Origin of the sequence: Streptomyces sp. NPDC002734, assembly GCF_040295685.1 — a bacterium.
Taxonomy (GTDB): domain Bacteria; phylum Actinomycetota; class Actinomycetes; order Streptomycetales; family Streptomycetaceae; genus Streptomyces.
This window is the reverse complement of the sequence record NZ_JBEOVU010000019.1, coordinates 56,524-143,650: the sequence shown is the minus strand read 5'-3', so window position 1 is coordinate 143,650 and position 87,127 is coordinate 56,524. Positions and strand designations below refer to the sequence as shown.

Genomic DNA, 87,127 nt, shown 5'->3' with positions numbered 1-87,127 from the left:
CCGCGGGGCGCCCGCGGCCGCGCCCCGCGCCCCCGCCGCGCCCCCCCCGCCCGGGGGGGGGGGGGGCGGCCCGCGGCGGCACGGTGACGGCTCGCGTCGGCGCGACGACGCCCCGGCCCGGCGGCGGTCCACTCCCGCAGCCGGTGTGCGGACGGGCGTCAGCGCCCGTACGCCCGGTGGCACAGGGACACGACGTCCGAGGAGGCGACCCCGCGGGCCTGTCGGCACCACTCGCCCATCCGGAACCCCCCGTGGCCGTCGTGCCGCCGGGGCCGGGGTGCGGGACGCATCCGGGCCCTCGGCTGCTCCGCCCTCGGCCGGGGCCGACCGAAGCCGTGCCGTCGCGTTCCCGGCGCCCCGGACCGGATCCCGCTCCCGGACCGGATCTCGGCCCGGGGCCGGGGCCGCCCGGTGGCGGGTTCGCCCCGCCCCTGCGTCCGCACCCGCGTTCCCTCACCGGCGCGACTGCGGCCGCCCGCCTTCTCCCGCTCCTTCTTCGCACGGCGCTTGCGCTCGCCGCTCTCGACCAGCTCGCCCCTGTCCTGCCGTGGCGCGGTCTGCTCGACCGCAGGTCGGCTGACCGCGGCCGTGGCGGCGTCCCGCGGCGGGCGGGGCGCGTTCGGCGTCACGGCGACGCAGCCGGTGACCAGGAAGGGGGCGAGGAGTGCGAGGGCCAGCTGCCGGGTTCGGATCACGCTGTCACCTTGCTCCGTTCGGCCCAGTGCGCGCGCCGCACCACGCGGCCGGGTCACCGACACGGGTGACACGGAGCCAGGTTCCGAGTGACGCGGGGCCAGGTCCTGGTGACCCGGGGTCAGGTGTCGGGCCCTTTCCCGGTGCGTTAGCCTCCCGCCGTGTCCCGACTTCCCGCGCGTCTGTCCGTGCTGACCCTCGGCGCCCGCGACCTGCCGGCGCTCCGGCGTTTCTACCGCGCCCTCGGCTGGGAGGAGGCGCCCGGGAGCGACGACTCCTGGTCGGGCTTCCTGCTGGGTGGCGTGCTGCTCGCCCTGTACCCGCTCGACGACCTGGCCGCCGAGGCGGCCCCCGGCGTGCCGGGGCCGGCGCCGGGCTGGTCGGGCGTGACGCTCGCCTGCAACCTGGACCGCCGTGAGGACGTGGACACCGCGTTCCGCGCCGCCGTGGACGCCGGAGCGCTGCCGGTCGCGGAGCCGACGGACCGCGAGTGGGGCGGCCGTTCCGCCTACGTCGCCGATCCGGAGGGCAACCGCTGGGAACTCGCCTGGGCGCGCACCGCCCGGTTCGACGCCCGGGGCGCCCTGATCGGGTTCGGGGAGGCGGACGCGGGTCCGTGACCGTGCGCTCGGTGACTCCACCGGGCGCGTGAAAGCCGTCGGCCGGGCGGGCTCGGCCGCCGGCCCTCGGGTAGGAGGTGCCGTATGGCTGAAGTGGTGCAGGCGGGGCTCTGGGGGTTCGTGGCCGGATCGGCGCTGCTGCTGGGGGCGGTGGTCGGTTTCGGGGTGCGGGTGCCGGCGAAGGTGATCGCCACGGTGATGGCCTTCGGCGCCGGCGTGCTGCTCTCCGCGGTCTCCTTCGAGCTGGTGGGTGAGGCGTACGACCAGGCGGGGCTGGCTCCCGCGGCCCTCGGGACACTGGTCGGCGCGTCGGCGTACACCCTGGGCAACCTCTGGCTGGCCCGCCGGGGAGCGCGGCACCGGAAGCGGTCGGGGCGTCACGCGGCGCACCGTCAGCCGTCGGAGGACGAGCAGGGGGGCTCCGGCACCGCGCTGGCGCTGGGCGCGCTGCTGGACGGGGTGCCCGAGTCCGCGGTGATCGGCGTCAGCCTGCTGGACGGCGGCGCGGTCAGCCTGGTCACGGTGGTCGCGGTGTTCATCAGCAACGTGCCGGAGGGGCTGTCGAGTTCGGCGGGCATGCGCAAGGCCGGCCGGAGCAAGGGGTTCGTGTTCGGCGTGTGGGGGGCGATCGCGGCGGCCAGCACGGTGTCGGCGGTGCTCGGCTACACGGTGGTGGGCGAGTTCTCCCCTTCGGTGATCGCGGCGGTGACGGCGCTGGCCGCCGGGGCGATCCTGGCGATGGTCGCGGACACGATGATCCCGGAGGCCTTCGAGGACGCGCACCTCGCCATCGGCCTGGTGACGGTGTGCGGGTTCCTGGTGTCCTTCGGCCTGTCGCACGCCTGAGGGCCGCCGCGACAGCCGCCACGGTCCTCGGGGCCGCCGGGCCTCCGTAGCCCTCGGGACCCCCGTGGTCCTCAGGACCCCCGTGGTCCGCCAGGATCGCCGGGGTCGCCGGCGGTGGTTCAGGCGGCTTCCCGCCGCGCCCGCTCCGCCCGGCGGCCGCGGATCCGGCCGCTGGTGAGCAGCAGAGTGACCCCGAGCAGCGCCCAGCAGGCGAGGACGAGCGCCGGGCCCAGGGCGCCGATGCCGTGGAAGAAGGCGTTGGCACGCAACAGGCTTCCGGAGGCGCCGGGCGGCAGGAGTTGTCCGAGGTCGGCCCAGCCGCCCGGGAGCCAGTGCGGGCCGGTGACGAGGCCGGAGAGCGGGTTGGCGAGCAGCATCATCAGTGCCGCGCCGACGATGAACCCGGGCAGTCCGAAGACCGCCTCCAGTCCCAGGAGCGTGAGGGCCAGGGCCGCGATGCCCAGGGAGAGGCCGAGCGCGGTCGTCCCGTAGTGGCCCGTCAGTGAGCCGATGCCGTACTGGAGCACCGCGGTCACCGCGAAGCCCGCCGTGAGGGAGAACAGCACCGCGCCTGCCAGGCGATGGCGCGGCCGGCCGGGGAAGAGCCGGGCGAGGGCGGCGGCCGGGATGATGCCGCCGAACACCATCGGCAGCGCGGCGGCGGAGAATCCCGCGCCGCGCGGGTCGTTCTCCGGGAAGGGCGCCAGGTCCTTCACGGTGAGCTCGGCGTGCTGCCGTCCGGCCGCTGCCGTGGCCAGCCCGGTCAGTGCCGCCGCGGCCTGCGGACCGGCGGCGCTGGCCTGGTAGAGCGTCACGCCCGCGGGAGTGACCGCGAGGCCGCCGACGATCTCCCGGTGCTCGACCGCGGCGGTCAGTTCCCCGACGTCGTCGAAACGGGTGACCTGCCATTGCGTGCCGGCGCTCGCCCGCTCCAGCCGCTCCACGGCCGACGCCGGTCCCGCGACGCCGATCGGGATCTCGCGCGGCCCGCCGTTGGCAGCGGGCAGGGCGAAGGCCACGAGGATGGCGACGACCAGGACCGTCAGCCCCAGCACGAGAACGGCGAGTCTGCGGCGCAGGGCTCCCGGCGACGGCGGGGAGGCCGGGGGCGTCGCCCCGGTGGCCTCGTCGGAGGGTGCGGACATCAGGTTCCTCACTCGGGTCGCACGTCGGCGTCGTAGATCGGGCGTCGGGCGTCGGGCGTCGGGCGTCGGGCGTCGGGCGTCGGGCATCCCGGGGCCGTCCGGGCTTCCGCGGCGGGCGGGCCGGGCCTCGATTGTTCGGCCGGTGACGGATCGGTACGAGTCGGGGCGGGAGTCCGGCGTAACGACACGCCGCCCCCGGGCGGCGGCTCGGCCGGCCGGGGGCGGTGGGCGGCGGCAGGTCAGCGCGTCGACGGCTCCAGGCCCCGGCTCCCCCGCTCCCCCGCGCCGAGGGCCCGCGGCAGAGCGAAGCCGAAGAACAGCGCGGCGGCCCCGCACAGCAGGGCGTTCAGCGCGATCGCCGCCGTCACCCCGCGCTCCACGCCCGCGGCCGACCCGGCGGCGGCCAGGGTGACCACCGTGGACATCACCGGCGTGCCGAGGGTGATGCCCACCTGCTGGCTCATCGTCGCCAGCCCGGTCGCCACGCCCTGCTCGCCGTCGGGCAGGCCGGAGGTGGCCGTCACCATGAATCCGACGATGGCCACCAGGTTGGCCGCCCCGCCCACGAAGGTCGCCGCCAGCAACACGCCGAACCAGCCGGGAAGGTGTCCGAGCAGGAGCAACGGGGCCGTCGCCGCGGCCTGCAGCGCGAACCCGGCGACCACCGTGCGCCGGCCGCCGATCCGGGCGATGACCCGCGGGCCCGCCAGACCGCCGGCCACCGTGCCCGCCCCCAGGACGGCGAAGGTCAGTCCCGCCTCGAGCGGCGTGAAACCGCGCACCTCCTGGAGGTAGAGGGTCAGCAGGAAGACCAGGGACGTCTCGGTGGCGAAGGCCAGCAGCCCGGCGAGGTTCCCCCAGCCCACGGACCGGCGGGTCAGCAGACGTGGCGGCAGCAGCGGGCGGGCGACCCGGCTCTCGATCCGGACGAAGAGCGCGAGCAGCACGGCCGCGGCCGCGAGGGCGGCCCAGCAGCCGGGATCGGTCCAGGAGCGCTCCCCCGCCCGGGTGAGGCCGAGGACGAGCGCGATCAGTGCGAGGGTGACCGTGACGGCGCCCGGCAGGTCGAGCCGGGAGCGCTCCTCCGCCCGGGCCTCCCGCAGCACGGCGGGGCCGACCGCCAGGACCACCACGGCCACGACCACGTTGACGTAGAAGGCCCAGCGCCAGCTGATCAGGTCGGTCAGCAGTCCGCCGAGGACCGCGCCGGTGGTGAAGCCCGCCGCCATCAGCGCCCCGTTAAGGCCGAGCGCCCGCTCCCGCAGCGGTCCTTCGGGGAACGAGGTGGTCAGCAGCGACAGGGCGGCCGGGGTGACGGCGGCGGTCGCCACACCCTGTGCGACGCGGGCGGTGAGCAGCAGCCAGGGGGTGTCCGCGAGGCCGCCGGCGAGCGAGGCCAGACCCAGCAGGGCGATCCCGGCGAGGAACTGCCGCCGACGGCCGAACAGGTCGGCGCAGCGGCCGAAGAACAGCGTGAACCCGGCAGCGCACAGGGCGAAGGAGGTGGCGATCCACTGCAGGTCGGCGAGGGCGAACCCCAGGTCGGAGCCGATGCGCGGGAGAGCGACGTTGAGGATGGAGAAGTCGACGGCGAGCGTGAAGCTCGCGGTCAGCAGGACGAGGAGGGCGAGCCTGTCCCGCAGGCCGGAGCCGGCTCGCTCCGGGCCCCGCGGGCCGGCGGTCCGGGCGTCCCTGCCGCGGGCGGCTCGAGCGCTCCCGGCGGTCCTCACGGTTTCGGTGCTGTCGGTGGTGGTCATGGCTCCGAGCCTGCGGCCGCCTCCAAGGCACAGCCAGATCCCGCTCGTTGGTACCACTGACAGGGGCAGGCACGCCGCTCGGGCCGGGCCGATACTGGAGCCATGACCCTCCCCACGGAGCACGACACGGGTGCCGACGGGCTCGGCCATTTCCTGCGGACCCGACGCGCCGCCGTGACGCCGGAAGCGGTGGGGCTGGCCACCTGGGGCGCACGACGGGTCCCGGGGCTGCGCCGGGAGGAGCTGGCCCAGCTGGCCGGGATCTCGGTGAACTACTACACGCGCCTGGAGCAGGGGCAGTCGGTGAACGCCGGGGACTCCGTGATCGAGGCGCTCGCCCGGGCGCTGCGCCTGGACGACGCCGAGCGCGCCCACCTGTTCGCGCTGGCCCGGCCGGTCCCGGCGGCCCGCCGTCCCGACCCGGTGGAGAGCCCGGGTCACGGGGCGGTCCGCCTGCTGGCGTCCATGCCCACGGTGCCCGCCCTGCTGCTGGGCCGGCGCAACGACGTGCTGGCGTGGAACGCGCTGGGCCACGCCCTGCTCGCCGGACACCTCGACCCCGCCGCGCCGGAGGACCACGACGCCCGTCCCAACCTGCTGCGCATGCTGTTCCTGGACGCCCACACCCGTGAGCTGTACCGCGACTGGCACGAGGAGGCCGCGCTGGCCGTCTCCTCGCTGCGGTACTCGGCCGCCCACCGCCCGGACGACCGCGCGCTCGCCGAACTGGTCGGGGAGCTGTCGATCCGCAGCCGGGAGTTCGCCGCACTGTGGGCGCGGCACGACGTCCGACTGTGCTCCAGCGGCACCAAGCGGTTCCATCATCCGCAGGTGGGTCACCTGGAACTGCACTACGAGGTGCTGCATCTACCGGACGGCGACGGCCGGCGCCTGCTGACCCACACCGCCGAGCCGGGCTCGGCGTCGGCCGACGCGCTCAGTCTGCTGTGCCGGGCGGCGGGCTGACGCAATTCGGGCGCAAAGCAGGGGAACCGATCTTCCGTCATCACTTCGGTAAATTGCCGGAGCATCTCCCGGGCAATGTGGTAACCCCCGGTAATCGACTGGTTTCCCTGGACGGGCGGGTGTGGCGGAAATCCGCCTGCGCGTGATCCGTTTCACCTGCCACCCATGCCGTAACCACGCCGTGGAGCGACTACCGTACACAGCCCTGAGCAGGCCAGTTTCCCAGGGCTTCCCGGCGTCGGAACTGGTGCGCATGCAACCGGCGGGAGCGGGTATTCGGTTTGGCCCGTGCGGAATGTGTGGGGATTCTGCGCGCGCCTGCATACGGTGCCGAAAAGCGGGTCTCTGGATTAGGATCCCGCAGTCGTGCGTGCAGTCCCGAGCGAATAAACAGGTGAAGTGTGAGTCTGTTCAAGCGAACCGCGGCCCCCGGTCGACCGGAGCCTCTCGCCGTGACGGATCCCGCCGTCGAGGCGAGATCGGCCTTCGCGCAGGTGGCTCCCGTCGACCCCGATCTCGCCTCGCTGACCGGTGAGTGGTTCGTCGACCCGGCCCACAGCCGGGTCGGCTTCTCCGTGCGGCATGCCATGGTGACGACGGTCCGGGGGTGCTTCCGGGAGTACAGCAGCCGTCTCTTCTTCCACGGCACCAAGCCGACCCGCTCGCAGGCCGAGATCGTGATCAACACGGGCAGTGTGGACACCGGCGTGGAGCAGCGCGACGCGCATCTGATCGGGCGCGACTTCCTCGACTCCGCCCACTACCCGACGATGCGGTTCGTCAGCACCTCCGTGGAGACGGCCGGCGGTGACGTGTTCCTGATGTCCGGGGACCTCACCATCAAGGAGATCACCCGTCCGGTGACGCTGGAGCTGACCTACATCGGCAACGTCACCGACCCGTTCGGCTACCAGCGGGCCGGCTTCGACGGGACCACCACCATCAACCGCTCGGACTGGGGCCTGACCTACGACAGCAGGCTGGCCGAGGGCGGCGCGATGGTGAGCGAGAAGGTGCGGCTCCAGTTCGACATCGCGGCGATCCGCTCGGCGCCCGCCATGTGACCGTGCCCGCGGACGCGTGACCGCGGGGTTCACACCGGCCCCCGCGGCCGTCCGCATGTCATGCCCTGGTCAGATGGTCGATTCCGGTCCTGCCCGGACGACCGCTTCGGGCCTCCCCCGCTCGTCGAGGCGGCAGCGGCGCTGGAACATCAGGGCCAGCGCCATCAGAGCGGCGGGAAGCGCCGTGAAGCCGATGAGCAGCAGGTCCAGCGCCCGCTGCGGCTGCGGCACGGTGCCCTCGGTGGTGGCCACGAAGCCGCCGATCGCCAGTGCGAGGGCGTAGAGGTAGGGACCCAGCGCCGTTCCGGTCGCGTCGGTGGCCGTCCAGATGCCCGAGTAGGCGCCCGCGCGGGTGTCGCCCCTCGCCTCGGCCGCGGCGACGGCGTCGGACAGCATGCTGAAGGAGAGCAACTGGAGTCCGGCGAAGGCGACGCCCAACGCCACGGCCACGACGACCGTGGCCGCGGCGCCCAGCTCGCCGGCCGGCCACAGGGCCAGGCAGCCGGCCAGGAACAGCGTCTGCGCGGTCATCAGGGCGCGCTGCTTGCCGTGGCGGCGGGAGAGCGCCTGCCAGAGCGGGCCGACCAGCACGGCCGGGCCGAGGAAGGCGCCCATCAGCACGGAGGTCAGCTTCTCGTCCCCCAGGATGTAGGCCGTGTAGTACGGCACGGCCGCCAGGAACAGGTGGGTGGTGGTGCCGGTGACGAGGTAGGCGAGCAGCAGCGGGCGGAAGTCCCGGTCCCGCAGCGCCGCCCGGACGTCGGCGACGACGGAACGGCCCTCGCCGGAGGGCGGCAGGGTGCCGCATTCCTCGGTGAGGCGGCGCACCCCGCGCACGGCGACCAGGCCGGTGACGATCATGAAGGCGGCCAGCATCATCGCCGCGCGGGAGTACGCGTCGCGTTCCCCGGAGGCCACCAGAGCGGGTGCGGCGACGCCGGTGGCCAGCAGGCCGACGGTGAGCGCCGCCATCCGGAACATGAAGACGCGGGTGCGCTCGTGGTAGCCGATGCGCAGTTCGGTGGGCGTCGTGACGTAGGGGACCTGGAAGCAGGCGAACAGCAGGTTGCCCGCCGTGTACGTCACGCCGACCCAGAGCGCCGCGCCGACGCCGGACAGTGCGGAGGGCACGGTGAACAGGGCGGTGAACGCGAACGCCAGGGCCAGCCCCACGGTGAGCATCCGCCGGCGGTGCCCGTGACGCCTCGCCTCACGGTCCGACCAGGTGCCGAGCGCGGGGTGGGCCACCGCGTCGACGATCTTGGGGACCAGCAGCGTGACGCCGGCGAGGGCGGGGCTGACGCCCAGGGTGTCGGTCATGAAATAGAGCAGCAGCATGCCGGGCACGGTGATCCAGACGCCCATCCCGAGCGACCCGGCCGAATAACGCAGCAGGGCTCCGGTGGAGGCCTTCACCGCGCCCTCGCCCGCCGCACCCCCGGACGCGGCGGTCCTCCGCCGCACGCCCGAGGGACCCGCCGGCACCTCCCGGCCGACGGGCGGCTCCTCCTCACGCAGCGGTTCGTGTGTCATGCGCAGAGGCTAAGCACCGGCCCGCCGCAGGAACAGGGGGGTGCGGCCCTCGATCACGCCGGGTCCGCCGGACCGGATCCGGCCATGTTGGGCGTGCGGACGGTTCCGTGCCGCGCACACCATTGGCCGCACCTCACTTGGTCCATACCATCTGGGGCAAGCGGAGCGGCTCCGTCCCACCCACGGGCGGCCGTTCCCGATCGGCACGGTGCGCACAGGCCCCCTCCCCCACGCTCAAGGGACGTACACGCCATGACAGTTGCACAATCGACGAGACGACTGCCCGTCACCACGCTCACCCTGCTGCTCGTCGCCGTCCTCGCGGCCGCGCTGCTGGTCGCGCAGGGCGCGGGCGCGCCGCGCGCGGCCGCGGCGACCGCTCCCGACCGGGCCACCGCGGCGGCCGCCGCGCAGACCTGGGCGGACGAGTTCAACGGCACCGCCGGCAGCGCTCCCGACCCAGGCAGGTGGACGGTGGAGACCGGCGGTTCGGGCAACGGCAACAACGAGTTGCAGTACTACACCAACAGCCGGAACAACGCGGCCCTCGACGGCAACGGCAACCTCGTCATCACGGCCCGCAAGAACACCGACACCGGGCTGCAGTGCTGGTACGGCAGCTGCCAGTACACGTCGGCGCGTCTCAACACGGCCCGCACCTTCACCCAGGCCTACGGCCGGTTCGAGGCCCGGATCAAGATCCCGCGCGGGCAGGGCATCTGGCCGGCGTTCTGGATGCTCGGCAACGACCTCGGCAGTGCGGGCTGGCCCAACAGCGGCGAGCTGGACGTCATGGAGAACATCGGCCGCGAACCGGGCACCGTGCACGGCACCATCCACGGTCCCGGCTACTCCGGCGGCGAGGGCATCGGCGCGGGCTACACCCTGCCGGGCGGCCAGGCGTTCGCCGACGGCTTCCACACCTTCGCCGTCGACTGGAGCCCCGACAAGATCGTCTGGTACGTCGACGGCAACGCCTACCAGACGCGGACCCCGGCGGACCTGGGCGGCGACCGGTGGGTCTTCGACCACCCGTTCTTCCTGATCCTGAACCTGGCGGTGGGCGGCAACTGGCCGGGCAGCCCCGACGGTTCGACCAGTTTCCCGCAGACCATGACGATCGACTACGTCCGCGTCTCCACCTCGGACGGCGGGTCCACGCCCACGCCCACCTCGGGTCCCATCCGCGGCATCGGCGGCATGTGCGTGGACGTGGCGGGCGCCGCGACCGCCGACGGGACGCCGATCCAGCTGCACAACTGCACGGGGAACGCGGCCCAGCAGTGGAGCTTCCCGGGTGACGGCACGGTACGCGCCCTCGGCAAGTGCCTGGACGTCTCGGGCGGCTCGACGGCCGACGGCGCCGTGGTCCAGTTGTGGACCTGCAACGGCACCAACGCCCAGAAGTGGACGTACACCGCGGCCCGCGACCTGACCAACACGGGTTCCGGCAAGTGCCTGGACGCCAAGGACAACTCCTCGGCCGACGGCACCCGCCTGCAGACCTGGACCTGCGGCGGCGGCGCCAACCAGAAGTGGACCATCGGCTGACGCCGGTTACGCGAGGCGGGGGCGGTGAGGCCGGGCGCCCGGTCCCACCGCCCCCGCGTCGTCCCGCGTCAGAGCCGCATGGCCTGCGGCTGGTCCCGCCGCGCGGGGTCGGGTCCGTCGAACTCGCGGACCACCGTGTAGGCGCCGTCGTGCTGGACGGGCCGGAAACCGGCGTCCTGCACGAGCTCCACGACCTCGTCGCCCGCCGGGCCGTCGATCTCGTCGGCGCCGTGCTGCAGCGCCAGCTGGGCGGTGCGGTCGCCGTACGTCTCGCGGAACACCTTCAGGTGCGGCACGTTGTCCAGCAGCAGCCGGGCCACCGCGTAGGTCTTGAGGACCTCCAGGCCCGACAGCGACCGGTCCCCGGTCGGGACGGCGGCCTGCTCGCCGCCGTCCCACTCCTCGCGCAGCCGCAGCATCGCGTCGACGGCGGCGGCACGCTCGCTCCGGCCGCCGAAGCCGAAGGCCAGGCCGCCGCCGGCCCCCGCGCCGTCGAACCAGGCGACGTCGCCGTGCCGCGCGGTGCGCGCCTCGTGGGCCAGCGCGCCCAGCCAGGCCAGGTCGTCCGACTCGTACAGCGCGATGCCGTCCTCCCGGGTCAGGCGCTCGCCGGCCCGCACCTTCCGCTCGAGCTCACGCTTGAGTCCGACGTCCATGTGTTTCCCTTCCTGACACGACAGCGCTCGAAAAAGACAAGCGTCCGGAAAACCGTACCTGTCGCCTGTGCCTCCTCCACGGCACCCCTCCCCCGTCGGCCGCGGACCGGGTGAGTACCGGTTCTGAGTATCCGCACTCATGTGCACCGGGCTGCTTCACCGTCATGGTGCCGGTATGACGACACCACCACCGCCGCCGGCCGAGGAGCTGCGGCTCATCGACGCCGAGTTGCGGTCCCTGGACGCGCGGCGCGCGCAGTTGCTGGCCCGCCGCGCCTGGCTGGTCGGCGTGCTGTGGGCGGCGAACGCTCCGGCGAACGCGCCGTCGCCCTCCCCCGGCCCCTGGGCACAGGCCCCGACCCAGGGGCGGACGCCCCGGAGCGAGGCGTCCGGCCCGGACGTGCAGAACCTGCTCCTGCTCCTGGGCGGACTGCTGCTGGGCATCGCCTCCCTGGTGTTCACCGTGGTGGCGTGGGGCTCGCTGGGCATCGGCGGCCGGGCCCTGGTGCTGGGCGCCCTCACCACCGTGGTGCTGGCCGCGCCGGTGCCGCTGCTGCGACGCGGGCTGCGGGCGACGGCGGAGTCGCTGGCCGGGCTCGGCATGACGCTGACCGTGCTCGACGCGTACGCCCTGTACCGGGTGGCCCTGCCGGACGCGCCGGTGGCCACGTACGCGGCGGCGGCCTGCGCGCTGCTGGCGGCGCTGTGGGCCGGGTACGGCCGGCTCTTCCGTGAGCTGCGCGGCCCGTGGCCGGCCGCGACCGCCGTCGCGCAGCTCGCGCTGCCGTTGTGGGCGTCGGACGCCGACGGCGGCACCCTCGAGCTGTTCGTCGCGGCGCTGCTGGCCTGCTCCGCCCTGGCCGCCGCGGCCGCGCTCTCCCCGCTGCGCCCGTCGGTGCGGTGGACGGCGGGCGTCGGTGCCTGCCTGGAGGGCGCCCTGGCCGTGCCCTGCGCGCTGTGGCTGTCGCTGTCGGCCCACGGCGCCGGCGCGGCGGTCACGGCCGGTCTCCTGCTGGCCTTCGCCGCGCTGATCGCCGCCGCGGTGGCCGGCCGGCTGCGGGAGAGGGCGGCCACCACGGCGCCGGCGATGGCCGCGGGCCTGCTCGCGGTCGCCGCCGCGGGAGGCGTGGTCCGGTGGGCGGTCCCGTGGGAGTGGGCGGTGCCCGGCTACCTGGCCTGCGCGCTGCTGCTGCTCGCCGTGACACGGACACCGCTGCCCGCGGTGCTGCGCGGCGGGGCGGCCCGGGCGTCCGCCGTGGTGGCGGGGGCGGCGCTGCTGTGGGCGCTGCCGCTGCCGGTGGTGGCGCTGATGAGGCCGCTGGTGCCACTGGAGATCCCCTACAAGCTGCCGGCCGCGGTCGTGCTCGCGGCGCTCACGGCGGTGCTCGCGGTGGCGGGTCCCCACGAGGTGTGGCGGGCGCGGGGCCGGCGGGCGGCGCCGGTGCTGGGCGCGGCCGTGCTGTACGCGCTGCCCCTGGTCTTCGAGCTGCCCCGCGGGGCAGGCCTGACCGTGCAGGTACTGGTGGTCGCGGGGGCCTTGGAGGCCGCCCGGCGGACCGTCGACGGCGCGTGGGCCGCGCTGGTGGTGGCCCTGGTCGCCTCGGGCGGGGTGGCGCTGTCGTCGGGGCAGACGAAGGTCGCCCCCCTGGTGGTGCTGCCGGTGCTGATCGCTCTGTTCGCGGCGGCCTCCTGGGCGCGCCGCGCGCTCGCCCCGGCCGGACTGCCCGCCGCCCTGGTCCACGCCGCGCTGCTGGTCGTCTCGGTCGTCGTCCTGCGCGACGGGGAGGGTTCCACAGCCGGTCTGCTGCTGCTCACGGTGGCCGCGGCCGCGGCGCTGATCGCCTCCCGGCCCTGGGCGGGTCCCGCGGCTCTCCCGGTGGAGGTCACCGGGGCGGTGGTCGGAGGGTTCGCGCTGCTCCTCACGGTCTTCGACCCACCGGTGCTGGCGCTGGCGCTGGCGCTGGCCGGGGTGATCGCCGGGGCGACGGCGCTGCGCCCGGGCCGGCGCCCGGTGGCGCACGTCGCGACCGTCCTGTTCGTGCTCGCCGCATGGGTGCGGCTGGCGGCCTGGGAGGTGTCCGCCCCGGAGGCGTACGCGCTGCCGGCGGCGCTGCCCGTGCTGGTGCTGGGCGTGCTGCGGCGTCGCCGGGACGCGTCGGTGTCGTCCTGGTCGGCCTACGCTCCCGGTCTGGCCGTGGCCCTGCTGCCGAGCCTGGTCGCCGCCTGGGCGGACCCGCACGGGACGCGGCCGCTGCTGCTCGGCGCGGCGGCCCTGGCCGTCACCGTGGCCGGGGCCGTGCGCCGCCTGCAGGCGCCCCTGGTGCTGGGCGGAGCGGTGCTGGTGCTCGACGCGCTGCACGAGCTCGCGCCCTACCTCGTCCAGGCCCTCGGCGCCCTCCCCCGCTGGGCTCCGCCCGCCGCGGCCGGTCTGGTGCTGCTCCTGCTGGGCACCACCTACGAACGGCGGCTGCGTGACGCCCGCCGGGCCCGGGAGGCCCTGCGGCGGATGGGCTGAGCCGGGGCAGGAGACGGCGGTGGGCCGTGGCGCCGGGGGAATCTCCGGTGCCACGGCCCACCGCCGTCACGCGTGCCCGCGATGCGCGCGGGGCGTGCCCGGCGCGCGGGGCGTGGGCGTCAGTCCTTCTTCAGCGCGCCGTCGACGCGGGCCAGGTCCCGCAGCCAGGTCGCCGCCGAGCTGTCGGAGGGGGCGCGCCAGTCGCCGCGCGGGGAGAGCGAGCCTCCGGCCGAGACCTTGGGGCCGTTGGGCATCGCGGACCGCTTGAACTGCGCGAAGGCGAAGAAGCGGCGGCAGAACACCTCCAGCCAGTCCCGGATCTCCTGGAGGTCGTAGGCGACGCGCTTGGCCTCCGGGAAGTTCGCCGGCCAGGCGCCGGCCTCGGCGTCGTGCCAGGCGTGCCAGGCGAGGAAGGCGATCTTCGACGGCCGGAACCCGTAGCGCAGCACGTGGAAGAGCGTGAAGTCGTGCAGCGCGTAGGGGCCGATCTTCGACTCGGTGGACTGCATCTCCTCGCCGGGCACCAGCTCGGGGCTGATCTCGGTGTCGAGGATGGCGGTCAGCGTGCGGCCGGTCTCCTCGTCGAACTGCCCGCTGCCGATCACCCAGCGGATCAGGTGCTGCATGAGGGTCTTGGGGACGCCGGAGTTCACGTTGTAGTGGCTCATCTGGTCGCCGACGCCGTACGTGCTCCAGCCGAGCGCCAGCTCGGAGAGGTCGCCGGTGCCCAGCACGATGCCGCCGCGCTGGTTGGCCAGCCGGAACAGGTAGTCGGTGCGCAGACCGGCCTGGACGTTCTCGAAGGTGACGTCGTAGACCGGCTCGCCCGCCGAGAACGGGTGCTCCATCTCCTTGAGCATCAGCCGTGCGGTCGGCGTGATGTCGAGTTCGGCGGCGGTCACGCCGAGGGCGCGCATCAGCTTGTGCGCGTTGCCCTTGGTGTGGTCGCTGGTCGCGAAGCCGGGCAGGGTGAACGCCAGGATGTCGCTGCGGGGGCGACCGGCCCGGTCCATGGTCTGCGCGGCGACGATCAGCGCGTGGGTGGAGTCCAGGCCGCCGGAGACGCCGATGACGATCTTCGGGTTCCCGATCGCGCCCAGTCGCTGCTGCAGCGCGCTGACCTGGATGTTGTACGCCTCGTAGCAGTCCTGGGCCAGGCGCTCGGAGTCGGACGGCACGAAGGGGTACCGCTCGAGGCGGCGGCGCAGGCCGAGGTCCCCGGTGGGCGCCTCGAGCCGGAAGCCGACCTCGCGGAAGCCGGCGGTGCGGGCGGCGTGGGCGCGGCGGTTGTCGTCGAAGGTGCCCATCCGCAGGCGCTCCTGGCGGAGCAGGTCGAGGTCGACGTCGGCCACCGAGTACTGGTCGTCCTGCGGGAACCGCTCGGTCTCGGCGAGCAGGACGCCGTTCTCGTAGATCATCGTCTGCCCGTCCCAGGACAGGTCGGTGCTGGACTCGCCCAGACCGGCCGCCGCGTAGACGTAGGCGGCCAGGCAGCGCGAGGACGCCGAGCGGCAGAGCAGCTTGCGGTCCTCGGCCCGGCCGACGGTGATGGGGCTGCCGGAGAGGTTGAGCAGCACCGTCGCGCCGGCCAGCGCGGCCTCGGCGCTCGGCGGCACCGGCACCCACATGTCCTCGCACACCTCGGCGTGGAGCACGAGCCCCGGCACGTCCTCGGCAGCGAAGAGCAGGTCGGGGCCGAAGGGCACGGGCTGCCCGCCGACGCGGATCGTGCCGCCGCGCTCGTCGTCGCCGGCGGCGATCTGACGCTTCTCGTAGAACTCGCGGTAGTTGGGCACGTAGGACTTGGGCGCGACGCCGAGGATCCGGCCCCGGTGCACCACCACGGCGCAGTTGTAGATCCGGTTGCGGTGGCGCAGCGGGGCGCCGACCACCAGGACGGGCAGCAGGCCGGAGGAGCCGGCCACCACGGCGGCGAGCGCCGACTCCACCTCGTCGAGCAGGGCGTCCTGGAGCAGCAGGTCCTCGATGGAGTACCCGCAGAGGTTCATCTCCGGGAAGAGGGCGACGGCGACGCCGTCCTCGTCACAGCGGCGCGCCTGCCGCAGGACCGCTTCGGCGTTGGCGGCGGGGTCGGCGACGGCGGAGTGACCGGTGCAGGCGGCGATCCGCGCGAAGCCGTGCCGGTAGAGCGACCAGAAGTTCAACGGGACGTACTCCCCCAGAAGATGGACAGGCGGGCCAGGACGACGGCGGGTCGGCCCGTTCAGGGCACTTCTCAGCCTACGACCTGCCCCTGGACGGCCCGGGCGCGGCCTCCACTGCTTCGACAGACGTCGACATAGACGTACGTCGAACCGAGTGGGACACTGGGGGCATGGCGAACCCCGACCTGCTTCCCCTCCTCGACCCCGCGGCCGACGCCGTCGCGCCCTGCTGCCCGCCGCTGACCGAGCGGCCCCTGGACGCGGAGGAGGCGGAGACCGCCGCCCGCATGTTCAAGGCGCTCGGCGATCCGGTGCGGCTGCGGCTGTTCTCCGCGGTGGCCTCGCACGCCGGCGGGGAGGCGTGCGTCTGCGACATCTCCGACGTCGGGGTCTCTCAGCCGACGGTCTCGCACCACCTGAAGAAGCTCAAGGAGGCCGGGCTGCTGACCTCCGAGCGGCGCGGCACGTGGGTCTACTACCGCGTCGAGCCGTCCGTCCTGGCCGCCATGGGCCAGATCCTCACCGGCCCGCCCACGGACCGGACCGACACCCGCTGACCTGCGCTTCCCGGCCCTCCTCGGCCCTTCGCGTCGCTCTTCGCGTCGCCCTGTCCGGGTGATGACGCCCCACGTCCGTCACGGCCGGCTCTCCTCCCGGAGGGGGCGGAGGAACGCGTCGACCGCTTCGGCGAAGCCGGTGGGGTCGGTCTCGTGGACGGTGTGGCCGGTGTCGAGGGTGACCAGGCGGGTGTGGGGGCGGCGGGCGACCATCTCCGCGGCCTGCCGGGCGTCGAGCGCGTCGCTGCGACGCCCGTGGACCAGGAGGGCCGGGCAGTCGGTGGCGAGCCAGTCGGACCAGTGGTCGCCCCGCACCGCGGCGTGGGAGACGACCATGTCCTGCGGCCGGAACGCCAGGCCCCAGCCGTTTGGGTACTCGCGGACGGCGTCGGTCAGGTAGCGGGCCGAGTCCGCCAACTGCTCGACCAGGGCGCCGCGGGTGGGCGCGCGGTGGGGCCACCCGAGGCAGAACGACAGGTCGTCGCCGATGTCCGCCCCGATGTCCTCGACCACCAGGGCACGCACCCGGTCCGGGTGCCGGGCGGCGAACTGGTAGGCGTTGAGGCCGCCGAGCGAGTGGCCGAGCAGGACCACGGGCCCGGGGGCGAAGTGGTCGAGCAGCGCGGCCAGGTCGGCGAGGTACCCCTCCCTGGAGAAGTCCGCCGGGCGGTCCGAGTGGCCGTGTCCGCGCTGGTCCGGGGCGAGAACCCGCCAGTGCGGGGCCAGGCGCTCGGCCAGGGCGGTGAAGGTGCGCCCCTCGCCGAAGTGGCCGTGCAGCGCGACCAGGACCGGCCCGGGCCCTCCGAAGTCGAGGTAGGACAACCGCCGCCCGTCGACGGTGAGGCAGGCGCGGGCGGGTTCGGGGCGAGGTGCCGTCATGGCCGCCATGCTGCCAGCCGACCGGCCGAAGATCGAACACTTTGCCGACCCCTGGTCCACGACGCCGCGGCGGGCGGGCCCTGCCGTCGGCGGCTCGGACGGCGACCGGCCTCGCACGGGCCGGCCGCCGTCGCCGGTCAGTGGAGCGGGGCGTACGCCCGGGGCAGGCGGTAACCCTCGTCGGCGAGGACACCGCGGACCATGTCGGGGGCATCGGTGATCAGGCCGTCCACCCCGACACCGAGCAGGTGACGGACGGTCGCCGGGTCGTCGACGGTCCACGGCACCACCTTCAGCCCCCGCCGGTGCGCCTCGGCGACCAGTTCCCGGTTCGTGAACGCCGTGTACCCCGGGTCCTCGACGCCGCCGTTCTGCGGGTCGCCGTGCACCGGGGAGACGGCGTCGGCGCCGAGGGAGGCGGCGGCGGTCACGTAACGCCGTTGGAGCGAGCCCTCGAAGTCATCGATGTCCAGGCCGCCCAGCCAGGGCGAGGCCCCGGGCTGCCCCTGCTGGAGGAACTGCTGCCCGTTGGTGAGCGCCACCAGCGGCAGCCGCGGCTCCAGTTCACGGACCCGCGCCAGCGCGCCCCAGTCGAAGCTCTGCACCGTCACCTGCCGGAGCATCCGCGCCCGCCGCGTCTCGGCGATCAGCGTCCGCACGAACCGCTCGCGCGGCGCCGTCTCCTGAGGGGCCCCCGCCTCGACCTTGGCCTCCACGTTCATCCCGACCCGGTGCGCGCGGTGGCTCCGGACCAGCGCGTACACCTCGGACAGCAGCGGCATCCGTGCCCCGGGCGCCAACTGCTGGTCGGGGAACCGGGGCTGCCGGAGCGATCCGCAGTCCAGGGTGCGGATCTGCGCGAGGGTCAGGTCCTTCACGTACTTCTTGCCGGGCACGTAGGGGTATTCGGGGTCACCCGGGAAGGCGGGTCCGGTGTCCTGGCAGTTGCGTTCCTGGACGTCGCGGTCGTGCGTGACCACCGCGTGACCGTCCTCGGTGATCTGGACGTCCAGTTCCAGCGTCGTCACACCCAGTTCCAGGGCACGCGCGAAGGCGGGCAGCGTGTTCTCCACGGTCATCGCCACCCCGCCCCGGTGCGCCTGGAGGTCGAAGGCGCGCCCGCCGGCGGGGTGGTCGGCGGCCACCGCGGCGCCGGTGGTCAGCCCCGCGGCGAGCGCCGTGGCGACGGCCTGCCGCAGGACGTGACGCCATCGGTGCGGGCGCGGTGCGCCCGCGGGACCGTTCGCTCTCGAGAAGAATCGCATCCCGCAAGCCTGCCGCCCCCCGGCGACGTCCGCATGGCCCCTGTCCCGCCTTTCGGTGAAGCGGAAAGGAAGCCGCTCCGGAGCCGCCGTGAACACCGCACGGCCCCCTCCCAGGGCGGCACATGGTCGTCGCCGCCCCGGGCGGGCCCTGTCCGGTGGCCGCGGTGCGCGGCCTCGGGGAGGCTGGACGCGGACCACGGGCGACGGAGGCGGCGGGCCTGGACGGGAGCGGGGAAGTGGACGAGCCAGTGATCGTCGGGGTGGACGGTTCGCCGTCCGGCTTCGCCGCGGTCGACGCCGCGGCCGAAGAGGCGCGCCTGCGCGGCGTCCCGCTGCGCATCGTGCACGCCTTCGGCGGGCGGCAGGCGCGCATGCCGGGCGTCACCCCGCCGCCCGAGATGTCCGGGCGGCGCCTGACCGGGCTCGTGCAGGGGGTGCCCACCGAGGCGGAGCAGCGCGCCCGGGAGCGGGTGCCGGGCCTGGAGGTCACCCGTTCGGTGGTGTCCGGCGAGCCGCTGGAGGTGCTGACCATCGAGTCCCGGTCGGCCTCCCTGGCCGTGGTGGGCAGCCGGGGCCTGAACTCCTTCTCCTCGCTGCTGCTGGGGTCGACCGCCGTCCACCTGGCCGCCCACGGCCACTGCCCGCTGATGGTGGTGCGGGGCCGGCCCTCCCCCACCGGCCCGGTGCTGCTGGCCGTCGACGGTTCCGAGGCCGGCGAGGCGGCGGTCGCCTTCGCCTTCGCCGAGGCCTCGCTGCGCGGGGTGCCGCTGGTCGCGACGCACGTGTGGAACACCCGCAGCGAGCACGCCCTGGACGACCCCCTCGACCCGATGCGCATCGTGGTGGACGTCGGCCGCCTCGAGCAGGCGCAGCAGGGGCTGCTGGACGAGACGCTGGCCCCGCACCGGGCCGCCCACCCGGAGGTGGAGGTCGAGGCACGGCTGGTCCGCTCCCGGATCCGCTCCGCGCTGCTGGACGCGAGCGGCGGGGCCCGGCTGGTGGTGACCGGCGCCCGCGGGCGGGGCGGCTTCCAGGGCATGCTCCTCGGCTCGGTCAGCCAGGCGCTGCTCCACCACGCCGACTGCCCGGTGGTGGTGGTCCGCGGCCGGCACTGACGCCCGCGGGCCGCCGGAGCGGCGCCGTCCGCGCCGCGCTGCCTGTACGATCCGCCCCAGTCGCATGGGGGGAACATCATCTGCCCTGTCTCCAGGGGCTGTTGGCCCGGCGACGCCCGCCGACAGAGCCGACCCGTGGAGCGCCCGCATGGCAGAGACCGAAGCCCGCGACTGTCCCTTCTCAGGAGCCGGAGCCGGAAGCGGCACGGGGGCCGGCGCGGCCGTCGACGTCTCGGCCCTCGGAGACACCGTGCACGAGCAGAACGCCCGGCTCCGTGAGGCAGGTCCGGCGACCCGGGTGACGCTCCCGCAGGGCGTCGAGGCGTGGGTGATCCCCCACTACGCGACCCTGCGGGACCTGCTCGCCGATCCGCGGGTGGGCAAGCACCCCTCCCACTGGAGCGCCCTCGCCGAGGGCCGGGTGCCCGCCGACTGGCCGATGATCAACTTCGTGGTCGTCCCGGGTCTGCTGACCTCCGACGGGGCGGACCACCGGCGTCTGCGCAACCTGCTCGGCCAGGCCTTCACGCCCCGCCGGGTCGAGGAGCTGCGTCCGCGGGTGGAGTCCCTGGTGTCCGGGCTGCTGGACCGGCTCGCCGAGCACCCGGCGGGCGAAGTCGTCGACCTGCGGCCCGAGTTCTGCATGCCGTTGCCGATCCAGGTGATCTGCGAGCTCACCGGTCTCCCCCGGGACCGGTGGGACCGGATGCACGAGCTCAGCAACGGGATCGTCGGCGCCGGGGCGGGTCCCGACAGGCCGGACATGGCCACGGTCCAGCGTGACGCCTTCGCCCTCCTCGCCGAACTGGTCGAGCTGCGGACCAGGGAGCCGGGAGACGACCTCACCAGCGCGCTGATCGCCGCCCGCGAGGCGGACGGCAGCCGGCTCAGCCCTCAGGAACTCGTGGGCACGCTGCTGCAGTTGCTGGTGGCGGGGCACGAGACCACGATCAACCTGATGGGCAACGCGATCCGCGCCCTGCTCGCCCACCCCGGCCAACTGGCGCTGCTGCGCTCAGGGGAGGCGTCCTGGCCGGCGGTCACCGAGGAGACGCAGCGCTGGGACTCCCCGGTCAACCACTTCCCGCTCCGGTACGCCCTGGAGGACATCGAGATCGGGGGCACGCTGATCCGCAAGGGCGAGGCGGTCCTCGCGTCCTACGCCTCGGCGGGCCGTGACGAGCGCGAGTACGGGGAGAGCGGCGCCGTCTTCGACCTCGCCCGGCCCGCGTTCCGGCACCTGTCCTTCGGCCACGGTCCGCACTTCTGCATCGGCGCGCCGCTGGCCCGTCTGGAGACGGAGGTCGCCCTCGAGGGTCTCTTCACCCGTTTCCCCGGCCTGCGTCCGGCGGGCGGCGACGATCTGCCCCGCCGCCCCGGTCTCGTCTCCAACGCGGTCACCGAGCTGCCGGTGTTCCTCACGGCGTGAAACCGTCGCGGGCTCCCGGCGGGCCGCGTTTCACCGGCCGCCGGTGTTCCGCCCCTCCGACAGGGCGCGCACCGCTCGCTCGAGCCGCGTCCGCCGGGTCTTCGGCGTGGCGGCCGTGAGCAGCGGGAGCATCACCAGGTAACGGGCGGTCCGGTCGAGCGCGTCGAAGGCCGCACGCGCCGCCGGGTCCGCCGCGAGCGCCTCGGCGAGGTCGTCCGGGACGACGGCTGTCGCCTGTGAGGCGTAGGCACGCTCCCACCGGCCGTCCTCCTGGGCCCGACGGACCTCGGCCAGGCCGGGCTCGCGCATGCGGCCGGCCGCCGTCAGCGCCGCGACCTTCTCGACGTTCACCCGCGACCACAGGCTCCTGGGCCTGCGTGGCCCGTACTTCTGCAGGTAGTGGCGGTCGTCCAGGCCCCGGCGCTGTCCGGAGATCCAGCCCCAGCACAGACCCACGTCGACCAGTTCGTCGTCCGTGACCGACAAGATCCCCGACGCCTTCTTCGCGACCTTCACCCACACGCCCTCGCGGCGGCCGTGGTGCTCGGCCAGCCAGCTGTCGAAGGCCGAGGCGTCCGGGAACGCGACAACCTCCACCCCGCTGAACTCCTCCATGCGGGCCAGGCTAGCCCGGCCGCGCCCGCGCCGGGCCGGGACCGGGAAGGGCGACCGGCGCCCGGGGGGATCACCCCGGGCCCGCGTCCCTGCCCGCATGCGCATCCATGACCGGGCGTTGACCCGAACACGTGGGTGGGTTCACCCGTTGGGCGGACACCCGTCGTGCCGGTGCCGCGTGGGCGGTGGCGTGCGGCGCGATACTCCGTGCGCGCGAGAACCCGTGCCGCCGGCGCCGCGCGAGAGGCGCCGCGGCTGCCCTGCCGTCCCCGCCCCCGTCCCCGCCGTCCCGCACCTTGGAGCCGATCGATGACCCTGCTGCACGACGCCGAACTGACCGCCGCCTTCGACCGTGGCGCCGACTCCTACGACCGTCTGGTCGCCCTCAACCCGGGGTACCACGCCCACCTGCGCCGCTCCGCCCGCCGCCTGGCCCTGCCGGACGGTGGCGCGGGCCGCCGGGTGCTGGACCTGGGGTGCGGCACGGGCGCGTCGACCGCGGCGCTGGCGTCCGCCTTCCCGCGGGCGGAGATCGTGGGCGCGGACGCGTCGTCGGCCATGCTGGCCCGGGCGCGGGGCCGCGGAGAGCTGGAGCGGGTGCGGTTCGTCCACGCCACGGCGGAGGAACTCGTCACGGACGACGCGCACGGTCCGTTCGACGCCGTCTTCGCCGCCTACCTGTTCCGCAACGTCGCCGACCCCGACGCGCTGCTGCGCGGCGTCCACGACCTGCTGGTCCCCGACGGCCGTCTGGTGGCGCACGAGTACACGCTGGGCGGCCGCCGCGCCGACCGTCTGGTGTGGTCCGCCGTCTGCCGGGGCGTCGTGATGCCGCTGGGCGGCCTGACCGGCGACAGGGCGCTCTACCGTCATCTCTGGCACAGCGTGCTGGAGTTCGACACGGCCCCCGAGTTCGCCGCCCGGATGCGGCGGGCGGGCTTCGACGGCGTACGCGTCCTGCCGCTGCCGGGCTGGCAGACGGGGGTGGCCCACACCTTCACCGGCCGCCGCCACCCGATCACGGCGGAGGGCGGACGGTAGCCCTCCGGGGGCCGACCCGTCGCGGGACGCCGCCGCCCCGGCGCAGGGCGGGCCGCCGGCTCACGGGCCGCCGGCTCACGGGGCGGTGGCCGGGGCTCCCAGGGCGAGGAGGGCGGTGTCGTCCTCGAGGGCCTCGCCGAAGCGGTCCAGGAGGGCCTCGATCTCGGCGACCAGCCGGGGCGCCCCGCTCGGGCCGAGGCCGCGGACGAAGTCGCACAGGCCGTCCGCGTCGAAGAGCTCTCCGGGCCGCGCCCCGGTCCGGGCCTCGATGAGGCCGTCCGTGTAGAGCAGCAGGGTGTCGCCGGGCCCGAGGGTGACGGTCGTCGTCACGAAGTCGGCGTCGGCCGCGATGCCGACCAGCATCCCGCCGGGCGTGTGCAAGTACTCCACCTGGCCGGTCGCCCGCAGCAGCAGTGCCGGGGGGTGACCGCCGGAGGCCAGCCGGACGCGCGCCTCGCCGTGGGCGCTGTCGGGCTCGACGAGGCCCACGACGACCGTGCAGTAGCGCAGGCTGCCGTCGCCGCTCGCGTTCCTCTCGCGCAGCGCCACGTTCAGCGACGTCAGGGCGTCCAGCAGGTCGCCGTCGTGGAGGAGCGCCGCCCGCAGGGTGTACCGGGTCAGCGAGGTGACCGCGGCGGCCTCGGGGCCGCTGCCGCTGACGTCGCCGAGGAAGAAGCCCCACCGGCCGTCGCCGAGTTCGAGCACGTCGTAGAAGTCGCCGCCGATCCGCTCCGGCGACTCGGCCCGGTAGTGGCAGGCCAGCTCGAGGCCGGGGACCTCCGGCAGCTCGGGCGGCAGCAGCGCCTCCTGGAGCACGCGGAACGCCTCGTCGAGACGCGTCCGGTCCGTGTCCGCCTGCCGGCGGGCGGCCTCGGCCTCCCGCTGCGCCTGCTCGGCCTCCCACTGCGCGTGCTCCGCGATCCGCCGGGCCTGCTCGGCGGCCTCCTGGGCCACCTGGGCCCGGCCGCGTGCCTCCTCCGCCGCCTTGCGCTGGCGGAGCAGTTCCTCCTCGTAGGCCCGCCGGTCGGACGCCTCGAAGACGGTGGTGCGCACCAGCATCGGCATGCCGTCGGCGTCGTACTTGATGACGGAGGAGACCAGGACGGGCACCCGTGAGCCGTCGGTGGCCTTGAGCTCCAGGGCGATGCCGCCGATCTTTCCGTGCAGGCGCAGCAGCGGGGCGAAGTGCGTCTCGTGGTAGATCCGCCCGCCGATGGTGAGGAACTCGGTGAACCGCCTGCCGAGCGCGGCCTCCCGCTCGACGCCCACCCACCGCAGCAGCGTGGCGTTGACCCGGACGATGGTGCCGTCCATCAGGGTGGAGAGGTATCCGCAGGGCGCGGAGTCGTAGAGCTCCTCGGCGTCGTCCGCGGGCGGTTCCCCGGCGTCCGACGGACCGGCGCCCGACGGACCGGCGTCCGGCCTGGCGGACGCGGCGTCCTCCTCGCTCCCGGGGCTCACCGCTCGTGGTCCAGGAAGTCGAGGATGGCGTCGGCGGTCGCGTCGGGGACGCTGAGCTGCGGGCAGTGGCCGCTGGCGTCGAGGGTGATCTGCCGGGCGCCCGGGATGCTGGCGTGCACGAAGGCGCCGACCTGCGGCGGGGCGATCGCGTCGTTGGCGCAGTCCACCACCAGGGTGGGCAGGCGCACCCCGGGGAGGTCGTGGCGGTTGTCCGAGAGGAAGGTGACCTGCGCGAAGACGCGCGCCATGGCCGGGTCGGTGGCGCAGAAGCTGGCGGTGAGCTCGTTGCCCAGTTCGGGCCGGTCCGGGTTGCCCATGATCACGGGCCCCATGGCGGACGACCAGCCGAGGTAGTTGGCGTCCAGGGACTGGAGCAGCTCGTCGATGTCCTGCGCGCTGAAACCGCCCCGGTAGTCGTCCTTGTCGATGTAGCAGGGCGAGGGGGTGATCATCACCAGCGAGGTGATCCGCCGCGGGGCCGCCCGGGCGGCCAGGACGCCGATCATCGAGCTGACGGAGTGGCCCACGAAGGCCACGTCCCGCAGGTCGAGCTCCTCGCAGATCTCCACCACGTCACGGGCGTACCCCTCGAGCGAGGAGTACCGCTCCTCGCTCCACGCGGACAGGTCGGAGCCGCCCGCGCCGACGTAGTCGAAGAGCACCAGCCGGTACCGGGGGGCGAGACGGGGGACCACCAGCCGCCACATGTTCTGGTCGCAGCCGAAGCCGTGGGCCAGCATGACGACCCTGCCGTCGGGGGCGCCGACGACATTCACCTTGTTTCTCCGCATGACGCCCATATCACCCATCCTGCGCCAGGGCGTCCGCTTCACCAAGCGCGCGCTCCGCAGGCGCCCGCGCCGACCGCCCGGGCGGCGCGCCCCGCTACAGCGCGCGGGCGAGCAGCGTGCCGCCGATCACGAGCATGGTGACGGCGACCAGGGCGTCGAGGAGCCGCCAGGCCCTGGGGCGGGAGAGGACGCCGCCGAGCAGCCGTCCGCCGTAGCCGATCCCGGCGAACCACACCAGGCTGGCCAGCATCGCGCCGGCGCCGAAGACCCAGCGCAGGGACCCCTGGTCGGAGGCGACCGAGCCGAGCAGCAGCACCGTGTCGAGGTAGACGTGCGGGTTGAGCCAGGTAAGGGCCAGACAGGTGAGGACGGCGGTGCGCACCGAGCCGGTCGAGTCCCCCCGGGTGTCCAGCGCCTCCCCCGCCGGCCACAGCGCACGGCGGGCGGCCAGCGCCCCGTAGCCGAGCAGGAAGACCCCGCCGGCGAGGCTGACGGCGGTCAGCGCGGCGGGCCACGCGGTGACCACGGCGCCCAGGCCGGCCACGCCGAGTGCGATGAGCACCGCGTCGGAGAGGAAGCAGATGCCGACGACGGCGAGGACGGCCTGCCTCCGCGCCCCCTGTCGGAGGACGAAGGCGTTCTGGGCGCCGATGGCGACGATGAGGGAGAGACCTGTACCGAACCCGGCGAGCGCCGCCGGAAGAAAACCGCTGTTCACGTGGCCCGACGCTATGCCGTGCGCCGCCATCAGTACAGCTGAAGTTTCTTAACTATCATTAGCCCGCGTGATGACCGATCTCCCGCACGACCAGGTGCGCACCCTGCTCGCCGTCGTCGACGAGGGCACCTTCGACGCCGCCGCGGCCGCCCTGCACGTCACCCCGTCCGCGGTGAGCCAGCGGATCAAGACGCTCGAGCAGCGCACCGGGCGGGTGCTGCTGACCCGCACCAAGCCGGTGCGGGCGACCGAGTCGGGTCAGGTGGTGGTGCGCTTCGCCCGCCAGCTGGCCGCACTGGAGCAGGACGCGGGCGTGGAGCTGGGGCTGGAGGGGAGCGGGACGCCGGCCCGCGTCCCGATCGCGGTGAACGCGGACTCGCTGGCCACCTGGTTCCTGCCCGCGCTGACCCGGGTGCCGCAGGACCCGCCGATCTGTTTCGAGCTTCGTCGTGAGGACGAGGGGCACACCTCGGCCCTGCTGCGGGACGGGCGGGTGATGGCGGCGGTGACGTCCTCGGCGGAGCCGGTGGCGGGCTGCACGGTCCGTCCGCTGGGCCTGGCCAGGTACCTGCCGGTGGCGAGCCCGGACTTCGCCGGGCGCCACCTGTCGGGCGGTGCTCTGGCGGACCTGCTGCCGAAGGCCCCGGCGATCGTGTTCGACCGGCGGGACGAACTGCAGGACCGGTTCGTGCGCTCCCTCACCGGCGGCGCCTCGGGCGCGGGGGTGCTGCGGCACCACGTGCCGACCTCGGAGGGGTTCCACGACGCGGTGTCCGCCGGCCTCGGCTGGGGACTGGTGCCCGAGCCGCAGGCGCGTCCCCTGCTGCGCGCGGGCCGCCTGGTGGACCTGGCGCCGGACCGCCGGATGGACGTCCCGCTGCACTGGCAGCAGTGGAAGCTGGACGTCCCGGCGCTCGCCCGGGTGACGGAGGCCGTCATGGCGGCCGCCGCCGAGGCGTTGCACCACCCCGGCGGCGGCGCCGCGTCGTCCGGCCGGGCGGGTCAGCAGCCGCCGCAGTTGTAGTACGTCACGTCCCAGTGGTTGCCCTCGAGGGCGTAGATGTTGCCGGACCCGGACTTGTACTGGGCGGCGCCGTCGCTGCGGTTGGCGATGCGCGAGAAGCTGCCGGTGATGTAGTTGCCGAGGCAGGTGGTCAGGCTGTAGTCGAGCTTGTAGCCGTTCCAGTGGCTGTACGTCCCGCTCGCGTGCCCCGTCTCGGTGCCGCCGGTGATGGTCATCGCGCACCCGGACGCGTTGCGGAGCGTCACGGCGCCCTGCGCGGTGGCCAGGTTGAGCTGCTCGAACGAGGTACAGGTGGAGACGTTGCGGTCGGAGCAGCCGCCGCTGGAGGTCCAGCCGATGCCCGCGTTGCGGAACATCGTCGTCGCGGTGGAGTGGCTGATCTTGCTGACCGCCGTGGCCGAGGTCCCCGCCGCGACCGCCGTGCCCGGCGCCGAGGCCAGCCCCGCGGTCAGGACGAGCGTGCCGAGGATCGTGTACGCCTTCGTTCTCATGGTGTGCCCCTGATGTCCGGTGGTGCGCGAATGTCATGGACAGGCTAAACGGGGGATGATCCTCCGGAACAGATCACGGAGGCAGACTTCTGCGGCCGGAGTGCGGTGGACGGCGCGCCGGGACCCGAGCGGGCCGGAGCGACGACGTTTTCCGATCAACTCCTGTGGCGCGTACGGTTTTTCGTCCCACCGCTCGGGGAAGGCACACGTCGCCCGGCAAGGACCGGCCGCCTCGCCGCGTCTCCGATCCGAGAGGACACCGCATGGACCCGATCGAGGCCCGCACCCGCTTCCACGCCCTGCGGGAGACGAAGGGCCCGGTGAAGGCCGCCGAACTCGACGAGATCTGGGCGGCGTTGGCGACCGTGCGGCCCGAGGAGATCCTCGGCGAGTGGCGGGGCGGCGAGTTCGTCACCGGCCACCCTCTCAACGGCACGCTGGAGAAGGCCGGTTGGTACGGCAAGACGTTCACCTCGGTGCACGACGCCAAGCCGCTGATCTGCCGGGGAGCGGACGGCGAGCTGTACTCCGACCGGGAGCTGGGCAAGGGTGAGGCGAGCCTGTGGACCGTCGAGTTCCGCGGCGAGTCGACGGCCACCATGGTGTACGACGGCCAGCCGGTGTTCGACCACTTCAAGCGGGTCGACGACGCCACCCTGATGGGCGTCATGAACGTCAAGGGCGTCCCCGCCGACGGGCCGTTCTTCTACTTCTTCCTGGAGCGCGCCGCCGGGCCCGGCCCCGGTTCCGCCGCCGGGCCGGGGCGGGACGCGTGAGGCCCGTCCGCGCCGCGGTCGTCGCGGCTCCGGGCGAGCCGTTCGCGGTCCGCGACGCGCGGATCGAGGAGCCGCGGCCCCACGAGGTGCTGGTGCGGATGACCGCGGCGGGGCTGTGCCACACGGACCTGGCGATGCGGGCCACCTGGCCCGAGCCGCTCACCCCCATGGTCTTCGGCCACGAGGGCGCGGGCCTGGTCGAGGCGGTGGGCGCGGAGGTCACCGGCGTCGCCCCCGGGGACCAGGTCTGTCTGACGTTCGCCAGCTGCGGCACGTGCGAGCAGTGCGCGGCGGGCCACCCGGCCTACTGCCTCGACGCGGGGGCCCTGAACTTCTCCGGCGGGCGCGGCGACGGCAGCACCGTGCTCTCCCTCGACGGCGCTCCTCTGCACGGCGGCTTCTTCGGCCAGTCCAGCTTCGCCACCCACGCCGTCGTCCACGAACGCGGTGTGGTCGGGGCGCCCGCCGACCTGCCGGCCACCGTCCTCGCGCCGCTGGGCTGCGGCGGGCAGACGGGCGCCGGCACCGTGCTCAACCGGCTGCGCCCCGAGCCGGGCAGTTCGCTGGTGGTGCTGGGGGCCGGCGGGGTCGGGCTGAGCGCGCTGATGGCGGCGGTGGCGTCGGGCTGCGACCCGGTCGTCGCCGTCGACCCGGTGCCCTCGCGACGGGTCCTGGCCACCGGGCTCGGGGCCAAGGCGGCCCTGGCCCCGGACGACGACCTGGTCACCGCGCTGCGTGACCTCACCGGCGGCGGTGCGCGCCACGTCGTCGACACCACCGGGCGTCCGGAGATGATCCGGCAGGCCGTCGGGGCGTTGCGTCCCCGGGGCGAGCTGGCCCTGCTCGGGCTCGGCCCGGAGGTCGCCTTCGACGTGCGGAGCCTGCTTTACAAGGGGATCCGCGTCCACGGGGTGGTGGAGGGCGACTCCGATCCCGCCCGCTTCCTTCCCGAGCTGATCGGCCTGTACCGGCGGGGCCTGTTCCCGGTGGACCGGCTGGTCACCACGTTCCCCTTCGAGGAGATCGAGACGGCGGTGGCCGCGATGCGCGACGGCAGCGCGGTCAAGCCGGTGCTCACCTTCGGCTGACCGGCTCCCCGGGCGCCGTGCCGCCGGCCTCCGGCTCCGTGCGCCCCGTGCTCTCCGAGCGGTCCGTGCTGTCCGTGCCGTCCGAGCGGTTCCCGCGGTCCGCGTGCGGCGTTCCGGGCAGCGCGAAGGACCGCACCAGGCGGGACGAGGCGGTGGACCGCAGCGCCAGGCGCAGGAGCAGGAAGCCCAGGACGCCTCCGAGCGTGTTGGCGAGCAGGTCGTCGGCGTCCGCCGAGCGGCCGTTGGCGAACAGCGCGTACATCAGCAGCTGGGTGAGCTCGATCACGGCGCTGAGCGCCAGGCTGCGAAGCGCCACGCCCTTCGCCGACAGCTCCGTGCGCGTCATCAGCGGGAGGAGGACGCCCAGCGGCACGAAGAGCAGCGCGTTCAGCGCGAAACTGGGGTCCGCGGACAGGAGACCGAGGCCGGGGACGGGCTGGATCTGGCTGTACCAGGGCGCCAGGTTCTGGGCGCGGTCCATCACCACGGGGAACCAGGTGAGGTCGGCGAGGGCCGCCGCCCAGAGGGCCGCGAGCAGCCGGACCGGCACGGTCCTTCCCGACCAGCCGGGATTGCCGCGTGCGGCCCGCAGGGCGAGCAGCAGCAGGAAGGCGAGCAGGAGGGGCGCCACGACCTCCCAGGACTCGATACGGATGGTGAAGCCGCCCATGACATGCTCCTCGTTGTGTTCAGTTCGATTACTCCGCCGGCGAGCACCACTCTTCCGGGCGGTCCGGCCGGGCGGATCCGGCCAAAGGCAGATCCTCGGCGCCTCGCTACGACTTTCGGCCGAGTGCTCGGCCCTCTCCTGGTGGCGGCCCTGAGCGGGCTGCTCCTGCTGGACCACCGGGCCGGTCTGGTGGGCACGCAGGGCGTGGCGGGCGGCAAGCTGCTCGTCGCCGCCGCGGCCGTGGCGCTCGTCGCCGTGTCGCCCTGGCTCGGGGCGAGGGCCCTGCCGTGGGCGGCCGGCCTCGCGGGGGCGGCCTCACTGGGCCTCTCGCTGTTCCTGCGGCTGGGCGCCGGGGACGGCTCCGGGCCGCTGACGTCCGGCGACGCCTTCGGCCTCACCGAGCCCGCGGCTCTGCTGGCGCTGCTGCTCCTGGTCACCCTGCGCGGCCGGCGTCACGCGGTCCTGGCGTGCGTCCTGGTCCTGCAGCCGGCGATCGTGCTGCGGCCCCTGGCGACCGGGGTGAGCGACACCGGCCTGTTCATGGCGCTGTTCCTCGCGCTGGCGACCACCGCGGCGCTCGGGGCCGGGGTGGCCCGGCGGCTGGTCCTGGCGGACCGGCGGCACCGGGCGGCGGCGGTCCGGCTGGAGCAGCGCGCCGAGTTCGCCCGGGACCTGCACGACTTCGTCGCCCACCACGTCACCGGCATCGTGGTCCAGGCCCAGGGCGCGCTGGCCGTCGCCGGGCGCCGACCCGAGCTGGTGCCGCCGGCGCTGGAGCGGATCGAGCGGGCGGGGTCGGAGGCGCTGGTCTCCATGCGGAAGATGGTCGGCATGCTGCGCGGCGAGGACGAACTGCCCCTGGCCCCGTCGGCGGGCGTCGCCGAACTGCGGTCGCTGGTCGAGCGGTTCTCCGCGGACGGAGGCGCACGGGCGAGTCTGGTCCTGGAGGGGACCTTCGACGACCTCCCCGTGGAGGTGGGCACCACCGTGCACCGCGTGGTGATGGAGGCGCTGACCAACGTCCGCAGGCACGCCCGCGACTGCGCCGAGGTCGAGGTCCACGCGGTCCGCTCCGGGGACCGCGTCACCGTGCGGGTCGTCGACGACGGACGGGCGCCCCAGCCGTCGGGCGGTGGATTCGGTCTGCGCGGCCTCGCCGAGCGGGCCGCACTGGTCGGCGGCCGTTTCCGGGCGGGACCGGTGCCGGGCGGCGGCTGGAGCGTCGAGGTCGTCCTGCCCGCGGCCGCCGCCTCCTCCGCCGCGCCCTCCCCCGAGGTGACCGCGTGACGATCCGGGTGCTGATCGCGGACGACCAGGTCATGGTCCGTACCGGGTTCGCGATGATCCTCGCCGCCGAGGACGACATCGAGGTCGTCGCCGAGGCGGGGGACGGCGTGCAGGCGGTGGAACTGGCCGGGCTGCACCGGCCCGACGTCGTGCTGATGGACATCCGCATGCCCCGGCTCGACGGGCTCGAGGCGATGCGCCGCCTGACCCGCCCGGGGGTCGCCGACCCGCCGAAGGTCGTGGTGGTCACCACCTTCGACGACGACGAGTACGTTCACCGCGCCCTGTCGCAGGGGGCCTGCGGGTTCCTGCTGAAGGACTCCGGTCCCGCCCTGCTGGTCGAGGCGATCCGGGCGGCCGCCTCGGGCGAGGCGCTGGTCGGCCCCTCGATCACCATGCGCCTGCTGCGCCGCCTGAGCCCTTCGGCGGGTGCGCGCCGGGAACCCGACGTGGCGCTGTCCGCCCGTGAACTGGATCTGGTCCGCCTGGTCGCCCGGGGCCTCACCAACGCGGAGATCGCGGCCGAACTGTCCATCTCCGTCGGCACGGTGAAGACCCACCTCGGCAACGTCCAGGCCAAGCTGCCCGCCCGCAACCGGGTGGAGATCGCCGCCTGGGCCTGGGAGACGGGCCTCGTCACCGCGCGGTGACTGGCGGACCGTCCCGACACCCGCATCGGGCGCCGCACCGCATGCCATCCTTGGCCGACAGGCTTGAGGGCGGGAAGTTGTGGCGCGGCGAGAACCTGCCCTCGCGTGTCGCGGAGGTGTTCGGCGCCGCGGAGTTCCTCGCCGTCCCGGTGGACGGCCGCGGGCTGTGCGCGGCCGCTGTCGAGGTCGACGGCCACCGGGTGGTCGTGCACGGGTTCCCGGGGCCGCGGAAGCCGCAGACCTCCGCGTTTCCGTGTGATTGACTGCTCCGCATGGCCCTCTCCCCGCACCCGCCCGTTCGGCCGTGACCGCCGAGCCGACCGCGGCCACCCGGCCACGCAACCGCCGGCAGCTCATCGTGGAGGCGGCCGGCCGGGCCTTCAGCGAACGTGGCTACCACCGGGCCTCCATGGAGGAGATCGCGGCCGGCGTGGGGATCACCGCGGCGGCCCTGTACCGGCACTTCCCGAACAAGTACGCGCTGTTCGCCGAGTGCGCCGACGTCATGATCGACCGGCTGGTCACCGCGCTGGACGAGGTCCCGGCCGGGGCTCCCCTGCCGGAGGTGCTCACGGCCGTGGCCCGGGTGACGGTCGCGCACCGCGCGGCGGGCGGTGTGTACCGCTGGGAGGCCCGCTATCTGGACCGGGAGGACCGTCTGCGTCTGGGCGCCAAGTTCGGGCGCCTGATCCGGCGGGTCGACGAGGCGGTGCAGGGCGCGTACGCGCTCCCCGACAACCGGCTGCGGGCGGTGGCGGCGCTCGGAGCGATCGGGTCGGTCACGATGCACCACACCTCCCTCGCCCAGCGCCGCGCCGAGGACCTGCTGACGGCGTCCGCGCTGGGCGTGGCGGCGACCGATCCGACGACCGCGGTGCCGGGCGCCCGCTCCGTGGCGCTGCCGGCCCGCCAGGCGCCGCGGACGCGGCGTGCGGAGATCCTGGCGGCCGCCATCCCGCTGTTCGCGCGGGACGGGTTCGCCGCCGTCACCAACGGCCAGATCGCGGAGGCCGTCGGGCTGACCCCGTCGGCGCTGTACCGGCACTACCCCGGGAAGGTCGACATCCTGGCGGCGGCCTGCCTTCAGGCGGCGGGTCTGCTCTCGCAGGCGGTGGAGGTCGGTCTCGACGGGGTGGCCGACCCGCGCCAGGCGCTGGTGGCCCTGGCCGCGACGTACGTGGCGTACAGCTTCGAGTACACCGAGCTCACCAGTGTCGCCGAGGCCGAGCTGGCCGGGCTGCCGGCGGAGCTGCGGCGTCCCCTGGTCCTGGCGCAGCGCGAGCACATAGCGGTGTGGGAGCAGCAGTTGCGGCTGGTGCGTCCGGAGCTCGATCCGCGCCAGGCCCGCGTGCTGGTGCACGCGGGCTTCGGCGTGGCCGTCGAGGCCGGACGCAGGGTGCGGTGGCGGGACACCCACGACCACCGTGCCGCGGTGACGGCGCTGGTCGTGGGCGCCCTCGGCCTGTGAAGGGCGTGGGCCCGGGGCCGGCGGGTCAGCCGGCCGCCCGGTTCCCGGTGGGGATGGTGATGGGCGTGGTGGTCGAGGATCCGCCGTTGTTGAGGAACAGCATGGCCAGGCCGCGGATGAACTGGTCGACCATGTAGAACGTGCCGGGCATGATGGGCGACAGTCCTTCGCGGAACAGGATGTACGCGGGCCACGCGGTGCGGACCAGGGCCGCCGCCGCGTAGTCGCGCTTGAGGCCCAGCCAGTCCCCGACCTCGTCGCTGAGGACGTAGCGCACGAACTCGTTGAGGAACCCGCGGGTGACGCCGAGGTCGATCTGCGCGGTGAGCCCGAGCAGCACCTCGGCGAGGTCCTTGCCCTCGGTGGTGGGGGCCATGATCGGGGTGAGCACCTGCGCCGACTGCGCGTGCGCGGCCGCCCAGGTCTGCGGGATGTACTCGTCCGGCACCCCGAGCAGGTGCAGGGCGACCTGCCAGGAGTGCAGGAACGCCTCCTGGTCCGCCGCCGGGAAGGGGATCCGCCAGTCCGTCAGCTTGCTGTGCACGTAGGTGCCGAGGCTGTGGAAGGTGACCAGGATGTCGGCGGCGCTGATCGGGATGGTCTGGTCGGCGCCCGCCTTCCAGTGCGGCGACTGGGGCAGCAGGTGACGCACCGCGGCGTGCACCAGCCGGGTCTTGTTGGCGGTGACGACGAACTGTCCCGACGGCTCGAAGGCGCGCAGCTGGGACAGGTCGTAGCCGAAGGTGAACGTCTTGGCCGCGCGGTCCTGCATGTCGGCGCCGCCCGCGGACCAGTACACGCTCCTGGCCTCGCGCGGGATCACGGTGCTCATGATGCCGCTGCCGAGGCCGTACAGCATGAACAGGTAGGTGTCCCTGCGCCGGTTGAAATCGGCGGCGCGCCGCAGCTTGGTGAGGTCGGCCCAGGCCGGCAGTTTGTTCACCTGCCGCAGGTGCGCGGTGAGTTCGGCCGGCAGGCCGCTGGGCAGCGGGTCGCCGTTGTTCACCCACTTCGCCATCGCCGTGTTGACCGCGGGCACCTGGCCGTTGTCGAGCAGCGAGGCCATCAGGGGATCGGTCGCGTCGTCCCAGATCCACTCGGGGTCGGCGCCCGCTCCGCTTCCGGCGACCGAGTCGGCCGACGACCAGGCCCACGCCTTGGGGCCCTCCAACGCGCCCACGAGGCCGAGCGCGGCGCCGAGGGACAGGACTCTGCGCCTGTTGAGATTCTCCATTGACTTACCCGCTTCCCTGCTGGGCCGGACGGCGCTTCACGCCGTTCTCACTTGCCAGTTGCGAGACGATCGCACTTCGGGTCGTGCCGGGATATGTGATTCCTCATTAACATAGCGAGGCTTGTGGTCGTCGGCAATGGTCGTGACGAGGGGTCCCGGAGACCCGGCGCGCGGCGCGGCGGAGCGTCCTCCTCGCCTCCGGTCGCCCCGCCGGCGAAGCCCCGCCCCGCCCCGGCACTCCCACCCGACCGCCGGGCAACTCCGTTCGCTGCAAGGCTCGTTGACCCCGGCCAAGTCATTGACGCTGCGGGCGGGCAGTGATTCACTCCGGGGCTGAGAGCGCTCTCAAAGCGCGGTTGAGGACCAGCCGCGATCCGTCTTGCCCCACCACATGCAGGGAGAGCCGTGTCCGTGATTCCCTCTCGTCGTGCCATGCTCCGCGGGGTGGCGGCCGCCGCCGCCACGGTGCCGTTGGGCGGCGCAGCCGCAGGATCGGCCTTCGCGTCGCCGGCCTCCGCCGACCGGGGCGGCCGGGGCGCCGCCGGTCACGGGGCGGCCGGTCTGGGGCCGAACGTCCTCGTCTTCGACCCCTCGATGGGCGACGCCGCCATCCAGGAGCGGATCGACGCCGTCTTCAAGGTCCAGGAGGCCAACCAGTTCGGCACCGAGCGGTTCGCCCTGGCGTTCAGGCCCGGCACCTACGAGCTGGAGATCAACGTCGGCTTCTACACCCACGTCCTCGGCCTCGGCGACAGCCCCGAGGACGTCGTGATCAAGGGGCACGTGACCGCCGACGCCCAGTGGTTCGAGGGCAACGCCACGCAGAACTTCTGGCGGGCCTGCGAGAACCTGACCATCGTGCCGCCGGACGGCCTCGACCGATGGGCCGTCTCCCAGGCGGCGCCGATGCGCCGGTGCCACGTCAAGGGCGACATGATCCTGATGCCGAGCCCGCCCGGCAACGGGTGGTCCAGCGGCGGCTTCCTGGCCGACAGCCTGGTGACCGGCACCATCAACGCCGGCTCGCAGCAGCAGTGGCTGTCCCGCAACGACACCGTCGGCCGCTGGAAGGACGCCCAGTGGAACATGGTCTTCCTCGGCGTCCGCGGCGCACCGGAGACCAGCTATCCGACCCCGCCCATCACCACCCTGGACCGCACCCCGGTGATCCGGGAGAAGCCGTTCCTGACCGTCGACCGCAGGGGCGCCTACCAGGTCTTCGTGCCCGCGCTGCGGCACGACACCGCCGGCACCAGCTGGGAGAACGGGCCGGCCGCCGGCCGCCACATCTCCCTGAGCAGGTTCCATGTGGCGCGGCCGGGCGACTCCGTCACGCGGATCAACGCGGCACTCGCCTCCGGCAAGCACCTGCTGCTCACCCCCGGCGTCTACCGGCTGTCCAAGCCGCTGCGGGTCACCCGTCCGGGCACCGTGGTCCTCGGTCTCGGGCTGGCCACGCTCCAGGCCGTCGACGGCAACTCGCTCATCGAGGTCTCCGACGTCGGCGACGTCTCCGTGGCCGGCCTGATGCTGGAGGCGGCCTCCGCCCACTCCCCGGTGCTGCTGCGGGTCGGCGACGGCCGCAGCCGCAAGAACCACGCGCACCACCCCACCGTGCTGTCCGACGTCTTCGTGCGCATCGGCGGATCCGTCCCCGGCGGGGCCGGGGTGTCGATCCAGATCGACAGCAACGACGTGATCACCGACCACATCTGGGCCTGGCGCGGCGACCACGGCCTCGACGGCACGGTCGGCTGGTCGGTCAACCCGGCCGGCGTCGGTTTCCTCGTCAACGGCGACCGGGTCACCGCCTACGGCCTCTTCGTCGAGCACTACCAGGACCACGAGGTCGTCTGGAAGGGCGAGAAGGGCCGCACCTATTTCTTCCAGAACGAGCACCCGTACGACGTCCCGACCCAGTCGGCGTGGCGACGCGGCTCCACCAACGGCTACGCCGCCTACAAGGTCGCCGACGACGTCAGGGACCACAAGGCCTGGGGCCTCGGCAGCTACGCCTTCTTCAACCTCAACGCCGACATCTACACCGACCGCGCCTTCGAGGTCCCCGACACCCCGGGCGTCGTCCTGACCTCGATGGTGACCGCCTGCCTCAACGGACCGGGCGGCGGCGGCATCCTGCACACCGTGAACAAGGCGGGCGACCCCGTCACCAACGGGTTCGCGCTGCACTGGATGAAGTCCTACTCCAACGGCGTCGCCACGTACTGACCGGCAGCCGCACCGGTCCGGCGAGCCCTCCGCTCCCCCACCACGGGGCGGAGGGCTCGTCGGCCGTCGGGTCGGGCGCGCGGCTCAGACCGCCTCGCGCGGCGGCGCCGTCGCGTCGCCCTCTCCCCTGTCCCCGGCCCTCGCCCGCGGGCCGCCAGAACTGCCCGGACCGCCCGGACCGCCCGCACCGGCGGTGGCGGGCCTCAGGAACCAGCGCCGCGCCGAGACGAGCCACCAGGCGCCGCAGAACGCGACGACCACGCCGACCGCGACGGGCGCGTAGTTGAAGGTGCCGGCGGTGACCGGCGAGCTCTGCGGCAGCATGAACAGCACCGTGATCACCAGCACCCACGCCACGGCGACGGTGCCCACCACGCCGGACCAGGGGCCCAGGTGCCAGGGCCCCCGCTCGAACCGGTCGCCCTGCCGCAGCCGCAGGTAGGTGGGGATGACGTAGGCGATGTAGAGACCGATGGTGGCGATGGAGGTGACCGCCGCGTAGGCGGTGGTGTTCCACAGGTACGGCAGGCCGAGGACGAACGCTCCTCCGGCGGCCAGCCACACCGCGTTGGTGGGAGTGCGGGTCGCCGGGTCGAGCCGGTGCCACACCCGGGAGAACGGCAACGCCCCGTCCCGTGAGAAGGCGTAGATCATCCGGGAGTTGGCGGTGACGGACGCCATGCCGCAGAAGAACTGGGCGACGATCACGACCAGCAGCAGCCAGGTGCCCGCCGCCTCCCCCAGCGCGTCCATGAGGATCTGCGCCGGGGGCACCCCGGTGCTCGAGGCGAGGGCCCCGTCGTAGGACTGGATGGCGAAGGTGAAGCCGAGCAGCAGCACGAAACCGGCGGCCAGGGAGACCAGGATGGAGCGGACGATGCCTTGGGGACCGGCGACGGAGGCGCCCACCGTCTCCTCGGTCATGTGGGCGGAGGCGTCGTAACCGGTGAACGTGTACTGCGCCATCAGCAGGCCGATCAGCACCACGTAGACGCTGCTCGAGAAGCCGGTGTTGTTGACGAACTCGCCGAAGACGAAACCCGCCGACCGGTGCTGGTCGGGGACGAGCACCAGCGCCCCGCAGACGACGGCCACGCCGAGGATGTGCCACCAGATCGACACCTCGTTGAGGATGGCGACGATGCGGACGCCGAAGGTGTTCAGCAGCCCGTGCAGCACGAGGATGATCCCGAACAGGGTGATGGTGTGACCGGGCGTGGCCTCGAAGCCGAGACGCAGGTCGAGCCAGGCGTTGAGGAAGGTGGCGGCGCCGAAGTCGACGCCCGCGGTGACCGCGATCTGGCCCAGTGTGTTGAACCAGCCGGTGAACCAGGCCCAGGCCGCCGCGGAGCGGGCGGGAGCCATGCGGTGCGCCCAGAAGTACAGGCCCGCGCTGGTCGGGTAGGCGGAGCAGACCTCGGCCATCGACAGACCCACGAACAGCGTCATGAGGCCGACGAACAGCCAGCCCCACATGATCACCGCCGGTCCGCCGGTGTTCATGCCGTAGCCGTACAGGGTCATGCAGCCGGACAGGATCGAGATGATCGTGAAGCTGACGCCGAAGTTGGCGCGGCTCGACATCGAGCGCGAGAGCGTCTGCCGGTAGCCGAGCTGTTCGAGGCGCTCCTCGTCGGAGAGGGGGGATTCGTCGTGAGTCATGGGCTCGCACCCTTCGCACATCGGGGGGTGGTTTCCGCGGGAACAGCACCTGTGCCCGGCCACAGTAGGCCCGCGGAACCGGCGGGCGAAGGGTGCGTTCACCCCGACGCGTGCGCGTGGGCCGCGAGTGAGCACGGAACGGCCAACAGTGAGCACCGAACGGACTGGTGACTGAGCAACAGGTAGCGGCACCGTGCCTCCCACGGACAGACGTGCGAGGAGGCTTCGGATGACGGAACAGGACGTGATCGTGATCGGCGCGGGACCGGTCGGTCTGGCGACGGCGATGTCGCTGGCCGGGCAGGGACTGCGGGTCACGGTGCTGGAGCGGGACGGCGCCGAACCGGGCGACGGGCCCGGCGGCACGGGGCAGGACGGCGCCGGCCGTGCGGGAGGGGACGCCGCGGAGCGGGCCTGGGAGCACTGGCGCCGGCCCGGCGTCTCCCAGTTCCGCCAGCCGCACATCCTGCTGCCTGCCGGTTCCGCGCTGCTGCGCGCCCGGCTGCCGCAGGTCGCCGACGCGCTGGTGGAGACGGGCCCGCTCCGGCTCAACATAGCCGGGGCGGCACGGGAGCTGCCGGGAATGGGCGGTCCCCTGCCCGGCGACGAACGCTACGACACCCTCACCGCGCGCCGCCCCGTGCTGGACGCGGCCTTCGCCGCGGCCGCCGAGGCCACCCCGGGGGTGACCGTGCGCCGGGGCGCCGCCGTGACCGGGCTGCTCACCGGCACGGCGCGGGCCGAGGGGCGCCCGCACGTGACCGGCGTGGTGACCGGGCGGGGCGAGGAACTACGCGCGGCCCTCGTGGTGGACGCCGGCGGCCGCAACTCCCCCGTGCACGCGCTGGTGGCCGGGCTCGGCGGACCGCCGCCCGCCGAGGAGCGCGCCGAGTCGGGCTTCGTCTACTACGCACGCACCTACCGCGCCCCGGGCGGCGCGCCGCCCCACCCCCTCTGGCCGCTCGTCCACCACGAGGGCGTGTCCACCATCGTGATCCCGGCCGACCACGAGACCTGGTCCGTGGTCCTGGTGGTCTCCAGCCGGGACCACGCCCTGAAGGTCCTGCGCGAACCGGCCGCCTGGGAGCGGGCGGCGCGGCTGCTCCCCGAGCTGGAGGGCCGCACGGACGGCGAGCCGATCACCGCGCCCCAGGCCATGGCGGGCCTGCACAGCCGGATCCGCCGGACCGTGGTGGACGGCCTGCCGGTGGTGACCGGGCTGGTCCACGCCGGTGACGCCTGGGCCGCCACCGACCCGCAGTTCGGGCTCGGCCTGTCGATGGGTCTGACCCACGCCGTCGCCCTCGCCGACACGGTCGCCAAGACCGGCCTCGCGGACGCGACGGAGCTGGCGCTGCGCTTCGACGAGGTCACCGAGGCGACGCTCACGCCCGTCTACGCCCGGCTGCGGGAGTGGGACCGGCACCGGATCGCCGAGATCGACGCCGTGATCGACGGCCGCGCCTACGAGACCGACGACCCCGGCTGGCACCTCACCAACGCCCTCGACGGCATCAAGCTCGCCGACCCGGACGTGCTGCGGGCGATGACCGAGGTCGCCTGCATGCTCGACTCCCCGGAGAACGCGTTCGCCGCCCCGGGCCTGGTGGAACGCGCGCTCACCCTGAACGGCGGCCCCGCGTGGACCTGGCCGGGCCCGTCCCGCGCCGAGGTGCTGGCCGCGGCCCGGGCCGCGTGACCTCGGCCCACCCGCCGTTCGACATCCCCGTCACCCTCCCAGGCGTGCGCGGGAGAGCCCTGCCCGCCGACCGAAAGGACACCGTGCACCACCGTCTTCCCACCGCGCTCACCCTCTCCGTCGTCCTGGCCGCCGGCCTGCTGACGACCGCCTGTGGCGGCTCCGCCGCGGACCCGGACGCCGCCGACCCTGCCGCCGCGGCCTCCCAGGGCCAGGACTCGTCCGGCGGCGCCGAGGCCTCCGACGGGGCGGCCTCCGGCGAGTCCCCGGCCGACGGCCGTGACGACGCCGGTGACGGCGACGCGTCGGGCACGACCGCGGACACGTCCGGCGACGCCGCGGCCGACGGGTCCGGCGCCGGGCGTGACTGCGGCACCGGCGATCTGACCTGGTCGGCCAGGCCCAGGACCCAGGCGGGCGGTTACCTGCAGATCGCCGCCACGGCGAAGCCCGGTGTCACCTGCGTCCTGCCGGCGGGCCTCCCGGTCGTGGCGTTCGGCTCCGGCGGTATCCAGGCCGGCCCCGCCGAGCAGTCCGCCGGCGACGCGATCACCCTCGGCGGCGGCAGGACGCTCTACGCGGGCGTCAGCCCGAAGACGAGCAGCGGCGACACGGGCACGGAGTTCGGCACCGTCATCGTCGCGGTGAGCGAGGGAGACCCCGACCCCGTCTCGCTGAAGATCGACCCTGTCGTCGTCGACGCGCCGGTGGTGACGAGCTGGCATACCGACCCGGCGGACGCCGTGCCGCTCGCCCAGTGACCACTCCGGCCGCCGCCCGGGCCCCGAGGGGGCGTGGGCGGCGGCCGGTCGTGCGGTGTTCGGGTCGGTGCGTTCGGGTCTGTGCGGGGCGGTTCAGGCGGGGTCCACGCCGTGGCTGATCAGCCAGGCCAGCGGGTCGATGGCTCCGCCGCCACCCGGGTGGACCTCGAGGTGGAGGTGCGGACCGCTGGAGTTGCCGGTGTCACCGGAGTAGGCGATGGTGTCGCCCGCCTTGACCACCGCGCCGGGGGTCAGTTTCCAGCTGGCGAGGTGGCAGTACCAGGTCTCCGTGCCGTCCTTGGCGGTCACGATCACCATGTTGCCGAGCGCACTGTTCACCTTGTGGCTCACCACGCCGTCGGTGACCGCGAACACCGGGGTGCCGTAGGAGACGGGGAAGTCGATGCCCGTGTGCCCGCGGGCCCATCTGGACCCCGCCGCCCCGTAGTAGGCGCTCAGCCCTCGCCGGTTGACCGGGCTGACGAACTTCGGCCGCAGCCGCTCCTTCTTGGCGGCCTCCTCGGCCGCCTTCTTCATCTCCGCCTCGCGCCGCTCCGCGAGGTCCTCGCGCTCCTGCTCGCGGCTGGCCCGGCCCCCGAAGTCGTTGGCCGCGGCCGTGATGCCGCCGAGCTGGGCGGCGAACTCGTCCTCGTAGGAGGGCTTCACCGGTCTGGGGTCCGACCCGGAGGCCGCCGAGGCGTCGGTGGACCCGTCCGTGGACACGACGGCCACCGCGGCCGCAGCCACCCCCATCACGCACGCCGAGGGCACCGCCACCCGCAGCAGCGCGGTCCGGCGGACCGGTGCGCGGCGACGGCGCCGGGACCCGGCGTGGGGCGGGGCGAACGTCGAGGCGGCGAGGGCGTCCGGCGCGTCGTGGTCCCCGGTGCGCTGCTCGGGAACGGAGGCCGTGGAGGCACCGTCCGCGCCCGGGCCGCCGTCGTCGGACGCCGCGGTGTTCCAGGAACCGGTGTCCCAAGAACCCGTGTCCCACGAGCCGGTGTCCTGCGGACCGGTCTCCGCCGAACCGGTGTCGAGCGCCCGCGCGTCCCATGAGCCGGTGTCCCATGAGCCGGTGTCGAGCGAGCCCGTGTCCCAGGAGCCCGTGTCGTACGCCCCCGTGCCGGCCGCACCGGCGTCGTGCACACCGGTGTCGTACGCACCGGTGTCGTACGCGCCCGCCGCGAACGCTCCGGTCGGGTGCGCCCCGGTGCCGTACGTCCCCGTGCCGTACGCGCCCGTGTCGTACGCCCCACCGGTGAACGTGCCGGTGTCGTGGCCGGTGAACCGGCCCTCGGTCTCGGCGAAGTACTGCGCCGCGTACGCGTCGTACGGGTCGGCGGTGTCCCACCCGCCGTCGCCGTGCCGGGCGGCGGTCACCGCGCACACGTCGTAGGGCGCCCCTCGGGCACCGTCCGTCCAGGGCTCCCCCGACGCGCCGTTCGCCTGCGGGGTCGTCTCTCCCGACGAATGATGCTCGTCCACCGGTCCTCTTCCGCTCGACGCCAGGGCCTGCCGGAGCAGTGCGGTGAGTGTACCGACATCTCCGACAGGCCCTACGGTGACGCGAGCAACTCACGTCCCGTGCACCGCAGTTGACCGAGCGTCACTCCACCAGGGCGGTCGCGCGCAGCATCTCGGGCGGGACGCCCCACGCGTCGACGAGGTCGACCGCCAGCGGCCGGACCTTGCGGCACAGGGCGTTCACCTCCCGGCTGACGGCCTTGGACCGCTGGACCGTGAGCCGGCCGTGCTCCATGAACCAGGCCCGGTCCTCCTCTATCGTCGACAGGGCGAACAGGTCGCACATCAGGTTCAGCGCCGCCTTGTTCCCGCCCTCCGGCAGCGCCTGCACCTTCTCCACGAACGCCTCCAGCACCAGCCGCTCGACGTGCGCGCGGGCGACGGCGATGACGTGGTCCTGCACCTGCGAGAAGACGACGCCGGCGTTGCGCTTCTGGGCGATCCCCCGCTTCAGCCGGCGGGCCAGGCCCGCGAGCATGTGCTCCTCCCGGAAGCGCAGCATGGCGAGCTGGTACTCCGGGTCCAGCAGGCCGGCCTCCCGGTCCCAGTCGTCGCCTCCGGGCAGCAGGTCGCGGACCCGTTCGAGCATCTTGTGGGCCGACGTCTTCTCGATCACCGTCTCCACCGCGAGACCGGCCACGTAACGGACCATGCCGAGCTGGTCCAGGTCCTCGAACTCGCTGGCGTAGTGGGTGAGCAGACCCTTGGCCACCAGTTGGAGCAGGACGTGGTTGTCGCCCTCGAAGGTGGTGAAGATGTCGCTGTCGGCCTTCAGGGCGGCGAATCGGTTCACCGCCAGGTACCCGGCGCCGCCGCACGCCTCGCGGCACTCCTGGACGACCCGGGTGGCGTGCCAGGTGCCGAGCGCCTTGGTCCCGGCGGCCCGCGCCTCCAGCAGTCGCCGCGCCTGCGGGTCGTCCTCGATGCCGGAGAACACGTCGTGCAGCTGGGCCCGCAGCACGTCCTGCGCGAAATGCAGCGCGTAGGTGCGCGCGACCAGCGGCAGCAGACGGCGCTGGTGCAGCCCGTAGTCGAGGAGCAGCTGCTCCTGCGTGTCCGACTCCGCCTCGAACTGCCGTCGCTGCACGGAGTACTTGACCGCGATCGCGAGGGCGACCTTGGCGACGTTGATCCCCGCGCCGGCGACGCTGACCCGGCCCTGCACGAGGGTGCCGAGCATGGTGAAGAAGCGCCGGTGGGGGTTCTCGATGGAGCTCTCGTACACGCCTTCGGGCGTGACGTCGGCGAACCGGTTGAGCAGCGCCTCGCGCGGCACCCGGACGCCGTCGAACCGGATGCGGCCGTTGTCCACCCCGTTGAGGCCCATCTTGCGGCCGTCGTCCTCGATGGAGACGCCGGGTGCGGGCTCGCCGCCGGCCCTGATCGGCACGACGAACGCGTGCACGCCCTCGGACCGGCCGCCCACCTCGAGCTGGGCGAAGACGACCGCCAGCTCGCCGTGGCGGGCCGCGTTGCCGATGTAGTCCTTGCGCGCCTCGTCGCCCCGGGTGGTGATGACGAACTCCTGGGCGTCGGGGTCGTACGTCGCGACGGTCCCCAGGGCCTGGACGTTGGATCCGTGCCCCGTCTCGGTCATCGCGAAGCAGCCCATCAGCCGCCCGGTGATCAGGTCGGGCAGGTACGCCTGGTGGTGCCGCTCGGTGCCCAGGTGCAGGATCGCGCCGCCGAAGAGCCCGAACTGCACGCCGACCTTGACGAGGACGGACAGGTCGCCGAAGGCGAGGGTCTCGAACGCCGCGATGGACGCTCCGACGTCGCCGCCCCCTCCGTACTCGCGGGGGAAGCCCATGCCGGTCTGGCCGGTGGCGGCCATCTCGACCACCAGCTCGCGCACCCGCTCACGGAAGGCGTCGAGGTCGAGGGCGTCGGCCTCCTCCAGGACGGAGGCGTACCTCACCAGGTTGGTGCGGACGAGGTCGCGGATCTCGGAGTACCCGCCGTCGAGCACCTCGGTCAGTGCCGGGACGTCGATCTCGGGTTGCGTCCAACCGCTCTCGGAAGTCTGGGTAGCGTCGGTGGCCATGCCCCTTCGCTACCCCGGTCCGGGCAGGTCAAGCGGTCGGCCGCGGCAGTTGGGGCCGTTCGGGCGACGCGCGGGCGGGCCCGGCTCCGCGGCCGAGAACGACCCGCTGCCGTGAACCGCCGCTCCCGGACGTGCGTCCTGATCCACGGTGCCGGAACGTGGGGCATCGGCACCCGCTCGACACCATGGAAGGGTTCCGGGATGGAGAAGACCTTGTCCGCCACCGTGGACACGACCCGCTCCCTCGAGGAGCTGGAAGGCGACCGCTGGCCGGACCCGCCGTCAGGATCCACCGCCCTCGTCCGTGCCGTGCACGCACTGCGGAAGCGGCCCGTGCGGGAGCTGGCGCCGGAGGACATGAGCCGCCTGATCACCCAGGACGTCGGGCTGCGGCAGCTCCTGCCGCGGGCCCTGGACCACCTGCGGGCGACGGCGCCCCGTGAGGCCGGACGGTTCTGGCTCGACGACGACCTCCTGTTCGCGGTCGTCACGCGTCGGGGCGAGGTGTGGCGGGACCATCCGGAATGGGTCCGCCACCTCGACGACATCCTTCGCCTCCTCCCGGAACTGTCCCCGTCCCTGCGACCGGACGTAAACGCGTTCCGCACCGCGGTCGCGGACCTGCTCGCACGGTGACGGCCGTCCCTGGACCTGATCACCACTCCGCTGCTCGACACGGTGAGGGACCGGGTACCGTCGGCCCTGCACCGGCTCGGTGCACTCGAGACCGCACTGCGGAGCCTGGACGAGGACCGTCACCGCGCCGACGCCCTCCTGGCGTTCGTCGGCGAACTGAGGGAGGAACACGCACGGTGAACCGGCACGTCCTGGTGGACTCGGCGCACGGCCGACAGGCTCCTGGTGAGGCCGGGCGTCCATGCGACTGAACCTCGGTGCCGACTGGCACGCGACGGTGACCGGCGAGCCGTTGCGCGCCACGCCCCGCTTCGCCGAGGGCGTCCTGGACCTCGGCCCGTGGAACGACCGGGTTGAGCGCGTCCGGTTCCTCACCGACACCTTCGGCAGTGAGCCCCACCTGTGGGACGACCCGGACGTCCTCCGTTTCGATCCGGACAGCAGGAGGTTGGTGGGGGCCGAGTTCCAGATGCCTCAGGAGGCCGTCCCGGCCGAGGAGGCCGCCCGTGTCCCGCTCGCCCCGGCAGTCGTCCCGGGAGGGCTGCGGGCGGAGGAGATCCGGGACTTCCGCCACCCGATGTGCACGGTGCTCTGCCGGGCCCCCGGCGACACCGTGCTGACCTGCCTGCGCGACATCGCCGTCCTCGACGAAGCGTTGGACGCCCGCATCGGCATCGCCCCGGACGTGGCCCTCCTCGTCCAGCGCGGCGCCGTCGTCGGCTGGAGCCTGACCGACCCGGTCCGCCACGTGACCGCCGGCTTCGCGGCCCCGGCTCCCGAAGCGCCCTCGCCCGCCACCCGTCGCCTGTTCAGCGAGTGCCTCGACCTGATCACCGTCCCCGACCTGGTCGACGGCCTGGTGGACGGCGAGCCGGCTGCCCTGGCGCGTCTCCACGCCGCCGACGACGCCCTGCGCGCCCAGCGCGAGGACCGCATGCGTGCCGAGGGCGTTGCGGGAGTTGATCTCCACCTACGTGGCGGACCACGGAGGCCGGTGACGGCCGGGGCAACCCGTCGGGGCGGAGGGAACGAGCACGGTGGCTCCCGGTTCCGCCGGGTCGCCCGCGCTCAGTCGGACAGTGCCGCCTGCCACATCCACGAGGTCCTGCGGGGCAGACCGTCCAGGTCCCCGCGTCCGGTGCACCACAGCAGCACCTGGTCCGGTTCACCGGTCGGGGCGTCGGGGAACAGCCGCTCGAGCACGGCCGCGCACAGCCGTGCCGGCGGCGTCCAGTCCACGCCCAGCCCGCGGGTGATGTCGTGGGTGTGCAGCAGGGTCTCGGCGACGCCCATCGCCGCGAACCCCGTCGGGTCGCACGGACCCCAGTGCCAGGCCCGCAGGGACGGGTCGGCGGTCGCCAGCGCGCTGCCGAGCAGCTCCCCGCAGGCGGCGGCCACCTGCAGAACCTCGGCAGGCGAGGCGGTGGGGTGCACGCACAGGTCGAAGGGGAGGTAGGCGTCGGCCGGGCGCGCGGCGAGCTGGCCCGCGTAGGCCAGCAGGTCGTGGCCGATGTGCACGGCCGTCTCCCGGCAGCTCCACTCCAGCGGGCCGGCCGGCACCGTCCAGTCCTCGCCCGTACGCGGTCCCAGCACCTCCAGCATCTGCGCCACGGCGGCCCGCACGTCCCGGTGGTCCACTCGGTGCTCCTCGCAGGGCTCGTCGCCCCGCCGACCGGCACGACGGAGCATTCGGCACCAACCCTAGGAGAAGCAGGCCGAGTTGGCTCAATGACGCACCTTGACTGGTACAGACCAATGCGATTGAGTGTGGGCTCCACACCCCCCACCACGGCCGTCCCCCACACCACGGCCGGCCCGGTCGCGTGCGTCGGTACGCGGTCCGCCCCGGTCGTCACGGCGGGTTCGGCCTCCGTTCGCAGGGAGTTGACCTCGTGTCGAAACGCCGCCTGTCCGCCGCCGTCGCCGTTCTCGCCCTGTCCGCCGCCACGCCCGTGCTCCTGCCGGCGACCGAGGCATCCGCGGCCGCCTGCTCCAGCTACCCCAACTGGGTCGCCGGGAAGTCCTACGCCACCGGCGCCATCGTGCGCTACACGGACGGCAAGGCCTACATCGCCGAGCACGACAACCCCGGTTACGACCCGACCATCAGCACCTGGTACTGGGACCCCTACGCCTGCGACAGCGGCTCCGGCACGCCGGTCGGCTCGTTCGTCGTCAGCCAGACGCAGTTCAACCAGATGTTCCCGAACCGGAGTTCCTTCTACTCCTACAGCGGCCTGACCGCCGCGCTCAGCGCCTTCCCCGGCTTCGCCACCACCGGGGACGACACCACCAAGAAGCGCGAGGCCGCCGCGTTCCTGGCCAACGTGAGCCACGAGACCGGCGGGCTGGTGCACGTCGTCGAGCAGAACACCGCCAACTACCCGCACTACTGCGACACCAGCCAGTGGTACGGCTGTCCCGCGGGCCAGGCCGCCTACTACGGCCGCGGCCCCATCCAGCTCAGCTGGAACTTCAACTACAAGGCGGCCGGCGACGCGCTGGGCATCAACCTGCTGAACGACCCGTGGCTCGTGGAGCGGGACGCGGCCGTCGCGTGGAAGACCGGCCTCTGGTACTGGAACACCCAGAGCGGCCCCGGCAGCATGACCCCGCACAACGCCATGGTGAACGGCGCCGGCTTCGGCCAGACCATCCGCTCCATCAACGGCTCGCTGGAGTGCGACGGCAGGAACCCGGCCCAGGTGCAGAGCCGGGTCAGCACCTACCAGCGCTTCGCGCAGATCCTCGGCGTCGACCCGGGCGGCAACCTGTACTGCTGAGCCCCGCTCCGGCCGTCGCCCCCACCCCGCCCGGGTGGGGGCGATGCCGTACGCGGCCTGCTCAGTCACCGGGCCCGGCTAGTGGATCAGGGCGTTCGCCGCGATGATCAACAGGCCGAGCAGCATGTCCATGCCCCCTGCCCGCAAGGAGGGCGGCCAGCGGCGGCCGGCGACGCGGGCGGCCCGGACCCCCACGCCGAACAGGGCGACGGTGTTCAGCAGCAGGGCCACGTCCACGGCCGTTTCCTCGGCCCACCATCCGGCGAGTGCGGCCAGGAGCAGGGCCACCGTGGGCAGCACCGCCACGACCAGCGGCCACTCGGCGGCAACCGCCTGCCGCCTGGTCGGGCCCCCTCCCCCGCGGACGTAGGCGCGGTGGGCGATGACGTGGGCGTAGCCGTGGGCGGCGGCCGACGCCACCGCGGTGAGCACCACCCAGAACGCGTCCGAACCGGGATCGGCCGTCTCGCCCGTCGAGTCCAGCGCGGAGATCATGGCGCTGGCCAGCACCAGTCCGTACGTCCCGCTGAACAGCCACTGCTCCGGCATGCGGCGCCGCGGCACGGCTCCGGGCGCGCCGCCCTCACGGCTGACGTCGTCGGCGTGGTCGGGCATCGCATCGCCTCGGTGGGGGTCAAGGGCTGGGCCCGCACATGCTCGCCCAAGGGGTGGCCGGCGGCCCCGACGCCACGCAGGCGAGCCCGGACGGTCCGCCCGAAGGGGCGCACCGGCGCGGCGGCATGCCGTCGCACCGCGCGAACCGTCCCTCCCGAACCTCCGGCCTCCCCGTCTCCGCCCTCGTCCTCGTCCTCGTCCTCGTCAGACGGTCCTCGCCGTCATCACCCCGAAGCCGGCGATGTACTCGCGGATCGGCCGGTAGTACCGGGTGTCGACCGCGTACCGTCCCGCCGCGCCGAGCGCGGCGAAGGCGGCCACCCAGGTGCGGACCTCGTGGGCGGAGTTGCCCGCGTCCGCGGCCATCTTCTCGGGATCCATGGTGTCGATCGCCGTCAGGTCCCCGGAGGCCAGGGTCTTCATCAGTGCCCGGTCCCACTCCGGGTTGAGGTCGCGCATCGTGGCGGTGCCGGCCGCGAACGCCCGGCCGGCCTCGATGACGCGCTGCTGGCGGGCGTCGCGGGCCGCGGCGGTGGGGTGGCGTCCGTCGAGCAGCAGCTTGCGCGCCGGTGCGTCGGCGGTGGCCCACTGCGGCACCGGCGGGTCGTGGGAGAGTCCGCCTGAGCCGATCACCAGGACGCGCTCGTCGAGGGTGGCCAGGAACGAGCCGACGGCCTCGCCCAGCAGGCGGACCCGGCGCATGGAGGTGAACGGCTTCGCCACCCCGTTGACGAAGACCGGGACGGTGGGCACGGTGTCGATGCCGCCGAGGAGGATCTCCAGCGGCTGGACCGCCCCGTGGTCGATCTCCATCCGCCGGGAGATCGCCACGTCGAGGTCGCGGTCGATCACGTGCTGGGCGAGCCGTTCGGCGAGTTCGGCCGGAACGTCGAGCGGTCCTTCGGCGGTGCCGTAGTCGCCGACGCCGAGGGCTTCGAAACCGATGCAGAACGGCGGCATCAGGTCGTGGAAGAAGCCGTTGTAGTGGTCGGGGGCGAAGGCGACCACCAGGGTCGGGTCGTAGTCCTGGACGAAGGAGCGGGCCTGCGCGAAGGCCGCGTCGACCTCTGCCTTGACCTCGGCCGGCGGGTCGTTGAACTCCAGCAGGGGCGAGTGCGACATGGTGACGAGGGCGAGACTCATGCGGGAACTCCGTTCGCGAGTGCTCCGGCGCGCCGGAGCGCGGCGAGCGCCTGGGAGGTCTGCTGGCTCAGGCAGGCGACGGCCACGAAGCGGTCGGGGCGCAGGACGACGGTGCCGCAGGCACGGACGTCGAACCAGTCCTTGAGCGCGCCGGACGGGTCGCCGACCACGGTGACCGGCGCGGGCGAGCCGGCGAACCGCTTCTGCGCCCACTCCCGCTGGGTCTCGGGCACGAAGGAGACCAGCTTGATCCGGTGGCGGCGGACGAACTCCAGGTCGGCGGGGGTGAGATGGGCGGTGGGGTCGCCGCCCCAGGACGCCAGGGTCCACCAGTCGCCGGTGACCTCGTCCAGCAGGACGTCCTCGACGTCGCAGGTGGTGACGCGGGGCTGGATGAACTGCAGTCCGACCGGCGAGGCCGAGCCGGGCGAGTCGACGAAGGGGAAGAGCTTCCCGCCCTTGAAGGTCGCCTGCGCGGTGCCGGGCCTCAGCGTCACCTGGTCGACGACGACACCGGCCGCGTAGCGCGGCATCGGCTTGAAGCGCAGTTCGCTGAAGTAGGCCTTCCACGTCGGCACCAGGTTGAGCGCCGTGGCCGCGCGGTCGCGCAGCCAGCCGCCGAGGGGCCGCATCTTCATCACGGTGCCGGCGGTCATGTTGACGTCGATCATGTCGGAGGCGTGCTTGCGGCGCTCCGTCGTGTACGTGTCGAGGAGGGCGTCACCGGCGTCGCCGTTCAGCACGGCGGTGAGCTTCCAGGCGAGGTTGGTGGCGTCCCGGATGCCGGAGTTCCACCCCTGGCCGAGCCAGACCGGCATGAGGTGCGCGGCGTCGCCCGCCAGGAAGACCCGGCCCTTGCGGAAGTCGGCGGCGACCCGCCCGTGGTGGGTGAAGGTGCGCTGGTTGATGATCTCCAGCGCCTCGGGGTCGGGCACGTGCCGCTTCAGCAGCCCGTTCATGAAGTTCCGGTCGTCGACCAGGTCCGTGGGCTCGTCGTCGTGGAGCATGAACTCCCAGCGGCGCACCCCCTGCGGCAGGCCGATGGACACGTACGGGCGGCGGGGGTCGGCCCCGAGGTAGACCGACGGGGTGCCGATCGGATCGTTGGCGACGTCCACCACGACCCAGCGCGTCGAGGGCGACTTCCCCTCGAACTCCACGCCCATCCACTTGCGGGTGAAGGAACTGCCGCCCTCGCAGCCTACGGCGTACCGGCCGGTGACGGTGACGGTCTCCAGGACGGCGCCGTCGGCGTCGAGTCGCTCGGCGGTGACGGCGACGTGGTCACCGCGGTCCTCCAGGCCGGTCACCCGGTGGCCGAACCGCAGTGCCTGCCCGGGGAAGCGTCCGAGCCCGGCCGCCAGCTCCTTGTCGACGAGCGGCTGGATGAACCCGTGCTTGCGCGGATACCCGAACTCCTGCGTCCTGGGGTCGTTGGTGGCGAGCACCTGACCGGTGCCGTTGACGAGCCGTACGACGTGGTGCGGAACGGTGTAGGGCCGGACCCGCTCCCACAGCCCCGCGGTGGCGAGGGTGCGGATGGCTTCGTCGTCGAGGCCGACGCCGCGGGGGTAGTCGATCAGTTCGTGGCGCGCCTCCAGGACGACGGCGCGGTGACCGCGCACGCCGAGCAGGTTGGCGAGGGTGAGCCCGACGGGGCCGGCTCCGACGACCACGACGTCGGTGTCGAGGGTGGGGGTGGACATGCGCGGCCTCAGTTGTGGGAGAGAAAGTCCACGACGAGACGGTTGAACTCGTCGGCGTGCTCGATCATGGCCCAGTGCCCGCAGCGGTTGAGGAGCACGAGGCGGGAGTTGGGGATGTTGGCGGTCAGCCAGAGGCTGACCTCGTAGTGCAGGACGCGGTCGTCGCGGCCGTGCACGATCAAGGTGGGCACCGTGATGTCCGGGATCAGGTCGCGGTCGACCTTGACCGGGATGGGGGCGCCGTGCGGGAGCCCCTCGACGTAGTTGCGCAGGTGCTCGGGGCGGGCCAGCGCCGCGGCGGAGCGGGCCTGCGTGAGCTCGGGCGTCGCGAAGCGCTCCTTGTCGAAGGTCATGATCTCGACCAGGGCCTTCATGTTCTCCGGGCCGGCGTCGCGGTAGGCGCGGGCGATGACCTTCAGTCCCTCGCTGGGACCGTCCGCCGCCGAGAAGAGGTTCTTCGTCCGGCCGCGGCCGAGCGAGGCGCCCATGGTGACCAGGTGGCTGATGCGCTCGGGGTGCAGGGTGGCGAACCGGATCGCGGTGTGCGCGCCCATCGAGTTCCCGACCAGGGCCGCCTTCTCGATGCCGAGGACGTCGAGGAAGGCGATCAGGTCGGCGTCGTGGTCCATGTCGGTGGTCGCGACGGCGTCCGACTCGCCCCAGCCGGGCATGTCGGGGGCGAGCACGCGGAAGCCACCCTGGGCGATGACGCCGATGTTCCCGGAGAAGTTCGACCAGCCGGTCGCGCCCGGGCCCGATCCGTGGAGGAGCACCACCGGCGGGGCCGAGGCGTCGCCGGCCTCGTAGTAACGAAGGTGCGTGCCCGACGGGAGGGTGAGGTCGCGGGACGCGGATTCCTGAGTGAGAGCCATGACGTCTCCTGTGCTACATGTGCACGCCTTCACGCGTTATTTGCACGTCCAGATGCAGGTCATAGCACCACCATCGGACCGTGAAGTCAATCCCACGGCCCCGTGGCGTCGGCGTCGGGCGAGGTCGGTCGCTTGGCGTCGGGCGAGGTCAGGCGGCCGCGTCGGGCGAGGTCACGCGGCCGCGTCAGGCATCGTCGGGCCTGCGCGCCGGGCGAGGTCAGGCAAGGCGCTCGGCCAGGCGCGCCGAGGCGGCGGTCAGCGACCCCGGCGCCTTCTCGGCGACCTCGGCGCGGTAGGTGATCAGGTTCAGGCACGCCGCGGGCAGCCCCGGCACGGCGATGGGCACGGCCACGCCGTACGCGCCGGGCTCGACCTCGCCGAAGGTGGCGGCATAGCCGCGCTCCCGGGCCTGGACGACGTCGGCCGCGTCCCCCGGCGCGGGGGCGCCGGCGGCGAGCAGGGCGACGCCGGCCGAGCCCCGGCCGAGCGGGTGCCTGCTGCCGGTGCGGAACGACAGCACGTAGCTCGCCCCGGGAGGCTCCATCACCAGCAGCGCCACCGCGTCGGCCCCCTCGGTCACCAGCAGGGAGATCGTGGCGCCGAGCTCGGCCGCGAGGTCGCGCATGACCGGCTCGGCGGCCGCCCGGAGCGTCGCGTGGATGCCGTCGGCCAGGGCGGCCAGACCGACGCCCGCGCGGTAGCGGCCGTCGCCGCCGCGCACCACGAGCCGGAAGTCGGCGAGGGTGCTGAGCAGGCGTGAGGCGATCGAACGGTGCACGTCGAGCTGGTCGGCCACGTCCTGGACCGTCAGCCCGTCGCGGGCCGTGGTCACCAGTTCGAGGGCGCGAAGGCCTCGGGCCAGGGTCTGGGCGCCGGCGGCGCGTGAGGTCTCAGCCATGCGCCGAGCCTACGGGGCGCGCGGCAAGGTCTTGACAGCACGGCGCACGGACACCAGTCTTCAGCAAATGCACGAGGACGTGCGCTATGTGCACTAGGAGAGCTGATGGACCTCAGAGACGCGATTCGGCAGAACCCGATGACCCGCTTCCAGTGGGTGATCGTGGCGATCTGCATCCTGCTGACGATGATCGACGGGTACGAGATCCTGATCACCTCGTACACCCTCCCGGCTCTCACCGAGCACTGGTCGCTGAGCACGGGGCAGCAGGGCCTCGTCGCCTCCTTCGGGACGCTGGGCATGGGTGTCGGGGCGGCGCTCCTGAGCCCGATCGCCGACCGGATCGGGCGACGCCGGCACATCCTCGGCGCGCTCGGGCTGATCGTGCTGGGCATGGTCCTCAGCGGGCTGGCGCCGTCGTTCGGGCTGTTCCTCACCTTCCGCTTCTTCGCCGGGCTCTTCCTCGGCGCGATCGTGCCGAGCGTCAGCGTGCTGTGCGCCGAGTTCTCCAGCCGGCGCCGTCGGGGCGTCGTCATGGGCGTCTACGGCATCGGCCTGCCGCTCGGCGCGGCCGTGGGCGGCTTCCTGTCGGTGTGGCTGATCGACGCCTTCACCTGGCGGGGGCCGTACTTCTTCGCCGCGGTCGTCACCGCGCTGCTCCTGCTCCTCGCGTACCGGTCGCTTCCCGAGTCGGTCGGTCACCTGGTCGAGAGGCGTCCGGCGGGCGCGCTCCGGGAGTACAACCGCATCGCGGCGAAGCTCGGCGTCGCGCCCGTCGAGGCGCTCCCCCCGGCCCAGGACGCCCGGAAGGTGACGTTCGCGGGCGGCATGTGGAAGGGCGTCATGCTGCCCCGCACCCTGCTGCTGTGGGTGTCCTACGCCCTGGTGATCGGCGCCTTCTACTTCGCCAACGGCCTGACCGCCAAGCTGGTCACCCAGACCACCGGGGACCCTGACTTCGGCATCCGCGCCCAGGCGCTGGTCGCCACGGGCGGCGTCGTCGGCGCCCTGCTCTTCGCCGCCGTCTCGCGCAGGCTCCACCCGCGCCTGGTGACGGCCCTCATCGGCGCCGTCGGGTGCGTGGTCTTCTTCGTCTTCGCCGCCTGGTTCGACGACCGGACGGCGGTCCTGGTGCTCGCGGTGCTGATCGGCCTGGCGGTCAACGGCGGCGTCGCCGCGTACTACGCGATCAGCCCGTCGATCTACCCGCTCGCCATCCGCACGGCCGCCGTCGGCCTGATGATGGGCGTCGGCCGGATCGTCGCCTTCTTCGCCCCCAACATCGCGACCTTCCTGGAGCAGCGCGGGTTCACTCCCGAGGAGCTCTACCGCCTCTACGGCGTCGTCATGGCCGTCTCCGCGGTCACCGTCACGGCGCTCCACCTGACCTACCGCGGCCGCCACCGCGAGGACGCCATGGACGCGGAGGACTCCGACGGGACCACCGGAAGCTCCGGCGGCACGGCCCGCTCGGCGGGCGGGACCTCGGCGGCGGGCGCCGGCAGGAGGACCGCGGACGTCCGCTGAGGCGGCCCCGACCGACCCGTTGCGGCCTCCGGGGGCGCCCGCCTGTCCCCCGTGCGAGCTACGCGGAGGTGTCCACCGTCGGGTGACGACGGGGGGACCCCCCGGTTCGTACCGTCGAGGCAGCCGCGGCGCTCCGGCCGCGCGCTGCTGAAGCGCACGCAGGCGCACGGGTGAAGGGGTTCCTCATGAGGCTGATATGGCAGCTGGTGGCCGTGGCGGTGGTCGCCATGGCCGGCGGCGGGGCGGTCGCGGCCGTGCAGGAGGACGGTCCGTGGCTCACCCTCGTCCTCGGCGTCGCGACGTCCGTGCTCGCGGTACTCGTCTACCGGTGGGTGGTGGCGCGGACCGAGCACCGCGCCGTCACGGAGCTGGGCCGGAAGGGCTTCGCGGCCGGGTGCGGCCTGGGAACGCTGCTCGGGCTCGCGTTGTTCGGGGTGGTCGTCGCGAACATCGCGTTCCTCGGGTACTACGAGGTCACCGGCCTGGGTTCGGTGCCCGGAGCGGTGGGGCTCGTCGGCTTCATGGCGGCCGCCGCCGTGACGGAGGAACTCCTCTTCCGCGGCGTGCTGTTCCGGGTGACCGAGGAACGGTTGGGCACGTGGTGGGCGATGGCGCTGTCCGGGCTGCTGTTCGGCGCGTTCCATCTGGCCAATCCGGACGCGGACCTCTACGGCGCCTTCGCCGTCGCCGTCGAGGCCGGCGGCATGCTGACCGCGGCGTACGTCGCCACCCGCCGGCTGTGGGCGCCGATCGGCGTGCACTTCGGGTGGAACTTCGCGGCCGGCGGCGTCTTCAGCGCCGAGGTCTCCGGCAACGGCGCCTCGCACGGTCTGCTGGACTCCGTGACGACCGGCCCGGCGTGGGTCACCGGAGGGGCGTTCGGGCCGGAGGGGAGCCCGTACGCGCTGGTGTTCTGTGTACTGGCCGGGGTGGTCTTCCTCCTGGTGGCCCGCCGGCGTGGCCGTCTGGTTCCCCGTCGCGGGCGCACGGAGCGGACGGCGGCCCTCGCTACACTCCCCCGGTGACGATGCGTCGGCGGATCCCGGAGCTGTGGCGCCGGTCGGGCGTCATGGTCCGGGACCTCCCGCTCGCGCTGTTCCTGTTCGCCACGTCGTTCGTGCCGGCCCTGCACAACCTGGGGTCGCAGCTCGGGGGCATGCCGCCCCGGCCCTTCGACGCGTGGACACTGGCGGCGGCCGCGCTCCAGGGTCTGTCCCTCACCGTGCGTCGCCGGGCGCCCGCCCTGTGCCTGGCCCTGGTGTCGCTCGGCTTCGCCCTGGACCAGGTCCGCGGCTACCACCTGGTCGCCGGTTCGGCGCTGCCGATCGCGTTGCTGAGTGCGGGATCGCACCTGGAGCGGCACCGGCGCCCCACCGTGCTCGTCCTCACCGTGGCGTACGTGGCGCTCGCGGTCACGCTCCACCGGCTCGGCGGGGACGAGACGGCGGAGGGGTTCGTGATGTTCTACCTGGCGCTGGTCCTCGCCTGGGGTGCCGGGGGGTGGCTGCGCTCGACGCGCGCCGCGGAGGCCGAGCGTCGCCGCCGCGTCGCCGAGGACACGCTCGCCGACGAACGCGCCCGCATCGCGCGCGAGTTGCACGACGTCGTGACCCATCACGTGACGGCGATGGTGGTGCAGTGCGAGGCGGCCCGGTATCTGACCGCCTCGCCGGAACGCCTCGACGAGACGCTGGCCGCCGTCGCCGGCACCGGCCGGCGGGCCGTCACCGACCTGCGGCACCTGCTCGACCTGCTCAACCCCGACCACGGCACCGGCGGCCCCGGGGACAGGACACCGTCCGTCGGCGAGCTCCGCACGCTGGTGGAGCGGACACGCGAGGCGGGACAGCCGGTGGAGTTCACCGAGGAGGGGACACCGGCCACGTCGACCGGCAGCGCCGACCTCGTCGCCTACCGCGTGGTGCAGGAGGCCCTGACGAACGCGCTCAAGTACGCGCACGGCAGCCGCACCACCGTGCACGTGCACCACACGGCAAGGGAGATCACTGTGGAGGTCGCCACGGAGGGGACGGGTTCGACGACCGTGTCCCCGGGTGGGAGCGGACGGGGCCTGGAGGGTCTGCGGCAGAGGGTCGACGTCCTCGGCGGCGACTTCACGGCGGGCACGCGAACGGGTGGCGGCTTCGCGGTGCGCGCACGGATACCTGCCGGAGGCCCGTCGTGACCGCGCCGATCCGGGTCCTGGTCTGCGACGACCAGGTGCTCGTCCGCACCGGCCTGGTGACGATCGTCGACGCGCAACCCGACCTCGAGGTGGCCGGCGAGTGCGGGGACGGGCGGGCCGCCGTCGACCTGGCGGCCCGGCTCCGGCCGGACGTGGTGGTGATGGACGTCCGGATGCCGGTGCTCGACGGCATCGAGGCCACCCGCCTGCTCGCCGGTGAGCGGGTGACGCACCCCGTCAAGGTCCTGGTGGTCACCACGTTCAACCTGGACGAGTACGTGTACGAGGCACTGCGCGCCGGGGCGAGCGGGTTCCTCCTCAAGGACGCCCCGCCCGACCGGCTGCTGCACGGCATCCGCACCGTGGCCACGGGGGCGGCCCTGCTGGACCCCGAGGTGACGCGCCGGCTCGTGGGCAGGTACGCGGCCCGGATCCGCCCCACCGACGGCACCCCGCCGAAGACCCCGCTGACCCCCCGTGAGCTGGAGGTGCTGCGCCTGGTCGCGAACGGCCTGTCGAACAGCGAGATCGCCGAGGCCCTGGTGATCAGCCCCGAGACGGTCAAGACCTTCGTCTCACGCATCCTCACCAAACTCCAGCTCCGCGACCGCGTCCAGGCGGTGGTCCACGCCTACCGCACCGGCCTGGTCACCTGACGGCCGGGGGACGGTGCGGTGCGTCCGACCGCCCCGCCGGAGCCCCGGCCGCTCCTGCCGGCCGGGGCCCCCGATCTCCGCTAGCCGACCACCGCCAGACCCCCGTCCGTTCCCGCCGCCCGGCCGCCGGCGGCCCGGTCCGGGCCGTCCGGGCCGAGCGCGCTCAGGATGTCCTCCACGCTCTGCTTGGCGTCGCCGAACAACATCCCGCTGTTCTCGCGGAAGAACAGCGGGTTCTGCACGCCCGCGTAGCCGGAGGCCATGGACCGCTTGAAGACGACGACCTGCTCCGCCTCCCAGACCCGCAGCACCGGCATGCCGGCGATGGGGCTGGACGGGTCCTCCTCCGCCGCCGGGTTGACGGTGTCGTTGGCGCCGATGACCAGCACCACCGAGGTGGCGGCGAAGTCGTCGTTGATCTCGTCCATCTCGAGGACGATGTCGTAGGGCACCTTGGCCTCGGCCAGCAGCACGTTCATGTGCCCGGGCAGGCGGCCGGCGACGGGGTGGACGCCGAAGCGGACCTCGACGCCACGCTCCCGCAGACGCCGGGTCAGTTCGGCGACCGGGTGCTGCGCCTGGGCGACGGCCATGCCGTAGCCGGGGGTGATGACCACCGAGCGGGCCTGGGCCAGCGTCTCGGCCACGTCGGCGGCGCGCACCTCGCGGTGCTCGCCCTGCTCCTCGGAACCGCCGGACGGCGCCTCGATGCCGAAACCGCCGGCGATCACGGAGAGGAAGGAGCGGTTCATGGCCTTGCACATGATGAAGGACAGGTAGGCGCCGGAGGAGCCGACCAGCGCGCCGGTGACGATCAGCAGGTTGTTGTCGAGCAGGAAGCCGGCCGCCGCCGCGGCCCAGCCCGAGTAGCTGTTCAGCATGGAGACGACGACGGGCATGTCGCCGCCGCCGATCGAGGCGACGAGGTGCCAGCCGAGTGCCAGCGCCAGCACGGTGACCACGATCATCAGCGGCAGGCTCGGGGCGACGACGAACCAGACCGTCAGCAGCACGAAGGCGCCGAGCGCGCCGAGGTTCAGGGCGTTCTTGCCCGGGAGGGTCAGCGGGCGGGACTTGATCCGCGCCGAGAGCTTCAGGTACGCGACGATCGAGCCGGTGAAGGTGACCGCGCCGATGAAGATGCCGATGAACACCTCCGCGTGGTGGATGCCCAGCAGACCGGCGTCCGACAGGGCCTGGCGCGCCGTGTCGTTCGACTCCGCCTCCAGGTAGCTGTTCCAGCCCACGAACACGGCGGCCAGGCCGACGAAACTGTGCAGCACCGCGATCAGTTCGGGCATCTGGGTCATCTCGACGCGGCGCGCCTGCCACAGGCCGAGCACCGCGCCGAGCGCCATCGCCAGCACGATCAGCCCGACCGTGCCCGCCGTTCCGGCTCTCGCCGCCACCACGACCGTGGCGGCGAGGGCGAGCGCCATGCCCGCGATGCCGTAGACGACGCCGGCCCGGGAGGTGCGGTGCTGGGACAGGCCGGCCAGGCTGAGGATGAACAACAGGGCGGCGACCAGGTCGGCCGCGTGGGAGGCCGTCAGGGAAGTCATCTCGGCTCAGCCTTTCGAGAACATGGACAGCATGCGGCGGGTGACGGCGAAACCACCGAAGACGTTGATGCTCGTCAGCAGGATGGCCGTGAAGGACAGGGCGGTGACGATCCGGCTGTCGTGGCCGAGCTGGAGCAGGGCGCCGACCACGATGATTCCGGAGATGGCGTTGGTGACCGACATCAGCGGTGTGTGCAGCGCGTGGTGCACCTTGCCGATGACGTAGTAGCCGATCACCACGGCGAGCGTGAACACCGTGAAGTTCTGCGCCAGTTGGGCAGGGGCGAAGGCCACGAGCAGGAACAGCGCCAGCTGCCCGAGGCCGATCAGGCCGAAGCGGACGGCCGGCGTCGTCCGCGGCTTCTTCGGCTCGGCCACGACGGGGGCGCTCTCGGGCTGTGCGGCCGGCGCGGCGGACACCGCGACGGGCGGGGGCGGCCACGTCACGTCGCCGTCGCGGACCACGGTGACGGCCCGCTGCACCACGTCGTCGAAGTCGATCGCCAGCCGGCCGTCCTTGCCGGGCGTGAGCAGCTTGACCAGGTTGAGCAGGTTGGTGCCGAACAACTGCGAGGCCTGCGCCGGGAGGCGGGAGGCGAGGTCCGTGTAGCCGATGAGGGTGACGCCGTTGTCGGTGACCACCGTGCGTCCGGGCACGGTGCCCTCGACGTTGCCGCCCTGGGCGGCCGCCATGTCGACGACGACGCTGCCCGGCTTCATGACGGCGACGTCCTCGGCCGTCAGCAGACGCGGCGCGGGACGCCCGGGGATCAGCGCGGTGGTGATCACGATGTCCACGTCGGCGGCCTGCTGGTGGTAGAGCTCGGCGGCGGCACGGTCGTAGTCGGCCGAGGTGGCCTTGGCGTAGCCGTCGGTGCTCGCCTCCTGCTCCACGTGCACCGGCAGGTACTCGCCGCCCAGGGACTTCACCTGGTCGGCGACCTCCGGGCGCGGGTCGGTGGCCCGCACGATCGCGCCGAGGCTGGAGGCCGCCCCGATGGCCGCGAGTCCGGCCACGCCCGCACCGGCGACCAGCACCTTCGCCGGCGGCACCTTGCCCGCCGCGGTGACCTGGCCGGTGAAGAAGCGCCCGAAGACGTGCGCGGCCTCGACGACCGCGCGGTAGCCCGCGATGTTCGCCATCGAGGAGAGCACGTCCATCGACTGGGCGCGGGAGATGCGCGGCACGGCGTCGAGGGCGAGGGCCGTCACCCCGGCGTCGGACAGCGTCCGCAGCAGCTCGGGCCGCTGCGCCGGGGCGAGCAGGCCCGCCACGGTCGCGCCCGGCCTGAGCCGGGCGATCTCCGCCTCCGAGGGGGCGTTGACCTTCAGCACGACGTCGGCGCCCCATGCCTCACCGGTCCCGGCGCCCGCCTCGGCGTACGCCTGGTCGGTGAAGCCGGACGGCTCACCCGCTCCGGGTTCGACCACGACCTCGTAGCCGAGTTTCAGCAGTTGCCGCACCGTCGCGGGGGTCGCCGCGACGCGGGTCTCGCCGGGGACGGACTCGGCCACCACGCCGATGCGCTGCGGAGGGTTGTGTGTGGGTTCTTGGGCAGACATGACCGGTATCTCTCGTCAGAGGATCGTCGGAGGATGGTGCGAGGGGGTATCTGCGTTCGAGGTAACTGCGTTCGCGGTAACTGCGTTCGAGGGGAGTCGTACAACGTCCTTCCCATTGATCGCTGGAAACTACCGGCCGAGCGGGTGCGCGCCAACGCGAACGAACGGTGATGTGCTTCACCTGGCGGTGGGAGGCGGCGTCGGGTGGACGGAGCCCCGCCGACGTCGGCGCGGGGCCCGACCGTCGCGACCCGGCGGGTGGGAGGACGAGTTGTGCAGGACCGTTGCGGCTCCGGACGACGCCCGCGGCTGCCGGCGGCTGTGCCGCATCCGGTCCGCTCAGCGGGAGAGGTCCAGGTCCGCGTACAGCACGTCGTGGTCCGAGTGGGAGGTGGGCCGCACCCGCTGCCCGAGCGCGGTGACGCCCCGCAGGAAGACGTAGTCGAACCGTGCGCGCCAGTCCGTCGTCGTCGGGCAGCCGTCGAGCGACGACGGCCGGCAGCGGGAGTCCGCGTCGGCGGCCAGGGACCACACGGGTGCCAGTTCGGGCGCGGCGGGTACGGCGTTGAAGTCACCGAGCACGACGGCGCGGTCGTACCGGGCGATCGCGGCGGCGAGGACCTCGGCCTGCCGGGCGCGGACACCCTCCTGGCGCCGTTGGGCGAGGTGGGTGGTGAACACCCGGACGGACCGGCCGTCCACCGTCGTGGTGACCGCCAGGTATCCGCGGTCCTCCGATCCGCCGTCGGGGTACTCCACGACCGCACGGTCCGTCATCGGCGCCGCCGACAGGATGGCCTGGCCGTAGCCGCCCGGGGTCCACGGCGTTCCCCCGCACCGCCCCCGATGACGCAGGACCGGCCCGTACGCGGCGTGGTAGTCCAGCCCGTAGTAGCGCCGCAGGTGGTCGCGGATCCTCTCGACGTCGCTCACGCACGCCTCCTGCAACGCGACGACCTGCGGGGCGTACAGGGCGATCTCCCTCGCCCGGTCGACGTTCCGTGCGCCGCAGGGGTTGCAGAGGTTCCACGTCATGACCCGGTGGGGCACGACCTCACGGGGGGCGTCGGCGGGCAGGGCCCGTGCGAAGAGGCCACCTCCGGGCACGGACGGGCCGAGCAGCGTCGTGCCGGCGGCGATCAGTGCGCCCGCGAGCAGCCACCTGCGTCTTCCGGCCACGTCGGCCCCCTCCACGTCGATCCGTCCGGCGTCCTGTGCCGTCCCCGGGACCGGGCGCGACGCCCGGGACCGGCGGTTCGTTCGCGGATCCCCCGGGCGCTGCCCTCCCGACCTTACGCGCGGCCCCGCGCCCGGCGTGCCCCGGCGACGCGGTCCGCACGCCGGGCGGGTGGGACGCCCCGCGGGGCGGCGACGCCTTCGATGCCATGACACCTCTTTGTGGAAGTGTCCAGGCCATGGCGGACATGTTCCAAGGTGCCCAGGCCCAGCACTCGAGCCGTCGGCAGCGGTGGCACGATTTCCGGCGGACGCCGCTGTGGCCCGCCACCGTGCTGGTGTTCATCCTGGCGGCCTCGGCCGGCCTCTTCGCCGGTTCGTACACCTACTCGATGGCCGATCCGACGCCGCGCTCGATCCCCACCGCCGTCGTCGGCTCGTACGAACAGGCCCGCGGGCAGGCCTTCCTGAACGGTCTGGAGAAGGCGCTGAACGCGTCCGTGAAGCTGCACGCCTACGACGGTGTCGCCGCCGCCCGCCAGGCCATGGACGACCAGAAGGTCTTCGCCATCTTCGACGTCCGCGACGACGGGAGGACCGCGGTCCTGGACCTCTCGGGCGCCTCCGGAGCCTCGGTCGCCGAGGTGCTGGCCGACACGGCGCCGGCCGTGGGAGCGAGGACCGGCGTCAGGGTCACCGTCCGGGACCTCAACCCGCTCCAGAAGGGCGACCCGCGAGGGCTGGCGATCTTCTACATCACGTTGGCCGCCGTCGTCATCGGCTTCCTCGGGGCGATCCAGCTCAGTGTGCACGCGCGGTCCCTGACCCCCCTCGAACGAACGCTGTACACCCTCGCCTACGCGCTGCTCGGCGGTTTCGCCATCGCGGCGACCGTGGACTGGCTGCTCGGAGCGCTCGACCTGCCGTTCGTGGAGTCGTGGTTCATCCTCACACTCACCCTGTTCACCGGCGGCATGGTCTTCACCATGTTCAACACCCTGGTCGGACGCTGGGCGATCCTGCCGACGTGGGGGCTGATGGTCCTGCTGGGCAACCCTTCCTCCGGCGGCGCGGTGTCATGGCCCTTGTTGCCCTCCCCGCTGGGCGCGATCGGCAAGTGGCCGCCCGGCGCCTCGGTCAACGCCCAGCACACGGCGGTGTACTTCCAGGGCCACCAGCACGTGTTCCCGTTCCTGGTGCTGGGTGGGTGGGCCCTGCTGTCGTGCACGGTCTTCTGGGTCTGGCGGCACCGGCACCCCGGGGGCCGTGATCCCCGTCCGGCCGAGGCCGAGGAGTGACGACGCCGCCTGTTCGGGCGCCTCGGCGGGCTACCACGTTCGGCTGTTCCGTGGAATCGTGGCGGCGATGACCAGTGAACCCGCCTCCCCCGCACCGGCGTTGACGGATCCGGGTTCCTCGGTGGCTCCTCCCCGGCCAGGGGTCGCCCGCCCGTCGTGGGCGTCGGCGCGGTGCTGCTGCGACCGGACGGCCGCCTTCTCCTAGGGCGCCGGGCGAAGCGGGGCGAACCCGCCTCGTGGTGCCTGCCCGGCGGCCACCTGGAACCGGGAGAGAGCTGCGAGGAGGCCGCCGTCCGCGAGATCGTCGAGGAGAGCGGGATTCGGGAGGTGCGGGACGCGCGGGTCTTCGCGTTCGCGCTGGAGACCGCCTCGGACCGCACCCACCTCACCGCCGGCGTGGTCGTGCGTACCGTGTCGGACGCCCCGGTGGCCTCCCTCACCGAACCGGACGTCTTCGAACGATGGACCTGGACCGCGCCGACCGAACTCCCGACCCCGCTGTTCCCCGCGACCGCCGCACTCACCGCGGCATGGCTCGGCCGCCCTGCCCCCGACGGCTGGACCCTGTACCCGGCCACGGCGGGGGCCGCCGTCCCGGGACGGGGATGAAGACCCTCTCCGCCGCCGGCCGTCAATCGGCGACGTCGACGCCGTAGTGCCGGGCGAGGTCCGCGAGAGCGTGATCGTAGCCCTGTCCTACTGCACGCAGGCGCCAGCCGTCGCCCCGGCGGTAGACCTCGGCGAGGATCATGCTGCGCTCGGTGGTCGCGGCGTCGAGGGTGGCCCGGGCGGTGGGGGCCGCGCCGACCCCGCAGGTGGCGAGGATCTCCACCGCGCCGATGTCGGAGAAGGTCGCCGCACCGTCGATCGCCGCCGCGATCACGACCCTGCTCGCCTCCAGGGGCAGACGCTCCAGGTGGACGTCGACGGCCTGCTCCGTCGGGCCTCCGACGGCGAGCCGGACCGTGCCGTCCGGGTGTTCGGGAGCACCGTAGAAGACGAAGTCCTCGTCTCCCTGGACCTGTTCCCGCGCGTCCACCACGAAGGCGACGACATCCACCTCACATCTGGCGAGCTGCCCCCAGGTGGCCGCCACCGTCCACACCCCGGCGGTGTCGGGCAGGTCGACGACCGCACCCCGGACCAGGACCTCTGCCGTGTCCCGCGGCTCGGATGCCTCCGCGCCCTCCGACATGGGCTGGGGCCGGGACTCCGCGGCAGGGGCCGGAGCGGGTGCACGGAGGAGCCAGTTCGCGTCGTGGACGGGGAGACCGAGCAAGCCGATGCGGCTCATCCGGCGGTCCGACTCCCCACCGGGCAGCAGCACGACGTCGGTGACCGACGCCGAGAGGTTGACCGCCGCCGAAGCCCCGAGGCCGACGGCACGCGCACGTTCCGCCGCGGCTGCCTCGTGGGTGCCGCCCAGAACCAGCACGCGGCGCCCGGCGAGCGGCCGGTCCGCCCCAGCTGAAGCGGTCCGTGCGGGGGACGCGGCGGCGCGTTGAGCCGGCAGCTGGGGAGGGGCCGGCGTCGCCGCGGCGCGAGGCCGGTCGGGGGCGCCGGGTCGGGTCGCGCCCTTGGCCTGGCCGGGTCGCACGTCGTCAAGCAGTCGCAGATACGTCCGCTCGTCCACCAGGGGAACGCCTGCGGCGACGGCCCGTCGCAGTTTGGTGGTCCCCTCGGAAGGATCGTTGGTGACCAGGACACTGGTCTGCCCGCTGACCGTGGTCATCATGTTGAGGCCGGCCGCCACCGAGCGGGCGATCAGTTCCTCGCGGGCCGTCCCGGTCTCCCCCGTGACGGCGACCTTCATCCCCTGCACCAGGGGCCCGCCCTCGTGCAGCCGGCCGGGGTTCCGGTAGGCACAGGGAGTCTTCGGCACGTAGGGCTTGAAGTCCTGGCGCGGCGGACAGGACAGGAGCGGAAGGCTCAGGCCCAGCCGCTCGGCGGCGTCGAGCGAACCACGCAGGATTCCCGTGAGGACACGGACGTCGTCCTGCGCGTCGTGGGCCCGCTCCTGACGCACGCCGTAGTGCGTGGCGAGCGTCCCCAGCTTGAGGTCCGGCGTCGCGGGCGCCACCAGCCGGTTGAGAGCCAGCGTGCACAGACGGTTGCTCACAGGAACCCACGACCGCACGCGGGCGAACTCGTGGGCCAGGAAGTCGTAGTCGAACTGCGCGTTGTGGGCGACCAGGACGCGACTGCTCAGCAGCGCGCCGACCCGCGGCGCGATCTCCTCGAAGGTCGGTGCGCCTGCCAGGCGCGCGCGGGTGAGCCCGTGAACGTGCACCGGCCCCGGGTCGCAGCCGGGGTCGAGGAGGGTGGAGAACTCGCCGGTCTGCCGGCCCTGCCCGTCCAGTGTGACGACCGCGAGGGACAGAACCCGGTCCCGGCCGGGCCGCAGCCCGGAGGGCTCCACGTCCACGAGCGCCCAGTCACGGACGTACTCGGGCAGCGTGGGCCACTTCGGGCTCGCTGACAGCAGGGCCATCTCGGGCTCCCCTCCCGGTGTGCAAGTGGCACGCAGCCGTCTCGCGCTCATGGTCGACCAGGGCGATTTTCCCATGGCCGGCTCACGCGCACCGCGGATCTCCCCAAGGCGTGGGCCGAAGTGCGCGCGGCGCCCGGTGATGGCGTAGTAGTCCTGAAGAGCCTCAACACCGGTTCCGAACCACTTTGGAGTTGCCGATGGCCGTTCGCCGGGTCGTACCCAACATCCACTCGGACGCCGTGCAGGAGAGCCGGGAGTTCTACGGTCTGCTCGGCTTCGAGGAGGTCATGAACCTCGGTTGGATCATGACGCTCGCGTCACCGTCCAGTCCCACGGCGCAGGTCAGTCTCATGGCCGGCGACAGGACCGCACCCGTCGTTCCGGACATGAGCGTCGAAGTGGACGACGTGGACGCCGCCTACGCGGCCGTGCTGGAGAGCGGCGCGGAGATCGTCCACTCCCTGCGGACAGAGGACTGGGGAGTGCGCCGGTTCTTCGTCCGTGACCCGAACGGCCGCGTGGTCAACGTGCTGGGCCACCGCTGACGGTCCCCGCCGTGACGACGCGTCGGCCGGGTCGCGTTCCGGCGCGGTCCCGCCGGCGTCACGCCCGGCACGGCCAGGCCCCGCCGTGGCCTCGGCGGTTGCGCGGCATCGCGATGGCCGGGACGTCCCGAAGCCCGCTTTGCGGCTCTTCGCGGACGAGCGATCCCTCGCGTGAGACGATCGCGCATGGCGGGCCACGCCCCGGCCCACCCGGTCAACTTCAGCTCTGCACACGTGACATGACGTTCCATCAGCAACGGTGAGAGAGGTACGGCATGACTGCCACGGCTCGACTGCACCACAGCCCGGAACTGCCCGCACTGCTGGACCGGATCGACGCACTGGGCAAGTCGCTCGACGCGGACGCGGATGCCGCGGAGAAGCTCGGCAGACTCCCCGAACACACCGCCCGGGCCCTGCTCGACACGGGGATCGTCAGGGCGGAGTTGCCGAAGAGCCTCGGCGGGTACGAGTTCACCCCCTCTCAGCTGATCGAGGCGGTCGAGCGGCTCAGCTACCACGACGCCGCGGCCGGCTGGACGATGTTCGCCCTGCAGCTGGTGACCGGCTCCACCGCGGCCTTCATCGGGGACGCCGCGGCGTCCGACCTGTTCCCCGACGTCGCCGGCGGGCGGTACGCGCTGGTCGCCGGGCACGGCACCCGGCCCGGCCGGGCAGTTCCGGTGAAGGACGGCTACCTGGTGAGCGGCAACTGGCAGTTCGCCTCCGGAATGGCGCACGCCACGCACGTCCACAGCCTGATCCAGGTCGAGGGCACCGGGGAGATGCGGATCCTCACCATGCCGAAGTCGCAGGTCGTGCTCGACGGCAACTGGGACGTGCTCGGGCTGCGTGCGACGCACAGCATCGACTACCACTGCCACGAGGTGTACGTCCCTCACGAGTACACCTACCTCGCCACCACGACCACCCCGGTCAACGGTGGCGCCGTCTACCGGCTCGGTCTGGTCAACATGGCCGCGATCGGTCACACCGGCTGGGCGCTCGGCGTCGGACGGCGCCTGCTCGACGAGCTCCAGAAGGTGGCCAGGGCCCGCACCGGATCGCGTGCCGCCGCCGTCGACACCTCCCAGTTCCACGCGGAGTACGCGACCGCCGAAGCCCGGCTCCGGGCGGCCCGGGCGTGGGTGACGGAGACGTGGCGCGGCTTCGAGGCCACCCTCGACGCGGGCGACCCGCTCACCACGAAACAGGACACCCTGCTGCGCCTCGTCCTCAACCACGCGACGTCGACCGCGCGGGAGGTCGGTGACACGGTCCACCGCTGGGCGGGCTCGGCAGCGATCCGGCGCGGCCCGGTCGACCGCTTCCTGCGCGATCTCCACACGGGGACCCAGCACATCACCTCGAGCCCCGTGGTGCTCCAGAACTGCGGGAAGTGGCTCAGCGGCGCCCGGCCCGAGGCGCGGTGGAGCTTCCTCGACCTGGCTGAGTGACGTCCCGCCACGTCGCGCGTGTTTCGGCAGGTTGCGAGACCGGACGGTCCCGCGCTGAACCGGGGCAAACGGTGGCGGGCGCGAACCGTGTGCTGCGAACGTGCGTCCTGTTCTACGGTGCCAGTAGGGACCCGGGACGTGGGAGGGCAGTGAACCGTGGAGCAGGCAAGGACGGCGCTCGCCGAGCGCATCGCGGACAGCAGAGCGGGTGCCGGGGATCCGCGGGCCCTGGTCGGTGAGATGCGCCGGTCGGTTCTGCTGGTGCCGTCCGACGGCGGTGGCGGGCTGTGGTCCGCGCATTCGGGTGGTGTGCGGTGGATCTGTGCGTTCACCGACGAGGAGGCGCTGGCACGGTTCGCTGTGCAACGCGGGGCGGGTGACCGGCCGTTGGAGTACGCGGCGTTGCTGGGTGCGCGGATCGTGGACGAGATCGTGCCGGGCCTGGGTGAGCCGGCCGGCCTCGCGGTCGACATCGCGACGGAGGACGGGGCGATGTTCTTCCCGCCGGTGACCGGCATCGTCCCCGACGCCGCTGCCGTGGACACCGATGCGGAGGGGGATGGTCGTGGGCGGTGACGGGATGGACCTCAACTTCGACAAGGCCTCGGTGGTCAAGTTCACGCAAGGCGTGGGGGCGACCATCGACCAGCTCGGCGAGCTGGGCGGCGCCACCGGGTCGGTGATGGGCAAGGGCTTCTCCTCGCTGGCCATGACCGGGATGGAGGCCGGCCACCACGGCCTCTCCGTCGACTTCGAGGACTTCTGCGAGCGGTGGGAGTGGGGTGTGCGGGCGCTGGTGAGTGACGCGTCCGCGATCGCCAACCGCTTGGGCCTGGCCGCAGGTACGCAGTGGGAGCACGACCAGTACGTCGAGGGCGCCATGAAGGTGGGCGTGAACGCGCTGGCGGGCGGCAATCCGCACGCCAGTGAGGAGGAGATCGCCCAGCAGGGCTGGGGCGATGTGTTCACGCCCGACTACCTGGACCCGGACTGGAGCAAGGAGTCCTTCGAGCAGGCGGGGCAGGACATCGAGCAGACCTGGAAGGACACCGGCCGCACGGTGATGACCGAGGGTCAGGGCGGCCGCCAGGCGGACATGCTCAACGACGCTCTCGGCATCACCGACGACCAGTGGAACCAGGCGCTCGACGACACGTTCGGACCGTCACCGGAGGAACGCGCCCAGCAGGAGCAACAGCAGCAGAGCGGTGACAGCGGGGGGAACTGAGCATGGGTATCGGCGACTTCATCAGTGACATCACGCCGGACTCCGTGGAGGACGCGGTCGAGGACGGCGTCGAGTGGGCCGGCAACAAGATCGAGGGCGCGGGCGACTGGACCGCCGACCGGCTCGAGGACGTCGGCTGGGACTCCGGCGCCGACTGGGTGCGCGAGCAGTCGCGTTCGGTGGCCAACCGGATGGGCGCCGAGGTCGACGAGATGGACCTCGGCCAGAGTGAGGACAAGACCAAACTCATCTACGGCAGCCCGGACAAGATCCAGGCAACCGCCGAGAAACTCCGCGGCTTCCAGACCGCGTTCGACGACGCCGGAGAGGGTCTGCGGGGCCTGGACTCCTCCAAACTGAAGGGTGAGGCCGCCGAGGCGCTGCGCAAGGCGGTGAGCACACAGCCGCCGAAGTGGTTCACCGGCGCCGACGCCTGCGAGAAGGCCGCCGCCGCGCTGGACACCTTCAGTCAAACCGTCATCTGGGCACAGGACCAGGCGCAAAGGGCCATCGACAAATGGAAGGAGGGCGTCAAGGCCTCCGAAGAGGCGGCGGACGCGCACCGCAAGAAGATCGACGACTTCAACGCGGCCGTCGACCGTCACAACGCCGACCCGGAGAAGTACCCGGCCGGCGGCCTGCCGCCGCGCCCGTCGCCGACGTTCACCGATCCGGGCAAGAAGCTGATGCAGGACGCGCAGGACATCCTCGCCGACGCCCGCAAGCAGCGGAACACCGCTGCCGAGACGGCGCGTTCGGCGGTCCGCGCCGCCCGCGACACCGCCCCACAGAAGCCCTCCTACGCCGAGCAGGCGCTGTCCGGTCTGCAGGAGATGCAGATCATGGGCGACCATTTCGGCGGCGGCATCATCAAGGGCACCGCCGGCCTGGTCAACTTCGTCCGCGGCATCAACCCGCTCGACCCGTACAACATCACCCACCCCGCCGAGTACACCACCAATCTGAACAGTCTGGCCGCCGGTCTCGTGGTCGCCGTCAACGACCCCGTCGGCACCGGCAAGCAGATGATCAGCGACTTCATGAAGGACCCTTCGGAGGGCTTCGGCCGGCTCATACCCGACCTGGCGCTGACGGTGGCGACCGGCGGTGGAGGCGCCGCCGTCAAGAGCGTGAGGCTCGCGGCGGACGCGGCGAAGGCCGCCCGGCTGCGCAAGCTCCTCGACGACGTCCCCGACGGCACCCACCACCGCCCCGACGCGCATCGCATCACCGACGGCACCGACCCCGTCGACCTCGCCTCGGGCCGCATGTTCCTCCCGCAGACCGACGTCGAACTGCCCGGCATCCTGCCCCTGACGTTCACCCGCCGCACCGAGTCCGGCCTCACGGCCGGTCGGTTCCTCGGGCCGGCCTGGACGTCCACGGTCGACGAGCACCTGCAGATCGACGCGGTCGGCGTCCTCCACGTGACCCCGGACGGCCTGCTCATCGCCTACCCGCACCCGGTCCCCGGCGCCCCCACCCGGCCCGAGTCCGGCACGGCCCATACCCTGCTGGAACGTCACGGCGACGGCGACTACACCGTCACCGACCCGGACACCGGCCTGGTCCGCCGCTTCGCCGCTCCGTTCGGCGTCGAGCCCGGGGAGGACGGCACCGCCTGGCTGACCTCCCTCACCGACCGCAACGGCCACAGCGTCACCGTCGACCGCACCGACGACGGCCTCCCTCTGGCTCTCGTCCACTCCGGCGGCTACCACGTCAGGCTGGCCCTCGCGGACGGCCGGATCACCGCCCTCACCCTCGCCGGAGCCGGCGAGGACGGCGCCGACGTGCCGCTGATGTCCTACGGCTACGACGAGCACGGCAACCTCATCGCCGTCACCAAGCCCTCCGGCGCCACCACCACCTTCCTCTACGACGACCGACGCCGCGTCACCGCCTGGATCGACTCCAACAACAGCCGCTACGACTACACCTACGACGACCAGGACCGCGTCGTGGCGGAGGGCGGCGAAGCCGGCCATGTCAAGATCACCCTCGCCTACACCGAACCCGACCCCGAGAGCGGTCACCGCACCACCACCCTCACCACGGCCGAAGGCCATACCACCCGTCACCTGATCGACCGCTACAGCCGTGTCATCGCCACCACCGATCCCTTGGGGAACACCACCCGCCTCACGTACGACGACCGCGGCAACCTCCGGAGCCGCACCGACCCCCTGGGGCGCACCACCTCGTTCGCCTACGGGGAGAACGGTCTCCTGGTCACCGTCAGGCACCCCGACGGGAGCGAGACGAGCGCGACCCGCGGCCCGTCGGGACTCCTGACGGAGCTCCGTGAGCCGGACGGCGCCCGCTGGTTCCAGGAGTTCGACGACCGCGGCAACCGCACCGCGGTCACCGACCCTGCCGGGCACACCACCCGCTTCACCTACGACGACGCAGGCCGCCCGACGTCCGTGACCGACCCCCTCGGCGCCGTCACCACCGTGCGCTGCGACACCGCCGGGCTGCCCGTGGAGATCACGGACCCGACGGGCAGCGTCACCCGTGTCCGGCGCGACGCCTTCGGACGCGAAGTGCACGTCACCGACCCGGACGGCGCCGTCAGCCGCATGGCCTGGTCCCCCGACGGTCACCTCGCGCTGTACACGGCTCCCGGCGGCGCCACCGAGTCGTGGACCTACGACGGCGAGGGCAACTGCCTCACCCATACCGACGCGGTCGGAGGCGTCACCCGCCTCGAGTACACCCACTTCGACCTTCTCGCCGCCCGGACCGGCCCCGACGGCGCCCGCTACGAGTTCCGGCACGACGCGGGCCTACGGCTCACCCAGGTCACCGGACCGCACGGAGCGACCTGGACGTACCGCTACGACGCGGTGGGCCGGCTCGTGTCCGAGACGGACTTCGACGCCCGCACCGTCACCTACAGCCTCGACGCGGCCGGGCAACTGCTCGCCAGGACCGACCATCTCGGCAGCGTCATCGCCTACGCCTACGACGAGGCCGGTCGCGTCGTCCGCAAGGAGGCCGCGGGCCGCGTCGCGTCCTACTCCTACGACCGGGCCGGACGTCTGGTCCATGCCTCCGGCTCCGACAGCGACCTGGTGCGGCGTTACGACCGGCGAGGCCTGCTCAAGACCGAGATCGTCGACGGCCGGACCCTCGAGCTCGCCCACGATGCCGCGGGCCGCCGGGTCCGCCGCACCACGCCCACCGGCCTCGTCACCACCTTGGCCTACGACGCCGCCGGACACGCCACCCGCATGACCACCGGCGGCCACGAGATCCGCTTCACCCACGACGTGGCCGGCCGTGAGCTCCGGCGGGTGTTCGGCGAGACCCTCACCCTGGCTTCCTTCCGGGACGAGGCCGGACGGCTCTCCACCCAGCACCTCACCGTCGGCTCCCGCACCCTCAACAGCCGCGCCTACGCCTACCGCGCCGACGGGCACGTCACCGCGATCTCCGACCAGCTCTCCGGCACCCGCGTCTTCGAGCTCGACCCGGTGGGCCGGATCACCGCTGTCCACGCACGGGGCTGGACCGAGCGGTACGCGTACGACGCCTCCGGCAACCAGACCGAGGCGTCGTGGCCGGCCACGCACCCCGGCCACGAGGCCACCGGGGAGCGCGTCTACTCGGGTACCACCGTCACCCGGGCGGGTGGCGTCCGTTTCGAGCATGACGCTCTTGGACGGGTGGTGACGCGACAGAAGCCCCGTCTCTCACGCAAACCCGACACCTGGCGCTACACCTGGGACGCCGAGGACCGCCTGACCTCGGTGATCACTCCGGACGGCACCCGCTGGCGTTACACCTACGACCCCTTGGGCCGTCGCACCGCCAAACTGCGCATGGCACACGACGGCAGGACCGTGCTCGAGCGGGTGGTCTTCACCTGGGACGGTGCGACCCTGTGCGAGCAGACCACGACGTCACCCGACCTGCCGAGCCCGGTCGTCCTCACCTGGGACCACCAAGGCCTCGCTCCTCTCGCCCAGACCGAGCGGATCCTGAGGCCCGACGCCTCGCAGCGGGAGATCGACTCACGCTTCTTCGCCATCGTCACCGACCTGGTCGGCACCCCCAGCGAACTCGTGGACGAACAGGGCGAGATCGCCTGGCGGGCCCGCGCCACCCTGTGGGGCACCACCGCCTGGGCACGCGGCAGCACCACGTACACACCCCTGCGCTTCCCCGGCCAGTACTTCGATCCCGAGACCGGCCTGCACTACAACTACTTCCGGCACTACGACCCGGAGACCGCTCGCTACACCACCGCTGATCCCCTCGGGCTCGAGCCGGCGCCCAACCCCGCCGCCTACGTGGACAATCCTCTGTCCTGGACCGACCCGCTGGGGCTCGCCCCGTGCGCCCGTGGCGGCTGGGCGGACAAGGCGGACTTCACCAGTCAGAAGGTGATGAGCAAGAAGTTCCACGCCCACGCCGGGGACTTCCTCGACAACCCGGGAAACCTGAACAAGGCCAACATGCAGCGGTTCGAGGACGCCATGCGCACCCACATGACGGCGGACGGGACCAAGATCTATCGTTTCGACTACAGACATCAGGGCACGGCGGTCGGGTTCATCGATCCGGCGTCCCAGAAGATGGTCATGCTCCGGGCGGACGGTACGTTCTGGTCGGCGTGGAAGCTGACCGACAAGCAGTTCACGAGCATCGTCGACGATGGGTTTCTCTGGGGATGACAGGACCGGAACGTCAGGAACGGTCAGGCGCCGCTGCGCTCGTGCTGGGGCCGGACGGCGCCTTCTCGCAGGCGTGGCTGAGCGGCAGACCGGTGGTCCCCGTTCCCGTGGGGGCGGAGGTCGACGCGGCGTTGGCCGGCCGGATCGCGGCCGGTTGCCGTGCCCTGGGGGCAGCGCACGTCCTGTGCATCGATCTGTCGGACCCGTCGGGCGGGTCCACCGGCACGAATGTGTCGAGGCCGTCGACCCTGCCGGTCGGCGAGGAGTGGACGGGAGTCCGTCCGCCCAGCCTGCTCGTCACACCCGACGCACGGGGCGCCGTGCTGTTCCCCGAAGCGGGCCACGCCCTTGTCGCCGGTGACGCCGCCTTCATCTCGGCGGCCTTCGGCGAGGGCGTGGACGCGGCGCGAGCCCTCTTCGGTCGCTACGCGGAAGCCGTTTCCGGAAGTCACCCGGGCCTGCCTGCCGTCGCCGCCGCTCATCCCCTGCGGAACCGGGCGTGGTCCCGGCCCGAGGACGTCACCCCGGACAGCGCGGCAGCACGACTGCTGACCCTCCTCGACGCGTTCACCAACGGCTCGTGCACCGCACCGGAGTTCGCACGCGGCTGGTGGGAGAACCAGCGGGCCTCCCAGGCGAACGGCGAGCGGATCCGTGAGCCGCTCGCCGACCTCTTCGACCAGGTCTTCCTGACACTGGAGGACTACGCGATCGAGCCGGAACTCGCCGAGCCGGGGGATCTCGACGACGCGCAGCTCCGCGAGGCCGTGATCCGGACCTGGAGCGCGTTCCGCGAGGGGTCCGGCCGGTCCCGCCGGTGAGGGCGTCGCACGTGACCTGGGGTGACGTAGTTCTCGGCGCCTACGGCGTCCACGCCTCCGTGCGGCTTGGGAAGCGTGGTCCCACTGTGTGGCAGAGCAAGGATTCACCCGCTGTCCGGACCCGGTGGCGGCCTACACCGACGGCGCCGCCTCCGTACGGTCGAGCTCTGGCGCGATGTCCGGGCGCAGAAGCAGTCCGCGGACATCGCACGACACCGTGACGGCTACACCGCCGGGCTGAAGGCGCTGCGAACATACCGGGCCAGCATCGCCGAGGTGCTGCGGGATCTCGGACAGGCAGGTGCTTGGCGGCCGGCCACCGTTCTGCGGCCGGCGGGCCGGCCCGAGCACGCGGCACGGCACCGCCGCCGACACCCTCACAGAGGCATCGGCGGCGGGCGGCCGGCGGCTGGGGGACGAGCGGGCACATCGTGCTGCCGGCGAGTTCGCCTGCGGCGACGTCAGCCCATCTCCTCCAGCGTCTTGCCCTTCGTCTCCTTGACGAACTTCAGGACGAACGGGATGGAGAGCACCGCGAACACCGTGTAGATCACGTACGTGGCCGACAGGTTCCACTCGGACAGGGACGGGAAGCTCGCCGTGATGGCCCAGTTGGCGACCCACTGAGCGGCGGCGGCGACACCCAGGGCGGCGGCGCGGATCCGGTTGGGGAAGATCTCGCCGAGCATGACCCAGACGACCACGCCCCAGGAGATGGCGAAGGAGAACACGAACACGTGGGCGGCGATCAGGGCGACCCAGCCCTCGGTGGCGGGCAGCCTGCCGTCGACCAGGTCGGCGGAGAACGCCCAGGCCTCGAACGCCAGGCCCAGCGCCATACCGACCGACCCGATGAGGGCGAGCGGCTTTCGGCCCAGGCGGTCGATGGTCATCATCGCGAGCACGGTGCCGAGGATGTTGATGATCGACGTGGTGAACGAGTAGAAGAACGACGCCGACGGGTCGACACCGACGGACTGCCACAGCGTCGAGGAGTAGTAGAACGCGACGTTGATGCCGACGAACTGCTGGAAGACCGAGAGGCCGATGCCGACCCAGACGATCGGCTTGAAGAAGAAGCCGCCGCCCATCAGGTCCTTGAAGGACGACTTGTGCTCGCTCTTCATCGCGGTCTCGATCTCGGCGACGCGGCCGTCGAGGTCGGCGCTCGAGCCCTCGACCTCGCGGAGGACCGCGCGGGCGCGGTCGTACTTGCCGACGGAGACGAGGAAGCGCGGCGACTCGGGGATCACGAAGGAGAGCAGGCCGTAGATGACGGCGGGAATCACCATCACGCCGAGCATGAGCTGCCAGACCTCCAGGCCCATCAGCTCACCGCGCTGGTCGCCTCCGACGGCGTTGAGCAGGCCCCAGTTGACCAGCTGCGACATGGCGATGCCTGCGACGATCGCGCCCTGCTGGAAGGCGCCGAGCCGGCCGCGGTAGGCGGGCGGGGCCACCTCGGCTATGTAGGCGGGGCCGATCACGGAAGCCATACCGATGGCGAAGCCGCCGACGACGCGCCACAGAGCGAGGTCCCACAGCGCGAAGGGCAGCGCGGAGCCGACGGCACTGACGGTGAAGAGGACGGCGGCGATCTGCATGCAGCGAATGCGGCCGATGCGGTCGGCGATCCTGCCCGCGGTCGCGGCACCGATCGCGCAACCGATCAGCGCGATGGCGATCACCTGGGCCAGCGTGGCGGACCCGATGTCGTACCGGTCCCGGATGGCCTCGACCGCGCCGTTCACCACGGAGCTGTCGTAGCCGAAGAGGAACCCTCCCATCGCGGCTGCGGCGGTGATGAAGACGACACGCCGGAGATGCTCCGGGTGGGCCGTCCGGGCTCCTGACTCTGGGGCCGCAGTGATGGTCACGTTGTACTCCTGGGGGCACCGGCATCGTTGCCGGTGAGGGGGGCCGGGGTGGGGGTAAACGTTCGGCGACGTCCGAGGACGCAGTTCAACCCTGGAGACCTTAAGTGTTCAATCTTTAAAGTCAACACTTCACAGAGTGCGACGTTGACCATAGTTTATGGCGACAGTCACTCGCCGTTACGTTCAAGACCTGTATGTATGTGGAATCTTTGTGAGTGCCGGGCGACGACGTGTGCATACCTGGTGAGAGTGGCGCAGCCGCGGCTGATCACCGGGGAGACACGTCGCCCCGGTGATCGCGCTCAGCCGGGACGGTTCCTGGAGCTCCGCGCGATCCCGATGTCGCGGACGCTGTCTCCTATCCGAGGAAGCTCAGTCGGACCTGACGGTTCGGGTTGTCCGCGTTCGTGTCGACCAGGCACACCGACTGCCAGGTGCCCAGCTCCAGGCGGCCGTCGATGACCGGGAGGGTGGCGTGGGGCGGGACGAAGGCGGGGAGGACGTGGTCGCGGCCGTGGCCGGGGCTGCCGTGGCGGTGCTGCCAGCGGTCGTCGGCCGGGAGGAGGTCGCGGAGGGCGGCGAGCAGGTCGTCGTCGCTGCCGGCGCCGGTCTCGATGACCGCGACGCCCGCGGTGGCGTGCGGGACGAAGACGTTGAGGAGGCCGTCGCGGCCGGCGGCCGCCTCGCGGAGGAACTCCTCGCAGTCGCGGGTGATGTCGGCGACGCGTTCGGAGGAGCCGGTGGTGATGTGCAGGACGCGGGAGCTGAAACGGTCTGACATGGGGCCATCCTGACGCATCCGCCCCGCGCGGGAAGAGAGGCGGGCCCCCGGTCGTTCGCAGGGTTGTGAGCGTTGTGGACGAGCGAGGGGCACGGGAGACCGCTGTCGTGGTGGTGGGCGCCGGGCAGGCGGGGCTGTCGGCGGCCTACCACCTGCGGCGTGCCGGATTCACGCCGGGGCAGGGCTTCGTGGTGCTGGACCACGCGCCGGGGCCGGGCGGTGCCTGGCAGTTCCGGTGGCCCTCACTGACGTACGGCAAGGTGCACGGGATGCACTCGCTGCCGGGCATGGAACTGACCGGGGCGGACCCGGCTCGGCCGTCGGCCGAGGTGATCGCCCGGTACTTCGAGGACTACGAGCGGGCCTTCGGTCTAAAGGTTCTGCGGCCGGTCGAGGTGCGGGCGGTGCGGGAGGGCGAGAGCGGGCGGCTGCGGGTGGAGACCTCGGCAGGGGTGTGGTCCGCCCAGGCCCTGATCAACGCCACGGGGACCTGGGACCGGCCGTTCGTGCCGCGTGTCGCGGGCCAGGAGACGTTCCGGGGGCGGCAGTTGCACACAGCGGGGTACCGCGGACCCCAGGAGTTCGCCGGGCTGCGGGTGGTGGTGGTCGGCGGCGGCGCCTCGGGGACGCAGCACCTGCTGGAGCTCGCCCCGTACGCGGCGGCCACGGCCTGGGTCACGCGGCGGCCGCCGGTCTTCCGTGAGGGCCCGTTCGACGAGGACGCGGGGCGGGCGGCCGTGGCCATGGTGGAGGAGCGGGTCCGGCGGGGGCTGCCGCCGCGGAGCGTGGTGTCGGTGACGGGACTGCCGCTGAACGACGCGATCCGTGAGGGGCTGCGGAGCGGGGTGCTGGACCGGTTGCCGATGTTCGACCGGATGACGCCGGAGGGCGTCGCCTGGGCGGACGGGCGTGTCTTCCCGGCGGACGTGGTGCTGTGGGCGACGGGGTTCCGGCCGAGCGTGGGCCATCTGGCGCCGCTGCGGCTGCGCGAGCCGGGGGGCGGGATACGCATGATCGGCACGCGGGCGGCGGCGGACCCGCGGGTCCACCTCGTGGGGTACGGACCGTCGGCGAGCACGATCGGCGCGAACCGCGCGGGGCGGGCGGCGGTGCGGGAGGTCCGGCGGCTGCTGGAGAGCGGCCCCAAGAGCCTGGCGAGGGCCGAGGCGGCCTGACCGCGACGACCGCGGCCGGCGGAGGAGCGCGTCGCGGAAGGGCGCGAGCGGCTCCCCCGGGCAGTCGGGCCGGTCGGGCCGAGGGGCGGGAACCTCAAATCCAGCTCCGTACCTCGGCCGGGATCTTGTCCTCGTCCGGCGTTGCTGATCAGATCAACGCCTGGTCACGCCACTTCACGGCGCGCGCCACTACGGGGGGAAGAGATGACGATCGGCCACGACGATCGAACAGCACGCGGCGACGCACGTGTCAGGTCCGCGACAGTCAGGTCCGCGACAGTCGCCGCGTACGCGGTCGCGGGCGTCTTCCATGTCGTCACGGCAGGACTGTTCACCGTCGGTCTGCTGCTGACCGTGCTCGGCTTCAGCACCGTGGTCCAGCCCATGATCGGATTGCTCCTGCTCGCACTGACGCTCGCGCTCCGCCCGCGCCCCGGGCGCCTCGACCCGGAGCTTCCCACGCTGCGGGAGACCGACGCGCCGGCTCTGTTCGCGCTGCTGCACCGGGTGGCGGACGGCGCCGGAGTGCGACGCGTCGACGCGGTCCAGCTCACCGCCGGCTTCTCCACGCACGTCGTCCACCACGGGTTCCGCCGCAGGCGGTGCCTGGCGCTGGGACTCCCCCTCTGGGGTGGCTGTCCTCCCCAGCAGCGCATCGCCGCCGTCGCGCAGGCGATGATCGAGAGCGGCCCCCGCAACGTCCGGCGCGGCGTGTTCGTGGGCTCGGCCCTCGGGGCGTTGCGCGGTGGGGTGCGGGCCATGGCGGCAGGGGGTTCCCAGGCCTCGGCAAGCATCAACGTGCATGCGTACCGGGCGGACGACGTGGCGGCGGGGGTCTCCGTCGTCCAGGCCCGCAGCCGGGCGACGGAGCGTCTGCTGTGGCTTCCGCGGACCGCGGCGGCAGCGTGCGAGCGTCTGCTGCTGCGGCTCACGCGGCCGTCCGCGAGGCAGGCGCGGCTCGCCTCGGACGAGGCCGCGGCACGGGTCGCGTCCACCCCGGCCACGCTCGCCGCACTGCGTGACAGGCAGCTGACACGCGCGATCGGCGTGGAGCTGCATCGGCTGACCGTCGAGAGGAAGAGCTTCGCGAGGGCCCGCGGCGCGGCCTCCGGACGGGACGACTTCTGGGAGGATGTGGCCCGGCACACGGATCGCCTGCGGGAGCAGCGGGACGCCGCCGAGGCCGGCCCGCCGGCGGAGGGTGACGGCGGGCGCGGCCGGTTGCGACCCGCTGACGAGGACACCGGCGCCCGGCGCATGGCCCGGCTGGCCTTCGGCCCGCAGTACCCGGCGACGGTCACGCTCGACGAGGCCGACCGTGTCCGCATCGAGGACGAACTCCGCCTGCCGGGGCAGGCGGTGGAGCGACTGGTGCTGCGCGACGGCGTCGCCCGGGCTGCGTAGGGCGGCGCGGCCCGGGGCGGTGAGGGTCACCCCCCGGCCGTCTCCAGCTGCGTGTCGCGGCGGACCAGCGCCGCGTAGCGGCCGTCGAGGGCGAGGAGGTCCTCGTGGGTGCCCCGCTCGACCACGTGACCGCGGTCGAGGACGACGATCTGGTCGGCGCCGCGGACCGTGGAGAGCCGGTGGGCGATGGTGATGGTCGTGCGGTTGGCGGAGAGCGCGTCGATCGCCTCCTGCACCGCGCGCTCCGTGCGGGTGTCCAGCGCGCTGGTGGCCTCGTCGAGGAGGAGCACCGGCGGGTCGCGGAGGATGGTGCGGGCGATGGCCAGGCGCTGCTTCTCGCCGCCGGAGAACCGGTGACCGCGCTCGCCGACGACCGTGTCGTAGCCGTCGGCCAGCTGGACGATGTGGTCGTGGATCTGCGCGGCACGCGCCGCCGCGTGGAGTTCCTCGTCCGTGGCGTCGGGCTTGGCGAAGCGGAGGTTGTCGGCGACGGAGGCGTGGAAGAGGTACGTCTCCTGGGAGACGACGCCCACCGCGCGGGCCAGGGTGTCGAAGTCGAGGTCGCGGACGTCCACGCCGTCCAGCGTGACCCGACCGCCGGTGACGTCGTAGAGCCGCGGCACCAGGTGGCCCAGGGTGGACTTGCCGGCGCCGGTCGTGCCGACCACGGCCAGGCTGCCGCCCGCCGGGACGTCGATGTCGATCCCGGACAGCACGGGCTCGCCGTGTTCGTCGTAGCGGAACTCGACGTCCTCCAGGCGCACCTCGCCCTTCACCCGGTCGAGGCGGACCGGGTCGGGGCGCTCGGTGATGTCGATCGGCAGGTCGAGGTACTCGAAGATGCGCTGGAAGAGGGCGAGCGAGGTCTGGATCTGCACGCCGGTGGACAGCAGGCTGACCGTCGGGCGGAACAGCCCCTGCTGGAGCGAGGTGAAGGCGACCAGCGTGCCCAGGGAGACGGCGGGGCCACCCATGTGGAGGGCGAGGCCTGCCGTCCAGTAGATCAGGGCCGGCATGGCGGACATGACGATGCCGATGACGGCCATCCGCCACCGGCCGGCCATGTTGGACCTGACCTCGAGGTCGACGAGCTTCTCGGACTCGTCGGCGAAGGAGCGGGTCAGGGAGTCGGCGCGGCCCATGGTGCGGCCCAGCAGGATGCCGCTGACCGAGAGGGACTCGGTGACCGTCGCCGCCATCACGGCCATCTGCTTCTGCCGCCTGGTGGTGATCTTCTTGCGTTCGTCGCCGACCCGGCGGCTGATCCAGACGAAGACCGGCAGCAGGAGGAGCGAGACGACGGTGAGCCGCCAGTCCAGCGCCAGCATGGCGACGACGGTGGCGATGACGCCGGTGAGGTTGGAGACCAGCGACGTCACGGTCGAGGTGACGGTGGCCTGCATGCCGCCGATGTCGTTGGCGATGCGGGACTGCACCTCGCCCGTGCGGGTGCGGGTGAAGAAGGCCAGGGACATGCGCTGGAGCCGGCCGTAGACCGCGGTCCGCAGGTCGTGCATCACGCGCTGGCCCACGGTGGTGGAGATCAGGGTCTGCAGCACTCCGAAGACGCCGCCGAGCACGGCGCTGACGATCATGCCGAGGACCAGCAGGCTCAGCAGGCCCGTGCGCTGCTGCGGCAGGGCGACGTCGAGAATCTCGCGGAGGAGGAAGGGACTGGCCACCGACACCAGCGAGGAGGCGCCGACCAGTACCGCGACGACGGCCAGGCGCCCTCGGTAGGGGCGGAACAGCCGCAGGATGCGGCGTACCTGCCGCGGCTGCTCGGGGTCGGCGGGCGGCGGGGTCCAGTCGATGCGTTCGGGGCGCATGGGCTCCCTTAGGGCGGGCGAGGGCCTGAGGGCCGGGGCTACGGGAGGGGTGAGCGGTGGGGTGACGTGGGACCGGGAAGTGGGGTTGGAAAGTGGGGCTCGGTGGTGCTGAAGCACGCATCCCGGGGCATACGGGCCCAGGATCGTCACAGAGCTTAGCTCATTGTTACCCATACTCACAATGAACACCCTCCTGATATCGTTCCGGCATGACGCTTCCCGACTCCGACGGGCTTCTCGCCGAGCAGCTGCTGCGCCTGACCCGCCGCGTCCACCGCATCCAGAAGCGCCATCTGGCGCAGCAGGGCATGGCCATCACCCCTGCGCAGTCCCGTCTGCTGCGCGCCCTCGCGCCCTACGCCACGCCACCGCGGATGGCCGATCTGGCGGAGCGGCTGGAGGTGGTCCCCCGCGCGGTGACGACCCTGGTGGACGGCCTGGAGGCGAGCGGGCGGGTGCGCCGGGTGGCGGATCCGGGCAACCGCCGGGTGACGCGGATCGAGCTGACCGACGAGGGCCGGGCGGCGCTGCGGGAACTGCGGGCGGCCCGGCGGGCGGCGGCGGAGGAGATCCTGGAGCCGCTGACGCATGAGCAGCGGGAGACGCTCGGCGGGCTGCTGGACACCCTGATCGACGGCTCCCCCGCCCACCACCCCGGCTCCGCCTGAGACCCGCCTCCGGCCGCCCGCCGTGACCGGTCCGCCCGCACCCGGGTCACCGGCGCGGTTTGCGCGGCACCCGGCCCCGGTGGACGCTGGAAGAAGTGAGCGGCCGCCACTGGGCACCGCTACCGGGCGGGAGGTAGTCGTGGGTATCGCCGACGGACCGGGGGACGACGTCTATCAGCCCGACGCGTCCGACATCCAGGACGACTCGGGGCTGCTCGACGTCGAGGACACGCTGGAGACCGACGACGTCGACGACCCGCTGGACCGCGGCTGGTCCCCGCCGGAGAAACCCTGGGGGGTGGAGCACACCGGGGAGACGGCGGCCGAGCAGCGGCGGGGCGAGTCGCTGGACGAGCGCCTGTCGAAGGAGTTGCCGGACGCGCCCGACCTGCGGCTGGACGGCGACGGCATCGGTGACACCGTCGACACCGACGGGGAGCTGATGGACGGCGAGGTCGGCGGGACGCGGGCCGGCCGTCTGGTCGCTCCCGACGAAGGGCTGCGCCGCGACAAGGAGGCGGTCCTGGCCGCCCGCGACGTGGGCATCGACGGAGCGGCCGCCTCCGCGGAGGAAGCGGCCGTCCATCTGATCGACGAGGAGGAGTGAGTCGCGTGCGGCAGGAGAAGCATCCCGAGTACCGTCCGGTGGTCTTCCGCGACCGGGCAGCCGGTTACGCCTTCCTCACCCGGTCGACGGCGGACAGCGACCGGACCATCGAGTGGGACGACGGGCAGTCGTACCCGGTGATCGACGTGGAGATCTCCTCGGAGAGCCATCCCTTCTACACCGGCAAGGCGCGGACCGTGGACTCCGAGGGCCGGGTCGCCCGCTTCGAGCGGCGCTACGGCGGGACGGCCGAGCCGCCGGAGGGAACCGGCGCCGCCTAGGGCCGCGCCGCGGCGCCCCGGGTCCTCTCAGTCCCCCGGGCCGGGGTCGGGGCGCACGGCGGAGTGGAGGCCGGCGCGGGCCGCCTCCAGCTGGGCGGCGAAGGCGATGCCGAGGAACAGGGCGATCCCGGTGAGGTTGGCCCACAGCAGCAGCGCGATGAACGCGGTCAGCGGACCGTAGACCGCGCCGAAGCCCGCGCTGTTGCTGACGTAGAGCTCGAGCAGCCCGGTCGCCGTCACCCAGATCGCGAGGTGGACGGCGGAGCCGAGGGCCAGCCAGGTGTAGCCGGGCTGGCGGCGGCGGGGCGACCAGCGGAAGATCACGGCCGAGGCCGTCCAGGACAGCAGCAGCCCCAGCGGGATGTCCAGCGGGGCCCACCACCGCGCGCCGCCCGGCAGGCCCAGGGATTCCGCCACGGCCCCGGCGACCGCGTCGCCGGTGACGAGGACCAGGAAGCCGAGCACCATCGGGAGCCCGGCGGCCCCCGCGAGGACCAGGGCGCGCCCGTACTTGTGCGTGACCGGACGGTCGCGTTCGATGCCGTAGATGCGGTTGGCGCCCCGCTCTATCTGCGCCATCGCCGAGGCGAGGTTGACCACCGCGAAACCCAGACCCAGTACCAGGGCGAGGTTGCTCCACACCCCGCCGTGCGCGGTGCGGCGGGTGCCCTCCAGGACGTCCCGGACGATCCCGTCGCTGGTGCCCGGGACGATCCGCTGGAGGGTGAGCTCGATGACCCGGCCGATGTCCTCGGTGTGCGCGGAGGTGGTCAGGCCGACCAGCGCGGCCGTGAAGGGCACCAGTCCCACCACGACCTGGAACGCCAGGGCCCGCGCGTTGGTGAACCCGTCGGCGTACCGGAAGCGGCTGAAGGAGTCGGCGATCAGCCGGCGGGCGCCGCCGTACTTCCGGAGGGCGACCAGCGCCTCGTCGCCGGAGAGTTCCTCTCCGATCATGTCCCGCGTCTGGGGGACGTGGACGACGGTTCCCATGGTGTGAGGTCTCCTCGGCTGGGGGGCGTTCCCCTACTCCTGCCCCCGCCCTCCCCGCCTCACCGCGCCCGGGGCGGTGCCCCGTGGCGCCCGCCGCTCCGGGCGCACCACAGAGCCCCGCGGGACTCAGAGGTAGCCGAGGGCGAACGCCGCGGCCACGCCTCCGGCGAGCATGAAGCCGGGCATGAGGACCCGGACCTCCACCCAGGCGCCGGCGCGGAAGCGCATCGGCTTCGGCGGCCCCAGCGGGTACCAGCGCCTGCGGCCTATCGGGATGGGCCACAGCACGGGGCAGCCGGAGACGGTGAGCGCGTCGCCGATGCAGTGGACCAGCGCGCCGAGCACGATCGGCAGGCCCAGCCACAGGTACTCCTGGTCCCGCCCTTCGAACAGCCAGGTGGAGCCGTTGCCCGGCCGGTCCAGGATCCCCGCGATGATCCAGGAGCTGGTGGCGGCCAGCAGCCACACCAGCACGTCGGCGCTGGAGCCGCGGGTGGCGCGCCACAGCAGGCCCTCGATGGCCAGCACCATGTGCACGAAGAGGATGAACAGCACGCCCCACCGGTCCCCCAGTGTGGCGATGGCCGCCGAGCCGGCGCCGATCAGGAGCGCCCACACCCAGGTGTGGGTGAGGGTGCGGTGGCCGCCGGAGCGCCGCGGGTCACCGGGTTTCCTTGTCGACTTGTAGACGGCGTAGGACAGCTTGTCGACGATCTCGCAGATCCACTTGGACACCGGCCCGAAGGCCCGCGAGATGGTGGCCGCCTTGTGGTCGAGGTCGGGCGCCAGGGCCGCCCCCGCGCAGATCAGTGCTCCGGCCAGCAGGACGGGCCAGGGCATCGGCTCGCCCCAGGCTGCCGCGGCCGCGCCGACGCCGAGCCACGCGGCCGCGCCCGACAGAGCATGTGCTGGTCCCATCATGGCGTGCTCGCCCCGTTCCGCGATGTGCCGCTGTCTGTCGCACGCCGCTGTTGTCGCTCGTCCCGCTGTTGTCACGTCCGCTGTGCAGTTCAGCGGCACAGCGTAGCGGTGACGATCTTCGTCCGGGCATCCGATTCCCTGATCGTGACCTGGTCCGGGCAAGATGGGGACGTGACCCTCATCGATCAGTTGCCGCAGACCGCCGATCCGGACGCCCTCTACGAAGCCTTCGAGTCGTGGGCCCAGGACCGGGGCCTCACGCTCTACCCCCATCAGGAGGAGGCGCTGATCGAGGTGGTCTCCGGCGCGAACGTGATCGTCTCGACGCCGACCGGTTCGGGCAAGAGCATGATCGCGGCGGCCGCCCACTTCGCGGCCCTCGCCCGTGACGAGGTCACCTTCTACACCGCGCCGATCAAGGCGCTGGTCTCCGAGAAGTTCTTCGAGCTCTGCAAGATCTTCGGCACCGAGAACGTCGGCATGCTGACCGGCGACGCGTCGGTGAACGCGGACGCCCCGGTGATCTGCTGCACCGCGGAGGTGCTGGCCTCCATCGCGCTGCGCGACGGCAGGAACGCCGACGTCGGCCAGGTGGTGATGGACGAGTTCCACTTCTACGCCGAGGCGGACCGCGGCTGGGCCTGGCAGATCCCGCTGCTGGAGCTGCCGCAGGCGCAGTTCGTCCTCATGTCGGCGACGCTCGGCGACGTCTCGATGTTCGAGAAGGACCTCACCCGGCGCACCGGCCGGCCGACCGCGGTGGTCCGTTCGGCGACCCGTCCGGTGCCGCTGTCCTACGACTTCAAGTACACGCCGCTGACCGAGACGCTGACCGAGCTGCTGGACACCCGGCAGGCGCCGGTCTACATCGTCCACTTCACCCAGGCGCAGGCCGTCGAGCGGGCGCAGGCGCTGATGAGCATCAACATGTGCTCCAAGGAGGAGAAGGAGAAGATCGCCGATCTGATCGGCAACTTCCGCTTCACCACCAAGTTCGGCCAGAACCTCTCCCGTTACGTCCGGCACGGGATCGGCGTGCACCACGCCGGCATGCTGCCCAAGTACCGGCGTCTGGTGGAGAAGCTGGCCCAGGCGGGTCTGCTGAAGGTCATCTGCGGCACGGACACCCTCGGTGTGGGCGTCAACGTGCCCATCCGCACGGTGCTGTTCACCGCGCTGACCAAGTACGACGGCAACCGGGTGCGCACCCTGCGGGCGCGCGAGTTCCACCAGATCGCGGGCCGTGCCGGGCGGGCCGGCTTCGACACGGCCGGTTTCGTGGTCGCGCAGGCGCCCGAGCACGTCATCGAGAACGAGAAGGCGCTGGCGAAGGCGGGCGACGACCCGAAGAAGCGCCGCAAGGTGGTCCGCAAGAAGGCCCCGGAGGGTTTCGTCGCCTGGTCGGAGTCCACCTTCGAGAAGCTGATCACCTCCGACCCCGAGCCGCTGACCTCGCGGTTCCGGGTCACCCACGCCATGCTGCTGTCGGTGATCGCCCGCCCGGGCAACGCCTTCGACGCCATGCGCCGGCTGCTGGAGGACAACCACGAGCCGCGCCGGGCCCAGCTGCGTCACATCCGCCGGGCCATCGCCATCTACCGGTCGCTGCTGGACGGCGGCATCGTCGAAAAGCTGGACGAGCCGGACGCCGAGGGCCGCATCGTGCGCCTGACGGTCGACCTCCAGCAGGACTTCGCGCTCAACCAGCCGCTGTCCACCTTCGCGCTGGCCGCGTTCGAGCTCCTGGACCCCGAATCGCCGTCGTACGCGCTGGACATGGTGTCGGTGGTGGAGTCCACGCTGGACGACCCGCGGCAGATCCTGCACGCGCAGCAGAACAAGGCGCGCGGCGAGGTGGTCGCGCAGCTGAAGGCGGACGGCGTCGAGTACGAGGAGCGGATGGAGCGGCTTCAGGAGGTCAGCCACCCCAAGCCGCTGGAGGAGCTGCTCTTCCACGCGTACAACACCTACCGCCACAGCCACCCGTGGGTGGGCGACCACCCGCTGTCGCCCAAGTCGGTGATCCGCGACATGTACGAGCGGGCGCTGACCTTCACGGAGTTCGTGTCCCTCTACGAGCTGGCCCGCACCGAGGGCATCGTGCTGCGCTACCTGGCGAGTGCCTACAAGGCGCTGGAGCACACCGTCCCCGACGACCTGAAGTCGGAGGACCTGCAGGACCTGATCGCCTGGCTGGGCGAGATGGTCCGCCAGGTCGACTCCAGCCTGCTCGACGAGTGGGAGCAGCTGGCCAACCCGGAGGTGGTCACCGCCGAGGAGGCCCAGGAGAAGGCCGACCAGGTCAAGCCGGTCACCGCCAACGCGCGTGCCTTCCGGGTGCTGGTGCGCAACGCGATGTTCCGCCGGGTGGAGCTGGCCGCCCTGGACCAGGTGAACGAACTGGGCGCGCTGGACGGCGAGTCGGGCTGGGACGCGGACCGCTGGGGCGAGGCCATGGACGCCTACTGGGACGAGTACGAGGACCTGGGCACCGGTCCGGACGCCCGCGGCCCGCGCCTGCTGATGATCGAGGAGGACCCCGCCCACGGCCTGTGGCGCGTCCGTCAGACCTTCGCCGACCCCAACGGCGACCATGACTGGGGCATCAGCGCCGAGGTCGACCTCGCGGCGTCCGACGCCGAGGGCCGTGCGGTGATCCGGGTCACCGACGTCGGCCAGCTGTGACGCCGCCCGGCGGTGGAGCCGGGGACGGCACGACTCCGTGATGACGGTGACGCCGGGAGCGGTGACGGCGGGA

Annotated in this window: 73 protein-coding genes; 40 read left to right on the top strand and 33 right to left on the bottom strand. The window is 73.0% G+C overall.

Annotation, left to right across the window (positions count from 1 at the left end; translation table 11 throughout):
• Nucleotides 1–158: 158 nt before the first annotated feature.
• The gene (locus ABT026_RS18915) at nucleotides 159–695 is read right to left on the bottom strand and encodes a hypothetical protein (RefSeq protein ID WP_351115733.1); all 537 of its coding nucleotides are present in this window, start codon (nucleotides 693–695) and stop codon (nucleotides 159–161) included.
• Between the two features lie 159 nt (nucleotides 696–854).
• Here ABT026_RS18915 and ABT026_RS18910 point away from each other — a divergent pair, with 159 nt between their 5' ends.
• Both ABT026_RS18910 and ABT026_RS18905 read left to right on the top strand, forming a co-directional pair.
• A complete protein-coding gene (locus ABT026_RS18910) occupies nucleotides 855–1,313 on the top strand; it encodes a VOC family protein (RefSeq protein ID WP_351115731.1) in 459 nt (152 codons plus the stop codon).
• 84 nt (nucleotides 1,314–1,397) lie between these two features.
• On the top strand, nucleotides 1,398–2,159 hold the full coding sequence (locus ABT026_RS18905; RefSeq protein WP_351115730.1) for a ZIP family metal transporter: 762 nt from the start codon (nucleotides 1,398–1,400) through the stop codon (nucleotides 2,157–2,159).
• Between the two features lie 119 nt (nucleotides 2,160–2,278).
• On the opposite strand, the gene ABT026_RS18900 is transcribed toward ABT026_RS18905, so the two are convergent.
• Nucleotides 2,279–3,304 carry a hypothetical protein gene (locus tag ABT026_RS18900; protein WP_351115729.1) on the bottom strand — a complete coding sequence of 342 codons (1,026 nt, stop codon included), beginning with the start codon at nucleotides 3,302–3,304 and terminating at the stop codon, nucleotides 2,279–2,281.
• Between the two features lie 239 nt (nucleotides 3,305–3,543).
• A complete protein-coding gene (locus tag ABT026_RS18895; RefSeq protein ID WP_351115727.1) occupies nucleotides 3,544–5,061 on the bottom strand; it encodes an MFS transporter in 1,518 nt (505 codons plus the stop codon).
• A gap of 102 nt (nucleotides 5,062–5,163) precedes the next feature.
• On the opposite strand from ABT026_RS18895, the gene ABT026_RS18890 reads away from it, so the two are divergent.
• A complete protein-coding gene (locus ABT026_RS18890; protein WP_351115725.1) occupies nucleotides 5,164–6,027 on the top strand; it encodes a helix-turn-helix transcriptional regulator in 864 nt (287 codons plus the stop codon).
• A 452-nt stretch (nucleotides 6,028–6,479) separates the two neighbouring features.
• Nucleotides 6,480–7,091 carry a YceI family protein gene (locus ABT026_RS18885; protein ID WP_351115724.1) on the top strand — a complete coding sequence of 204 codons (612 nt, stop codon included), beginning with the start codon at nucleotides 6,480–6,482 and terminating at the stop codon, nucleotides 7,089–7,091.
• A 69-nt stretch (nucleotides 7,092–7,160) separates the two neighbouring features.
• Here ABT026_RS18885 and ABT026_RS18880 read toward each other — a convergent pair whose 3' ends face one another.
• Entirely contained in the window at nucleotides 7,161–8,624 is a 1,464-nt protein-coding gene (locus ABT026_RS18880; protein ID WP_351115723.1) for an MFS transporter, read from the bottom strand.
• A 252-nt stretch (nucleotides 8,625–8,876) separates the two neighbouring features.
• On the opposite strand from ABT026_RS18880, the gene ABT026_RS18875 reads away from it, so the two are divergent.
• On the top strand, nucleotides 8,877–10,175 hold the full coding sequence (locus tag ABT026_RS18875) for a ricin-type beta-trefoil lectin domain protein (protein WP_351115721.1): 1,299 nt from the start codon (nucleotides 8,877–8,879) through the stop codon (nucleotides 10,173–10,175).
• A 68-nt stretch (nucleotides 10,176–10,243) separates the two neighbouring features.
• Here the strand turns inward: ABT026_RS18875 and ABT026_RS18870 are convergent, their stop codons facing one another.
• Nucleotides 10,244–10,831 (bottom strand): hypothetical protein, encoded by a 588-nt coding sequence (locus ABT026_RS18870; protein WP_351115719.1) that lies wholly within the window; start codon nucleotides 10,829–10,831, stop codon nucleotides 10,244–10,246.
• 175 nt (nucleotides 10,832–11,006) lie between these two features.
• Here ABT026_RS18870 and ABT026_RS18865 point away from each other — a divergent pair, with 175 nt between their 5' ends.
• Nucleotides 11,007–13,346, top strand: a complete 2,340-nt coding sequence (locus tag ABT026_RS18865; protein WP_351115718.1) for an SCO7613 C-terminal domain-containing membrane protein — start codon at nucleotides 11,007–11,009, stop codon at nucleotides 13,344–13,346.
• A gap of 119 nt (nucleotides 13,347–13,465) precedes the next feature.
• On the opposite strand, the gene ABT026_RS18860 is transcribed toward ABT026_RS18865, so the two are convergent.
• Nucleotides 13,466–15,511 carry an NAD(+) synthase gene (locus tag ABT026_RS18860; RefSeq protein ID WP_351115717.1) on the bottom strand — a complete coding sequence of 682 codons (2,046 nt, stop codon included), beginning with the start codon at nucleotides 15,509–15,511 and terminating at the stop codon, nucleotides 13,466–13,468.
• 170 nt (nucleotides 15,512–15,681) lie between these two features.
• Here ABT026_RS18860 and ABT026_RS18855 point away from each other — a divergent pair, with 170 nt between their 5' ends.
• Nucleotides 15,682–16,068 carry an ArsR/SmtB family transcription factor gene (locus ABT026_RS18855; protein ID WP_351115715.1) on the top strand — a complete coding sequence of 129 codons (387 nt, stop codon included), beginning with the start codon at nucleotides 15,682–15,684 and terminating at the stop codon, nucleotides 16,066–16,068.
• A gap of 78 nt (nucleotides 16,069–16,146) precedes the next feature.
• Here ABT026_RS18855 and ABT026_RS18850 read toward each other — a convergent pair whose 3' ends face one another.
• Together ABT026_RS18850 and ABT026_RS18845 are read right to left on the bottom strand one after the other, a co-directional pair.
• Nucleotides 16,147–16,947, bottom strand: a complete 801-nt coding sequence (locus ABT026_RS18850; protein WP_351115714.1) for an alpha/beta fold hydrolase — start codon at nucleotides 16,945–16,947, stop codon at nucleotides 16,147–16,149.
• Between the two features lie 137 nt (nucleotides 16,948–17,084).
• The gene (locus ABT026_RS18845; protein WP_351115713.1) at nucleotides 17,085–18,212 is read right to left on the bottom strand and encodes a glycerophosphodiester phosphodiesterase family protein; all 1,128 of its coding nucleotides are present in this window, start codon (nucleotides 18,210–18,212) and stop codon (nucleotides 17,085–17,087) included.
• Nucleotides 18,213–18,448: 236 nt separating this feature from the next.
• Here ABT026_RS18845 and ABT026_RS18840 point away from each other — a divergent pair, with 236 nt between their 5' ends.
• The gene (locus tag ABT026_RS18840) at nucleotides 18,449–19,327 is read left to right on the top strand and encodes a universal stress protein (RefSeq protein ID WP_351115712.1); all 879 of its coding nucleotides are present in this window, start codon (nucleotides 18,449–18,451) and stop codon (nucleotides 19,325–19,327) included.
• A gap of 148 nt (nucleotides 19,328–19,475) precedes the next feature.
• Nucleotides 19,476–20,756: a cytochrome P450 family protein gene (locus ABT026_RS18835; RefSeq protein WP_351115710.1), complete on the top strand. Its 1,281-nt coding sequence runs from the start codon at nucleotides 19,476–19,478 to the stop codon at nucleotides 20,754–20,756.
• A 30-nt stretch (nucleotides 20,757–20,786) separates the two neighbouring features.
• Here ABT026_RS18835 and ABT026_RS18830 read toward each other — a convergent pair whose 3' ends face one another.
• On the bottom strand, nucleotides 20,787–21,371 hold the full coding sequence (locus tag ABT026_RS18830; RefSeq protein WP_351115709.1) for a YdeI/OmpD-associated family protein: 585 nt from the start codon (nucleotides 21,369–21,371) through the stop codon (nucleotides 20,787–20,789).
• Nucleotides 21,372–21,680: 309 nt separating this feature from the next.
• Here ABT026_RS18830 and ABT026_RS18825 point away from each other — a divergent pair, with 309 nt between their 5' ends.
• Nucleotides 21,681–22,412: a methyltransferase domain-containing protein gene (locus tag ABT026_RS18825; protein ID WP_351115707.1), complete on the top strand. Its 732-nt coding sequence runs from the start codon at nucleotides 21,681–21,683 to the stop codon at nucleotides 22,410–22,412.
• Nucleotides 22,413–22,487: 75 nt separating this feature from the next.
• Here the strand turns inward: ABT026_RS18825 and ABT026_RS18820 are convergent, their stop codons facing one another.
• From ABT026_RS18820 to ABT026_RS18810, 3 genes are all read right to left on the bottom strand, one after another.
• The gene (locus tag ABT026_RS18820; protein WP_351115706.1) at nucleotides 22,488–23,873 is read right to left on the bottom strand and encodes a PP2C family protein-serine/threonine phosphatase; all 1,386 of its coding nucleotides are present in this window, start codon (nucleotides 23,871–23,873) and stop codon (nucleotides 22,488–22,490) included.
• Nucleotides 23,870–24,673 (bottom strand): alpha/beta fold hydrolase, encoded by an 804-nt coding sequence (locus tag ABT026_RS18815; RefSeq protein WP_351115705.1) that lies wholly within the window; start codon nucleotides 24,671–24,673, stop codon nucleotides 23,870–23,872. The genes ABT026_RS18820 and ABT026_RS18815 overlap by 4 nt, the downstream gene beginning before the upstream one ends.
• Nucleotides 24,674–24,758: 85 nt before the next feature.
• Complete coding sequence (locus ABT026_RS18810) at nucleotides 24,759–25,382, bottom strand: LysE/ArgO family amino acid transporter (protein ID WP_351115704.1); 624 nt, start codon at nucleotides 25,380–25,382, stop codon at nucleotides 24,759–24,761.
• A 70-nt stretch (nucleotides 25,383–25,452) separates the two neighbouring features.
• Here ABT026_RS18810 and ABT026_RS18805 point away from each other — a divergent pair, with 70 nt between their 5' ends.
• Nucleotides 25,453–26,406 carry a LysR family transcriptional regulator ArgP gene (locus ABT026_RS18805; protein WP_351115738.1) on the top strand — a complete coding sequence of 318 codons (954 nt, stop codon included), beginning with the start codon at nucleotides 25,453–25,455 and terminating at the stop codon, nucleotides 26,404–26,406.
• Here the strand turns inward: ABT026_RS18805 and ABT026_RS18800 are convergent.
• Nucleotides 26,385–26,897 (bottom strand): hypothetical protein, encoded by a 513-nt coding sequence (locus tag ABT026_RS18800; protein ID WP_351115703.1) that lies wholly within the window; start codon nucleotides 26,895–26,897, stop codon nucleotides 26,385–26,387. The genes ABT026_RS18805 and ABT026_RS18800 overlap by 22 nt on opposite strands.
• Before the next feature lie 263 nt (nucleotides 26,898–27,160).
• Between ABT026_RS18800 and ABT026_RS18795 the strand changes: the two genes are divergently transcribed.
• Together ABT026_RS18795 and ABT026_RS18790 are read left to right on the top strand one after the other, a co-directional pair.
• A complete protein-coding gene (locus ABT026_RS18795) occupies nucleotides 27,161–27,673 on the top strand; it encodes a DUF4334 domain-containing protein (RefSeq protein ID WP_351115701.1) in 513 nt (170 codons plus the stop codon).
• Nucleotides 27,670–28,761, top strand: a complete 1,092-nt coding sequence (locus ABT026_RS18790) for an NAD(P)-dependent alcohol dehydrogenase (RefSeq protein WP_351115700.1) — start codon at nucleotides 27,670–27,672, stop codon at nucleotides 28,759–28,761. Before ABT026_RS18795 ends, ABT026_RS18790 begins: the two co-directional genes overlap by 4 nt.
• Here ABT026_RS18790 and ABT026_RS18785 read toward each other — a convergent pair.
• On the bottom strand, nucleotides 28,748–29,431 hold the full coding sequence (locus ABT026_RS18785) for a VanZ family protein (protein ID WP_351115699.1): 684 nt from the start codon (nucleotides 29,429–29,431) through the stop codon (nucleotides 28,748–28,750). The genes ABT026_RS18790 and ABT026_RS18785 overlap by 14 nt on opposite strands.
• 123 nt (nucleotides 29,432–29,554) lie before the next feature.
• Here ABT026_RS18785 and ABT026_RS18780 point away from each other — a divergent pair, with 123 nt between their 5' ends.
• The 4 genes from ABT026_RS18780 to ABT026_RS18765 are packed head-to-tail and all read left to right on the top strand — an operon-like array spanning nucleotide 29,555 to nucleotide 32,836.
• Nucleotides 29,555–30,718 carry a sensor histidine kinase gene (locus ABT026_RS18780; protein ID WP_351115698.1) on the top strand — a complete coding sequence of 388 codons (1,164 nt, stop codon included), beginning with the start codon at nucleotides 29,555–29,557 and terminating at the stop codon, nucleotides 30,716–30,718.
• Nucleotides 30,715–31,368: a response regulator gene (locus ABT026_RS18775; protein WP_351115697.1), complete on the top strand. Its 654-nt coding sequence runs from the start codon at nucleotides 30,715–30,717 to the stop codon at nucleotides 31,366–31,368. The genes ABT026_RS18780 and ABT026_RS18775 overlap by 4 nt, the downstream gene beginning before the upstream one ends.
• A gap of 50 nt (nucleotides 31,369–31,418) precedes the next feature.
• Nucleotides 31,419–31,631 (top strand): hypothetical protein, encoded by a 213-nt coding sequence (locus tag ABT026_RS18770; protein WP_351115696.1) that lies wholly within the window; start codon nucleotides 31,419–31,421, stop codon nucleotides 31,629–31,631.
• Nucleotides 31,632–31,672: 41 nt separating this feature from the next.
• On the top strand, nucleotides 31,673–32,836 hold the full coding sequence (locus ABT026_RS18765; RefSeq protein WP_351115695.1) for a TetR/AcrR family transcriptional regulator: 1,164 nt from the start codon (nucleotides 31,673–31,675) through the stop codon (nucleotides 32,834–32,836).
• 25 nt (nucleotides 32,837–32,861) lie between these two features.
• Here the strand turns inward: ABT026_RS18765 and ABT026_RS18760 are convergent, their stop codons facing one another.
• Nucleotides 32,862–34,070 (bottom strand): oxygenase MpaB family protein, encoded by a 1,209-nt coding sequence (locus tag ABT026_RS18760; protein WP_351115693.1) that lies wholly within the window; start codon nucleotides 34,068–34,070, stop codon nucleotides 32,862–32,864.
• A gap of 432 nt (nucleotides 34,071–34,502) precedes the next feature.
• Between ABT026_RS18760 and ABT026_RS18755 the strand changes: the two genes are divergently transcribed.
• Entirely contained in the window at nucleotides 34,503–36,299 is a 1,797-nt protein-coding gene (locus tag ABT026_RS18755) for a pectate lyase-like domain-containing protein (RefSeq protein WP_351115692.1), read from the top strand.
• Nucleotides 36,300–36,383: 84 nt separating this feature from the next.
• Here ABT026_RS18755 and ABT026_RS18750 read toward each other — a convergent pair whose 3' ends face one another.
• Nucleotides 36,384–37,961, bottom strand: coding sequence for an amino acid permease (locus tag ABT026_RS18750; protein ID WP_351115691.1), 1,578 nt, complete (start codon nucleotides 37,959–37,961; stop codon nucleotides 36,384–36,386).
• Nucleotides 37,962–38,190: 229 nt separating this feature from the next.
• Between ABT026_RS18750 and ABT026_RS18745 the strand changes: the two genes are divergently transcribed.
• Complete coding sequence (locus tag ABT026_RS18745; RefSeq protein WP_351115689.1) at nucleotides 38,191–39,660, top strand: FAD-dependent oxidoreductase; 1,470 nt, start codon at nucleotides 38,191–38,193, stop codon at nucleotides 39,658–39,660.
• 44 nt (nucleotides 39,661–39,704) lie between these two features.
• Nucleotides 39,705–40,421, top strand: a complete 717-nt coding sequence (locus ABT026_RS18740; protein ID WP_351115688.1) for a DUF4232 domain-containing protein — start codon at nucleotides 39,705–39,707, stop codon at nucleotides 40,419–40,421.
• Nucleotides 40,422–40,514: 93 nt separating this feature from the next.
• Here the strand turns inward: ABT026_RS18740 and ABT026_RS18735 are convergent, their stop codons facing one another.
• Nucleotides 40,515–41,906: a M23 family metallopeptidase gene (locus ABT026_RS18735; RefSeq protein WP_351115686.1), complete on the bottom strand. Its 1,392-nt coding sequence runs from the start codon at nucleotides 41,904–41,906 to the stop codon at nucleotides 40,515–40,517.
• A gap of 121 nt (nucleotides 41,907–42,027) precedes the next feature.
• Nucleotides 42,028–43,989: an acyl-CoA dehydrogenase family protein gene (locus ABT026_RS18730; protein WP_351115684.1), complete on the bottom strand. Its 1,962-nt coding sequence runs from the start codon at nucleotides 43,987–43,989 to the stop codon at nucleotides 42,028–42,030.
• A 201-nt stretch (nucleotides 43,990–44,190) separates the two neighbouring features.
• Between ABT026_RS18730 and ABT026_RS18725 the strand changes: the two genes are divergently transcribed.
• Nucleotides 44,191–44,625 (top strand): contact-dependent growth inhibition system immunity protein, encoded by a 435-nt coding sequence (locus ABT026_RS18725; RefSeq protein ID WP_351115683.1) that lies wholly within the window; start codon nucleotides 44,191–44,193, stop codon nucleotides 44,623–44,625.
• Nucleotides 44,626–45,693: 1,068 nt separating this feature from the next.
• Here the strand turns inward: ABT026_RS18725 and ABT026_RS18720 are convergent.
• On the bottom strand, nucleotides 45,694–46,263 hold the full coding sequence (locus tag ABT026_RS18720; protein WP_351115682.1) for a maleylpyruvate isomerase N-terminal domain-containing protein: 570 nt from the start codon (nucleotides 46,261–46,263) through the stop codon (nucleotides 45,694–45,696).
• A gap of 254 nt (nucleotides 46,264–46,517) precedes the next feature.
• Between ABT026_RS18720 and ABT026_RS18715 the strand changes: the two genes are divergently transcribed.
• Entirely contained in the window at nucleotides 46,518–47,408 is an 891-nt protein-coding gene (locus ABT026_RS18715; RefSeq protein ID WP_351115680.1) for a glycoside hydrolase family 19 protein, read from the top strand.
• Between the two features lie 78 nt (nucleotides 47,409–47,486).
• Here ABT026_RS18715 and ABT026_RS18710 read toward each other — a convergent pair whose 3' ends face one another.
• The 5 genes from ABT026_RS18710 to ABT026_RS18690 form a co-directional block, all read right to left on the bottom strand.
• Nucleotides 47,487–48,023: a hypothetical protein gene (locus ABT026_RS18710; protein WP_351115679.1), complete on the bottom strand. Its 537-nt coding sequence runs from the start codon at nucleotides 48,021–48,023 to the stop codon at nucleotides 47,487–47,489.
• A 204-nt stretch (nucleotides 48,024–48,227) separates the two neighbouring features.
• Nucleotides 48,228–49,166: a 3-carboxyethylcatechol 2,3-dioxygenase gene (locus ABT026_RS18705; protein ID WP_351115678.1), complete on the bottom strand. Its 939-nt coding sequence runs from the start codon at nucleotides 49,164–49,166 to the stop codon at nucleotides 48,228–48,230.
• Nucleotides 49,163–50,872, bottom strand: a complete 1,710-nt coding sequence (gene mhpA / locus ABT026_RS18700) for a bifunctional 3-(3-hydroxy-phenyl)propionate/3-hydroxycinnamic acid hydroxylase MhpA (RefSeq protein WP_351115677.1) — start codon at nucleotides 50,870–50,872, stop codon at nucleotides 49,163–49,165. Before mhpA ends, ABT026_RS18705 begins: the two co-directional genes overlap by 4 nt.
• 8 nt (nucleotides 50,873–50,880) lie before the next feature.
• Entirely contained in the window at nucleotides 50,881–51,744 is an 864-nt protein-coding gene (locus ABT026_RS18695) for an alpha/beta fold hydrolase (protein WP_351115676.1), read from the bottom strand.
• 217 nt (nucleotides 51,745–51,961) lie between these two features.
• Nucleotides 51,962–52,642 carry an IclR family transcriptional regulator gene (locus ABT026_RS18690; RefSeq protein WP_351115675.1) on the bottom strand — a complete coding sequence of 227 codons (681 nt, stop codon included), beginning with the start codon at nucleotides 52,640–52,642 and terminating at the stop codon, nucleotides 51,962–51,964.
• Between the two features lie 105 nt (nucleotides 52,643–52,747).
• Here ABT026_RS18690 and ABT026_RS18685 point away from each other — a divergent pair, with 105 nt between their 5' ends.
• The 4 genes from ABT026_RS18685 to ABT026_RS18670 all read left to right on the top strand — a co-directional run bounded on the left by ABT026_RS18685 (nucleotide 52,748) and on the right by ABT026_RS18670 (nucleotide 57,010).
• Nucleotides 52,748–54,169, top strand: coding sequence for an MFS transporter (locus ABT026_RS18685; RefSeq protein WP_351115673.1), 1,422 nt, complete (start codon nucleotides 52,748–52,750; stop codon nucleotides 54,167–54,169).
• 185 nt (nucleotides 54,170–54,354) lie between these two features.
• Nucleotides 54,355–55,194 (top strand): CPBP family intramembrane glutamic endopeptidase, encoded by an 840-nt coding sequence (locus tag ABT026_RS18680; RefSeq protein ID WP_351115672.1) that lies wholly within the window; start codon nucleotides 54,355–54,357, stop codon nucleotides 55,192–55,194.
• Nucleotides 55,195–55,196: 2 nt separating this feature from the next.
• Nucleotides 55,197–56,354, top strand: a complete 1,158-nt coding sequence (locus ABT026_RS18675; RefSeq protein ID WP_502968006.1) for a sensor histidine kinase — start codon at nucleotides 55,197–55,199, stop codon at nucleotides 56,352–56,354.
• Entirely contained in the window at nucleotides 56,351–57,010 is a 660-nt protein-coding gene (locus tag ABT026_RS18670) for a response regulator (RefSeq protein ID WP_351115669.1), read from the top strand. Before ABT026_RS18675 ends, ABT026_RS18670 begins: the two co-directional genes overlap by 4 nt.
• A gap of 80 nt (nucleotides 57,011–57,090) precedes the next feature.
• Here the strand turns inward: ABT026_RS18670 and pntB are convergent, their stop codons facing one another.
• From pntB to ABT026_RS18655, 3 genes are all read right to left on the bottom strand, one after another.
• A complete protein-coding gene (pntB, locus tag ABT026_RS18665) occupies nucleotides 57,091–58,572 on the bottom strand; it encodes a Re/Si-specific NAD(P)(+) transhydrogenase subunit beta (protein ID WP_351115668.1) in 1,482 nt (493 codons plus the stop codon).
• 6 nt (nucleotides 58,573–58,578) lie between these two features.
• Complete coding sequence (locus ABT026_RS18660; RefSeq protein WP_351115667.1) at nucleotides 58,579–60,135, bottom strand: Re/Si-specific NAD(P)(+) transhydrogenase subunit alpha; 1,557 nt, start codon at nucleotides 60,133–60,135, stop codon at nucleotides 58,579–58,581.
• A 339-nt stretch (nucleotides 60,136–60,474) separates the two neighbouring features.
• Nucleotides 60,475–61,314: an endonuclease/exonuclease/phosphatase family protein gene (locus ABT026_RS18655; RefSeq protein WP_351115665.1), complete on the bottom strand. Its 840-nt coding sequence runs from the start codon at nucleotides 61,312–61,314 to the stop codon at nucleotides 60,475–60,477.
• A gap of 236 nt (nucleotides 61,315–61,550) precedes the next feature.
• Between ABT026_RS18655 and ABT026_RS18650 the strand changes: the two genes are divergently transcribed.
• Both ABT026_RS18650 and ABT026_RS18645 read left to right on the top strand, forming a co-directional pair.
• Nucleotides 61,551–62,609 carry an ABC transporter permease gene (locus tag ABT026_RS18650; protein ID WP_502968004.1) on the top strand — a complete coding sequence of 353 codons (1,059 nt, stop codon included), beginning with the start codon at nucleotides 61,551–61,553 and terminating at the stop codon, nucleotides 62,607–62,609.
• Between the two features lie 156 nt (nucleotides 62,610–62,765).
• On the top strand, nucleotides 62,766–63,218 hold the full coding sequence (locus ABT026_RS18645; protein WP_351115664.1) for a nucleotide triphosphate diphosphatase NUDT15: 453 nt from the start codon (nucleotides 62,766–62,768) through the stop codon (nucleotides 63,216–63,218).
• 22 nt (nucleotides 63,219–63,240) lie between these two features.
• Here the strand turns inward: ABT026_RS18645 and ABT026_RS18640 are convergent, their stop codons facing one another.
• Complete coding sequence (locus ABT026_RS18640; protein ID WP_351115662.1) at nucleotides 63,241–65,100, bottom strand: TerD family protein; 1,860 nt, start codon at nucleotides 65,098–65,100, stop codon at nucleotides 63,241–63,243.
• Nucleotides 65,101–65,297: 197 nt separating this feature from the next.
• On the opposite strand from ABT026_RS18640, the gene ABT026_RS18635 reads away from it, so the two are divergent.
• The 6 genes from ABT026_RS18635 to ABT026_RS18610 all read left to right on the top strand — a co-directional run bounded on the left by ABT026_RS18635 (nucleotide 65,298) and on the right by ABT026_RS18610 (nucleotide 73,833).
• Entirely contained in the window at nucleotides 65,298–65,645 is a 348-nt protein-coding gene (locus tag ABT026_RS18635; protein WP_351115661.1) for a VOC family protein, read from the top strand.
• A 275-nt stretch (nucleotides 65,646–65,920) separates the two neighbouring features.
• Complete coding sequence (locus ABT026_RS18630) at nucleotides 65,921–67,102, top strand: acyl-CoA dehydrogenase family protein (protein WP_351115660.1); 1,182 nt, start codon at nucleotides 65,921–65,923, stop codon at nucleotides 67,100–67,102.
• 156 nt (nucleotides 67,103–67,258) lie between these two features.
• On the top strand, nucleotides 67,259–67,678 hold the full coding sequence (locus ABT026_RS18625) for an SseB family protein (RefSeq protein WP_351115659.1): 420 nt from the start codon (nucleotides 67,259–67,261) through the stop codon (nucleotides 67,676–67,678).
• Entirely contained in the window at nucleotides 67,668–68,330 is a 663-nt protein-coding gene (locus ABT026_RS18620) for a hypothetical protein (protein WP_351115657.1), read from the top strand. Before ABT026_RS18625 ends, ABT026_RS18620 begins: the two co-directional genes overlap by 11 nt.
• Nucleotides 68,331–68,332: 2 nt before the next feature.
• Nucleotides 68,333–73,012 (top strand): putative T7SS-secreted protein, encoded by a 4,680-nt coding sequence (locus ABT026_RS18615; protein ID WP_351115655.1) that lies wholly within the window; start codon nucleotides 68,333–68,335, stop codon nucleotides 73,010–73,012.
• Between the two features lie 41 nt (nucleotides 73,013–73,053).
• Nucleotides 73,054–73,833 carry a hypothetical protein gene (locus ABT026_RS18610; protein ID WP_351115654.1) on the top strand — a complete coding sequence of 260 codons (780 nt, stop codon included), beginning with the start codon at nucleotides 73,054–73,056 and terminating at the stop codon, nucleotides 73,831–73,833.
• A 461-nt stretch (nucleotides 73,834–74,294) separates the two neighbouring features.
• On the opposite strand, the gene ABT026_RS18605 is transcribed toward ABT026_RS18610, so the two are convergent.
• Both ABT026_RS18605 and ABT026_RS18600 read right to left on the bottom strand, forming a co-directional pair.
• A complete protein-coding gene (locus ABT026_RS18605; RefSeq protein ID WP_351115653.1) occupies nucleotides 74,295–75,710 on the bottom strand; it encodes a sugar porter family MFS transporter in 1,416 nt (471 codons plus the stop codon).
• A 358-nt stretch (nucleotides 75,711–76,068) separates the two neighbouring features.
• Nucleotides 76,069–76,491: a secondary thiamine-phosphate synthase enzyme YjbQ gene (locus ABT026_RS18600; RefSeq protein WP_351115652.1), complete on the bottom strand. Its 423-nt coding sequence runs from the start codon at nucleotides 76,489–76,491 to the stop codon at nucleotides 76,069–76,071.
• A gap of 74 nt (nucleotides 76,492–76,565) precedes the next feature.
• On the opposite strand from ABT026_RS18600, the gene ABT026_RS18595 reads away from it, so the two are divergent.
• Complete coding sequence (locus ABT026_RS18595) at nucleotides 76,566–77,666, top strand: NAD(P)-binding domain-containing protein (protein WP_351115651.1); 1,101 nt, start codon at nucleotides 76,566–76,568, stop codon at nucleotides 77,664–77,666.
• A gap of 204 nt (nucleotides 77,667–77,870) precedes the next feature.
• Nucleotides 77,871–79,070, top strand: coding sequence for a M48 family metalloprotease (locus ABT026_RS18590; protein WP_351115650.1), 1,200 nt, complete (start codon nucleotides 77,871–77,873; stop codon nucleotides 79,068–79,070).
• A gap of 26 nt (nucleotides 79,071–79,096) precedes the next feature.
• Here the strand turns inward: ABT026_RS18590 and ABT026_RS18585 are convergent, their stop codons facing one another.
• On the bottom strand, nucleotides 79,097–80,899 hold the full coding sequence (locus ABT026_RS18585; RefSeq protein ID WP_351115649.1) for an ABC transporter ATP-binding protein: 1,803 nt from the start codon (nucleotides 80,897–80,899) through the stop codon (nucleotides 79,097–79,099).
• A gap of 209 nt (nucleotides 80,900–81,108) precedes the next feature.
• Here ABT026_RS18585 and ABT026_RS18580 point away from each other — a divergent pair, with 209 nt between their 5' ends.
• The 3 genes from ABT026_RS18580 to ABT026_RS18570 all read left to right on the top strand — a co-directional run bounded on the left by ABT026_RS18580 (nucleotide 81,109) and on the right by ABT026_RS18570 (nucleotide 82,455).
• The gene (locus ABT026_RS18580) at nucleotides 81,109–81,567 is read left to right on the top strand and encodes a MarR family winged helix-turn-helix transcriptional regulator (protein WP_351115648.1); all 459 of its coding nucleotides are present in this window, start codon (nucleotides 81,109–81,111) and stop codon (nucleotides 81,565–81,567) included.
• 139 nt (nucleotides 81,568–81,706) lie between these two features.
• The gene (locus tag ABT026_RS18575; protein WP_351115646.1) at nucleotides 81,707–82,174 is read left to right on the top strand and encodes a DUF5709 domain-containing protein; all 468 of its coding nucleotides are present in this window, start codon (nucleotides 81,707–81,709) and stop codon (nucleotides 82,172–82,174) included.
• A 5-nt stretch (nucleotides 82,175–82,179) separates the two neighbouring features.
• On the top strand, nucleotides 82,180–82,455 hold the full coding sequence (locus ABT026_RS18570; RefSeq protein WP_351115645.1) for a type B 50S ribosomal protein L31: 276 nt from the start codon (nucleotides 82,180–82,182) through the stop codon (nucleotides 82,453–82,455).
• A gap of 27 nt (nucleotides 82,456–82,482) precedes the next feature.
• Here the strand turns inward: ABT026_RS18570 and ABT026_RS18565 are convergent, their stop codons facing one another.
• Both ABT026_RS18565 and ABT026_RS18560 read right to left on the bottom strand, forming a co-directional pair.
• The gene (locus ABT026_RS18565) at nucleotides 82,483–83,448 is read right to left on the bottom strand and encodes a YihY/virulence factor BrkB family protein (RefSeq protein WP_351115644.1); all 966 of its coding nucleotides are present in this window, start codon (nucleotides 83,446–83,448) and stop codon (nucleotides 82,483–82,485) included.
• A gap of 126 nt (nucleotides 83,449–83,574) precedes the next feature.
• On the bottom strand, nucleotides 83,575–84,369 hold the full coding sequence (locus ABT026_RS18560; RefSeq protein WP_351115643.1) for a metal-dependent hydrolase: 795 nt from the start codon (nucleotides 84,367–84,369) through the stop codon (nucleotides 83,575–83,577).
• Nucleotides 84,370–84,540: 171 nt separating this feature from the next.
• Between ABT026_RS18560 and ABT026_RS18555 the strand changes: the two genes are divergently transcribed.
• Nucleotides 84,541–87,054, top strand: a complete 2,514-nt coding sequence (locus ABT026_RS18555; RefSeq protein ID WP_351115642.1) for a DEAD/DEAH box helicase — start codon at nucleotides 84,541–84,543, stop codon at nucleotides 87,052–87,054.
• Nucleotides 87,055–87,127: the final 73 nt, after the last annotated feature.

Bases quoted from the DNA above. Each gene is read 5' to 3' on its own strand.
- ABT026_RS18755 (WP_351115692.1), top strand. From the start codon at position 34,503: ATGCTCCGCGGGGTGGCGGCCGCCGCCGCCACGGTGCCGTTGGGCGGC.
- ABT026_RS18895 (WP_351115727.1), bottom strand. From the start codon at position 5,061: ATGACCACCACCGACAGCACCGAAACCGTGAGGACCGCCGGGAGCGCT.
- mhpA (WP_351115677.1), bottom strand. From the start codon at position 50,872: ATGTCCACCCCCACCCTCGACACCGACGTCGTGGTCGTCGGAGCCGGC.
- ABT026_RS18795 (WP_351115701.1), top strand. From the start codon at position 27,161: ATGGACCCGATCGAGGCCCGCACCCGCTTCCACGCCCTGCGGGAGACG.
- ABT026_RS18710 (WP_351115679.1), bottom strand. From the start codon at position 48,023: ATGCCCGACCACGCCGACGACGTCAGCCGTGAGGGCGGCGCGCCCGGA.
- ABT026_RS18730 (WP_351115684.1), bottom strand. From the start codon at position 43,989: ATGGCCACCGACGCTACCCAGACTTCCGAGAGCGGTTGGACGCAACCC.
- ABT026_RS18695 (WP_351115676.1), bottom strand. From the start codon at position 51,744: ATGGCTCTCACTCAGGAATCCGCGTCCCGCGACCTCACCCTCCCGTCG.
- ABT026_RS18615 (WP_351115655.1), top strand. From the start codon at position 68,333: ATGGGTATCGGCGACTTCATCAGTGACATCACGCCGGACTCCGTGGAG.
- ABT026_RS18630 (WP_351115660.1), top strand. From the start codon at position 65,921: ATGACTGCCACGGCTCGACTGCACCACAGCCCGGAACTGCCCGCACTG.
- ABT026_RS18760 (WP_351115693.1), bottom strand. From the start codon at position 34,070: ATGGAGAATCTCAACAGGCGCAGAGTCCTGTCCCTCGGCGCCGCGCTC.
- ABT026_RS18830 (WP_351115709.1), bottom strand. From the start codon at position 21,371: ATGGAGGAGTTCAGCGGGGTGGAGGTTGTCGCGTTCCCGGACGCCTCG.
- ABT026_RS18865 (WP_351115718.1), top strand. From the start codon at position 11,007: ATGACGACACCACCACCGCCGCCGGCCGAGGAGCTGCGGCTCATCGAC.
- ABT026_RS18745 (WP_351115689.1), top strand. From the start codon at position 38,191: ATGACGGAACAGGACGTGATCGTGATCGGCGCGGGACCGGTCGGTCTG.
- ABT026_RS18835 (WP_351115710.1), top strand. From the start codon at position 19,476: ATGGCAGAGACCGAAGCCCGCGACTGTCCCTTCTCAGGAGCCGGAGCC.
- ABT026_RS18905 (WP_351115730.1), top strand. From the start codon at position 1,398: ATGGCTGAAGTGGTGCAGGCGGGGCTCTGGGGGTTCGTGGCCGGATCG.
- ABT026_RS18845 (WP_351115713.1), bottom strand. From the start codon at position 18,212: ATGCGATTCTTCTCGAGAGCGAACGGTCCCGCGGGCGCACCGCGCCCG.
- ABT026_RS18590 (WP_351115650.1), top strand. From the start codon at position 77,871: ATGACGATCGGCCACGACGATCGAACAGCACGCGGCGACGCACGTGTC.
- ABT026_RS18635 (WP_351115661.1), top strand. From the start codon at position 65,298: ATGGCCGTTCGCCGGGTCGTACCCAACATCCACTCGGACGCCGTGCAG.
- ABT026_RS18560 (WP_351115643.1), bottom strand. From the start codon at position 84,369: ATGATGGGACCAGCACATGCTCTGTCGGGCGCGGCCGCGTGGCTCGGC.
- ABT026_RS18870 (WP_351115719.1), bottom strand. From the start codon at position 10,831: ATGGACGTCGGACTCAAGCGTGAGCTCGAGCGGAAGGTGCGGGCCGGC.
- ABT026_RS18725 (WP_351115683.1), top strand. From the start codon at position 44,191: ATGGAGAAGACCTTGTCCGCCACCGTGGACACGACCCGCTCCCTCGAG.
- ABT026_RS18650 (WP_502968004.1), top strand. From the start codon at position 61,551: ATGGCGGACATGTTCCAAGGTGCCCAGGCCCAGCACTCGAGCCGTCGG.
- ABT026_RS18900 (WP_351115729.1), bottom strand. From the start codon at position 3,304: ATGTCCGCACCCTCCGACGAGGCCACCGGGGCGACGCCCCCGGCCTCC.
- ABT026_RS18805 (WP_351115738.1), top strand. From the start codon at position 25,453: ATGACCGATCTCCCGCACGACCAGGTGCGCACCCTGCTCGCCGTCGTC.
- ABT026_RS18680 (WP_351115672.1), top strand. From the start codon at position 54,355: ATGAGGCTGATATGGCAGCTGGTGGCCGTGGCGGTGGTCGCCATGGCC.
- ABT026_RS18565 (WP_351115644.1), bottom strand. From the start codon at position 83,448: ATGGGAACCGTCGTCCACGTCCCCCAGACGCGGGACATGATCGGAGAG.
- ABT026_RS18660 (WP_351115667.1), bottom strand. From the start codon at position 60,135: ATGTCTGCCCAAGAACCCACACACAACCCTCCGCAGCGCATCGGCGTG.
- ABT026_RS18685 (WP_351115673.1), top strand. From the start codon at position 52,748: ATGGACCTCAGAGACGCGATTCGGCAGAACCCGATGACCCGCTTCCAG.
- ABT026_RS18750 (WP_351115691.1), bottom strand. From the start codon at position 37,961: ATGACTCACGACGAATCCCCCCTCTCCGACGAGGAGCGCCTCGAACAG.
- ABT026_RS18785 (WP_351115699.1), bottom strand. From the start codon at position 29,431: ATGGGCGGCTTCACCATCCGTATCGAGTCCTGGGAGGTCGTGGCGCCC.
- ABT026_RS18690 (WP_351115675.1), bottom strand. From the start codon at position 52,642: ATGGCTGAGACCTCACGCGCCGCCGGCGCCCAGACCCTGGCCCGAGGC.
- pntB (WP_351115668.1), bottom strand. From the start codon at position 58,572: ATGACTTCCCTGACGGCCTCCCACGCGGCCGACCTGGTCGCCGCCCTG.
- ABT026_RS18640 (WP_351115662.1), bottom strand. From the start codon at position 65,100: ATGGCCCTGCTGTCAGCGAGCCCGAAGTGGCCCACGCTGCCCGAGTAC.
- ABT026_RS18675 (WP_502968006.1), top strand. From the start codon at position 55,197: ATGCGTCGGCGGATCCCGGAGCTGTGGCGCCGGTCGGGCGTCATGGTC.
- ABT026_RS18880 (WP_351115723.1), bottom strand. From the start codon at position 8,624: ATGACACACGAACCGCTGCGTGAGGAGGAGCCGCCCGTCGGCCGGGAG.
- ABT026_RS18600 (WP_351115652.1), bottom strand. From the start codon at position 76,491: ATGTCAGACCGTTTCAGCTCCCGCGTCCTGCACATCACCACCGGCTCC.
- ABT026_RS18855 (WP_351115715.1), top strand. From the start codon at position 15,682: ATGGCGAACCCCGACCTGCTTCCCCTCCTCGACCCCGCGGCCGACGCC.
- ABT026_RS18585 (WP_351115649.1), bottom strand. From the start codon at position 80,899: ATGCGCCCCGAACGCATCGACTGGACCCCGCCGCCCGCCGACCCCGAG.
- ABT026_RS18850 (WP_351115714.1), bottom strand. From the start codon at position 16,947: ATGACGGCACCTCGCCCCGAACCCGCCCGCGCCTGCCTCACCGTCGAC.
- ABT026_RS18825 (WP_351115707.1), top strand. From the start codon at position 21,681: ATGACCCTGCTGCACGACGCCGAACTGACCGCCGCCTTCGACCGTGGC.
- ABT026_RS18705 (WP_351115678.1), bottom strand. From the start codon at position 49,166: ATGAGTCTCGCCCTCGTCACCATGTCGCACTCGCCCCTGCTGGAGTTC.
- ABT026_RS18800 (WP_351115703.1), bottom strand. From the start codon at position 26,897: ATGAGAACGAAGGCGTACACGATCCTCGGCACGCTCGTCCTGACCGCG.
- ABT026_RS18580 (WP_351115648.1), top strand. From the start codon at position 81,109: ATGACGCTTCCCGACTCCGACGGGCTTCTCGCCGAGCAGCTGCTGCGC.
- ABT026_RS18815 (WP_351115705.1), bottom strand. From the start codon at position 24,673: ATGGGCGTCATGCGGAGAAACAAGGTGAATGTCGTCGGCGCCCCCGAC.
- ABT026_RS18890 (WP_351115725.1), top strand. From the start codon at position 5,164: ATGACCCTCCCCACGGAGCACGACACGGGTGCCGACGGGCTCGGCCAT.
- ABT026_RS18875 (WP_351115721.1), top strand. From the start codon at position 8,877: ATGACAGTTGCACAATCGACGAGACGACTGCCCGTCACCACGCTCACC.